At 47.7% G+C, this 115,343-nt stretch carries 108 protein-coding genes and 5 tRNA genes (2 of these 113 running past the window's edge); 50 read left to right on the forward strand and 63 right to left on the reverse strand.

Going from position 1 to position 115,343, the window contains the following annotated elements; genetic code table 11:
- A protein-coding gene (locus KBW69_RS01150; protein ID WP_257279616.1) for a conjugal transfer protein TraH crosses the window boundary here: on the forward strand, positions 1-658 show its 3' portion. The gene continues 776 nt to the left of window position 1, outside the view; only the last 658 of its 1,434 coding nucleotides appear in the window; its start codon lies beyond the left edge, outside the window; it ends in the stop codon at positions 656-658.
- Positions 651-3,941, forward strand: a complete 3,291-nt coding sequence (locus KBW69_RS01155; protein ID WP_257279617.1) for a conjugal transfer protein TraG N-terminal domain-containing protein — start codon at positions 651-653, stop codon at positions 3,939-3,941. Before KBW69_RS01150 ends, KBW69_RS01155 begins: the two co-directional genes overlap by 8 nt.
- On the opposite strand, the gene KBW69_RS01160 is transcribed toward KBW69_RS01155, so the two are convergent.
- The gene (locus KBW69_RS01160; RefSeq protein WP_257279618.1) at positions 3,893-4,294 is read right to left on the reverse strand and encodes a hypothetical protein; all 402 of its coding nucleotides are present in this window, start codon (positions 4,292-4,294) and stop codon (positions 3,893-3,895) included. The genes KBW69_RS01155 and KBW69_RS01160 overlap by 49 nt on opposite strands.
- A gap of 33 nt (positions 4,295-4,327) precedes the next feature.
- Here KBW69_RS01160 and traC point away from each other — a divergent pair, with 33 nt between their 5' ends.
- The 7 genes from traC to KBW69_RS01195 all read left to right on the forward strand — a co-directional run bounded on the left by traC (position 4,328) and on the right by KBW69_RS01195 (position 14,130).
- Complete coding sequence (gene traC, locus KBW69_RS01165; protein ID WP_257279619.1) at positions 4,328-6,745, forward strand: type IV secretion system protein TraC; 2,418 nt, start codon at positions 4,328-4,330, stop codon at positions 6,743-6,745.
- Positions 6,742-7,269, forward strand: coding sequence for a 3'-5' exonuclease (locus KBW69_RS01170; protein WP_257279620.1), 528 nt, complete (start codon positions 6,742-6,744; stop codon positions 7,267-7,269). Before traC ends, KBW69_RS01170 begins: the two co-directional genes overlap by 4 nt.
- Positions 7,266-9,182 carry a TrbC family F-type conjugative pilus assembly protein gene (locus tag KBW69_RS01175; protein ID WP_257279621.1) on the forward strand — a complete coding sequence of 639 codons (1,917 nt, stop codon included), beginning with the start codon at positions 7,266-7,268 and terminating at the stop codon, positions 9,180-9,182. The genes KBW69_RS01170 and KBW69_RS01175 overlap by 4 nt, the downstream gene beginning before the upstream one ends.
- Positions 9,179-12,010: a conjugal transfer protein TraN gene (gene traN, locus KBW69_RS01180; protein ID WP_257279622.1), complete on the forward strand. Its 2,832-nt coding sequence runs from the start codon at positions 9,179-9,181 to the stop codon at positions 12,008-12,010. The genes KBW69_RS01175 and traN overlap by 4 nt, the downstream gene beginning before the upstream one ends.
- Before the next feature lie 106 nt (positions 12,011-12,116).
- Positions 12,117-12,737 (forward strand): hypothetical protein, encoded by a 621-nt coding sequence (locus KBW69_RS01185; protein ID WP_257279623.1) that lies wholly within the window; start codon positions 12,117-12,119, stop codon positions 12,735-12,737.
- A complete protein-coding gene (locus KBW69_RS01190; RefSeq protein ID WP_257279624.1) occupies positions 12,734-13,435 on the forward strand; it encodes a hypothetical protein in 702 nt (233 codons plus the stop codon). The genes KBW69_RS01185 and KBW69_RS01190 overlap by 4 nt, the downstream gene beginning before the upstream one ends.
- Positions 13,435-14,130, forward strand: coding sequence for a hypothetical protein (locus KBW69_RS01195; RefSeq protein ID WP_257279625.1), 696 nt, complete (start codon positions 13,435-13,437; stop codon positions 14,128-14,130). The genes KBW69_RS01190 and KBW69_RS01195 overlap by 1 nt, the downstream gene beginning before the upstream one ends.
- An 87-nt stretch (positions 14,131-14,217) precedes the next feature.
- Here KBW69_RS01195 and KBW69_RS01200 read toward each other — a convergent pair whose 3' ends face one another.
- Both KBW69_RS01200 and KBW69_RS01205 read right to left on the reverse strand, forming a co-directional pair.
- On the reverse strand, positions 14,218-14,790 hold the full coding sequence (locus KBW69_RS01200; RefSeq protein WP_257279626.1) for a PIN domain-containing protein: 573 nt from the start codon (positions 14,788-14,790) through the stop codon (positions 14,218-14,220).
- Positions 14,790-15,248, reverse strand: coding sequence for a helix-turn-helix domain-containing protein (locus KBW69_RS01205; protein ID WP_257279627.1), 459 nt, complete (start codon positions 15,246-15,248; stop codon positions 14,790-14,792). The genes KBW69_RS01200 and KBW69_RS01205 overlap by 1 nt, the downstream gene beginning before the upstream one ends.
- A 115-nt stretch (positions 15,249-15,363) precedes the next feature.
- Here KBW69_RS01205 and traL point away from each other — a divergent pair, with 115 nt between their 5' ends.
- From traL to KBW69_RS01270, 13 genes are all read left to right on the forward strand, one after another.
- On the forward strand, positions 15,364-15,645 hold the full coding sequence (gene traL / locus KBW69_RS01210; RefSeq protein ID WP_257279628.1) for a type IV conjugative transfer system protein TraL: 282 nt from the start codon (positions 15,364-15,366) through the stop codon (positions 15,643-15,645).
- A 50-nt stretch (positions 15,646-15,695) separates the two neighbouring features.
- On the forward strand, positions 15,696-16,196 hold the full coding sequence (locus KBW69_RS01215) for a type IV conjugative transfer system protein TraE (protein ID WP_257279629.1): 501 nt from the start codon (positions 15,696-15,698) through the stop codon (positions 16,194-16,196).
- A gap of 183 nt (positions 16,197-16,379) precedes the next feature.
- Positions 16,380-16,880: a YgjV family protein gene (locus tag KBW69_RS01220; protein ID WP_257276173.1), complete on the forward strand. Its 501-nt coding sequence runs from the start codon at positions 16,380-16,382 to the stop codon at positions 16,878-16,880.
- A 22-nt stretch (positions 16,881-16,902) separates the two neighbouring features.
- Positions 16,903-17,265 (forward strand): type-F conjugative transfer system secretin TraK, encoded by a 363-nt coding sequence (locus KBW69_RS01225; protein ID WP_257279630.1) that lies wholly within the window; start codon positions 16,903-16,905, stop codon positions 17,263-17,265.
- The gene (locus tag KBW69_RS01230; protein WP_257276175.1) at positions 17,201-17,671 is read left to right on the forward strand and encodes a type-F conjugative transfer system secretin TraK; all 471 of its coding nucleotides are present in this window, start codon (positions 17,201-17,203) and stop codon (positions 17,669-17,671) included. The genes KBW69_RS01225 and KBW69_RS01230 overlap by 65 nt, the downstream gene beginning before the upstream one ends.
- Positions 17,672-17,681: 10 nt before the next feature.
- The gene (locus KBW69_RS01235; protein ID WP_257276176.1) at positions 17,682-18,842 is read left to right on the forward strand and encodes a TraB/VirB10 family protein; all 1,161 of its coding nucleotides are present in this window, start codon (positions 17,682-17,684) and stop codon (positions 18,840-18,842) included.
- 18 nt (positions 18,843-18,860) lie between these two features.
- Positions 18,861-19,256: a TraV family lipoprotein gene (locus tag KBW69_RS01240; RefSeq protein ID WP_257279631.1), complete on the forward strand. Its 396-nt coding sequence runs from the start codon at positions 18,861-18,863 to the stop codon at positions 19,254-19,256.
- A 14-nt stretch (positions 19,257-19,270) separates the two neighbouring features.
- Positions 19,271-19,609: a TraA family conjugative transfer protein gene (gene traA, locus KBW69_RS01245; protein ID WP_257279632.1), complete on the forward strand. Its 339-nt coding sequence runs from the start codon at positions 19,271-19,273 to the stop codon at positions 19,607-19,609.
- 2 nt (positions 19,610-19,611) lie between these two features.
- Positions 19,612-20,820, forward strand: a complete 1,209-nt coding sequence (locus KBW69_RS01250; protein ID WP_257279633.1) for a TraI domain-containing protein — start codon at positions 19,612-19,614, stop codon at positions 20,818-20,820.
- On the forward strand, positions 20,810-22,633 hold the full coding sequence (traD, locus tag KBW69_RS01255; RefSeq protein WP_257279634.1) for a conjugative transfer system coupling protein TraD: 1,824 nt from the start codon (positions 20,810-20,812) through the stop codon (positions 22,631-22,633). The genes KBW69_RS01250 and traD overlap by 11 nt, the downstream gene beginning before the upstream one ends.
- Positions 22,634-22,747: 114 nt before the next feature.
- Positions 22,748-23,275 carry a DUF4400 domain-containing protein gene (locus KBW69_RS01260; protein WP_257279635.1) on the forward strand — a complete coding sequence of 176 codons (528 nt, stop codon included), beginning with the start codon at positions 22,748-22,750 and terminating at the stop codon, positions 23,273-23,275.
- Positions 23,233-24,168 carry a conjugal transfer protein TraF gene (gene traF, locus KBW69_RS01265; RefSeq protein WP_257279636.1) on the forward strand — a complete coding sequence of 312 codons (936 nt, stop codon included), beginning with the start codon at positions 23,233-23,235 and terminating at the stop codon, positions 24,166-24,168. Before KBW69_RS01260 ends, traF begins: the two co-directional genes overlap by 43 nt.
- Positions 24,137-24,421: a hypothetical protein gene (locus KBW69_RS01270; protein WP_257279637.1), complete on the forward strand. Its 285-nt coding sequence runs from the start codon at positions 24,137-24,139 to the stop codon at positions 24,419-24,421. Before traF ends, KBW69_RS01270 begins: the two co-directional genes overlap by 32 nt.
- 12 nt (positions 24,422-24,433) lie before the next feature.
- On the opposite strand, the gene KBW69_RS01275 is transcribed toward KBW69_RS01270, so the two are convergent.
- The 9 genes from KBW69_RS01275 to KBW69_RS01315 form a co-directional block, all read right to left on the reverse strand.
- Positions 24,434-25,474 carry a tyrosine-type recombinase/integrase gene (locus KBW69_RS01275; RefSeq protein WP_257279638.1) on the reverse strand — a complete coding sequence of 347 codons (1,041 nt, stop codon included), beginning with the start codon at positions 25,472-25,474 and terminating at the stop codon, positions 24,434-24,436.
- 241 nt (positions 25,475-25,715) lie between these two features.
- Positions 25,716-25,803 (reverse strand) — tRNA-Leu (locus KBW69_RS01280).
- A gap of 65 nt (positions 25,804-25,868) precedes the next feature.
- Positions 25,869-25,942: transfer RNA gene (locus tag KBW69_RS01285), tRNA-Cys, on the reverse strand.
- Positions 25,943-26,043: 101 nt separating this feature from the next.
- Positions 26,044-26,119: transfer RNA gene (locus KBW69_RS01290), tRNA-Gly, on the reverse strand.
- A gap of 225 nt (positions 26,120-26,344) precedes the next feature.
- Positions 26,345-26,911, reverse strand: coding sequence for a CDP-diacylglycerol--glycerol-3-phosphate 3-phosphatidyltransferase (pgsA, locus tag KBW69_RS01295; RefSeq protein WP_257275256.1), 567 nt, complete (start codon positions 26,909-26,911; stop codon positions 26,345-26,347).
- Between the two features lie 161 nt (positions 26,912-27,072).
- Entirely contained in the window at positions 27,073-28,914 is a 1,842-nt protein-coding gene (uvrC, locus tag KBW69_RS01300; protein ID WP_257279639.1) for an excinuclease ABC subunit UvrC, read from the reverse strand.
- 100 nt (positions 28,915-29,014) lie between these two features.
- Positions 29,015-29,671 (reverse strand): UvrY/SirA/GacA family response regulator transcription factor, encoded by a 657-nt coding sequence (gene uvrY, locus KBW69_RS01305; RefSeq protein ID WP_257275259.1) that lies wholly within the window; start codon positions 29,669-29,671, stop codon positions 29,015-29,017.
- Positions 29,672-29,850: 179 nt separating this feature from the next.
- Positions 29,851-30,780, reverse strand: a complete 930-nt coding sequence (locus tag KBW69_RS01310) for an electron transfer flavoprotein subunit alpha/FixB family protein (protein WP_257275262.1) — start codon at positions 30,778-30,780, stop codon at positions 29,851-29,853.
- Positions 30,780-31,529: an electron transfer flavoprotein subunit beta/FixA family protein gene (locus KBW69_RS01315; RefSeq protein ID WP_257279640.1), complete on the reverse strand. Its 750-nt coding sequence runs from the start codon at positions 31,527-31,529 to the stop codon at positions 30,780-30,782. The genes KBW69_RS01310 and KBW69_RS01315 overlap by 1 nt, the downstream gene beginning before the upstream one ends.
- Before the next feature lie 519 nt (positions 31,530-32,048).
- Between KBW69_RS01315 and KBW69_RS01320 the strand changes: the two genes are divergently transcribed.
- Positions 32,049-33,707 carry an electron transfer flavoprotein-ubiquinone oxidoreductase gene (locus KBW69_RS01320; protein ID WP_257279641.1) on the forward strand — a complete coding sequence of 553 codons (1,659 nt, stop codon included), beginning with the start codon at positions 32,049-32,051 and terminating at the stop codon, positions 33,705-33,707.
- Positions 33,708-34,767: 1,060 nt separating this feature from the next.
- Here the strand turns inward: KBW69_RS01320 and KBW69_RS01325 are convergent.
- On the reverse strand, positions 34,768-35,667 hold the full coding sequence (locus KBW69_RS01325) for a YiiX/YebB-like N1pC/P60 family cysteine hydrolase (RefSeq protein ID WP_257275270.1): 900 nt from the start codon (positions 35,665-35,667) through the stop codon (positions 34,768-34,770).
- 268 nt (positions 35,668-35,935) lie between these two features.
- On the opposite strand from KBW69_RS01325, the gene KBW69_RS01330 reads away from it, so the two are divergent.
- Complete coding sequence (locus KBW69_RS01330) at positions 35,936-36,505, forward strand: DUF1285 domain-containing protein (protein ID WP_257275271.1); 570 nt, start codon at positions 35,936-35,938, stop codon at positions 36,503-36,505.
- 109 nt (positions 36,506-36,614) lie between these two features.
- Here KBW69_RS01330 and KBW69_RS01335 read toward each other — a convergent pair whose 3' ends face one another.
- Entirely contained in the window at positions 36,615-36,794 is a 180-nt protein-coding gene (locus KBW69_RS01335; RefSeq protein ID WP_257275272.1) for a hypothetical protein, read from the reverse strand.
- A gap of 769 nt (positions 36,795-37,563) precedes the next feature.
- Positions 37,564-37,968, reverse strand: coding sequence for a hypothetical protein (locus tag KBW69_RS01340; RefSeq protein ID WP_257275273.1), 405 nt, complete (start codon positions 37,966-37,968; stop codon positions 37,564-37,566).
- 243 nt (positions 37,969-38,211) lie between these two features.
- Here KBW69_RS01340 and KBW69_RS01345 point away from each other — a divergent pair, with 243 nt between their 5' ends.
- From KBW69_RS01345 to KBW69_RS01380, 10 genes are all read left to right on the forward strand, one after another.
- Positions 38,212-39,372 carry a hypothetical protein gene (locus tag KBW69_RS01345; protein ID WP_257275274.1) on the forward strand — a complete coding sequence of 387 codons (1,161 nt, stop codon included), beginning with the start codon at positions 38,212-38,214 and terminating at the stop codon, positions 39,370-39,372.
- 84 nt (positions 39,373-39,456) lie between these two features.
- Positions 39,457-40,053 carry a recombinase family protein gene (locus KBW69_RS23590; RefSeq protein WP_373690657.1) on the forward strand — a complete coding sequence of 199 codons (597 nt, stop codon included), beginning with the start codon at positions 39,457-39,459 and terminating at the stop codon, positions 40,051-40,053.
- Complete coding sequence (locus KBW69_RS01350; RefSeq protein WP_257275275.1) at positions 39,939-40,244, forward strand: hypothetical protein; 306 nt, start codon at positions 39,939-39,941, stop codon at positions 40,242-40,244. The genes KBW69_RS23590 and KBW69_RS01350 overlap by 115 nt, the downstream gene beginning before the upstream one ends.
- A 67-nt stretch (positions 40,245-40,311) precedes the next feature.
- Positions 40,312-40,587 carry a hypothetical protein gene (locus KBW69_RS01355; protein WP_257279642.1) on the forward strand — a complete coding sequence of 92 codons (276 nt, stop codon included), beginning with the start codon at positions 40,312-40,314 and terminating at the stop codon, positions 40,585-40,587.
- Positions 40,588-41,014: 427 nt separating this feature from the next.
- Positions 41,015-41,536: a hypothetical protein gene (locus KBW69_RS01360; RefSeq protein ID WP_257275277.1), complete on the forward strand. Its 522-nt coding sequence runs from the start codon at positions 41,015-41,017 to the stop codon at positions 41,534-41,536.
- A 44-nt stretch (positions 41,537-41,580) separates the two neighbouring features.
- Positions 41,581-42,495 carry a metallophosphoesterase gene (locus tag KBW69_RS01365; RefSeq protein WP_257279643.1) on the forward strand — a complete coding sequence of 305 codons (915 nt, stop codon included), beginning with the start codon at positions 41,581-41,583 and terminating at the stop codon, positions 42,493-42,495.
- Between the two features lie 148 nt (positions 42,496-42,643).
- A complete protein-coding gene (locus KBW69_RS01370) occupies positions 42,644-42,856 on the forward strand; it encodes a hypothetical protein (protein ID WP_257275279.1) in 213 nt (70 codons plus the stop codon).
- Between the two features lie 152 nt (positions 42,857-43,008).
- On the forward strand, positions 43,009-43,707 hold the full coding sequence (locus tag KBW69_RS01375) for a GIY-YIG nuclease family protein (protein ID WP_257275280.1): 699 nt from the start codon (positions 43,009-43,011) through the stop codon (positions 43,705-43,707).
- 9 nt (positions 43,708-43,716) lie between these two features.
- Complete coding sequence (locus tag KBW69_RS23595; protein ID WP_373690663.1) at positions 43,717-43,884, forward strand: DUF4357 domain-containing protein; 168 nt, start codon at positions 43,717-43,719, stop codon at positions 43,882-43,884.
- Between the two features lie 65 nt (positions 43,885-43,949).
- Positions 43,950-44,477: a hypothetical protein gene (locus tag KBW69_RS01380; RefSeq protein WP_257275281.1), complete on the forward strand. Its 528-nt coding sequence runs from the start codon at positions 43,950-43,952 to the stop codon at positions 44,475-44,477.
- Positions 44,478-44,683: 206 nt separating this feature from the next.
- On the opposite strand, the gene KBW69_RS01385 is transcribed toward KBW69_RS01380, so the two are convergent.
- The 5 genes from KBW69_RS01385 to KBW69_RS01400 form a co-directional block, all read right to left on the reverse strand.
- Complete coding sequence (locus KBW69_RS01385; protein WP_257279644.1) at positions 44,684-44,971, reverse strand: hypothetical protein; 288 nt, start codon at positions 44,969-44,971, stop codon at positions 44,684-44,686.
- 59 nt (positions 44,972-45,030) lie between these two features.
- Positions 45,031-45,237, reverse strand: a complete 207-nt coding sequence (locus tag KBW69_RS01390) for a cold-shock protein (protein WP_257275284.1) — start codon at positions 45,235-45,237, stop codon at positions 45,031-45,033.
- Between the two features lie 429 nt (positions 45,238-45,666).
- Positions 45,667-45,840, reverse strand: coding sequence for a type II toxin-antitoxin system RelE/ParE family toxin (locus tag KBW69_RS23600; protein ID WP_368736476.1), 174 nt, complete (start codon positions 45,838-45,840; stop codon positions 45,667-45,669).
- A gap of 6 nt (positions 45,841-45,846) precedes the next feature.
- Positions 45,847-46,197: a type II toxin-antitoxin system ParD family antitoxin gene (locus tag KBW69_RS01395; RefSeq protein WP_257279645.1), complete on the reverse strand. Its 351-nt coding sequence runs from the start codon at positions 46,195-46,197 to the stop codon at positions 45,847-45,849.
- 451 nt (positions 46,198-46,648) lie between these two features.
- The gene (locus KBW69_RS01400) at positions 46,649-47,086 is read right to left on the reverse strand and encodes a hypothetical protein (protein ID WP_257279646.1); all 438 of its coding nucleotides are present in this window, start codon (positions 47,084-47,086) and stop codon (positions 46,649-46,651) included.
- A 24-nt stretch (positions 47,087-47,110) separates the two neighbouring features.
- Between KBW69_RS01400 and KBW69_RS01405 the strand changes: the two genes are divergently transcribed.
- The gene (locus KBW69_RS01405; RefSeq protein WP_257275289.1) at positions 47,111-47,494 is read left to right on the forward strand and encodes a DUF2237 family protein; all 384 of its coding nucleotides are present in this window, start codon (positions 47,111-47,113) and stop codon (positions 47,492-47,494) included.
- A gap of 20 nt (positions 47,495-47,514) precedes the next feature.
- Here KBW69_RS01405 and KBW69_RS01410 read toward each other — a convergent pair whose 3' ends face one another.
- The 12 genes from KBW69_RS01410 to gspE all read right to left on the reverse strand — a co-directional run bounded on the left by KBW69_RS01410 (position 47,515) and on the right by gspE (position 56,797).
- Positions 47,515-47,706: a hypothetical protein gene (locus tag KBW69_RS01410; RefSeq protein WP_257279647.1), complete on the reverse strand. Its 192-nt coding sequence runs from the start codon at positions 47,704-47,706 to the stop codon at positions 47,515-47,517.
- A gap of 587 nt (positions 47,707-48,293) precedes the next feature.
- A tRNA-Asp gene (locus tag KBW69_RS01415) sits at positions 48,294-48,370 on the reverse strand.
- Between the two features lie 65 nt (positions 48,371-48,435).
- Positions 48,436-48,511, reverse strand: a tRNA-Val gene (locus KBW69_RS01420).
- 292 nt (positions 48,512-48,803) lie between these two features.
- Positions 48,804-49,313 (reverse strand): type II secretion system protein M, encoded by a 510-nt coding sequence (locus KBW69_RS01425; protein WP_257274742.1) that lies wholly within the window; start codon positions 49,311-49,313, stop codon positions 48,804-48,806.
- Between the two features lie 5 nt (positions 49,314-49,318).
- Entirely contained in the window at positions 49,319-50,731 is a 1,413-nt protein-coding gene (gspL, locus tag KBW69_RS01430) for a type II secretion system protein GspL (RefSeq protein ID WP_257279648.1), read from the reverse strand.
- Positions 50,732-50,740: 9 nt separating this feature from the next.
- On the reverse strand, positions 50,741-51,718 hold the full coding sequence (gspK, locus tag KBW69_RS01435) for a type II secretion system minor pseudopilin GspK (protein ID WP_257279649.1): 978 nt from the start codon (positions 51,716-51,718) through the stop codon (positions 50,741-50,743).
- The gene (gspJ, locus tag KBW69_RS01440; protein WP_257276200.1) at positions 51,718-52,482 is read right to left on the reverse strand and encodes a type II secretion system minor pseudopilin GspJ; all 765 of its coding nucleotides are present in this window, start codon (positions 52,480-52,482) and stop codon (positions 51,718-51,720) included. Before gspJ ends, gspK begins: the two co-directional genes overlap by 1 nt.
- The gene (gene gspI, locus KBW69_RS01445) at positions 52,479-52,874 is read right to left on the reverse strand and encodes a type II secretion system minor pseudopilin GspI (protein ID WP_257276199.1); all 396 of its coding nucleotides are present in this window, start codon (positions 52,872-52,874) and stop codon (positions 52,479-52,481) included. The genes gspJ and gspI overlap by 4 nt, the downstream gene beginning before the upstream one ends.
- Positions 52,855-53,388 (reverse strand): prepilin-type N-terminal cleavage/methylation domain-containing protein, encoded by a 534-nt coding sequence (locus tag KBW69_RS01450; RefSeq protein ID WP_257279650.1) that lies wholly within the window; start codon positions 53,386-53,388, stop codon positions 52,855-52,857. The genes gspI and KBW69_RS01450 overlap by 20 nt, the downstream gene beginning before the upstream one ends.
- A gap of 47 nt (positions 53,389-53,435) precedes the next feature.
- Positions 53,436-53,870, reverse strand: a complete 435-nt coding sequence (gene gspG, locus KBW69_RS01455; RefSeq protein WP_306674461.1) for a type II secretion system major pseudopilin GspG — start codon at positions 53,868-53,870, stop codon at positions 53,436-53,438.
- A gap of 156 nt (positions 53,871-54,026) precedes the next feature.
- On the reverse strand, positions 54,027-55,247 hold the full coding sequence (gene gspF / locus KBW69_RS01460) for a type II secretion system inner membrane protein GspF (RefSeq protein ID WP_257279651.1): 1,221 nt from the start codon (positions 55,245-55,247) through the stop codon (positions 54,027-54,029).
- Between the two features lie 29 nt (positions 55,248-55,276).
- Positions 55,277-56,797: a type II secretion system ATPase GspE gene (gene gspE, locus KBW69_RS01465; RefSeq protein ID WP_257279652.1), complete on the reverse strand. Its 1,521-nt coding sequence runs from the start codon at positions 56,795-56,797 to the stop codon at positions 55,277-55,279.
- A 370-nt stretch (positions 56,798-57,167) separates the two neighbouring features.
- On the opposite strand from gspE, the gene KBW69_RS01470 reads away from it, so the two are divergent.
- A complete protein-coding gene (locus tag KBW69_RS01470) occupies positions 57,168-57,815 on the forward strand; it encodes a type II secretion system protein N (RefSeq protein ID WP_257279653.1) in 648 nt (215 codons plus the stop codon).
- A gap of 34 nt (positions 57,816-57,849) precedes the next feature.
- On the forward strand, positions 57,850-59,976 hold the full coding sequence (gene gspD, locus KBW69_RS01475) for a type II secretion system secretin GspD (protein WP_257279654.1): 2,127 nt from the start codon (positions 57,850-57,852) through the stop codon (positions 59,974-59,976).
- Between the two features lie 232 nt (positions 59,977-60,208).
- On the opposite strand, the gene KBW69_RS01480 is transcribed toward gspD, so the two are convergent.
- The 3 genes from KBW69_RS01480 to KBW69_RS01490 all read right to left on the reverse strand — a co-directional run bounded on the left by KBW69_RS01480 (position 60,209) and on the right by KBW69_RS01490 (position 64,553).
- Complete coding sequence (locus KBW69_RS01480; RefSeq protein ID WP_257279655.1) at positions 60,209-61,084, reverse strand: prenyltransferase; 876 nt, start codon at positions 61,082-61,084, stop codon at positions 60,209-60,211.
- A gap of 1,202 nt (positions 61,085-62,286) precedes the next feature.
- On the reverse strand, positions 62,287-64,407 hold the full coding sequence (locus KBW69_RS01485) for a phosphocholine-specific phospholipase C (protein WP_257279656.1): 2,121 nt from the start codon (positions 64,405-64,407) through the stop codon (positions 62,287-62,289).
- A gap of 23 nt (positions 64,408-64,430) precedes the next feature.
- Positions 64,431-64,553 (reverse strand): hypothetical protein, encoded by a 123-nt coding sequence (locus KBW69_RS01490; protein WP_257279657.1) that lies wholly within the window; start codon positions 64,551-64,553, stop codon positions 64,431-64,433.
- Positions 64,554-64,793: 240 nt separating this feature from the next.
- Here KBW69_RS01490 and KBW69_RS01495 point away from each other — a divergent pair, with 240 nt between their 5' ends.
- Positions 64,794-65,621, forward strand: coding sequence for a hypothetical protein (locus tag KBW69_RS01495; protein ID WP_257279658.1), 828 nt, complete (start codon positions 64,794-64,796; stop codon positions 65,619-65,621).
- 168 nt (positions 65,622-65,789) lie between these two features.
- Here KBW69_RS01495 and cobB read toward each other — a convergent pair whose 3' ends face one another.
- The 3 genes from cobB to KBW69_RS01510 form a co-directional block, all read right to left on the reverse strand.
- Complete coding sequence (gene cobB / locus KBW69_RS01500) at positions 65,790-66,491, reverse strand: Sir2 family NAD+-dependent deacetylase (protein ID WP_257274155.1); 702 nt, start codon at positions 66,489-66,491, stop codon at positions 65,790-65,792.
- 88 nt (positions 66,492-66,579) lie between these two features.
- Positions 66,580-67,974, reverse strand: a complete 1,395-nt coding sequence (locus KBW69_RS01505) for a DUF4139 domain-containing protein (protein ID WP_257274156.1) — start codon at positions 67,972-67,974, stop codon at positions 66,580-66,582.
- Positions 67,975-68,145: 171 nt separating this feature from the next.
- The gene (locus tag KBW69_RS01510) at positions 68,146-69,987 is read right to left on the reverse strand and encodes a beta-ketoacyl synthase (protein WP_257274157.1); all 1,842 of its coding nucleotides are present in this window, start codon (positions 69,985-69,987) and stop codon (positions 68,146-68,148) included.
- A gap of 125 nt (positions 69,988-70,112) precedes the next feature.
- Between KBW69_RS01510 and KBW69_RS01515 the strand changes: the two genes are divergently transcribed.
- Together KBW69_RS01515 and fabV are read left to right on the forward strand one after the other, a co-directional pair.
- Positions 70,113-71,123, forward strand: coding sequence for a GlxA family transcriptional regulator (locus KBW69_RS01515; RefSeq protein ID WP_257279659.1), 1,011 nt, complete (start codon positions 70,113-70,115; stop codon positions 71,121-71,123).
- Positions 71,124-71,265: 142 nt separating this feature from the next.
- Entirely contained in the window at positions 71,266-72,468 is a 1,203-nt protein-coding gene (gene fabV / locus KBW69_RS01520; protein ID WP_257279660.1) for an enoyl-ACP reductase FabV, read from the forward strand.
- Positions 72,469-72,537: 69 nt separating this feature from the next.
- Here the strand turns inward: fabV and KBW69_RS01525 are convergent, their stop codons facing one another.
- On the reverse strand, positions 72,538-73,269 hold the full coding sequence (locus tag KBW69_RS01525) for a hypothetical protein (protein ID WP_257279661.1): 732 nt from the start codon (positions 73,267-73,269) through the stop codon (positions 72,538-72,540).
- Between the two features lie 168 nt (positions 73,270-73,437).
- Here KBW69_RS01525 and KBW69_RS01530 point away from each other — a divergent pair, with 168 nt between their 5' ends.
- Complete coding sequence (locus tag KBW69_RS01530; RefSeq protein WP_257279662.1) at positions 73,438-74,058, forward strand: class I SAM-dependent methyltransferase; 621 nt, start codon at positions 73,438-73,440, stop codon at positions 74,056-74,058.
- On the opposite strand, the gene KBW69_RS23605 is transcribed toward KBW69_RS01530, so the two are convergent.
- The 13 genes from KBW69_RS23605 to gyrA all read right to left on the reverse strand — a co-directional run bounded on the left by KBW69_RS23605 (position 73,970) and on the right by gyrA (position 89,375).
- Complete coding sequence (locus KBW69_RS23605) at positions 73,970-74,224, reverse strand: FeoC-like transcriptional regulator (protein WP_373690658.1); 255 nt, start codon at positions 74,222-74,224, stop codon at positions 73,970-73,972. The genes KBW69_RS01530 and KBW69_RS23605 overlap by 89 nt on opposite strands.
- The gene (feoB, locus tag KBW69_RS01535) at positions 74,224-76,575 is read right to left on the reverse strand and encodes a Fe(2+) transporter permease subunit FeoB (protein ID WP_257279663.1); all 2,352 of its coding nucleotides are present in this window, start codon (positions 76,573-76,575) and stop codon (positions 74,224-74,226) included. Before feoB ends, KBW69_RS23605 begins: the two co-directional genes overlap by 1 nt.
- Positions 76,572-76,805 carry a FeoA family protein gene (locus KBW69_RS01540; RefSeq protein ID WP_257279664.1) on the reverse strand — a complete coding sequence of 78 codons (234 nt, stop codon included), beginning with the start codon at positions 76,803-76,805 and terminating at the stop codon, positions 76,572-76,574. The genes feoB and KBW69_RS01540 overlap by 4 nt, the downstream gene beginning before the upstream one ends.
- 369 nt (positions 76,806-77,174) lie before the next feature.
- Positions 77,175-78,350, reverse strand: coding sequence for a lipopolysaccharide assembly protein LapB (gene lapB / locus KBW69_RS01545; RefSeq protein ID WP_257279665.1), 1,176 nt, complete (start codon positions 78,348-78,350; stop codon positions 77,175-77,177).
- A complete protein-coding gene (locus KBW69_RS01550) occupies positions 78,350-78,670 on the reverse strand; it encodes a LapA family protein (RefSeq protein ID WP_257279666.1) in 321 nt (106 codons plus the stop codon). The genes lapB and KBW69_RS01550 overlap by 1 nt, the downstream gene beginning before the upstream one ends.
- 101 nt (positions 78,671-78,771) lie before the next feature.
- Entirely contained in the window at positions 78,772-79,062 is a 291-nt protein-coding gene (gene ihfB, locus KBW69_RS01555) for an integration host factor subunit beta (RefSeq protein ID WP_257279667.1), read from the reverse strand.
- A gap of 311 nt (positions 79,063-79,373) precedes the next feature.
- Positions 79,374-81,053, reverse strand: a complete 1,680-nt coding sequence (gene rpsA / locus KBW69_RS01560) for a 30S ribosomal protein S1 (protein ID WP_257279668.1) — start codon at positions 81,051-81,053, stop codon at positions 79,374-79,376.
- Positions 81,054-81,300: 247 nt separating this feature from the next.
- Complete coding sequence (gene cmk / locus KBW69_RS01565) at positions 81,301-81,999, reverse strand: (d)CMP kinase (RefSeq protein ID WP_257279669.1); 699 nt, start codon at positions 81,997-81,999, stop codon at positions 81,301-81,303.
- Between the two features lie 110 nt (positions 82,000-82,109).
- The gene (locus KBW69_RS01570; RefSeq protein WP_257279670.1) at positions 82,110-83,099 is read right to left on the reverse strand and encodes a prephenate dehydrogenase/arogenate dehydrogenase family protein; all 990 of its coding nucleotides are present in this window, start codon (positions 83,097-83,099) and stop codon (positions 82,110-82,112) included.
- 70 nt (positions 83,100-83,169) lie between these two features.
- Positions 83,170-84,279 carry a histidinol-phosphate transaminase gene (gene hisC, locus KBW69_RS01575; RefSeq protein WP_257279671.1) on the reverse strand — a complete coding sequence of 370 codons (1,110 nt, stop codon included), beginning with the start codon at positions 84,277-84,279 and terminating at the stop codon, positions 83,170-83,172.
- Between the two features lie 83 nt (positions 84,280-84,362).
- The gene (gene pheA, locus KBW69_RS01580; protein WP_257275486.1) at positions 84,363-85,448 is read right to left on the reverse strand and encodes a prephenate dehydratase; all 1,086 of its coding nucleotides are present in this window, start codon (positions 85,446-85,448) and stop codon (positions 84,363-84,365) included.
- 99 nt (positions 85,449-85,547) lie between these two features.
- On the reverse strand, positions 85,548-86,666 hold the full coding sequence (gene serC, locus KBW69_RS01585; RefSeq protein ID WP_257279672.1) for a 3-phosphoserine/phosphohydroxythreonine transaminase: 1,119 nt from the start codon (positions 86,664-86,666) through the stop codon (positions 85,548-85,550).
- A gap of 96 nt (positions 86,667-86,762) precedes the next feature.
- Complete coding sequence (gene gyrA, locus KBW69_RS01590) at positions 86,763-89,375, reverse strand: DNA gyrase subunit A (RefSeq protein WP_257279673.1); 2,613 nt, start codon at positions 89,373-89,375, stop codon at positions 86,763-86,765.
- Positions 89,376-89,825: 450 nt separating this feature from the next.
- Between gyrA and ubiG the strand changes: the two genes are divergently transcribed.
- The 4 genes from ubiG to KBW69_RS01610 all read left to right on the forward strand — a co-directional run bounded on the left by ubiG (position 89,826) and on the right by KBW69_RS01610 (position 93,814).
- Positions 89,826-90,533: a bifunctional 2-polyprenyl-6-hydroxyphenol methylase/3-demethylubiquinol 3-O-methyltransferase UbiG gene (gene ubiG, locus KBW69_RS01595; protein ID WP_368736453.1), complete on the forward strand. Its 708-nt coding sequence runs from the start codon at positions 89,826-89,828 to the stop codon at positions 90,531-90,533.
- An 8-nt stretch (positions 90,534-90,541) separates the two neighbouring features.
- Positions 90,542-91,261: an HAD family hydrolase gene (locus KBW69_RS01600; protein ID WP_257275492.1), complete on the forward strand. Its 720-nt coding sequence runs from the start codon at positions 90,542-90,544 to the stop codon at positions 91,259-91,261.
- Positions 91,254-92,027, forward strand: a complete 774-nt coding sequence (locus tag KBW69_RS01605; RefSeq protein ID WP_257279674.1) for a YciK family oxidoreductase — start codon at positions 91,254-91,256, stop codon at positions 92,025-92,027. The genes KBW69_RS01600 and KBW69_RS01605 overlap by 8 nt, the downstream gene beginning before the upstream one ends.
- Before the next feature lie 146 nt (positions 92,028-92,173).
- Positions 92,174-93,814: an HAD family acid phosphatase gene (locus KBW69_RS01610; RefSeq protein WP_257279675.1), complete on the forward strand. Its 1,641-nt coding sequence runs from the start codon at positions 92,174-92,176 to the stop codon at positions 93,812-93,814.
- Here KBW69_RS01610 and KBW69_RS01615 read toward each other — a convergent pair.
- A complete protein-coding gene (locus KBW69_RS01615; RefSeq protein ID WP_257279676.1) occupies positions 93,786-94,190 on the reverse strand; it encodes a PPC domain-containing DNA-binding protein in 405 nt (134 codons plus the stop codon). The genes KBW69_RS01610 and KBW69_RS01615 overlap by 29 nt on opposite strands.
- Positions 94,191-94,661: 471 nt before the next feature.
- On the opposite strand from KBW69_RS01615, the gene KBW69_RS01620 reads away from it, so the two are divergent.
- On the forward strand, positions 94,662-95,699 hold the full coding sequence (locus tag KBW69_RS01620) for a sulfotransferase domain-containing protein (RefSeq protein ID WP_257279677.1): 1,038 nt from the start codon (positions 94,662-94,664) through the stop codon (positions 95,697-95,699).
- 29 nt (positions 95,700-95,728) lie between these two features.
- Here the strand turns inward: KBW69_RS01620 and KBW69_RS01625 are convergent, their stop codons facing one another.
- The 4 genes from KBW69_RS01625 to hppD all read right to left on the reverse strand — a co-directional run bounded on the left by KBW69_RS01625 (position 95,729) and on the right by hppD (position 99,761).
- Complete coding sequence (locus KBW69_RS01625) at positions 95,729-96,577, reverse strand: DUF4892 domain-containing protein (protein WP_257275504.1); 849 nt, start codon at positions 96,575-96,577, stop codon at positions 95,729-95,731.
- Between the two features lie 86 nt (positions 96,578-96,663).
- Complete coding sequence (locus KBW69_RS01630) at positions 96,664-97,512, reverse strand: alpha/beta fold hydrolase (RefSeq protein ID WP_257279678.1); 849 nt, start codon at positions 97,510-97,512, stop codon at positions 96,664-96,666.
- Between the two features lie 244 nt (positions 97,513-97,756).
- A complete protein-coding gene (gene phhA / locus KBW69_RS01635) occupies positions 97,757-98,548 on the reverse strand; it encodes a phenylalanine 4-monooxygenase (protein WP_257279679.1) in 792 nt (263 codons plus the stop codon).
- 124 nt (positions 98,549-98,672) lie between these two features.
- Entirely contained in the window at positions 98,673-99,761 is a 1,089-nt protein-coding gene (gene hppD, locus KBW69_RS01640; protein ID WP_257279681.1) for a 4-hydroxyphenylpyruvate dioxygenase, read from the reverse strand.
- A gap of 265 nt (positions 99,762-100,026) precedes the next feature.
- Between hppD and KBW69_RS01645 the strand changes: the two genes are divergently transcribed.
- A complete protein-coding gene (locus KBW69_RS01645; protein ID WP_257279682.1) occupies positions 100,027-100,494 on the forward strand; it encodes an Lrp/AsnC family transcriptional regulator in 468 nt (155 codons plus the stop codon).
- Positions 100,495-100,524: 30 nt separating this feature from the next.
- Here the strand turns inward: KBW69_RS01645 and KBW69_RS01650 are convergent, their stop codons facing one another.
- Positions 100,525-101,913 carry a mannose-1-phosphate guanylyltransferase/mannose-6-phosphate isomerase gene (locus KBW69_RS01650; RefSeq protein WP_257279683.1) on the reverse strand — a complete coding sequence of 463 codons (1,389 nt, stop codon included), beginning with the start codon at positions 101,911-101,913 and terminating at the stop codon, positions 100,525-100,527.
- A 116-nt stretch (positions 101,914-102,029) separates the two neighbouring features.
- Positions 102,030-103,403 carry a hypothetical protein gene (locus KBW69_RS01655; protein ID WP_257279684.1) on the reverse strand — a complete coding sequence of 458 codons (1,374 nt, stop codon included), beginning with the start codon at positions 103,401-103,403 and terminating at the stop codon, positions 102,030-102,032.
- A gap of 363 nt (positions 103,404-103,766) precedes the next feature.
- Here KBW69_RS01655 and KBW69_RS01660 point away from each other — a divergent pair, with 363 nt between their 5' ends.
- The 3 genes from KBW69_RS01660 to ushA all read left to right on the forward strand — a co-directional run bounded on the left by KBW69_RS01660 (position 103,767) and on the right by ushA (position 108,305).
- On the forward strand, positions 103,767-104,324 hold the full coding sequence (locus tag KBW69_RS01660) for a hypothetical protein (RefSeq protein WP_257279685.1): 558 nt from the start codon (positions 103,767-103,769) through the stop codon (positions 104,322-104,324).
- 141 nt (positions 104,325-104,465) lie between these two features.
- Positions 104,466-106,691, forward strand: coding sequence for a hypothetical protein (locus KBW69_RS01665; protein ID WP_257279686.1), 2,226 nt, complete (start codon positions 104,466-104,468; stop codon positions 106,689-106,691).
- 42 nt (positions 106,692-106,733) lie between these two features.
- Entirely contained in the window at positions 106,734-108,305 is a 1,572-nt protein-coding gene (ushA, locus tag KBW69_RS01670; RefSeq protein WP_257279688.1) for a bifunctional UDP-sugar hydrolase/5'-nucleotidase UshA, read from the forward strand.
- A gap of 146 nt (positions 108,306-108,451) precedes the next feature.
- Here ushA and KBW69_RS01675 read toward each other — a convergent pair whose 3' ends face one another.
- The 4 genes from KBW69_RS01675 to clpX all read right to left on the reverse strand — a co-directional run.
- Positions 108,452-110,359: a SurA N-terminal domain-containing protein gene (locus tag KBW69_RS01675; protein WP_257279689.1), complete on the reverse strand. Its 1,908-nt coding sequence runs from the start codon at positions 110,357-110,359 to the stop codon at positions 108,452-108,454.
- A gap of 324 nt (positions 110,360-110,683) precedes the next feature.
- A complete protein-coding gene (gene hupB / locus KBW69_RS01680) occupies positions 110,684-110,959 on the reverse strand; it encodes a nucleoid-associated protein HU-beta (RefSeq protein ID WP_257279690.1) in 276 nt (91 codons plus the stop codon).
- 537 nt (positions 110,960-111,496) lie between these two features.
- Positions 111,497-113,914, reverse strand: coding sequence for an endopeptidase La (lon, locus tag KBW69_RS01685; RefSeq protein WP_257279691.1), 2,418 nt, complete (start codon positions 113,912-113,914; stop codon positions 111,497-111,499).
- 538 nt (positions 113,915-114,452) lie between these two features.
- A protein-coding gene (clpX, locus tag KBW69_RS01690; RefSeq protein ID WP_257279692.1) for an ATP-dependent Clp protease ATP-binding subunit ClpX crosses the window boundary here: on the reverse strand, positions 114,453-115,343 show its 3' portion. It continues 399 nt past the right edge of the window; only the last 891 of its 1,290 coding nucleotides appear in the window; its start codon lies beyond the right edge, outside the window; its stop codon occupies positions 114,453-114,455.

The raw sequence follows: 115,343 nt of genomic DNA on the forward strand, positions 1-115,343 counted from the left end.
ATCTGGTGATACTCAGCCACGGTTGTTCAGTCATGTGGGTAATCAGTTGAAAGTGGAGGACCTGATTTATGGCTCTGATCAGGTAACTCTTTATCGTTGTCATAACCATTCAGGTTGTTTGTCTATGGCATTGATGGATAAACAAAAACTATCGGGATTATCTGAACATTTGACTCAATTGCTGAATGCTCTGGCAGATCACTGGCATCGCAATGCAAAAGATTCCCTGCTGACGGTTAACGGTGTTTCAGCTCCAGCACTGCTTCAGAATTTACCCGTAGGCACCGGAGCTATGATCCGAAATCTAACGGCTGCCGACGTTCAGTTAGCAAAGCTGTTTATTGCCCAGGCTGCGCCACATATTGCTTTCTACATGGTGCATCAGTTTATGGAAGATCTTCATCATATCACTGTATCGCTGGTGAATATGGAAAGTGATTATCATCCCTTTGCCCAACAACTTCAGGACACACTGAAATCTTCTAAAACCCAGTTGCATCATGAGCTACAAAGGCTTGGAGAACGCTATGGCCGGTTTGGAGAACTGATACAGGACTATCGCCATATGCTGGCAGTGGCCGAACAGAAGCGATATCAGAGAATTCAGCTGGAACCCGGCCACTCCCAACGCTATCAGAAGGCCAAGAGCCTTGATTGAGACCATCTATTCCATTGGTGATGCGAGTTTTCTCTACACCGTCCTGAATGGTCTCGTAATGATCGTAAACGATCCTGAGTTCCTGATGACCATCAAGATTGGATTCACTATTGGCGTGTTTTATCTGGCTCTACAGGGGCTAATGGCAGGAAAGTTTCCAGCATTCCAGCACTTGCTTCTGAGTCTTCTGATCTACTCCGCTTTATTTGGTTTACCCACGGCAGGCAGGAGTTACAAGGGTATCAACGTGGATATATATGATGTTTATACCGACACCAATCGCAAGGTCGATAATGTGCCGTTTGGTATCGCCCTGACAGCCAGTATGCTGTCCACGATTACCTGGAAACTGACGGAAACCTTTGAACAAACCTTTCATAGTGTCGATGCTGCAAAACTTACCCATAACGGCTACCTGTCCAGTCTGACCAGAATGATGGAAGCCCGCAGCAAAGCCATGAATCAATTTCAGAACCATCCGACACTGGCTCAGTCATGGCGAAACTATATCAAGGAGTGCACGCTCATTGGCATTGATCTGAATTTCAAAACGTTGCATGAAGTATTCAATAACAGTGACGTTCTTGCGGCACTGGAATTTCCCTCTGAAGTATTCGGTACTCTGATTTATAAGAATGGGCAGCCTAACAATGTAACCTGCACAGAGGCATTCACCTGGTTGAAGCCCCGAATGACGAGCTGGTTTGATCAAGAAATCCAAAGAGACAGTGTCTCACCTGGCAGGAATTTATCTTTGGGTGCTGCATTACAGGCATTAAGCCAGGGTGCAGAATCCAGCCGTAATTTTCTGATGGCCTCTGCCCTCCTTCCAATTTATCACGATGCCACCATCGAAAAATTGCAGGATATACAACAGCCACAGGCTGCCATTATGACTCAGCAAGCCATTCTGCAACGCAATACCCAATGGGCAGGGGAGCAACATCTTTTCCTGAGCAGTATGCGGGCAATGATGGCGTATATCGAAGGATTTGTGTTCGCCGTGACTCCCCTGATGGGATTGCTGGTTTGCGTTGGATTGTTTGGCGTGCGGCTGGCCTTTAAATATCTGATGCTGTTGTTATGGATTCAGCTATGGATGCCCGTGCTGGCGATCAATAATCTCTATATTACTCTGGTTTCTCAGGGCGCTATGGCTGCATTGTCGGCTCCGATCACCAGCTTCACCGGTATCATGGAGTCGGGACCGATTCTGGAATATTGGTTGGGTGTTGGTGGGCTGATGGCCGCGTCTACGCCAGCATTGGTTCTGATGTTGCTTTATGGTAGCGCGATCACCGCCACCCATCTTGCAGGCAGGATGCAAAGTGGTGATTTTATTAATGAGAAGGTGTCTGCCCCAGATATTATGATGCCGGGGTCTGCCATTAACCAGCAAGCTGGCTGGAATATCGGACCGCAACAGGGAGCGACTCGAGGGCAAATTGATCAAGTGGTTCCGGCATTGTCGGCCAGTAGTCATCTATCCAATCTCGTACAATCCAAAGATGCAGCACGGAAATCTTCCGGGATGGCGTTCAGTCAGGCGACCGGTCATGCGATTCAGCAACGGTACGGAAATACTGTTGATAGCCGGGAGCTACGTCAATTCAGCAGTAGCCTGAGCACAGGGGAAAGCCAAGTGGCTCAGATGCGGGATGATTTGGCGAGAGACCTGCAAAAGCAATTTGGCCTGGGTTCCCAGACAGCCAAGGATATGGCTACCACAAAAGTACTTGAAGCCGGTGGTGGGATCTCAACCGGCAGTTTGCTTGGTAGTTTATTTGGCGTAGCTGGTAATTATAAAAAGCAGTGGTCAGGAATAAACCGCGATGTAAAAACTGATGCATTCCAGAATGCGGTCACATACCTGAACAAAGAAAGCTTCTCAAAAAACTGGAGTTCTCATCTCCAGAAAGCTCTTTCAATGGATGCCACTCAAAGCCATTCCCAAAGCTGGATGAAAGAACTGGGCATGAGTGATGACCAGTCCTATCAGAAAATGGCTCAGGAAAGTCTTAGTAGCGAGAAAAGTTTTGAACAGGCCAATCAGTTACAACAACAACTGGGGCAAGCTTTGAAGTGTGGACCTGCAATCTGGGCTAACCGCATAGCTGCCTCAGAATCGGCCATGGACATACTGCAATCGAAACCCTTTGATCCTGAGTTCCAACAGCAGGTTAATCGCAATGTTCAAAGATTCAATGATCAGTTTGCCAGCCCGTCAGAAACATTAGCCGCAGCAATGGTTTCGACTTATCTGAACAGCTCCAACGAAACAGACCTGGGTAGGTTGGGAGAAGCTTTACAGAAGTCCAACATAATAGGCTCAGCCGCTGAGAATTACCGTCCTGAATCTAATCAGCCATTAGCTTCGCAGAAAGTCAGTGATGGAAGCCTTGCAACCTCTGTCAATAATGCGCTTTATCAGCCTGAAAACATAAGCCATGATCAGGTTAAGCAACGTATATCAGAGTCCAGCCAGCTACCGGAACAAAAAACCTTACAAGAGGCAAATCTTCAATCTTCTACCATACGAAAATTGCCCTACGCTCTTCAACCACTGGCTAAAGATTACCACCAGTCGAGCCAATCTATCAAAGGTCGGTATCTGCAATCAGGTCAAAACAAGCCCTACATCACCAACCTTTTAAAACACAGTGCCTATGGTACAGCCCCTTCCACATCGGGACCCGGACTTAAGCTGGGATATAATGAGGCCTTTGATAAAGCACTATCACACAGCCTTACCGATAATCAGGCTGCTACTTTTGCTTCTCTGGTCAAAGACCATGATCCAAAATATGAACGAAGCTCTGATCCGGAAGACCGTCGTCACCGTCTGGGACAATCCATTGCTGAAATCAGTCGAGGCTGGGGAGATCAGAGTGCAGTTTTAGGTCAGCACGCCTTTAATCATCTGACCCACGCCGCAGACAATCCGCAGCACACTGAAGCTGCACTCACACTGATCGGAGAAATGAACCGGCTTTACCAGCCAGAACTGAAACAGTATGAACAATCAGTTGAAAAATGGTTAAGGGGACAATCATTACTCCCGATGGAAGGCAACTACCTTGATACGACTATGCCTCCTGAACATATCGGTAGCAATGTCGGGAGTGAGATTCAGCAGCGCCAGTCAGACAACAACCTTAGGGTTTTCGGCAGACAGGATAAAGGCCTCTACCAGGAGCCACCATGTAAATTATCGAGAACACATCGAGATGCAAGTCAGAAGCTATCGAACTTGATAAAACCTGACTCCGGTCTTCCTCCATAAGGTGTTCCTCCCACATCAATTCCACCTGCCATAGGTAAGCCGGTTGTCGGATTGGTTTCTCCCTTTAATTGCCAGCCCTTGCTGGCTGGCTGTGAAGCGAATTTTTCAGGGAACTCCCGGTTAAACTGCCAAAGGAGAAAAAAGCACCCAGCAGAAAACAGGCCCCAAAGAACCGGAGACCCCAAAAGCTTCCAGCCATAGCCCGGAACCAAGACCAGGTACACCAACTGCTCAATCAACAGACAACAAAAAGTCAGCCCTGCCAAACTGGCTACAAACCCTTTAATCCGTTTTAACAAATTCATCTTCTTCACCTCCCAGTAGCTCTCTACTGAGTTTTCAGTTTCGTTCATCAACATAGTTCAAAATCAGCCGGGAAATGCCGAATGTTTGAAAACCCCAACACAAGGGTACCTATAGAACCCCAGTATACAGATTCACTACTGACGACCCGTGCTTACGATCCTGAAAGTCAGGTTTTCTTATGCGACGATAAACATCTGTTTTTCGGATTTCTCAGCCTGCCCCTCAGTGGACTCGACAGTGGACTGGATGACCGCCTGAACGGTTTACTCAACCAGGACTGGCCCGACGATACACTGCTTCAGTGCGGCTTGATTTCCAGCCCCGACGTGATGAACACCATTCGCCAACTGATGCTGGCCAAAGACCGAACTGAATCTCGTTTCAAAGCCATGCTGAAACAGAATATTCAACAGCTACAGGCAGGCATTCATGAACCGGTAACCAATGAACAAATGCTAAGGCATGGGATTCTGTGGTTCACGATCAAGGTTCCCATCCGGCAGCTCTCACCTAATGAAGATGATTTACTGAAAGTCAGGCGGCTCAAATCCTCCTTTCAGGGAGGCATTGATACAGCCGGTCTGTTGTCTATCACTATGACTCAACATGACTGGCTTCGCCTGAATATGATCCTGACCAATCATCATGAATACGGCCATTGGGCAATGGAAGGTGCCCGAGTGGATTCAGAACGACCACTTAACCGGCAGGTCTTCGATCCAGATACACCTCTGGCTGTGTCACCACATCAGATAGAGCTGGGCTCCGGACATAAATCCAGAGTCGTTAAAGTACTGGTTGCAAAAAAGCTCCCGGCCTATGCAACACTGGGTCAGGCATTTAATTACCTGGGTGACAGCCAGAATGGCAACAGGGGAATCAAGTGTTACGCCCATATTCATGTACTCCTTCACTTCCCCTCGATCAACCAGCTGCAATCTTCACTGAACAACAAACAGCGTATTGCCAGTCAGCAAGCCTCCAGCCCTATTACCCGTTTTGAACCGAGGCTTATGGAGCGCAAGAAAGATTTTGATGTGCTGTTTGAAGCACTTAACAAGGGCGATGCCCCCCTGAAGCTGACGTTTACTCTGGTGCTTTATTGTAATTTCACCAAAGAAGCCAGCCGGTTGTCGTCCAATGCCTGCAGCTACTTCCGTGAACTGGGGTTTATGCTTTATGAAGACGTGTATTTCATGCTCCCGATGTTTCTCAACACCTTGCCCGGCAATGCCCAGAAAAGCACCCAGACCATTGCCATGCATGAGAAGACCCTGGCAACACGTCACGCCGTTCCACTGCTGCCGTTATTTGATGACTGGTCAGGGCATCAGGAGGCGTTATTGAACCTGGTATCCCGTCGTGGGCAGTTGATGAACCTGTCGCTCTTTGAATCCAACAGCAACTACAACGCCATTATTGCGGCTACTTCCGGCGCAGGGAAAACCGTGCTGGTCAATGAAGTCATCAGCAATATTCTGATACGGGGTGGTCAGTGTTGGGCTCTGGATATTGGCGAGGGTTATAAAAAGCTGTGTCAGCATTTTGATGGATTGTTTCTGGACTTTGATCAGGGCAGTGAAATCGGTATGAATCCATTCGCTCTGGTTCATGACTATGAAGAGGAAGGCGATATTCTGCTGGCACTGATCATTGCCATGGTGTCTCCGCGAGAGCCTTTAACTCCTTATCAGGAAGCAAGTTTACGTGAACAAATTCGGGAACTCTGGGAAGGGGAAGGTACGGACAGCTGTATTGATCTGTTACAGGAGCGATTACAGCAACATCCGGATGAGCGTATCACCGACCTGGCCGTGCAGCTCGGAGCCTTCACTTCCAAAGGTGAATATGGTCGTTTTTTCTGTGGAGACAATACGCTGGATATCAATCAGTCTTTTACCGTGCTTGAACTTCGGCATCTGGACAATCGCAAGCACTTGCAACGAGTGGTGATTCTGGAGCTAATCTACCTGATCCAGCAGATTATGTACTTTGGTGATGTCAGCCGCCGGAAGTTGGTAGTGATCGACGAAGCCTGGAACCTGATGCGGGATACTCAGGGAGCGGCCCTATTCATCGAACATGGTTTCCGCCGCTTTCGACGATTTAATGGTGCCAACCTGATGGCGGCACAGCGGATTGAAGACTTTTATGAAACCGCTGCAGGGCGGGCCGCGATGGATAACAGTGCCACTCAATTTCTGCTCAAGCAACAGCTGTCCACTATCAATGAATTAGAAAAACAGCAACGCTTACCCTTATCACCAGAAGGTTACAAACTGCTGAAAACCGTCCATACCGTTGAAGGCAAATATTCAGAAGCACTGGTGCTCACGGAGCAGGGGTCTGGTATCGGCCGTTTGATTCTGAATCCCTTTAAAAAGCTACTCTATTCCAGTCACCCTGAAGATGAAAGTGCGATCCGGACTTATCGATCTCGGGGACTTTCTCTGAGTGATTCCATTATGCAGGTACTGAAAGACAGGAATGCTGTATGACTATCTACGTTGATACTGAAACTACCGGCCTTAGCCCACAAGATGAGATTGTTGAGATAGCCATTATCAATGATGATGGTGAAGCTCTGCTAAACACACTGGTCAGACCAACACATCATGATTGCTGGCCAGAAGCCCAGGCGATTCACCGAGTCAGTCCGAAAGCAGTGGCCCATGCTCCGACTTATGATGAGCTACGGGCTACAATCCAGACGCTGTTTCAGAATCAGGAAGTGGTGATCTACAACAGGGCGTACGACAGCCAATACCTGGGCATAGAACTTGGAGCAGCGAAAATCGTACAGTGTTGCATGCTGCTGTTTGCTCAACACTTCGGTGAGTGGAGTGCCTGGCATGGCAATTACAAATGGCAGAATCTCAACAAAGCCAGTCAGTATGTGCTGCACAAATGGGAAGGCGAAGCGCATCGTGCTTTGTCCGATACGTTGGCAACACGAGCGGTCTGGCATTACTTAACCCGCCCTGAGGTTCGCCTGCGGATTGATGAATTTAAAAACGTATGACTCTCTCACCCTTCTGGCTGGTGATTATTCTGCTATTGCCAGCCACCAATACAGCACTGCCTTCTAACCTCACTATTAATCTGTTTGTATCTGAAGCTCTGGGTGAGGTGACTCTGATTGAGTTACTGCGGGATACAAAATCTCTTCACAACTTCAATATCATCGTGCGAGGAATGGGAGCCAAAGATACTAATCTGGCTCATAGTATCAGCCGCTGGCAATACCGGATAAAGCAGGCCGGTGTCGGGAAGAATATTCAGATTAACCCTGTTTTATTCCGTGAGCAGAATATAAATCATGTGCCTGCAATGATTGTTGTCAACGGCAATACTAAACTGACCGCTTTTGGTGTTACCTCGCCTGAATGGATGATGCGCCAGTACCGTGCCGGCAAACATGGCAATATCGGAGCCTATGGCTCAACACTTCCTGTCAGCGAACCAGATTTATTGGAGCATCTTTTGCTGCGGCTCAAACAACAGAACTGGCAGCCCCTTCAAGAAAAAGCACAGAAACGGTTGCAGACTAAAACCCTTTCTTTCGGAGCTAAGCTCCCGACTAGCCGAGAGGCATCCAGCAAAGTTCTGAAAATACCCGGTCACTGGCGTACACCTATGGTTGCCGTGAATATTAACGATCGTCAGCAATTGAAGGCGGTGATTCCATGGTTACAGCAATATCCTGATGCGCTGATTTTGGTATCCAGTGGATCGCTACAACAGTTTCAGAAACTATCCAGTCTCTGGCATGAACATACAATTTACATCATGCCCACGGAGCTAATTCATCGCTTTCAACTGACTACCTTGCCCGCATTAATGACACCAGAAAACCTGAGTCACTGGCGAGTGATAACAGCAGCAGTATCACAGTTTTCTGCCATTGATGTGGTGTTGTGGGCAAGAGCTTTGATTTCCATGTCTGCACAATCTGCGTCTGCGCAGGAAACCACAGACAACCCATCAAAAGCCCTGTGCCAGAACGTACCCATTCTGTCAGAGAAACTGATTAATTCTGTACCTTGGAAAGAGCTGTTTCCCATTCGTATCGGACTGGCAAAACTGGGTTCGGGCAAAGAGCCTGACGACAGAGCTAACACCAGTACGGGGTCATGCTTCTGCGAAGACAGTGCGGGCATGTTTCACCCTGGCGTGACTACCGGCTTCTGGCGACCTCAAAGGCTAATTGAACTTACCCGCAGTCCCGGCTGCCTGATGGCATTGGGTGGTCACAAGCTATCTATGGTTGACCAGCGTCGTTGGGGAACACTGGGTTCTGCAAATATTCCCAAAGGCTTAACCTATCTCCACGCTCACGTTTACAGCCTGCCACTGATTGAAATGCTGAATATGTATACCGGTATTGGCGGCTGTACCAGTGATCTGGTGGATTTTGACCTGCTGAATTTGTCAGAAGTAGACCCGTCGTGGAATCACCCGGAGCTGGCCGCCCTACTCTCTCCCGAGCTGGCCGCTTATGCCAATCCTGCGGCGATTAATGCTTGTACAGCTGATGGCCTAGCCGCTTTGAATTCACAACCTATGGATAATCTACACTGGTGCGCTGGTAGCTGGGGCTCCCTTTATCCATTGTCCGGTTTTACCAGCACCTACGGTCACTTTGCCGATAACACCAGTCTGCTGGCAACACGAGCTCTAGCCAAAATTCATCGGATTGGTCTTGGCAGAAAAACCATAGGAGAAGAGGCCCAGTGCCAGAGCCGGATCACTCCCTGGCTCCCCAAAAGCCAGTACAAAATGAGCATGTTCTGGCCTGAGCCGGAAAAGCAGAAAGCACACTGGATAGGAGCTTCAGCCGCAACATGGGGAATGCATCGTCACCCATTGGCTAAAGACGACGCTATGTATCTGCTTTGGCAATATCGGGATTGTTGCCAGACCGTCAGTCAATGACAATACGTGCCTGCTACAACCTACTGGGTCGGTTGTTAGCTATCTGCTTTCACACGGTAATGGCAGAAACCACTCAGGAAGCCACTCGCACATTTGAGCAACATACCCACTCAACCTGGCTCCATCAGATTAACCAGCAATCTGAAGCTATTACAAGAAAGCCTCAACCTACTACCAACCAGGTACCAAACCTGTTGATGGAAAACCCTTCAGACACTACTCACCGTCGGAAGTTGGAAAGTTATTATCAAAATGAAGATTTCGATGGCTTACAATCTTTTGGTGAACAGCGGGCGCAACAACTGGAAACTGAACAATCCCCGGTAGGTGAAGCATGGCGCCTATTGAACCAGTCACCGGATCGATATTACCCCGATGCCAACGAACACACGATTCTCCACCCTGTAGAACAAAGTATTAAGGCCCTGCAGCACCCCAACACCTGGTCTAAACAGAAGCACTGGCCTACAGATGCTAATGGCAATCCCATATACGACAACTCTTTAGATGGGCAGAGCGAAATGAGTGCCACGATCGCACGACTACGTCGACACTTCAGAGGCTGTGACTACCAAAGAACACTGGTACTGAAACAAGACCGTCAGGTACACAGCCCGGACATCAGGGAGTGCAGCCGGGTTCTGGTTAAAGATCACAGCCTGACGCTCAATCGTCACCTGACTGTCCAGCCTTTTTTGAAACATATACGCGGCAGCAGTATCTCCGGTCTAAAAGCCTGCGACAGTGGTTCAGACACAGAAGGTTGCCTGGAAATCCGGTTGGGCATCCGCAGTGCTGACAACTACTACCGCTGCCGCTGCTGTATTAAAGAAGAGTCACTGACGGTGAAAATGCTGAAACCCGAAGCCCTCAATCAAGTCAAACTGGTCGATGCCCGCTGGGATGACCGCATTCAACTCTGGCTGAATGATCACAAGCTATGGCAAAGCAACCCAGATTTTCCGCCAGAATCCGGTGGCCGGTGTGACCGGGATAAAAACTATTACCTGAACCAGGAAGTCAGCCTTGCCAGGGAAGTCATTCAGTCCGGGGCACCCGATATATCCTTTCGGTTAAGAACCTCCGTCGGTGATAAAGGGGAAGGCTTTGCCCTGATCCGTCTGTATTTTGATCTTAGCCAGCTGGTTTCATCAGACCATTGGGGGACCTTGGCACAACAAGAGCTGCTGGCCAATATGCAGCAGTGGCATAACGATGGTTTATGCAAGCCGTCGTTTCAATGCCTTGAACGACTGCCTGCGGCTGAATATACCGTACATGGCAAAACCGTCCCTCTGTTCTCTTCACTGTCTCCAGAATTACCTTCGGACTGTAAAATGACCAAGGCTGAAGTCGACTGTTTCTTCTACAAAACGAGATCATCACAATCTCCGCCGGATCACTGTGCTCACTATGCCAATACCCCTCACTGTGAGTTTCTGGACAGCCGTTGTTTAGGTGAAAAGTCCGGCATCTGTTATACCCGACAGGATCGTTATGACTGTGGCTACAAAGGCCACGTGAATCGCATCGGTATCGAGGAGAGTATTCACTGCGAAGGTCAACCCATGCAGTGCATGTTAGGCGAGTGTCAGGCCAATATTACCGATGCGGATAACACTGACTTTGCCAGTGCCGTCAGCGGTCTCCATGCCGCAAAACATATGGCGCACGATATACAGTGCAATCAGGACGGGAGTGGTTGCAGGATATTCAGCGGCAAGCCCTGCACCTGCAAACAAGGCATTTTCAATATAGTGGACTGCTGCAATCTACCTACCCATGTGAATTTTGCCAGCTATATGAACCTGCTGCTGATGGGCTATCTATTTGATCAATCAGCAATCCATCTACAGGGGAATTTTCCCAATCAGCTGACTGGGTCTTATCAGAAAATGAGGGAACCACTGATGGAGGGCATCAACAAGCTCATTCAGCCTGCAAAGAATCTATGGTCCGATTTAGGCAAAAGCTGGGACAAGCTCACAGAAAGGCTATGGCCGACAACGGCTGAAGTTCATACCCAGGCTGCCACTGCCAAGCCCATTGCCGGAGAACTGTCGCATGAAGCTCAGAAGTCTATGCTCGGCAATATGCAGCAACAACTGATGCGAAAGATGGCAGAAGTCGTCCATAAAATTCTGGGCGAGGATGCCACCAATCTGCTTTTTCGAACGGTTGGTAACAACCTGGCTTCTCAGGGCGGTCAGCTGAGCCAACAAACCCTGATTATGAACCCGGCCATCACCTCAGCGATCAGTGTCGTCACCATGATCTACACGGCTTATACCATGACCAAGCTGATTATCCAGATCACGAACAAATGTGATACCGAAGAATTTGAATTGGCCGCCAAACGGGAGATGAAAACCTGCCATAAAGTCGGCAGCTACAGGGAAAGCAAATTGTTGGGATTGAGCAGCATGGAGTACAACAGCTATTGCTGTTTCAGTTCACCCCTTTCCCGCATCCTGCAAGTACAGATCAGAAAGCAGCTGAACACTGGATGGGGCTCTGCCGAACATCCCGATTGCACGGGTATAACGCCTGAAACCCTGCACGCTGTGGACTGGAACCAGATTGACCTTAGCGAGTGGCTGGCACTGTTAAAATTGCAAAACAAACTGCCAGACTTGAATGCCGATACTCTGAAACAGTTGAATCTGGAAACTCTGACGGGCAAAGGGTCAAGGCTCGATTTTGATAAACAGCGGGAAGATAGCAGGAAGAGGCTCGAGGCACGATACAAGAACCTTAAGCCAGAGCAAATCAATCATTTTCAGAATGAAAAGGCACATCAGCTTCGCTCTCAAACCAGTCACCGCTGAGTCGGTCAACGGCTCTCTCTTGACAAAAACAGGTTCTCAAACCACAATTGCTTCATATTCTATGTCCCATGTCCTAGGACACGGGACAATTATTAAAGAGAGCATCATGAAAGGTCAGGATATTGGTTTATTACTAAAACTCTATTGCCTAAGCCTTGGAGAAAACCAGTCGATCATCCCTATCCCCGTGGGTTCATGGCAGGACTGGAGTGGGGAACAGGAAAATAGTGCAGAGTCCTCTTCTCTTGATGCTGCTGATTCTTATGGAGTTCGCACACTGGCTCAGATGACCGGTATCAGTAAATCTCAGGTTAATCTGGCATTAAATCGCTGTTATAGCGTGGGACTGGCAAAAAAAGACCGTCGATCTGGTGTTCCTTCGGTGAACCGAAAGTCCCTGTTTGAGTTTATTGTCTATGGTTTGAAATTTGTTTTCCCAGCCTCACCGGGGCCAGTAACAAGAGGAGTCACTACTTCACTGGTTGCTCCTGTTTTTAATAATGAACTCATGAGTGCCGGAGAGCTGCTTCCTGTCTGGCCCGATGCTCGAGGGCTCAGCAAGGGCCAGGGGATTGAGCCGCTGTTTAAATCCGCTACCTACGCTATTCGGAAAGATCCCGCTTTTTATGTATTACTGGCTCTGGTGGATGCTATCCGTATGGGTCAACCCAGAGAACGCAACCTGGCCATCCGCAGGCTGGAAAACTATTTGGGGCTGACAAAATGAGTCAAGCCGATCAACACCAACAGATGCTTATTCGAGTCGCCACCGCACTGGGGGCTGAGCTCTTGCAGCAAATGGCTTTTGTGGGAGGTTGCACCACCGGCTTATTGCTTACCGATGCTTTCAGTCTTGAGCAAGTGCGTCATACCGATGACGTGGACCTGATTGTCCATGTCATGGGGCACACTTCTTTTTCTGACCTACAAGCTGTATTGCAACAAAAAGGTTTTAGTCATAGCACCGAAGAAGATGACCCATTGTGCGCTATGCGCCTGGGCGACATGAGAGTGGATTTTATGCCCGACGATGCAAGCATTCTCGGATTTTCAAATCGCTGGTATCCGGATGCCCTGTCTACGTCGGAACAACACGTCCTGAGTGATAACATCATTATTCGATTGGTCAAGCCGGTTTATTTTATTGCCACCAAACTGGAAGCCTACCAAGGGCGTGGGTATGGTGATCCACTTGCCAGTCGCGATATAGAAGACCTGTTGAACCTGTTTGATGGTCGCCCCGAACTCATCAATGAAATCAGTTCAGCCAGAGACGAACTGCGTCAGTATATTTCTGAAGAAATCAGCCAGTTAATGCAACATCCGGATTTTGAATACGCCGTGCAAAGTTGCGCTTTGGGCGACAGTGAACGGGAAGCGCTCATTTTCGAACGATTGGATCTTGTCGCTGAAGGTATTTTTTGATGCATTACCACTGGATCAGTCAACAGGGTAATGAACGACGCATTAATAATGATGCCGCTCTCTTCATTGAGCGTGAGGAATATTGTTTTGCAATGCTTGTTGATGGCGCTCAAAAAGGACAACCGGGTAATGCATTTACCCAGTTCATCCTGAATCACATGGTCGCAGGAATAGTTGAAATTGATTCACCCTCAATGCCACAGAGCCAGACTGTCATTACTCTGCTCAGAGCCCTGCAAAAAGAGTTGCGCAAAAAATATCTGTTGAATATTGCCAGCTATCTTATTCTCCTTGTTCCAAAGGGTACAGCAGAGCTAAAGGCTCAGGTTATCCACTGCGGTGACTGTCGTCTAGGTACCCGGCATAATGATGGAAACATTATCTGGCAAACCAGTGTGCATACTGCTGCCAACCCTGAAGGTCTCTGGTTTTCAGAAAGTAACTGTTCAAAACCTGAACGACATATCCTGACTCGTAGTCTGAATGCACGACGCTTTCTCACGCCTGATGTCCGGCAACTCTCTTGCAGTGATGGCACTCACTGGCTGCTCTGTACCGATGGCTATTGGGCAGAACACCTGTTGGCAAAGAAGAACTGGCTTGAGCTCAAAGATGATGCAAGCTGTCTTGAAATTTCAAAGCAGATAAACTTTTCTACGCAGAACAGTGATTGTCAAAACCTCTGGGTTATGTGAAAGCTATAAACCCATCTGGCTCCAATGTACTGATCACTCCCACAGTGCTGGCTCCATCAGTAATCTTGTGAGTTTACTGTTTTCCTCTTACAAAACGAGCTTCATTGACTCTAGCCAAGTGACCGTTTCCGGCAACCTTTGCTTTCTTTGCCTGCTCAGATATTCATCAACCGTCAATGATGGTTTTTTTAAGGCAACTCTCGCCGAGCGGATCACGCCAATGACTTCTGCCGGATGCAGATCAATCAAATCATGAATAAAGCTGTCAGGATGAATAGCCTGAAGTTCATATGGGGTAAGGGCTTCATCAGGAAAGTCTTTCAGGTTATAAGTCACTATGACATCGGCGTTAGCGACAATTGTCGCTGCAACAACATGCCGGTCATCCTGATCTGGTAGTTGAACTGAATCAATCAAGTGCTCAAAGCCTTCAACCACTGCATCCCGGACATGAGCGTTCATCAGCTGTCGGGTTTTATTGAGGTAGTTCTCATCAATGTCTGGACGATTGGCTTTCAGATTGCGAGTCCACTCATCATGAATTTTGTCTGTCCACTTGGCGCGAAAAGTGTCTGTTATCGCCAACCTTAACAACACGTCTCTTAACACCGAAGGATAAAGAACACAGGCATCAAAAACAGCAGTAAATTGAGAAGCCATTAATACTCCGGATCGTTCATCTGGGAGAGGGATGACAACTCATCCAAAGCTGAGAGTCGTTTAGCATCTATAGCTGCTTTATAATCCATTAAATCCTGATACCGGACTCTGCGATGCCGACCAACCTTGTGGTGAGGGATTTCCCCCTCATCCAGCATTCTGACCAGATAAGGCCGGGAAACATTGAGAATATCTGCGGCTTCCTGAGTGGTCAGTTCCGCATGGATCGGGATGATTTTTACCGCATTGCCCTGTCCAAGTTGCGCCAGAATATCAACCAGCAGGCTCAACGCTCTGGTTGGAATCGACAACGCATGCTTTTCCCCATCCTTAGAGCTGATATCAATTTGCTGAGATTTAGCACCCGTCTCAAGAAAGGCTGAAATTTCCCGGCTGCACTCTTGTGCAATCGCAATCTCTTCAGCAGTAGGCAGAGTCAGTTTGTCTTTTGTAGTCATAGGTATTCCCTGATCGAATATTTACTAAGTTTTTTCCTTAACTGCAGTTTAATCGAAATAAACGAAATAGCAATAAACGAAATATTCGAACAACCCGAACATTCTGAGAGACATCATGGAAATCCCCCGCACCATCAACGACCCCATCCAGTTCCTGTTCTGGTCTCTGGATGAAATCTACCCCGTAGCCGTGGGTCTGATCTGGGGTATCTGGTTTGACCAGCTGCTTCTGGGCATGTTTCTGGGCTGGATAGCAATTCGTGTCTATCGACGATTTCGGGATCGTCACCCTGACGGCCACCTGAGCCACCAGCTTTACTGGCTGGGTTTTTATTTTGTGAAAGCCAGAACCTTGCCCAACCCTTATGTCCGGGTCTTTTACCCTTCCCGAAAATGACCATTCAAGACTATCTGCGACGTTTGAAGCAATGGCGTCAGCAGCTCTGTGTGGACAGGCTGATGCTGCTGGTACTGGTGCTGACGAATGCACTACTGCTTTTCCAATGCCTCAGTCGCAAACCGGCTGTTGAGCTGACTTTGCCATTGATGGATGGGCAGATCGTCATTCACTCCGGTGAGGCTTCGCAGATCTATTACGAATGGTGGGGACTGTCTCTGGCTGAATTACTGGGCAACCTCAATCCGCAGAATCTGTCGTTTGTTGAATCCAGGCTGCAAAGTCTGCTTTCACCCAATCTGCACCGGCAAGTCCATGAAACATTGAATCGGCAGTTCCACCAGTTACGGGAAGACCATGTTTCGCTGAGCTTTGAGCCATTGCAGCTTGAATTTGATGAAAACACTCATGAGGTCAGAGTGACGGGAAACAGTGCTCTCTCATCGGGCCATCAACGCCTGTATGGGCAGAAAACCTTTACCTTTCAGTTCAGTCTGATCCATTATCGCCCTGTGCTTGCTGTCATTCAGATTGAATCTGATCTCAAGTAACCTTTCCTTATGAGATTTCCGACGATACCATCGTCCTTGCTCAAGCCTCAATGGCCCCGGCAGTTAAATATGTCCAACATTGGCCAATACCAACTTTATCAAGCCCAACATTGTGCTGTCAGTATCTATCCAAGTTGGTTCCGTCACACGATTAACCCTAAGAGATCATCGTAAAGACTTGTCATGTTAGAAATTAATTTTGCCCAGGGTGTCGGGCTGTTTGCCTTTATTGTCGGAGCAAGTGCATTCCTTCATCAAAACGGCCGGCGTTTTCGACTACACCTGACCGTATTTCAAATCCTGTTATGTATTCACTTTATTATGATGGGTGCATTCACGGCCGCGTTTGGCTGTGGGATCAGTGCGGCAAGAAGTTATGCTTCAACCAGAACGAAATCAAATAAAGTCATGTGGTTCTTTATTTCGTTATTATGGCTTATGGGTTTACCCAGTTTACAACATAGCTATGAATTGCTAACCATTTTTGGTGCATCTTTAGTAACCTGGGGTTTATTTCAGGTTGATGGAATAAAATTGCGTCTACTTGTCTTGTTTAATTCATTCTGTTGGCTGACAAATAATTTGCTGCTAGGTTCTATTGGCGGGACATTGATGGAGACGACATTTATTATTGTCAACTTGTATACGATATCTAAAATGTTCATTTCAAGACGTGCTATGTAGTCATTTATTGAGAGATTCCTTTATGAACAAAACGCATGTTGTTTCCGTCTGTTTGTATTGTTCATTGACTCTGGCAGCTGCACCAGTCAAGTTGCAGGTATCACCGGGTCAGCAGCAACCCGTAACCCTGAGTCGTCTACACCTGAATCGAATTGTCACGCCTTTTGCGGCTCCCCAGATTCGAACCATTGATCAGGCTGATATTCGGATTGAAGGTTCAGTGATTTATCTCTCTTCGCAGCAAGAAAAACCTTTTGTCGTGTACATCACCCCTCATGATAATGAGTCTCATGCCCTTTCTTTGCTGGTAACACCACTGGATGTTCCTCCCAAAGAAATTCAGCTGTCACTATCAAAACAATGGCAGCAAAAAAATCAGCCATAACAGGGCATTAGCAAAACGATTCGAAGAAACCTCGGACTATCAGCAGGCTATCACGGAAGTGCTTGCTGCGCTGGTGAGGGGACAGATACCGGAAGGTTATGAACTGAGCATGTTGCATCAATCCGATATTCAGCATTGCGAGCAGGACGGCCTGATGTTTGATTTTTCCAAAGGCCAGCAGGTTCAGGGGCATCACTTCAGCATTCTGATAGGCACTGCCCAGAATAACACCGAAAAGCCGCTTACATTCCATGAAAGAAATTGTCAGGGCAGCCACACCGCCGCTGTCGCAATGTGGCCAAACAACAAACTGCATCCCGGCCAGCGAAGAGAGCTGTTTATTCTTCTGAATACGCCTGATTATGAATCTGCTCCCATATTGCGCCCTTCTCTGCTGACCAAATAATCATCAAGCAATGAACAGCATCAACCATTATTTAACACCAAGAATAAAGCGTTATGGCATTGTGCTGGGTACCGCAGCGGTTCTGGTCACCCTGATTTTTATGACCAGTAAGCGGCAGGATTCAGGCATTACTAAAACCCCGGAGCAAACCACCTCCTCTGTGGACTTTACCGGTGTGCCACCCAAAGAGTTAACTCTGAACCGTATCAGTGGTGATCTGGAACGCATCCATCAGCAACAGAAAGCTTTGCATGAAACACATCAACAAGAAATAGAGAAGTTGCAACAGGAAATTAGCCAGCTGAAGCAGCCCGTTCAACCCACACTCTCTTTTCCTGAACCTTCGTTGCCAGAGCCTGTTCCGGATGTATTGCAGTGGAATCATTACAGTCAATCACCAACAACCCAATACAACGAAACTGATTACTATGACACACCTCCTCAACCGCCCAGACCTATCCGGGTATTAGGAACTACCAACCCTCAGGCAGTCACCCTAAATTCAAAACCAAAGGATAAACCAAAGCTTTTGCGCTTACCGGCCGGAAGTCTGCTATCCGGCCAGTTAATCACCGGGCTGGATGTTCCGACAGGGCAAGGGGCAAGACGTGAACCTTATCCTGTCCTAATCCGCATCAAAGCTTCTGCCATTTTGCCCAATCGCTATCGCACTAACGTCAGGGAATGCTTTGTTCTGGCATCGGGCTATGGCGACCTGAGTTCCGAGCGGGCTTATCTTCGCAGTGAAACCCTGTCGTGCATCCTCAAATACAACGATAAGGAAGAAGTGATTGAACGACCTCTAGAAGGTTATATCGCCGGAGAAGATGGCAAAGCCGGATTACGTGGCAGGCTGGTCAGTAAGCAGGGACAGGTTATGGCCAAGGCGGCTATGGCAGGCTTTCTCAGCGGTATCAGTGAGGCCTTTGATATCAAACCCGTTCCAGTATTGTCTTTGGTTCCCAACCAGAACGGCCAGATTCAGTCTCCGTTTCAGTCCGGCTTAAAAGACAGTGGAGCCCTGCAAAGCTCTCTGATTAAGGGCAGTAACAAAGCATTGGAAAAGCTGGCAGATTTTTACCTGCAGCTGGCTGACCAGATGGTGCCCGTCATTGAAATCAGCGCCGAACGTAAGGTGGACCTGATTCTCACCCGTGGTCTGAAAAACTAATCTTTCGAGAATTTACCCATGTGTAAACACGATACCAGAGCCTTGCTTCTGATGGTTTCGCTGGTACCTGTTATTCAGGGCTGCTCACTGTTTGGTGTTGGTGAAGCTGAGTATGCCTGCCCGGAACCCGGCAAAGGCGTGTGCAAATCGGCAAGACAGGTCTATCAGAATACCGGTTCAACGTCTGCTGAAAACCTGTTTCCTTCAACTCCCAAAAACTATTCAGAACCCGATCTTCGTTTTGTAACGCCCGAAGCGATACCCAACCGCACACCCGCTCAAATCCTGAAAATCTGGATTGCACCCTGGGTTGACAAGCAGGGCAACTGGCACAGCGGCGGAGTTGTGATGACCGATATCGCACCAAGAGACTGGCAGTCTGCCATTCCCGTCTATTCACCGTCTGATGATTAATGGAGTCACTGAATATGTATGTACTGCTTGCTGATAGACCACCACTTGTTATGAAGCTGCAGAAACTGATGGTGTCGCTGGCACCTCTGATCATTCTTTCTCTACTGCCACAGGAGCTGCAGGCGGCCAATCCTGTCAATGTGACAGGTTCCACTGACTTTGCAGAAATTTATGGTCGCTTGGTGGGTTGGATCAAGGGAGACCTGGGACGAACACTGTCTATCTCTTTTGTCCTGATCGGACTGGCCTACGGCATGGCTCGCAACTCACTGATCGGCTTTGCTACCGGAGTCGGTGCTGCTGTCGGATTGCAGGTCACTCCCACCATTATTAATTCCATTTTCGGGCTTTAACCATGTTCACCTCAAAGGCTTTAGCCATTATCAATCACTGGTTACACCCGCATCACGCTGATGAAAAAATCCCATTACCAAACAATCTTCCAGAAGCTGATCAGCCTATACAACCAGGTTCAGGTTGCGCTGGGTATCAGGTAGGCACAGGAACAATCCTGCATCAGCAACAACAGCTTGTGGAACAGGTAAACGAGCAGCTGAATTTGCCAGCAGAACTTCAGCGCTTGTTTGACCAGACACTGGATAATCTCACCCACTGGCTCCATCTCCTACCTGCTCATCCTCAGCACCACTGTGAACCAGCAGGCGCGATCCGCCATGCTCTGGAAACAGCCTTCTGGTCCGTCACAGCCATGCAGCAGATTTACAGAGACCACGACTTGTATCCAGATCAACGCAGAGCGAGGGAACCGCTATGGCGGTTAATAGCAGGCGTCGCCGGGCTTTTATATGACAGTGGACGAATGACCTCCTGTCTTGTTGTTCAACAACCATCTGCAGGGCAATCAACAGAGCTATCAAAAGAGCAATGGCCAGCTTTCCAGCAACCTCTTGGAAGCTGGTTGCAACAACACCGCATTAGCCATTACTCACCCCATTGGAAACAGTGTGATATCGATCCCAGGAAACCATTAGGACCAGAATATACGGCCATCAATCTTTTACTTTTGCCGCAGCTGACTCCTCAGGCATTCCGCAATGCCCTGCAACCCGGCAACAGTAATGGTGCTCTCTGGCAGACTTTTATCGGTGCGCTTACCGGACAAAAAAGCGGTCATGGCGTATCGCAAATCATCCATGCCGTTGAGCTGGCACGTCTGAAAAGCATCAAATTGCATTTCGAAAATGGGGAGGCGCTTAACCAGATCACAAAACCGTCCAAAACTGAGGATCAGCCAACAGAGGAAAAGGATAATGAACTCGATTGGCTTGAGCTGGTTATAGGTAACCTCCACGCAGAGGATATCAAATGGGCGAAAGACAGCCTTCTGCTGCCTTGGCCTGATGCGGTCAAATCCAGGGAAACTCCAGAACCGGATATTCTGCTCAAACAATGGAACCAGAGAGGTTGGATCAGACCTGTTGGGAACCAGATTATTTTTCGACGTAATGGCCGACTGGTCATTGCTCTGCAACCTGTCATTTCCGAACAGTGCAAACAATGGTTGCCAACAAAAAACATCACGGGGACACAGCATGATCAGTGATCGTCCTTATTTGCAAAACTGGCGGCCTATTTATGAGTTGAGTTCCTCCGCCGTATGGTTTTCCGCCATGATTACAGCCTATACATTGTCGTTTTACAGTTTACTGCCGCAGATTGGTTTTGTTCTAACCTCTACTTTCTGCGGGGCCATGATGTTCATTCGGCTGAGACAGGCTTTGCCAAGATGGCAACAGCATCGGCGGCTTAAGGGGAAAAAGCTGGCTCTGTTAAAGCTAACGGGAAAAAAATGCCATTCATTGCAAACAAAGAATCAGAAGCAAGGAGTCTGGTTAGGCTGGGGCTTTGAATGGCAACGGCTCCATGGACAAAGAGCCTGGGACTTATTACGAAGTGATAACCTGCCAGCCAAATCAGAAAAAAACATGGGAGCAGGCTGGATTCACGGTATGGAAGAACATGAGGAGCCGTTATATCAGCCTCTTGAACAGACTCAGATGCATACCATGGTGATCGGTGTCCCGGGCAGCGGTAAAACCCGACTCTTTGATTTGTTGGTGACACAAGCCGTATTACGCAGTGAGCCCGTTATTATCGTCGACCCCAAAGGCGACCATGATCTTGCCAGCCATACCCTCAGAAGTTGCGAGCTGTCAGGCAATCAATACCGGTTTATGAAGTTCCATCCGGGCTTTCCTGCCAATTCCATTCGTATCAACCTGCTACAGAACTTCAACCGTTCCAGTGAGCTGGCTAGCCGGATTTCTGGATTGATGCCTTCCGGTGGTGATAATGCCCCCTTTCAGGCTTTTGCCCAAAAAGCCGTTGATGCCGTAGTTCAGGGCTATCTGCTCTGTGGTCAGCGCCCTACCCTTGTTATGATTCGTCAGGGACTGGAAGGTGGCGTCACCAGACTGTTAATCAGAGCGCTTAGTATTCTCTGTACACGTTATATGGCTCAGGCAGCAGACGTCATTCGGGTGAAGGAAGTTAAAGGGAAGAATAAAGCCGAAGCCGAGGCACGACGCTGGATAGAGTTCTATCGGGATAAGGTCATGCCTGAAACGCCCTGCACCGACGTGGAAGGACTGATCTCACTGTTTGAACATGATCGGGCCCACTATGGAAAAATGATTGCCACCTTACTGCCTGCTTTGGGAATGCTGACAGGAGGTCCACTGGCCCGACTGCTATCAGCGGATCCCACCGATACAGACGACCTGCGCTCCTGTACCCATACCGCCAGCCTGATTGAGCAAAACAAGGTGATGTATTTTGGGCTCGATTCCCTGTCTGATCCCATGGTCGGCAAAGCTATCGGACAGTTGCTATTGGCAGATCTGGCAGCCGTGGCGGGGGATCGTTATAACTACGCAGATAGCACTGACAAACCCATCAACCTGTTTGTCGATGAAGCCGCAGAAGTGCTTTGCCCTCAACTTCTGTCCCTGCTTAACAAAGGCCGGGGGGCTCAATTCCGGTTATACGTCGCTTCTCAGACACTGGCTGATTTTGAAGCTCAGTTGGGCTCGAAAGCGGCTGCCCAACAGTTTATAGACAACTGCAATCACCTTATCTGCCTGAGAACACAGAACCCTGACACCCAGAAATTTATCACCGATAAGCTGCCGCCGGTTCGTTACCGCTACTTTATCCGCAATCAGGGCATCAGCACCGACGCTAACCGCCCTATGGAATTCACCGGCAACCTAAGTGAACAGCAATTGGAAGAGACCGGAGACTTGTTTCCACCACAACTGCTTGGTGAGCTGCCCAATCTGGAATACGTTGCACGATTGGGCGGCGGACGTTTATTGAAAGGAAGAATCCCGATTCTTTGCTCGCCAAAATCCTGAACATCCGATTCCATCTTTCTTATGACAACATCTCAAAAACAAGCCAGTCCATTCGCAATCTGGTGTTTCGGGCTTGGCCTGATATTGCTCTGGCTTGCTTTTTCTGGCCAAAAGATGAACCAGTATCTGTACAAAGAGCAGCAACAATATGCCCAGAGGCTGGGGCGGGAGAATGCTCTATGGATTATGCGAACAGGCGACCAATTATATGCAGCCACCATTATGAAATCGGGTATTCAGCACTTTCTTTTGAAACATACGACTACAGATCGAAACTCGGGTGAAGGGTTGGCAAAGGCCATGGAGCTCTTTCAGGGTGTGGCTAAGAACTTCTTTAGTCTGATACGACAGCTGTTCTATCGAATTTCCGTATTGCTGGCTTGCCTGCCATTCTGGGGCGTGATGTTTATTGCAGCCATTATCGACGGCCTTTTGATCCGAAAAATCCGTTATCACGATTTTCACTATACCAGTCCATTGCAAAACCTCTGGAGCCGACGGGCATCAAAATGGATTCCGGGTTTATTCCTGTACCTAATCATCATCCCTTTACCGGTTCCAGTATTGCTGATTCCTGCCGCCGCCTGGCTGGCTGCACTATGTCTGGGATGGTGGACAGCCAACTGGCAGAAGAAAGTCTGATGCCCTTCGTTCTGCTATTAGTCGGAATATATTCAGTGACTGCTTCAGCTGAACAACAATGGTTTAGCCGCCACTCTGAAGGCTGGTTCTGGTATGAGCAGATTGCCGAGCCAGAAACCGACGAGAATGAAGCCAACGATCAAACCAAAAGACACCAGCCACACACAACCGCATGGATCAGAAATAACATCGGTCTATACCTGGACAAAGCCATCGAGCTTCCCAGTAGAGAAAACGTCAGTAACTACCTCTATCTCGACAGGTTGATAAAAGAAAAAGCAGAACGGTTTGCCCGTGTCGGAAAACAGGTGATTGAAGGTGACCCATTGCTGGATGAAAACGTTCGTCGCCCTATATCCCCAGCTGCCGCCAAAATAAGTGATGACATGGTGCAACACGCCAGGCAACAGGTTTTACAGCAAATAGCGAAAATTGCCGGGCTCGTTTTTTACTATCAAGGAAGGTGCAGGCTGTGTCAGTTGCAGGCTCAGACTTTAATGGCATTAAGCCAGCACTACAGCTTCAAACTGATTTCCTTTTCTACTGATGGCGAGCTTATTCCTGATTTGCCTGACAGTCGAATCGACAGAGAACCCAGTCCAACACTCAACATACAAACCTACCCTGCTCTGTTTTTGATGAAACCACCCGACGAAATTATTCAGCTTCGGCAGGGAGTCATTTCTTATATTGATTTGCATAACCGTATTGTTGAAGCAGCCCATGAAGCCCAATGGATTAGCGAGCAGGACTACAAAAGCACGTTAATTGTCAGGGATAACTGGAATGACGCCAGCGCAAACGCAATTCCACTCGCAGGCCGCAAGCTCAAAAAACATCATTCAATAGGTGAAATTGATCATGAACAGTCAAAATCAGCTCTGGTCCATTAAGCGTATCGCTGATTTCCTTGATCTCTCAGTGAACTACACACGAAATGTCATCGTGAAGCAGGCAAACTTTCCCGAACCAAGATTTTCAATCATCGAGGTCAATGGAAAAAAACAAAAAAGCAAACCACGCTGGCTCGATAAGGAAATCAGTGAATGGGTGAGTCAGGAGTACTGCCCCCGATCTGAAATGGAAGAAAAGCAACCTGTAAAACGAGGACGCAAAAGAAGGGTATCAGATGAATTCCAAATCTGAACCGTTTGATTTTCAAGCCAATTTACAAGAAAAATCCTTTGCAGTTTTTCTGAAGTATTTCAGTGTCCTGTTCATATCGGTGTGACCTGCCTGCTTTGCCAACTCAAAGGGTGTCAGTTTCTCAGATAACCGGGTGAGCGCCTCATGTCTGGAATCACGAAATTCAAGATCGTCGATCAGAGTTTTTCTGACAGCAATGCTAAATATAGAACTTACGTTCAGTTTTGAGCTGGAAAACCAATAGTCACCCTCTGTTTTCCCTAACAGTAATAACCGGACTGCTTCACTGGACAGTGCCAGTGTCTTTTTCTTCTTCTCTTTTGTTCTCTCTGCGGAAAGGTTGATCACCCTGTTATCAAAATCGATTTCACTGGCTACCAGATATTTCACTTCCTGTTGCCTCATCGCCGTTTCGATGCATAGCTTCCACAGCAGTGCCACCGTTTGAGCTGGTGTTTCAGGAGCCTTTTGATCTTCCCAATGATCCAGCGCAAAAAGTACCCGCTGAATTTCTTCTTCTGACACTCTGCGATCCCTTGATGCTGATCGATCATCGGCAAATTTGACACTTGCAAAGGGCGACTTTTCGATATATCCCCATTCCCGAGCCATCGTAAACACATTACACAAGAAATTCTTCTCCCTGGCTACTGAGCTTTCCTTGACCGAACTGAGTCGGCTCATTTTCCACTCAGCAATGTGAAAGCTCTTGATGGAAGAAATGGGTTTATCCATCAAATCAGGCAGAGGGGAATGATTCTGGTTGGTCGCCATCTGCTGAAACCGCTGATTCTCGCGTAATGCGGTTTCCCTGCCTTTCTTCCTTGGACTGACTTCATCAACGTATCGAACAAATGTTTCTCTAAGGGTTTTTCGATGCAACTGATGACGCATGACCTCTTCTGCATTCTTCCCATATTCATCAATTTTTCGCTCAAGGCTGGAAGCCCATAAAGCAGCTTCTTTTTTTGTGTCGAACGTGCGGGCCTGGTCAATGCCCTTTTTTCTAACCCGGGCCAACCAACCAGCTTTTCTCTTTTCGAGCCTGGCCATAACAACCTCCGCATTTTTCTGAGGAAGGTAAAAACTGCATGAATTCTGTGCCAATCCCAGTGCCAAAAATGAGTGGCACAAATGACACAAGCGAAGTTTAGCAAGATGAAGAATGATCAATAAAAGAAATGGTTATATAGGGAGGATTGAGCGCAAGACTTTGGCGCAGTAATCGTATAGTGAAAAAACGTGAGAAACAGGTACAAAAAAAGCCTCCCATTTCTGGAAGACTTTTTGGAGTTGGTGCCCGGAGCCGGAATCGAACCGGCACGATCTTAACGATCGGCAGATTTTAAGTCTGCTGTGTCTACCAATTTCACCACCCGGGCGACAGGAATAGCTTATCTATTCCAGTCGAAAAAAAACAGGCTAGCCAACCTGTTTTTTCCAGCTTTGGAGGCGAGTACCGGAGTCGAACCGGTCTAAATGGAGTTGCAGTCCACTGCATAACCGCTTTGCTAACTCGCCTTTTATCTCTTGAGAGATTGGAACGTGGAATGAGGCTCGCCATTGCTATAGATAGACGACCACAACCTTCTTCCAACTCGCAGATTTCTCTGCACTTGAACTGGAGCGGGAAACGAGACTCGAACTCGCGACCCCAACCTTGGCAAGGTTGTGCTCTACCAACTGAGCTATTCCCGCGGTGAAGATAATTTAGGACTTCTTCAAAGTCCGAAGCGGAAAGCGAGACTCACTCTTTAACATTGAGATGCCCCCAACCTTGTTCAGGCTCTGTTCTGCTAACTGAGCTATACCGGCCCGGCATCCATGTTCGTCAGTGCATGAAGCCCGAGAGCTTCGCGTCCGTCGAAGATGTTGCGTAGTTTAAGAATATTTCGTCTGCTGTCAATAGATTAGAGTAATGAATTAGCTTTCAGCCTTAGAGAATGGTGTCAGATCAGGCCATGCGGCTCGAAGGTACACATACATAGACCACAGTGTCAGGATGGCAGAGATGTAAAGCATTGCCAGACCAAGATACCCGATCATGGATTCCAGAGGCACAGGGGCAAAGAGTAACAGGGTAATGGCCATCATTTGTCCGGCCGTTTTTAGTTTGCCGATCATATTCACCGCTACACTGGTTCGCTTACCTATCTCAGCCATCCATTCACGCAGGGCAGAAATAACAATTTCCCGGCCAATAATGATCGTAGCGGGTATGGTCATCCAGGCTGCCCTGAACTCTTCGACCAACAGGCATAATGCTGTTGCTACCATGATTTTGTCTGCCACCGGATCAAAAAAAGCACCGAAGGGGGTGGTCTGGTTCCAGCGTCTGGCCAAATAACCATCAAACCAGTCAGTCGCAGCAGCGACTGCAAAGATGGCAGCGCAGAGAGTGTAACGCATTTCAATGGGCAGGTAGAAAATCAAGACCAGAAAAGGAACCAGAACAATGCGAAGCATCGTTAGAATATTCGGAATATTCATAGCAACAGATAAATAACCATGATGTGTAACTTTGCTGAGGTCTTTCTACCAGAGTACTCATGCAACCCAAAGTTCTGGTGCAGACAGACCTACAGACCGTCGTTGAAAATATTTACAATCCCATAAGTTACACAGTCGAGAGAAATAGTACAAACCCGAATCTACGATCCATGCAAATGAGCATGTATCTGTTCTGCCAGCTTCTGGCTGATACCCTCGACTTTTGCCAGCTCATCTAACGACGCGTTCATTACGCCATGACGCCCCCCAAAGAACTTGAGCAATGCCGAGCGACGCTTGGCTCCAACTCCCGGAATATCTTCCAGAGTTGATCGTTTTCTGGCAACACTGCGCTTTTGTCGGTGGCCGGTAATGGCAAACCTGTGCGCTTCGTCCCGTATATGTTGAATCAGCAGCAGAGCGCCATCTTTTTCCAATGCGGGCAGCTCCTTGCCCTTATAAATCAGTGTCTCAAGACCTGGTTTTCTGGAAACCCCTTTGGCGACACCCAATAAAGGAATATGCTGGAGAGATAACTCGTACATGACGTCCTCTGCCATGCTCAACTGCCCCTTACCGCCATCAATCAATATCAGATCCGGTGTATTCTCAGGCTGCCCGGTCAGGCTTTTATAACGCTTATGCAAGGCTTTCTTCATGGCGGCATAATCATCACCAGGCTCAATACCTGTTATGTTGAAACGCCGATACTGGCTTTTGTCGGGCCCTTCCTGATTAAACACAACACAGGAGGCAACCGTTGCCTCACCCATGGTATGACTGATATCAAAGCATTCAAACCGGGTTAACGGTTCTTTCAGCTTCAGCAGCCTACCCAATTGCTCTGTGCGCTTGCGTTGATGGGTTTTACCAGCCAACTCAGACTGAAGGCTCGTCTGTGCATTTTTATCTGCCAGCTTCAACCAATCCTGTCGTTCGCCCCTGACCCGATGCTTGATTTTGACACTTTTACCCGACAACTGACTGATTCCCTGTTCAAGTACCTCGTGATCTTCCACGACAATAGGCAGGATAATCTCGGAGGGAAAATTTCGACTATTGGCAAGCTTGATATAAAACTGGGCCAGAAATTCTGAAAGGTGATCTTCTGGCTGATGGTCCAGCCTGAAATTCGGAAAATAGCTCTTGTGCCCCAATAACTGACCATTACGAACAAACAGCACCGCAAAGCAGACCTTACCCATTTGGTTGCAGTAACCGACTATGTCCGCATCACCGGTACTGCGATTGACCGACTGTTGTTCCTGAACTTGCCTGAGCTGGCTGATCTGATCCCTGATTTCAGCGGCTTCTTCAAACCTCAGTGCTTCGGACTCGCTCTCCATTCTTTTGATCAGTTTACGGATGAGCTGCTGACTCTTTCCTTCCAGAAATTGGCGAGTATCCTGCACATCTTGCTGATATTCTTCCGAGCTGACCAGATTGACGCAGGGAGCCTTACAGCGTTGGATCTGATGCTGGAGACAGGGACGACTTCTATTACGGAAATAACTGTTCTCACATTGTCTGACCTTGAACACCTTTTGCAGCAGATTCAAACTTTCCCGCACGGCACCACCACTGGGATAAGGACCAAAAAACAAGCCTTTCTTGCTTTTACTTCGACCTCTCTGATAGACAATACGAGGATACTCATCTTCCACAGAGAGATAAATAAAGGGGTAGGACTTATCGTCCCTGAGAAGGATATTGTAGGGCGGTCTCCGGTCTTTGATGAGGTTTTGTTCCAGCAGCAAGGCCTCCAACTCGGAGTTGGTAATGGTTACCTCTATACTGTGGATCTTGCTCACCAGCGCCATGGTTTTGGTGGTCAGACCAGTAGGACGAAAGTAGCTGGACAGACGATTTTTAAGATTTTTTGCTTTCCCGATATAAAGGGTATTCCCAAGATTGTCCCGCATGTCGTAGACACCCGGCTGTCTGGGCGCCTGTTTTAGAAAAGCCTTGTGATCGAAACGTTCTTTTTCTTCACCTTTAGCCATTGAGCCTGTCATGGAATACAAATACTGTCGATTAATTTCGGACAGTATACTGACAAACAAGACCACAGACCTACAACTTCAGCTCATGACCTGTCGTTGATCAGACTGAAGCAGCATCCTGCCCTACTTCAATCAGCCGGTACCGAATCGCCAAATGTGTTAATTCCACATCACTGTTTATTTGCAGCTTCTCAAAAATACGGTAGCGGTAACTGTTCACCGTTTTAGTACTCAGACAGAGTTTGTCCGAAATGGCCTGCACCTTTTCACAACTGACTATCATCAGGCATATCTGCATTTCCCTACTGGACAGTTTTTCAAAGGGGGAACCTGAGGAAGGATGTAAGGACTTCAACGCCATTTGCTGAGCAATATCAGGACTGATGTAGCGTTTGCCAACGACCACCGCCCTGATGGTGGTAACCATCTCATCGATACTGATGCCTTTGGTGACGTACCCAGCTGCACCGGCTTCCATCAGTTTGGCAGGATACAGCTCATCATTGCAGACGGTGACAGCAATGACCTGAATCTCTGGGAATGACCGACTGATCTTACGTGTGGCCTCCAGACCACCAATCCCCGGCATTCGGACATCCATCAGTACCACCTGGGGCTTGAGGCTACGACACTTTTCAACGGCCTCTTCCCCGCTACTGGCCTCACCGACGATGACCAGTCCCTCTACATCGGAAAGCATGCGGGACAAGCCCGTTCTCACCAGATCATGATCGTCAGCAATCAGTACGCGAATCATGACATACTCCAACCTGCATCTTTATAGTTGTTATGTTCCTAATCCATCTCTCATTTCCCTGATGGTAAACCACTCCAATGTCACCACACTCAGAAAAAAGCCTGAGCACGAGTAATATCGTACAACAGGCTTATCCTACTACCAATATGTTTGGACTAGCAGAATACTACAGGCCAAAATTAGAGCTTGCTTTCCAGTTCCGGTACAGCTTCAAACAGATCCGCTACCAGACCATAGTCGGCTACCTGGAAGATAGGCGCTTCTTCGTCTTTGTTGATGGCAACAATGACCTTAGAGTCTTTCATACCTGCCAAATGCTGGATCGCACCGGAAATACCAATAGCAACGTACAGGTTAGGAGCAACAATTTTACCAGTCTGTCCAACCTGCATGTCATTAGGTACAAAACCTGCATCTACTGCTGCACGAGAAGCACCTACCGCAGCACCGAGTTTGTCAGCCAGTTTGTAAAGGATCTCGAAGTTTTCTCCGTTACCCATACCACGACCACCGGATACTACAATTTTTGCAGCACCCAGTTCTGGACGATCAGACTTCGCCATCTCTTCACTGACAAAGGAAGATATACCTGCGTCATGAGCGATGTCCAGCTGCTCAACAGGTGCACTACCACCATTAGCCGCCACGGGATCAAAACCAGTACCGCGAACGGTGACAACTTTCACAGACGCACTGCTTTGAACCGTTGCAATGGCATTACCGGCGTAGATCGGACGGGCAAAAGTGTCAGCACTGTCGACACGTATGATGTCAGAGATTTGCTCAACATCCAGCAAAGCAGCGACACGGGGCATATAGTTTTTGCCACTGGTGCTGGCAGCACTCAGAATATGGCCATAGCCTTTGCCCAGTTCAGCAACCAGCAGACTGACGTTTTCTGCCAACTGGTGCTCATAGGCGGCATTGTCCACAACCATAACCTTGCTGACACCTTCAACGGCTGATGCTGCTTCGGCAACAGAACCACAACCGGATCCAGCGACTAATACATGAACATCATCGCCTATTTGACGGGCAGCCGCTACCGTATTCAGAGTGGCCGCGCCCAGGGCTGCATTGTCATGCTCTGCAACTACGAGAATAGCCATTAGATTACCTTCGCTTCTGTTTTCAGTTTTTCGATCAGTTCATCAACGCTGCCCACACGGATGCCGGCACTGCGCTCCGCAGGTGGCTCAACTTTCAGAGTATTCAGGGAAGAAGTCACCTCAACACCCAGATCTGCAGGTGTTTTGACGTCGAGAGGTTTACGTTTGGCCTTCATGATATTGGGCAGAGAAGCATAACGAGGCTCATTCAAGCGCAGGTCTGTCGTCACGATAGCGGGCAGTGACAGGGAAACTGTCTGCAGACCACCGTCGACTTCACGAGTGACAGAGGCTTTGCCATCTTCTATAGTCACTTCAGAAGCGAAAGTACCCTGAGGCAGACCCGATAATGCCGCCAACATCTGACCGGTTTGGTTGTTATCACTGTCGATGGACTGTTTACCCAGAATCACCAGATCTGGTTTTTCTTCATCAACAATGGCTTTGAGCAGTTTGGCAACAGACAGAGAACCGGGGTTTTCGTCGGTTTCTACCTGAATACCGCGATCAGCACCCAGAGCAAGAGCGGTGCGTATCTGCTCCTGACACTCTTTGGTCCCGAGTGAAACAACAACGATTTCAGTGGCAACACCCTTTTCCTTCAGTCTTACCGCTTCTTCAACAGCAATTTCACAGAAAGGATTGATGGCCATTTTGACGTTCGTGAGATCGACATCACTATGGTCCGCTTTTACACGAACCTTGACGTTATAGTCGATGACTCTCTTAACGGCTACAAGTATTTTCATGGGTTCGCAGCCTTCCTTATTTATACTATGACTGGATACTTGGTTGTGAGGCAGGGTATGAAATCTCCGAAAACATCGCGCGGAGCATCAATTGTTATCATTGTTTCACATCGCTGCTGTGTGGGCAGTCTAACAGCACGTCAATAAGGGTTCAAACCTATGTTCAAGATTGATGCAAATCCGACAGCTCTAATGAACTATGTGTCTGACCAAAGCCTTTTATTAGAACACCCAAACATTATGACATCTTCCACATGTAGTCAGAGACTCTTCACTGGCAGAATGGCAAATGGCACTCTGCCGAGCCGAGCGAGCCCTGACACAGCGAACACTGGTTATTTGCGTTAGAGCCAGTATAATGCAGAAAAAAATTCAAACAACTGTTTGATTTTCATGCCAGGAGATTTTTCTGACTATGACAGCCCGGAAAGGTTAACCGGAAAGTTGGAGTGTCATCAGACACAAAGAACATTGTATGAAAATCACCATGTGATAACCCGGTGAGGGAGGGGATCCATCTTGGAACGCGAGTCTATGCCATTTGACGTGGTAATTGTGGGCGCTGGACCATCCGGTTTGTCTGCTGCATGTCGTCTTATGCAACTGTCACAGGAAGCAGGTCAAGAACTCTCTGTCTGCGTCGTTGAGAAAGGATCAGAGGTAGGAGCACACATCCTGTCTGGTGCCGTCTTCGAACCTACTGCCCTGAATGAACTGTTTCCCGACTGGAAAGAAAAAGGGGCACCACTGAATACCGCTGTCGTTTCCGACGATATCTACTGGTTAAGTTCCCAGGAAAAGGCCATGAAAGTGCCGGGTGCCTTTGTACCCAAGACGATGCACAACGAAGGCAATTACATCATCAGCCTGGGCAACCTCTGTCGCTGGCTGGCTGAACAGGCTGAGAGCCTGGGTGTGGAAGTATTCCCCGGCTTTGCTGCCAACGAAATCCTGTTCAATGAAGATGGCAGTGTGAAAGGGGTTGCGACTGGTGACATGGGCATCTCTGCCAATGGCGAGAAAAAAGACAGTTACATGCCTGGTATGGAACTGCACGCCAAATACACCCTTTTCTCAGAAGGCTGTCGTGGTCAACTGGGTAAAGAAATCATCAGCCGTTTCAATCTGGACGAAGGTAAAGACCCACAACATTATGGCATTGGTATCAAAGAGCTGTGGGATGTCACTCCAGAGAACCACTCTGAAGGTCTGGTCGTGCACACTGCTGGCTGGCCTCTGACTGATAGCGGCTCAACTGGCGGCGGCTTCCTTTACCACATTGAGAACAACCAGGTCGTACTGGGCCTGATTACCGACCTGAGTTACTCCAACCCTCACGTCAGTCCTTTTGAAGAGTTCCAGCGTTACAAGCAGAGCCCAACCATCAAGAAATTCCTCGAAGGTGGTAAACGGGTGTCTTACGGTGCCCGTGCTCTTGCCAAAGGCGGCCCTCAGTCCTTACCAAAAATGACCTTTGCCGGCGGCCTTCTGATCGGTTGTGATGCAGGCACCATGAACGGTGCCAAAATCAAGGGTTCTCACACAGCTATGAAGTCCGGCATGTTGGCAGCCGAGGAAGTCTTCAAGTCAATTAGCAGTGGCTCCGAAGGCGGCGAAGACCTCACTTCTTACACAAAAGCTTTTGAAAGCTCCTGGCTGGGCGATGAGTTGCAGGCACAGAGAAACTTTGGTCCGGCCATGCATAAGTGGGGTAACTTCATAGGAGCGGGCTTTGCGTTTATCGACCAAAATATTTTTGGTGGCAAGCTGCCATTTACCCTGCATGATAAAACACCCGACTACGCAACACTCAAGCCAGCGATTGATAGTAGAAAGATTGATTATCCAAAACCGGATGGTGTCATAAGCTTTGATCGTCTGAGTTCTGTGTTCCTGTCCAACACTAACCATGAAGAAGATCAGCCCTGCCACCTGAAACTGGCCGATGCTTCGATTCCTCTGAGAGATAACCTGCCTAAATACGACGAGCCTGCTCAGCGTTACTGTCCGGCTGGCGTTTATGAAATTGTCGAAGACGAAACATCTGGCGAGCAGCGCTTCCAGATCAACAGTCAGAACTGTGTTCATTGTAAAACCTGCGACATCAAGGATCCGGCCCAGAACATTAACTGGGTTGCTCCGGAAGGCACCGGTGGCCCCAACTACCCGAACATGTGAGTGCGACGAGAGTCGCCTTGCTAGCGTGTAAGCGCTTGATTTTAAAGCGCTTACACACCTACCGTCAAAGTCGTAGAGACATTCGGTAGTCAGTGTGGTGAAAACCCGCATATCTTTAACTATCGTCGGTATAAAGACTATTCCACGCCCTGACACTATCAACAGCGGCTGCTCATTGCGGCCACGTTCTGCTGCGACTGTAAATCTGCGGGACTGCGCTCCATTATTCTTGATGAGCTTTATGATGATCTTTGCAACTGGGGGAGCCAGGGGCATGCTAGGCACAAAGAGCATTACAAGTCTGAATCAGGTGCTCAGTTAATGTTTCACATTGGGTTATTCGGGGCGCCCATAGAGTCTTTAAGCCTATGCGACACTGAAGAGCAGGAGGTCGTCATTCCCGCGAAAGAGAATGTCCCAAAAGTCCTGCGTTTCCCTGATACGGTGTTAAAAAATGACTCAAAATGCTCATCTACTCGCTGTGAACCGGGCTTTTTCGCCACTTTTTGCCTTTTCTCAGCTTTGCTAGCCACTTTTGCAACAGCCTCAAAGGCGGGAATCATTCAGCTTGAGTTAATAAGCTTGCAGCTATACCTTCTGGCGAGTATCCACTCTCCCTTTTGTGTCAAGATTCTTTACGAAACTGACCCTACAGAGGGGGAAGCAGGCAAAACATGCAAAAGATCCGTTACAAGTAATTTGCAAGTTTCTTGACCGTCTATAAGCAGATATCAAAAGTATCGATCGAATCGCAGGACTTACAAAACCCCTTATAGAATGAGCTCTGCACCATCAGAGACGGGAAAAAAGAAACCCGTGCCTCTGGGGGAAGAGTGCACGGGTTAAGACCATTAGGAGTGAAACATAGGTACACAATGCAAGTATCGAGGTCAATTACTGACCTAGACTGATTGATCGTAGGGGGAAGTCGATCGGATCAGTAGGACTAATTATGGTGCAGAATCTTCATGCGTCCACTGAGCTGTAAGATCAATTCAGAATAATCAGGTTTTTTATTACACTCGATTGATTTTATATCCGTCAGTTTAACCGTTAAGTTTCAGTTCAAAGTGTTTTTGTTGCCGAGATTTTCTGAGCCTGAACCGCCACTTAACCCCATTTGCTGTAATTCTTTCACCTTGTCAGGGGTGATATAAAGCTGACCTTCCTGACCTTCGAGAGCACCATGGCCATGCCAGGGAAGCAGTTTATAATCCGAGTGGTGGGTATAATCCAGGAAAGGATATTTAATGATCTGGAAATAGGGAGAGTAGTCAAAATCACTGGGGGTGCAGAGCTTGGGGTTACGCTGAAACAGCTGGACACCTTTCTCTCCGGTCATCTTCACAAGAGGCAGAATCGGGAAGTGAATAAAACTGAACGCCTCCGCTATCATGCTCGAGCAAACTGTTTTAGTTTCATCTCCGGGAGAATGTTGAAATAAAGTGGAACGCCAGCGCCTGGGCATGATGGAATAGGGAAAGAAAAAGCGAGCCAGATCCAATATGTGGCGGACATTGTAGTCGAGACCTAAACGGCTAACAGCATAATGAATGACCTGCTGACTGTCGGAGTAGTTCAGTCCATTGGGTCGACAGATTCTCAGATGTTGACCTTCATACCGGCTTAGAGGATGTACCACTGTCCCAAATCCAAGCTCACTCTCAATAATGAGCTGGTCATCTGGAGAGCCATCGTAAGATTCTTTAACGGTCTGTCGAACACGTTCATCTTCTATATCATGCAATCGACCGATATAAAGCATGGCATGGGACCAGGGGCTCTGGGTAATCTGTTTGATGACATTGCTGACTCGAGATTCTCCTTCAACGAGCACCACATCACAGGGCCTGAGTTCGTGTCGGATTCTTTCGAAATCACAAAGAGGGCAGTTATTGTCTTCAGGCTGCTGCATAAGCCATTGAGTCAGTAGGCCAGCCAGTGATTTGAAGAGCTGCATTATTTTTCCCTGTCGGTCTTCAACAAAGCACTTCTTCACAACTTGAGTGCATACCATAAATAGTAGCATCAGCCATATTCCTGGTAAGATTGTGGTGACTTTTGGTCTTTATCCTGCTCGCTGTCCATAACGGGGTTCATCCATTGTTCGGCAGAGATAAATCAGACGGTATCCTCATTCAGACGATATAATGACTTTGTTGCATCCATGTTTCATCTGAGTGCTGATATTTCAACAGAACAATGACAACAGGCAGAGGGGCCGAGTTATGAGTGATCAATCCATATCACCCGGAAGGTTGGCTGAGAGCATGAAACCTCTCCAAAAACAGCAGGGTTTGCCTCCTGTTCATTCGTGGAATCCAGATTTTTGTGGGGATATAGACATGAAAATCTGTCGAAACGGTAATTGGCTCTATATGGGATCACCCATAGCCAGAGAGTCGATGGTTAGACTGTTTTCTACGATCCTCAGGCATGACGACGATGACTGCTTTTACCTGGTAACCCCGGTAGAGAAGGTCAGAATTCAGGTGGAAGACGCTCCGTTTGTAGCTGTATCCGTTGAAAAGAAAGACGACGGTCTCACTTTTACTACTAATGTGGGTGATAAAGTGACTTTGGATCAGGAGCATCCTTTGTGGGTCAACATCGATCCGTCGACGGGAGAGCCTTCACCCTACATTAGGGTCAGGGCTCAGCTCGATGCTCTGGTTCATCGTAATGTCTTCTATCAACTCATTGAGATGGCAGAAGAAAAGTCTTCGGAGCATGATGTTGAGCTGTGCATCAATAGTCACGGTAAAACTTTCTCCATTGGCAGTATCAATTCTGAATAATGACTCTATTAGAAAGCAACAAATCTGCCTGAGCGCCCATAAGGCAGGTAAGGAGCCGGATACTGCTCTAAGGGCCGGGTAGCGCGGTACATTACTGTACCGCAGCCCCTCAAATAGTCACCTTGGAGAGCATTTGTCGGCAGTCGTTTAAATCATCTTCGGTCTTGATTGACTTGGCTGCCTCGCTATCGAAAGCTTCAAGCTGCTGCTTGTTCATTTCGCCTATCCTCAACCCATTACTGCTATTAAGATAGATATAAACACGGTTATCTATACAGTCTCTGGCCAAGCATTTGCCTCAGGGCACCATGTTCATTGGTCGGCTCTCTCAGGCAGTCATAATCGCAATTCCTCACCAGCCGAAGTGTACCAGGCACTAGTATTTTCCAAAATTCCATAGCGGGACGGCCATTATTTTGATCAGTGGTTGTCATGGTGTCGAGCACTGGAAACCTGATTGAGTAGCTCTATGTCTGTCCGTACATACTTTAAAGTCCGGAGCAATCGGGGTATATCATCTCGTAATTTAGCGTCGAAAGTGATGACAGAGATATCTAGCTCGCCCAACAGCATTTGGGGATTGATGGTTTGGCGCACAAATTGAGAAATTCCGGTTCTGGAAAATCTTCGAGAATTATATTGGGCTTGAGGCTTCTGAATTAAGGGGGGGGAGGTCCGAGGGTTTTCGGACGGGCACTAATGAGCGAAAGGGGCAGAGCTTTTGCTAATAAATAGATCAGCACGGAAAGACCTACAATCAGAATAGCAATTTTCTCGATGCATGTTAATTCAATACTCTTTCTCTTTATATGATATATCCAACTAAGGTTATCACAAACGATACGAAGAAAGAGGAGAGCGCAGGCCTGAAACCTACGCCACCGCAATCTGAAAGTTGAGCAAAAAAGCAATTAGAGTAGCCGTAGTTCATATAACCCAAGCAATGTAATGTGCAACACACCTATTTGTACATATACCTAACAAGTAAGCAAAAAGCTGCGAAAGATCATAACTATGGATAAAAGACACAACACCTCTCCAATACACATTAAGAATTTTTACTCACCACGCCTTGGAGAATATCTTTGAATGATAACCGCCTCACTACGATCTATACCGTATTGAAAAGACCATTTACCGATGTCAGATGAATTGAAATTTTCGATTTCTTCTATATCAATGTAATTGTTACTATTTGCAATTTCATCAGCAAATTCTTTATATCCTGTTTTAACCAAAAGATAACCTAAAGCACAATATACCCCTTTCCCATTTTTAAATATGGGAGTTCTTTCCTGATTATCATCTGATGCATACACTCCTGCATTGGCATATTCCTGCAAGTAACCAAGCGCCAGACTCCTATTTAGCCTTTGCTCGGAGGAAAGAGAACTGCTTTGGTAATGACTCATCAGTTGAACGACTTTTGTCAGGTATGACTTTTTTGAGACAGTTGTATCCATGACATTGACCTCACTAAAAAACCAAAAGCACAGAAGATTCTAGTCGAAAAAAAAGGGTGTGGAGTTTTTTTTGTTATATTGCCCGAAAATTGCTTTGCCCATAGCCAAAATCAGAGACAAGGCGTCAGCGAGGTCCTCAGAATTTTTTGTTATGTGCTGTTGAAGGGGCAAAACCTAAAATGCCCCTTATGGGAAAATTCAGGTGCTAATATATGGAAACATCAATCAAAGAGCTTCATGTTTATGGACATCGTTGTCAAGCTAAAGTACATTGAATGTGTTATTTTTGTCCTGTTTTTTTGTTCTATTGAGGCCATCGCTTCAAACTGCCCCCATTGTGCTAATCCAATGAGTTTTGTTATGTTCCAATATGGATGCACAAATCCATTCTGTCCTCTGTTTGTTCAGAGGAGAATGGCTTATCCTGCCGGCAATTTAGAGTTAAATATTCAAACACCTGATTATAGTTTTTCTTGTAAAGGGTCAGGTTTTCCAGTTCTGCATACATTGCCAATAATTCCATATCTGAGCCAAAAAAACGCTCAACCGAAAATGCCACAAATCTCGCAAATACCATCAATCTCGCAAATACCGCAAATACCGCAAATACCATCAATCTCGCAAATACCGCAAATACCGCAAATGCCGCAAATGCCGCAAATCTCGCAAATGCCACAAATCTCGCAAATGCCGCAAATCTCGCAAATGCCGCAAATCCCGCAATCTCAGCAATTGGCTTTAGCTTCTACTACTTCAAAATTAAACCCTGATGCGACTAGCCAAAATAGTGAGCCTAATCGGGCTATGGCAGCATACCATTTTCAAACGCCAATCGCTAAGCTGATAAATACACTGGAAACACTGCTTAAGGATTTCGGAGTGACCCGGCGGAGACATTCTGAGCTGAATTTCATTAGTGGTTCCTATTATCACTTATTAAGGAGCTTCGCTGCGACTTGGACTAGTCTTTCCAGAAACAAGCAGCTTACTAGTGGTCAGATGTTAGTTAAACTTTGTGAAGAGCTAGGTTTTTGTGGAATTTGGCCTCCAGAAATTACGACAGAACAACCAATCTTTGATAACTCTTTAGATACTTTGATAAATTCAGTCTCGCAAAACAATCAAGTATTTATTGCCTTTTATACAGAGAATAACCCATTCATTATGTTGCACATAAACGCTTTGCCCAATACATTAGCTTCGTTGCCAGCAATACAAATGCATGGAATTTACCAAGAAGCAGGCTTTGACACGACCTTATCTCTTGATTCTCTGAGGCACTTCCTATTTCTTTTTCTTCATGCTGGTAATCAGGAATTCCATCACGTTTCCATTCTAATCTTTAAAATAGTACAGCGTTCACCTGGATCGACAATCGAAAGATTACAACTCACTGACAATTAATACAGGGAATTGCATAACACTTACAGCAAGAGTGGCGAATAGAGCGAGTGATCTTCCCCCGATAAAAAGCCCACTGTCGTTCGATTGATTTTCGAGCATTTTGCTGCCACCCGCTCGATCATAGCAATCTGTGAGATGCTCAATGCCAAGGGCTATACAACCAAACAGATACCTTTAAAAAATGGAGGTATCTGTGGCAGCATCTCTTTTGCCAAAAACGCTGTGTACCGCATTCTAAGAAACCGGATCTACATCGGCGAAATTGGCAACAAGGGTGAATGGTTTCCGGGGGAACATACTTCGATCATTTCAAAGAACCTCTGGGCCAGAGTAGTGGCAGCCTTTGATATTGAGTCCATCCAGCGCTCACGCCGGTCCCGATTGAGAAAGAACACCTCCTTCCTGAAGGGCCTGCTTATGGAGCCGATGGTCACTCCCTCTCGGCCACCAGCACACGAAAGAAAAATGGCAAATTTTTTCGTTATTACGTCAGTTACTCTGCCCAGTCCAAAGGCTACTCAAACAGCCCACTGCCACCCCTGTCGGCCTCTGTACTGGAAAAGCTGGTGCTGGGGAGCACACAACGACAGCTGGCCAGCCCAGAACTTTTGTTGCAGGTATGGGAAAAAGTGGAAAGGATCGAACCACAGATCAACATTGACAGGGTTCGCCAGGTCCTGAGTGACCTTTCAACTATCTGGGAGGAACTCTTTACCCAAGAAAAACGTCGTCTGATTGAGCTATTGGTACACCGTATTGATCTGACAACTACGACACTAACCATTCTTTTCAAACCCAATGGGATTGATTCAGTGGTATCGGAACTATCCCCACAATCACCGGAGATCGAAGACCATGGCTTACCTATTTAAAAATGGCGAAGAAAGCGTTGAGTTTCTGGAACAGGAAAACCTGATCAAAGTCACTCTGCCGATTTGAATGAATCAAAGGGGAGGCAAGACCACCATCGAGACCCCGGCTGGAGCTATCGACCCGCCAGAAGTGAAGCAGATACAAATAGCTCTGATTCAGGGACACCGCTGGCTAAAGATGCTTACACGGCAAAAGTTCGCCAGCATCAAGCAGCTGGCTGAGAAGGAGAAGGTGGACAAGGCCAGGGTCTCAAAGTGCATTCGCTTGACCTGTCTGGCCCCGGATATTCAGGAGGATATTCTGTACTATCAGGGTACGTGGCAGCTGTCGATTCTTCTCTGAATGTTGCTTAAGCCATTCGACAAGATCTTCTGGATCAAACAAAAGGTCTTCACTGGCAATTTCTGCTGTTGCCAACTCTTTCGTCTTCTCAGCCAAAGCCAAAAAAAGCCACTCATGTAGAGTTAAATAACTTTTTCTCTTTCTTATCTCCTCGAGATACAGCAAAACACTCTCAGCCGCATCAAGACTGGCTTGGCAGGCAGTGTCCATACCCATTCCTTTACCCCTTAAACCCCCTTTAAGTGGGGTTTATCTCTGTTTGGAACGACTATGCCATACCAGTATTAACCTCACCAGCACTCGCCGACTTACTGATCAGAATAGATACAAGAGGATTGGATCATGGATAATGTATTAGCCTGAACGGTCAGCGCCAATTTAGTCCCACTTGCAGGCGCTTAATAAATCTCGCTAAACAGGAAAAAAAATGAATAAGCACATCTCTTTGACGATTGATGGTCAGTCAGTCTCAGGTATAATCTCCGACCTCTCCCGATCTGGTTTAACAGTAGAAATAACATCCCCCTTCTCTGGATACAGGACTGGTCGCAATGTGGCCACCTTTGCCAGGGCCAGTCGCAATTACCTGGTAATCGGAGAGCAGGTCGCTTCTGAGCTGCTTACAGAACTTTATAATGATCTTAAGCTGCTGGCTGAAAAACGCGATTTACTTACAACAGAGTTCAAGCGTGTTCTCTCAAAACTGCGGCAACACAAAGCCAACCAGAAGGAATTGTCAGCGAAAACGTCAGAGCTAAGACAACAGTTTAAAGCTGGTCTGCAGGATCAAAAACAGTATCAGCAATCACTGAAAGCTATTCGTGACAACGAAACCCAACAAGACATGCAGTCAAGGGAGCTTGTTGAACAGTTTATTGATGACCATCTTCCTGGCTGGCATCACAGTCTGGATCATGACCAGTTGATCTCTTTTCTCTCATCAGACTGAATCTGATAACCTTCTCACTCCTCCGCTATGCAATGAGAATAAGAATGTACGACATTATTGGAGATATTCATGGTCGAGCTGATGAGCTGGAAGCCTTACTGCTCAAGCTTGGTTATGAACGACGTAAATCGGCATATCGCCACCCTGAACGGAAAGCCATTTTTGTTGGGGACTTTGTAGATGGGCAGGGGCAACACCGTAAAACCATTGACATTTGTCGTTCAATGATCGAGCAGGAAACTGCTCTTGCTGTGATGGGCAACCATGAGTTTAATGCCATCTGTTATTCGATATCGGATGGTGCTGGCGATTTCCTCCGCCCACATAATGAGAAGAACATCAGGGATCATGCGGAGTTTATTGCTGAGTTTCCATTTCAATCCAGCATACATCAGGAGGCTATAAGCTGGTTTAAGACACTGCCACTGTTTCTGGATCTGGGAGAATTGAGAATCATCCATGCAGTATGGCATCACACCAGCTTTCCTATTGTCGCCCCCTTTCTCGATGAAAATAACTGCCTGACACCGGATGCTTATGTTCCAGCTTCTGATAAATCACACCCGCTCTACCATGCAATAGAGTACCTATTGAAAGGGGTAGAGCTGGAACTACCACCAGGCGTTAGTTTCAGAGATAAAAAAGGAAATCTGCGAACCGCTGCCCGCATTCGCTGGTGGGATGAACAAGCGACTCATTGGTCAAATGCAACCATCGGGACAGATCAGGCAGAATTGCCCAACACTCCACTGCCCGAACAAAGTTATCGCTACACGGATACAGTACCGTTATTTGTAGGACATTACTGGATGAGTGGACAGCCCAGGCCAATGAGTGACCAGGTTGCCTGTGTTGACTACAGCGTTGCACGCCCTGGGGGAAGACTGGTGGCTTATCGCTGGTCGGGTGAGCGGAAGCTTATTCAGGATAACTTTACTTGGATAGACAGAAATCAATAATAAGCAACAGTGTGCAAGGAGTTATGCATGAGCGCTCTTGATATTGTTTACAACCATCGAAAGAAACAGGACGGGAATCTGTTCTCAGAAATCATATGTGGCGTTATTGAAGAAAAATAACCGTTGGCTGCTGTAAGGAATTTTTATTATGGATTTGGAATTGATGTTCAATTTACTCGCTTGGGGATTCTTTCTCTCTGGGGGTTACTTTGCCTTTAAACTTATCATTGGTGGCATCATCAGGCTTGCCGATCAGGAGCTGACCTTTGGGTATGTCATCAAATACTGTCTTTTGACTGGGTTATTTTTTGTTTTTGGGCTAACCTCTTTTTTTCTGGGTATAGGCTCTGGGAGTTGGTAGCTGAGAATTCTGCTCAAACAACCACTTGTACGGCATATCACGTGCTACCATGATTGATGACAGTAGAATCCAATTGTTTACTTTTGGTATTGTTACCTCCGGCAAACAAAAACCTGAAATCACCGGTTTAAAATGACCTCTCGATTAAGTTTATGCAACCAGCCACAATAAAACTCTTCCTCGTCAAGGGCAGCCCGACTGGCCTCCGTACCGCAGAGATCTCAAACTGGTCAGGCAAGGCCATTGCTGGCCCCCGCAGTGATCTTGATGACTTTCTGAGCCGCCCGGAACTTAAAAGTCCGGGCGTTTATCTGCTCTCTGGTATTGATGCAGATTCAAATGAGCCTGAGATCTACATTGGTGAAGCAGAGGACGTCTCCAGTCGTCTTAAGCAGCACGCCAAAAATGAAAACAAGGACTACTGGGTTCATACATCAGCCTTCGTCAGCAAAGACGACAACCTGACCAAAGCCCATATTCGTTACATTGAAGGAAAGCTGATCCAACAGGCATACAACAGCAAGCGAGTGGTTGTGATGAACAGTGCCTCCAGTGGATCACCACTGCCAGAAGCAGATCGCGCGGAGATGGACGTTTTTTTCGACAGGGTGTTGCAACTCCTGCCAGTGCTGGGTATTCATCATTTATCAGCTCCCGTAATGACCCAGTCGTCCCAGGCCAGCCAAGGTAAGGCAAAGATAAATGATACGGCTGATCAAATATTTTTTTGCAAAGGCAAAGGCTTGATGGCTGAAGGGAAACGATCCGAGGATGGCTTCACTGTTTTTGCTGGCTCCCAAGTCGTCAAAGTGCCCAACAAGGCCTGTTCAGCAGGCGTTCTCAAGCATTGAGACAGACTGATTGAGAAAGCGATCATCAAACTGGATGGTGATTATTATGTTTTCACAGAAGACTATGAATTCAGCAGCCCCAGCACGGCTGCTTCTCTGGTGAAAGGTGGAAGCGTGAATGGTCTTACCGCCTGGGTGGCAGAAAACAATAAAACACTTAAGGAGCTGGGGAGTTAATCTCTCCCTTTGGCTTTAATCAAGGCCTGCTCCCTCTTGCCGCAGGCTCAATGAAGTGAGGCAATATGGATATTATTAGTACCTCTCTGGCTACAATCATTACAGCAATGTCAGGCAGTATTACTGACAGTTATATTGAAAATGCTAATGCTGAAATAACGAGCCGGGTTATCCAGCACCAAGGACAGGATATTTATTTTGAGCATCAGGTATGGAGAATCCGAAATAGCAGCGTCTGCCAGAACAAGCACCAGAAAATCACTGAATTTTCTCAGTGCACTCTCGCGGCCAAAGCGGCATTTATTGAAATCTGTCAGGCCCACCAGCACAAGAACTATAAAGCCCATAAGGCAAAGTCGATGGTGAGAATGTTCTGTCAGGCTGCGTCAAACTTCAAACCCACCATCGCAATGATCCAGCCCTCCTCCCCCGCATCCAGTAAAACCAAAATAGATAACACTGAACTGATTGAAGCAAAGCAAAACTGCTCAGCATTGATTCTCGAAAGTCAAATGTCTAACGACCCGTTTATGGAAGCAAAGCGAGCTGATGCCTGCAAAAAATACAAACAACTTTCCACAAAACAACAATAAGGCTTGAGCAGTTATGACCCGTAAGCGATCTTTTCTGGACGACCTCAGCACACTCCCCTGGTGGTTCAACCTGATACTGGCAATACTTTCCTACTTTCTCCTCAATGTGGTTCTGTCATGGTAAAGCGCACTGCGAAAGAGGGAAGCAACAAAGGTAAGCAATTCTGGAGGTGCAGCAGATTTCCTGCTTGTAGAGGTATTCGCAGTTAAACGGACGCTTCATACTGCGCCAAATCCGGCGCAGCCCCCTTTACCTCTCCCCCCTGAATAAAAGCCTTCTGCCCTACTCCCAAAGACTCACCTTTCACTGTCATGATTGAACCATCCCTTAGCTCTGCCTGACTGGTTCCACTACCATTGAGTGAGGTGATAGTAGCTATCACCTTGCTTCCTTCAGGGATCAGTGATTTGAACTGTTGCCAGATGTTAGTGGTGGCCTTGATTGTTCCTTCTGCTCTTCCCTTAAACGCAAAAAAGGCAAAACCCCGCGGCATTGCCTTTTCAGCTTCACGGCATGTGAAGCAGATCAGCTACATAATATGCAGCTCAATCTTTACAGAGGACGGATGTCTTCTGCCTGAGGACCTTTCTGGCCCTGGGTCACTCGAAATTCAACCTGCTGGCCTTCAGTCAGGGTTTTGAAACCGTCGCCAACGATCTGACGGAAATGGGCAAACACGTCAGGACCATTCTCCTGAGCGATGAAACCAAAACCTTTCTCTTCATTGAACCACTTAACAGTACCAGTAGTAGTAGACATAATCATATCCTGATTTTTTAAAGCAAAATACCTTGCCGTGTATGTCACGGATAAGGCGGTAGAGCTAGAAGTTTTGTTATCGCTTATGAAGAACAGGACGAGCCACTACGCTCGGAACACTAAATCTATACATAAAGAATCAAACGCACTTATAACCTGGTGCCCATTTTACATGGCTTTGAGCTTTTAACAACGAGTATGAAACAATCATTAACGGCGGTAACTACTCATTTAGCATTAATTCTGTGAGTAGTGCCTTTCCAGCTCGATGGTTTGTACCACTCGTCCAGAATCCGTTTTTACGCTTGTTGAAAGACACAACGCCCTCCAACTTTCTGCATCCTCCTATACCTCGACTAAAACAGTTGAGGAGCGACATCAGTGTCGTGAAAAGCCGGTGGGTGTAGATCTGGCAGACTGATAGCCGTCTTACGCCTGAAATGTTTCAGAGATATCCTGTCTGCCCATAATCCGAACAATCAGGACATAATCTTCCTGAATTTGGTAATAAATGGAGTGAGAACCGTAAACGCTCATAAGGTATCCCTTGCGGATATGCTCCACTGCCGGGTAGTGAAGTGGAAAGTTCACTAATTCTGTCAAACGGGCCTACAAGCTATCGTGGTAATGAAGTGCCTGATCCAGGCCAAAGTTATCAATGCCAAACTCAAGGATGCGTTCTATATCCAAAGCAGCTTCATTTGATAGCTTATAACTCGCCATTTTTACGTTTTCGCTCAAGTACCGGGCCACTATGTCTTCAGGAGTTAATTCGCTGATACCACTGTTTTCTCCTTTGATCAGTGCATCACGGATCGCTTCGAGTTCACTTTTTCTGGATCGGGCTTGTCTGATCAGGTCATTAATGACATCGCTTTTACTACTGTACTTTTTGCTGTCAACCTGAGCCTTGAGCCACTTATCGTTGGGCTCGGTAAACGTGATGCTTTGTCTGGGCATGAGACTCTCTCCTTGGTTCATATATGCACCGTTTTAGCACCAAAACAGAAAAATGCATCTCGTTTATGCACAGATTTTGTATTTCCCATTGGAAAGGAACACCTGTGAATTTTAGCGACTAGCCCGCCAGATCAAGTTGCATGAACAAACTCAGCCCAGATCCTGAAATCGCCGTATTCGCCAGCACATCCAGTTGAAGAGGAATGCTGGCAGAGTCATCAGAGATAAAGCCCAGATTCTGTACTGGAGAGAACTTCACTCGATGTACCCGTATGTTAAAGGGCAACCCCTACTGAGCATCATTCAACCCTTCCATAACCAAGGTAAACTCTCGCCCGGACTCTACGAGTGCTTGTACCATATTAGCCTTGAGTAGGGTGAACTGACATTGATGCCCTGGTCATCAACACCCCCCACCTTCAATGACCTGAATACCAGATTTCATCAGTTGCTAGTCATTACCTTCTAACAGTATGGTATCCAGACTGTCTTTCACCGTGATAGCCTGACTCAAATCAGGTAACCGCTGCAAAGGAATCAGTTCACCCGCCACACCATAGGTTTTTTGCGCTGCATCAGTCGCCGCCGTGATCGAAGCCACAGTAAGACTGCCTCGAAGTGCCAGGGAGATGTTGCTGGCAGTGAAATCATGGGCTATCAGATTGACAGTAATGCCGGACACCCGACTGATAACATTACGATAGCCACCACCGCCCATATAGTTTTTCAACTCTTTGCGATCTTCTCCAAAGCTGAAGTTAAATTCGCTGACATTGCCAATGGGCAACAGAGATGCGGAGTTGTCGTAAGGCTGAATATGGATGCTGCCTGCGCCGATAAAAACTACGATCCATCGTAGACATGGTTTTTCTCCTATCCTGTAGGCCACGAGTTTATCGTGGGAGGGTTTTACATGTTTGAACTGCTGTTTGAACAGCTCAATGTGTTTGGTAGGCAGTTAGAGGTTTGTTGTCAGAGTCCAATGACTGGCTTCTTTCGAAACGGATATTGCCATACCTGTCCAGAGGACTTTGGCAGTCATACAGTCTGCGCCCGGATGACCGATGAATTCCTGCAATTTTCCCTGTCCAAAGGTAACGACCTCATCACACCTAATCCTGCGTTTGGCTTTCCCGGCCTGAAAGCCGGTGACCGCTGGTGTCTATGCGTAAGTCGTTGGGTAGAGGCTCATAAGGCAGGTGTCGCTCCGCCGGTTTACCTGGCTGCGACCAATATGGCAGCACTTGAAATGGTTGACTTGGCGACGCTGGAGCAGATGGCATTGGATTGTTATTAAACGACGACTTAAATGTATAGCTACAAGTCAGCAAACGAAAGATGGACATTACTTGGGGCAATATCGAACCGGGTTTCACTGAAGCTGATATTTCGGGCTTCTGGAGTGAAGCGTTGTTTGGTGGTGAATAGCTCACGGACAGGGCGGGTTAAATCCAGCAGGGTGTAAGTCAATACTTCCATCATTCTCAACGCCTGAATGGTAGTAAACAAACCACTCTCGAAATAACCCGGTCGGTACTGGCATTACCCCATCCCAAGTTGCGACTTCATTATCACATACGCTGAAACCATAACCTCCAGACACGTCTGGCGTCGAATCTGGAAGATTACTCAGTGCACATTGAAGCTCTTTTATGAATTGTTTCTGCCGTTTTGTTACTGACTCCTGTTGCCAAAGCCAATCCCCAAGCTTTATTGCAGCTTCAATCAGCGGCTGTTCTTCTGGCAGAATTTGAAATTTATTTCTCATTTTTGTATCTAGAGTTTATGTACTTAATTCAATATTAGTCTGTGCGTTCCAGCTCCCTGTGGCTACCTTGTGATCAATAACAAACTCGTAAACGACCTCCAGCCCAAAAACTAAACTAAAGTACTGTTTTAAAAAGAAAAAACAAAGTGGAGGAAGTGACACCCCGGTTCCTCCAAAAAACCAAGAAGAGAGAAAAACAGAGAGGAACAGGAGGAAAAACAGTGAAAAAGCCCGTTTTGCAAAACCGGCAAAAGTTGCAAAAACCCTTTAAACGTAGGGCTAAAACAGAAAAACCCTGTAGACGACAGACTACAGGGTTTTTGATATATGGCGGACCGGACGGGACTCGAACCCGCGACCTCCGGCGTGACAGGCCGGCATTCTAACCAACTGAACTACCGGTCCGCTGCATTTTTCACACACTGATTTACCAAACTGAGTATGCGGTCACGCAATTTCTTTCGAAAAACTGGTGGGTGATGACGGGATCGAACCGCCGACCCTCTGCTTGTAAGGCAGATGCTCTCCCAGCTGAGCTAATCACCCGATTTCTTTGCGCGATGCATTGCGCTGAAGTCATGCGAATACTATGTAGATCAGGTGGTAGTGTCAAGGGCAGAAGCATGTAAAAAAACAGAACTTTAGCACTCTGACTATGAATTTCTTTGTGCTCTCAGCATTAGCGAACAGCCTTAATGGGTTATCGCAATGCCTGAGTCCAATTTTGAAGTTCAAACACTCCCTTTAGAATTCAAAAAAGTACAAACACTTAATCTAAATAACTGCCGCTTATTGAGAGATGTTAGGGCCTGGGATTAAGCCCTTTCACCAAGCAGGATCAGTTCGCAAGATGCATATAGACTTTTACTCGGCCTTCCTCTTTACCTCGGTCGATTTTGATTTGTTGGATAATCACTTCATAGCGGGTATCTAAAACAACCATCCAGGCCAACAGCTTCTGATAAGCTGCATCTTCGACCCAAACTCCTAAACCTTTACGATCCGGTTGAACACGACTCAGTGTCAGATCTGATTGTTTGGCACTGCTCGATACAATCGAAGAAAGGTCTTTTTTAGCAGCTGCAGACCTTTGTTTCCTATGAGCCTGTTTTGCCTGATCAATATTCTCTGCCATCCAGTCATAAATGGATTGTTGATGAGCGAACTCTTCCTGCTGTTTTTCACTCCATGCAGTGATGGGCTCCCAAACGAATAGATAGGCTGCAGCCAACAGAAGGACAGCCGTCAGAAAATGCATTGCTCTACGATCTTTTTGTGACATTAGCTCATACTTAGCCTGAAGCTGGAGCCAGAGCGGACTTCTTTCGAGTAGATGGGTCAGTTTCATCAGCTTCACCTGCCTATGGTCATACGGGCATTGACGCCCGCTTTTTCCTGAATTGCACTGTCCAATCGTGCGCTCAGCCCGGACGATTTTACTGCTGCCAGAAGCTTATCAATTCCTTCAAGACTGTCTGCTTTCAACTCCAGCACCATCTTTCCTGAAGCATCATTGAAATCCATGCTGACCGGCTTCAGCTTAAAATCAGGTAAAGAAGATGACACAGCAGAAACCTGTTGCAACAGAGGTAAGAAGGCTTCTCCACTGACCTTTTGCCCTGCATTTTTCAATCGACTTTCCATGCGTCCCTTCAAGTTAATACTTCCAGCTGAATGGGCCTGAGCCTCGAGCACCTGCTGATCCTGTGGAAAGACTTCCAGGTAGAGCGCGGCGGACTCCTGCCAGTAATCCTGTGCTTTTTGTTGATACATCAACCCTTCCCCGACTTTTAAGCCCAACTCAAGCAGTAGCCAGATGGAAGCCACCAAGGCAAGAGGCTTCCAGCGACGCATCTTGCGGCTAGCCCTTTTAGGACATTGATAGGGGCCATGACGAAGATCCACTAATTCGGCTGATTTTCTGGAAGAAAAATACAACGACGCCAGATATTCAAAAGCAGTATTGGTCAATGGTTCTTCTACCACCAGCCAGCCGTTTTCATCCAAGCATCGTTTCACTTGTTCTCTCTTCTCAGTAGCCAATGGCACCAGACCATCTGCAAATTTTATTCTGGCACTCACAAGAGCTTCAGAATCTTCAGCTACCAGCTCCTCATCAGTCTGAAGAATGTCTTCAGTGGTTTTTTCTCCCCAATGGCTCAGAACAAACCTAAGTGCTTCATAGTCAAGGCAAACAGTGGAATGGTCAGGAGCGGAAAGAATGCAGGAATCATTTTCAAGAAGGAGGTTTAATTCCCGCGGCACGCCCTGCAAAAACTGAAGTTCAGCGATAACTTGCTGGGCAGAAATCCCCTGCTCTTCAAGACAGGATAATAGAGACTGCATCTGTTCATGTGGAACAGCTGAAACGGAAACCTGGTCACTCTTGCGGTGTTGATAGCTGGCCAGATGCATAGACTCAATGTCATCGGCCAACTCTTCTTCAATCATAAAGGGCAGCGCGGTTGAAAGATGCTTTCGCTGGCCGCTATTGATAGGCAACTGCTTGTGAATGACCAGAGTCCCTGGCAGAAGCACTACCACCTGTTCCGGCATTTCTTCTTCCAAGGTGGATTCGTCCAGCTCTGTGTCATCTGGTTTCTGAATAACAAACCGAACCCAGTCATTTTTGACTTGTCCCAGTTCAGAAATATGGAGATCCTCGGAAAGCTGCCCATTCTCGGCAAAAGCCCCCCACTGAACTCGACTGTTTGGCTCAATCCGGGAAACCGGTGGGGGTATCCGAATCAACAGGATGTTTTTCATTATTAGACCTCAGGATTCCTTCTTGGCACTTACCCAATAGTCGTTGGGTCCAATCTCACGACCGGCGATTTGAACCTTTCCCTCTGCATTACGATACATAAGGGTTTTTAAATAGAATGCAGTATCTCGATACGTTGCCTTGATGTAAGCAGTGAAATATTGGCTGGCAACATCCAGAGGCACTTCTTTAAGAGCAGCAGTTTTGTCTTTCAGGGCTGGTAGCCTGGCCAGATCTTCCAGTCTGGGGAACCCTTCTGCACTCCGAGCATCAATAATAGCCTCTACATCCCCTTCTGTGAGTTTATCAGACAGGGCGCCAATCACTTCGGGCAAAGCTGCGTTAACGTTGATCCTGGAAGTCTTAGGCAAAACGGCCACCAGAGGCGCTAACAATTCAAACTCAGCACTGCCAACCCCCTGAATCAGTCTTAACTCCGATACTGAAACAAACGGAGCATCGGCCGTTCTTCGCGGCGGTTCCATGACGAGATAATTATTATCTTCTCCACCGGATTCTGAGGGTTCCTGATCATCGTCGATCCAGTCCTTGATGGCTGCGGCAATCTCTGAACTAAGCCCCAGGTTATGCAGTATTTTCTCAAACATACCTACAAACTTTTGGCCGTCCAGCGCTTCTGCAGCGAGCCAGTTCAGGTTAAACCGACTGGTTTCATCAACAATGACCAGCTCGATATCCCCCTGATCAGGGGCGTAGCCTACTTCCCGTATATTCCAGCGTTCACTTTCGTGATCCATAAATTTTTTCTTTTTCTTGTCGTCTTCCGCATCCTGCTCAAGTAATAAAGCAACATATTGTTCAGCCCCCAGAGCCAAATGTCTGGCCTGAATACGCTCAAGATAATGGGTGTTCTTCTCAGTATGCAGCCACAGGCTGGTTACCATCTGAGAAGCCATTAGCGTAATCATGGCGAAGATCAGGAGCACGTAGATCAAAGCAATGCCACGCTGCCGTTTAACTGACCTCATTATTCATCCTCATTATCATCACCTTGACCATCGTCACTCTGATCCAACTTTGGTGTGTGAGCGTTTTGCTCAGCGTTCCTCTGATCACTACCCTGTTCTTGCTCCGGCCACTTCAGAGCATCCGAGGACTTGTAATCTAGAGCTGGCAAAATAGTTACTAGTGTTCCAAAGTCCACATGCTTCACGGTCAGCTCTATCGCGTAGGGCATTACCGGGTCTTCTGTTTTCCTTGCTCTACCCGCTGGTTTGCCACCTCGGGATTGTTTTGCCGGTGGCCAGCTACTGCTCCAGCGCTTCTTTTCGTTCATAAAACGGACTTTCAATCCGTGCACATTGTTGAGAATAACCTGCCTTATCAGAATCGGATCCGGAGCCCTGTCCAGCATCAACCAGTAGTAGCGAACCAGCTCATCCTCTTCCAGGTTATAGGCAACACGTTGCAAGTTACTCCTCAGTTCCTTCAGCGGGTTACGCCAGCCAGCACGAGTAAATTCCAGAGCAAAGCCATCAAGACTGGGAGACACAACAGCTGGCTGACTGTCACCAAATTCATCCCGCACCGGTCTTGCTGTCATCTGGAATAGATCTTTCTCCAGAATCAACTGCGCTCGTTGAATTTCATCCAGATAGTCCAGAATCCCATCAGTTACCTGCTGAGCCCGACTCACTGAATCGAACAACTTGTAGGCTGCCGCACTGATCATGGCAAAGAGCATTATGGCGATCATCAGCTCAAGCAGTGTGAAACCTTTGCTCCCACTCATTTCCTCGGTTTCCTCAAATAGGACTCCAGAGAAAACATCGGAATGCCATCATCACTGGGCTTTTGATTACCCACAAAGACATCCACAACAATTTTCCTAAAGTTTTTCTTACTGGTATCCCTGACAGTTTGACGGACATACCAGTCATACCCGGCATAGATTTCAACCTTTCCCGTGACACCTTTATCAGGCCAGTTTTTTTCTGCCTGAAGTCGGCTCAAGTATTGATCGGCGAGCTGTGCAGCCAAAACCTTTTCCTGCATATAGCGGGTTTGGCGAATACTATTACCGTCTGCCAACATCAACATGGATGCGGCCAGAGCAAAAATAACTAGTGCCACCATCACCTCAATAAGGGTGAAGCCCAAAACACTAGCGAACGACTTCGACATCGGACAAGCCATCGGTTATCAGCACCACACCCTGCTTTTTGTTTTCAACGGGGACCACGTATAGAGAAAAAGGGGTCACCTGATAGTCTGAATAAAACACTACATCGGGACCGGTATCTTTGGGTTCGAGATAGGGCAATTCGTCCTCGGCTGTATAAAGATAAAAATCCAGGCTTTCCGGCATTTTGTAGGCTTGAAAAGGTGTCTCTGTGATGACAGCCCACTCAGTACTTTCCAACGGCAGTACCCACCACTGGTAACGACCATTCTCATCAATGGAAAAACCGTATTCGGCATTATCCAGGAGCGCTTTGTCCCTGACCTGAGAGAACAAAATCTGTAATCTTGCCGCCTGCTCTTGAACTGTTTTTTGTACATTGCCGGTGATTGGGCTCAGAAGAGTAATACCCAGCAATATACCTATGATCAGAATAACAACCAGCAACTCGACCAAGGTGAAACCCTGATTTTTCTTGTCATCTGGCCTACTTCCTTCCGACACCGTAACGTTCATTGAGCCCCTGTCACTTTGAAAGGTTTAATCGGATACCAAGACTAAGCTCAAGACTCTTCCCAGTTGGTAATATCTGCATTAAGACCTTCACCACCTTCACGGCCGTCAGCCCCCTGAGAGTAAAGATCGTACTTACCATGATTCCCGGGCTGCAGATAAATGAAAGCATTCCCCCAGGGATCAACCGGAGCCTTTTTCAGATAACCTTCCGGGTTCCAGTTTCTGGGCTCGGGAGCAATGGTCGGTTTCTTGACCAAGGCATCCAGTCCCTGATCCGTTGAAGGGTAAAAACCGTTGTCCAGTCTATACAATTCCAGTGCCTGAGAGATCGTTTCAATATCGGACCGGGCCACGGTAACCTTGGCCTGATCAGGTCGACTGAGAATCTTCGGCGCCACCATGGCAGCCAGTATGCCCAAGATCACGACAACCACCATGATCTCTATAAGGGTAAAACCTCTTTGTACCTGTCTTGTCATCATTTTCACGACCTCATCAATGGATTCCGTACCGAGGAAACGGGATTTCTGCCGCCATTTCCAGAAAAACCTGCCGGATAACCGGAAGATTCTGTCGTGTACGTCCTGTGTCTAACCGCACGTACATTGGCTTAAAAAGCCATGCACACGGCGTACAGTTCAGTTCAGAAGCTGGTTCATGTTCAGGATGGGCAGCAGTATGGCTAAAACAATCACCATGACGACACCACCCATGACTACAAGCATTAAGGGCTCAAAAAGTCCAAGTAGGAGAGAGATTCTTCCATCCAGTTCCATCTGCTGGTTCTGAGCCGTTCTGTCCAGCATTTCGTCCAACTCACCTGTAGATTCACCACTGCCGATCATGTGTAGCATCAGAGGTGGAAAATAACCGGTTTCCGCCAAGGCCCGGTTCAGGCTGGACCCTTCACTGACCCTGCGAGCTACATCTTTCACCGCATCACAAATGGCCTGATTATCAATAACCTGTGCAGCGATCATCAGGGCTTCCACCAGCGAAACACCACTGCGTGTGAGAATGCTCAGGGTACTGGCAAATCTTGCAGCACTTAATGTTTTACTAAAGCGGCCAAGAACCGGTAAGCGTAAAAAGAAACGATCCCATGACATCCGAACGGTCGGCTTCTTCAGCGCCTGCCTGAAGGCTACAATCCCAAAGAAAATAATACTGAAGATGAAAGGCCAGTAGGTCTGGAATCCTTCGCTGGCAGCGATCAGTACAACCGTGATGCCAGGTAAGTCCTGACCCGTATCGACAAACACCTTTACAACATCCGGCACCACATAACCCAGCAGAAAACTGACTATCCCAAGGGCCGCCATTAGCAATATGATGGGATACAACAGCGCCTGTTGAATTTTCTGGGTCGATTTCATTCTGGCTTCGGTGTAGTCCGCCAGCCGGTTCAGCACCTTATCCAGATAACCTGCATGCTCTCCGGCCGCCACCGTAGCTCGGAACATCTGGGGGAAAATATGTGAAAAATCTTCAAGACTCTGGGCCAGCGTGAAACCTTCAAGTACTCTGGAACGAATCGCCAACAGCATATTTTTAAGCCTGCGCTTTTCCTGCTGGGAAGCGACACCATATAGCGCTTCCTCCACCGGCATGGCAGCTTGAATGAGAGTAGCTAACTGACGAGTCAGAGTGGCTAGCTCAACAGCAGAAACACCACGTTGAAAGAGTACTGACAAACCACCAGAGGCATTCTGTTTCTGCTCTGAAACCTGATTGACCGATAAGGGCGTCAACTCCTTATCACGAAGCATTTGCCGGACATGCCGGTTACTGTCGGCTTCCAGTGTGCCCTTAAGCTGTTTGCCCTGCTTATCGAGGGCGATGTATTCATATGCAGCCATGTCGTGCGGTGATCCGCCTCCGATACGGATTAATCTTTCTGGGTCACTCTGAGCACTTCTTCCAGTGTTGTCAGACCAGCCAATACCTTCTTGGCGCCATCTTCCCTTATGCTCGGAGAGCTCTTTCTGACATAGTCAGCAATTGACTGTTCTCCTTCTCCTGCATGAACCATTCTTCTGACCCGCTCGTCGACCATGACCACTTCATAGATACCAGTCCGCCCTCGGTATCCAGTATGGTTGCACTCTTTACAGCCTATTGCGTGGTATAGCTCAGGAGCATTGACCATATCAACCCCTAACTCCCGACATTCAGCTTCATCAGGTTGGTAGGACTGTTTACATTGATCACAGAGGACTCTGACCAGACGCTGAGCCATCACACCCAGCAAGCTGGAGGAGAGTAGAAAAGGTTCAATTCCCATATCCTGCAAACGGGTCAATGCACCAATGGCAGTATTGGTATGAAGTGTTGATAAAACGAGGTGACCAGTTAAACTTGCCTGCACTGCAATTTCAGCTGTTTCGGTATCGCGTATTTCCCCTACCATGACCACATCCGGGTCCTGACGCAGAATCGCTCTCAATCCCCTCGCAAAAGTCATATCGACCTTGGTATTCACCTGAGTCTGACCAATACCTTCGAGGTTGTATTCGATGGGATCTTCTACGGTAAGAATGTTTCGACATTTATCATTCAATGAGGTCAGGCAGCCGTAGAGGGATGTGGTTTTACCAGAACCGGTAGGCCCGGTGACCAGAATAATTCCATAGGGTTTGGCTAGCAGGCTGGAAACGTATTTGAGATCCTGAATGTCCATGCCCAGATGCTTCAACTCAAGACGACCTGCTGCCTTGTCAAGAAGCCGCAGTACCACTCGCTCGCCATTACTGGAAGGTAGTGTGGAGACCCTGACATCCACTTCTTTACCTGCAACTCTGAGGGATATACGGCCATCCTGGGGAATGCGTTTTTCAGCAATATCCAGACGAGCCATAACCTTGATTCTCGAAACCAGAAGTGCGGCCAGTGTTCGCTGAAGACTGAGAATCTCTCTCAGAACACCATCGACACGCACCCTGACGACCAGATTACTTTCGAAGGTTTCGATATGGACATCCGATGCACCTTCCTTGATCGCTTCCGTCAATAGAGCGTTGATCAGGCGAATCACGGGGGCATCATCACTCTGCTCCAGCAGATCTTCTGTTACTGGCACTGCTTCAGCCAGACTGCTCAGATCCAGATCATCACTGATGCCGGCAGCATTTTGAAGGGCTTCGGAGCTGTCGTTGTGATAGCACTCAGACAAGACTTCAGAGAGTTTGTCTGTTCCCACCTTGCGATAAACGGGATACTGGCAGGTAATTCGGGTAACCTCAGAGAAAATATCGGCAGAAGGCACTGAGCGGAAATAAAGTACTGGCTGTTCCTGCTCCCAGACCAGAACGACCCCATGCCGTTTGGCAAAAGTAAATGGCAGACGCTGCAATATAAGTCCCTGATTTTGGGATTCCGGATTTTCTGGAAGGCTGGCTGTGTCAGTCAAGGCTAACTCCTTGGATAATTAATAATTCCAGAACTTCTATAAGGGTTGATGGAGGACAACCAGAAACAATCACCACAAACAATCCGATATTTTTTGCTCTGAACTCTGGAAATTGAATTATTCTTCAAGCACGTCACAGCAAGTGTGATCCAATATCCGAATTTTACAACTGAATTTTAAAAATGATTCAAGCAAAGCCCAATTTTTTTGATCCAACAGATATCCCTGATTATGTACGATTAATTGGAAACTATTTTTTAGTCAAAGCATGAGCTTTTAAAAACAGCACTCTTATGCTTTATTTAGTTTAAGAATAGTCCATGACCCAGTACGCTTTCGTTAATCAAGTGAACATTAAACAGAGAACAGTATGAATTCAGAGGTCATGGCCACCTATTTAAAATGGGGCCATCGAAAAAACCGCATAGCACTGACCGCTCTTCTGACAATCAGCATGATTGTTTCATTGGGCATTGAGTCATTTTTCTTTTATAAATCACTGGCTACAGAAGAAGCTTTTGATGATTCTGAACGATTGTACCAGGATCAGCCTGCTGAAAAACTTCTTACTACCAGAGATTTTGAATTACTCTTTGGTGCAAATCATCAACCTGAAGTCGCCAAGCGGTCCGCCGATATTCCTAAAACAAAGTTGAATTTGCTACTCAGGGGTACCCTTGGAGAGCGTGACCGGAAGAATGAGTATTCAAGTGCTATTATCCAGGGCAGCAATCAGGACAAGCTCTATAGCATTGGGGAAACCCTGCCCGGTGGCGCCATACTGAGGGAAGTGCATTCAGAGCACGTGGTTTTAAGTCGCAATGGCCAGCTTGAAACCCTTTATTTTCCGGATGCAGGTAAAGATGACAGGGCTTTACAGGAATACAAAAGCTCCGCAGGCTCTACGGATAAGAATGCAGAACGCCCCGGCTTTTCTCAGGAGCCGGATGGAAAATCACTTGAACAGCGCATGCAGGAGTTAAGAGACAAACTTCAGCAGGCTAATCAAGGGATTTGATACAAGAATTAAAACTTTTTCATGTGGTTAAGTGATGAAAACTAAAGACTGTCCATTTGTATCCATGGCCTTCAAACCTCTGCTTGCTGCATTACTTGCCGTAAGTCTTCAGAGCAGCGTATCAGCAGCCCCTACTGCTGAATACACTGCAGCCAATCCGGTGGAAAAAAAAACTACAGAAGCCCTGAAGGCTGAAACAGCCAGGGGCAAGAAGTGGACTCTGAATCATCAGAATGCTGATATTCGTGAATTCATTGGCCAGATTGCCAAGATCACCGGTGAGACCTTTGTCATAGACCCAAGAATCAAGGGCGGTAACACGGTTACAGTCATCTCATCCAAGCCACTTAGTGGTGATGAAGTTTACGACGTTTTCCTCGAAGTACTTTCAGCCAACGGCTATGCCGTGATACCCAAGGGCAATATCATCAACGTAGTGCCCAGTACCACAGCAAAAACCAGCTCACCGAGTGGGAAGCAGAAGCCTCGAAATGCCGTCATGACCACACGGGTCTTAGAGCTCCACAGCGTATCAGCCATCGAACTTATTCCCATTATTCGTCCTCTAATTGCCCAGTACGGGCACGCAGCCGCTTCAGCATCCAGTAATGCTGTCATCGTTAGTGACCTTGCAGACAACGTTGAACGTATCACCAAACTGGTGAAAGAACTGGATCAGACAGGCAATAATGACTACGAAGTGCTTCAGCTAAAGCATGCCTGGGTGGGTGATGTTTCCAAAATCATTCAGGACACTCTGATCGCTGCTAAGGGACAAATGCCCAGCGGACTGCAGGTCATTGCTGATGAGCGCAGCAACCGCCTGGTCATCAAAGGCAACTCCAGTAAGCGCCAGAGAGTCAGAAAACTGGTAGAAACGTTGGACAAGGAAGGCATTCGAAAGTCCACCACCAAGGTAATCTTCCTAAGTTACGGAGATGCCAAGAATATTTCAGAAATTCTGGCAGAAGCATCCACCACGATTCAGGAGAGTCAGGAAAAGAAATCCAAGTCTTCGATTTCAGGACAGCAGTCTATTCCTCAGCAGCCCTCTGTTCCCAGAGTCCAGACCAAAGGTCAGCTTTCCGGAAAAAGCAAAGGTTCCAGAGCAGCGCCGAATGTTTTTGTTAAAGCTGATGAAAGCCAGAATGCTCTTATCATGATTGCTGACCCAGACACTCTGGCAGAGATGGAGCATATCGTGCGCCAGCTTGACGTACCAAGATCTCAGGTACTTTTGGAAGCCGTTATCGTAGAGGTCTCTGGCGGTATTGATGATGCTCTGGGTGTCCAGTGGGGTATTGACGGCAAGGAGACCGTTCGAGGCACCTCCACGACCAGCCCTGCTGGTAAATCGAGCGAAACCGTTGCCAGCAGCACAAGCAAAAGTAGCATAACCGGCCACATTCTTGATAACTCAGCAATAACCCTGGGCTCCCTGGCTCTAAGAGCTGATAACTTTGGTGTGTTGGTCTCGGCCTTGAGCTCTAAGTCTAACAACGACATTCTCTCGACGCCCAGCATGCTCACTCTAGACAATCAGGAAGCTGAATTTCTCGTGGGTCAGAATATCCCTATCAAGACTGGCTCTTATCAAACCTCAGCCGGTGGTAGCAGTAACAACCCGTTCACCACAACCGATCGTAAGGATGTTGGAATCAAGCTCAAAATCACCCCTCATCTTAGTGAAGGCAACGGTATCAGACTTGAGCTAGAGCAGGAGGTTTCTTCCCTGGACACTCGTACTTCAGAATCCCTGTTAAAAAACGACGACTTGATTTTCAACAACAGAACCTTGAAAACTACGGTTCTGGTCGATGATGGTCAGACCATTGTCATCGGTGGTCTGATTGAAAATATCAAGAGTCAGACCAAGAAGAAAGTCCCGTTGCTGGGTGATATCCCCATCATCGGAAACCTGTTCCGCTTCGAACAAGACAAAAACCAGAAGCGAAATCTTATGCTATTTATCAGACCTACCATTATGAGAAACTCTGAAACGCTGGCTAAAGCAACCAAAGATCGTTACACCAAATTGAAATTGATTCAGCATAATAAGAAGGCTCCTGACATGCTGCCGGATGAGCCATCCACTCTGTTTGAACCAGAAGCCTTTGATCTGCGCAAGAAAGATAAGAAAGTCTGGCAAAGCAGCGACTAATGATGGATTCAAGTTATAAACGCTCTTTAAAAAAGCCAGATTATGAAATTTGGCTTTTTTTCATAAAAACATAGCGCCTTAAAATAACTTGCAAATTTTTGACTTTTTACTTTCACAAAACTGACAATAAAAAGAAGAAAGTCGTCTATATTGCTATCAACAGGTGTGATATTAAGTTCGCTGATCTCATTCCAACAAAGAGCTATTTCTGCATAGTTGATTTCAAGTAAAATCACAACACGCTGAATATGAAACAGATTCCGAACACTAGAAAAAAACGACCCGTAGTAGGTGGTAAATTCGTTAAGTGATAGTCGTCAGGAGAACATTTTAATAATTTAATAGGTTGCCAGATGACTAATAACGAAAATATCAGGTAAACAGGATTCATAATCAAGTTATTCAAGTAGAGGTAATAGCTGATCGGGTATACCATCAGCAACAATGAAATATACAGTATCCTACTCGCATCAAACCCCATCCTGACAGTCAGGGTACGAATGCTGGAAGACTGATCATCCAGATAATCACGGATTTCGTTAGACACCAGCAGGGCAGCCGTTAAAAGACTCACAGGTATAGACACCCAAATCAGCTCGTTACTCCAGATACCAGAAACCGCGTAGTATGAACCACTCACCATAAGCACCCCAGTCAAAAGAAAAACAGCTGGAACGCCCCAGCCGCGGTGCTTGTAGACAATAGGTTCTCCTGTATAAAAATACCCGGTGATCACACCAAACAGCCCCAGCAGAAACAGAGGCCATCCCGTCATCCACACAAGCCAGAGTCCGATAGCAGTCGCTAACAGGACAAAAAGGCCGGCAATAGCAAAGTTCCTGCGAATTTGCTGAATCGCCTGCTCTGCCAGTAGACCTGCTCTGCCATTCCAAAAATGCAAGTCAGCATGGTCATTAGCCAAGTTACTGGCTGCCTGCAATAAAATACCAGCCATCATTACGGCCACAGCTCTGGCAATATCGCCCTCCCCCATTGAAAAAGCCACAGCGATCCCTAATCCACAGGTGATCAGTGCAACAGAGAAGGAAAAGGGCCTGAGTGCCTTCGCAAAACGATATTTTTCTGGATGCAGATTTGACCTATCCACTTGAGGATTCTCTGAGAGTCGAGATAACGTGGAACTATGTGCCATTCAAAGGCTGCAGCCTATAGCGATATTCCGCAATCCCAATAGCAGGCAAGCAAACAGGCTCCTGTAATAGAGATAATAGACGCAATGGATGTCATGGTTTACACGGTCAAAGAATTTCTCAAGGTCAAGTTCTACTACTCAGCGGTAGCCCGTCTCCGCATAGCCCCGAGCTTGTAGTGCCTGCCCCGCTTTTCATCCCGGCCTAAACCCGTAGCTGTTGTTCGAGAATGTGTTTTCAAAGCTGGGACTTAACTATTGGTGTAAGGCTCATTGTACCAATCTGTCCAGCACTGTCGGAATACCCAGTTGCCGCTTCCCTCAATCTGATTTAGGTATTTCTACCTTGCGCATAGGCTGAGGCAATGGCTGCCATTAACTTTGGCTTCCCTGTGTTCGGGCCAATGTAATTTCAGGTAGCTTTTCAATTCCGTTACCGTCATTCGTTCACTCCCGAAGCGCCTTTGCTGCGCAGCACCCGATCGAAAGCCCGTTTCATGTTTGATCGGTCTAATACCGCCGTTGGTAGATCTAACGACTCCTCATGGAAGTTCTCCGTGCCCGCCGTGACGTTTGCCGCCTCTGCTGCATACTCACACGGATACCGTCCGTACCCCTTTGCACAGTGTGTCTGCACCTCAACAGACTTTACTGCTGCTCCTGTCGTCATCTAGAGTTCGGCTCCCAATCCATTCAACCTGTTCAGTCCTTCAGCTTGCGCTAACAAACCTACTACGGCTTCTGCTGCCCCACACCAATGCCTCACGACACTGGTAGCCTGAGGCAGGATGACAGACCTCCCGAGGTAATGCGCATTACCTTCCTACCTATACCCGCCGCATATACGTCCGCAGTTTCCGTGCAAGTATTGGGCTTTGAAGATATTTGCCTTTTACTTACTGCGACCGCCTCCTATGCGATTTCTGTACGTCAGGTCAGTGCTTTGCCTACAGCTTTCTTCAGATTCCACCTCACGATGGACACCCCTGCCGTTCGGCTAATCATTCATTCCCCTAACCGGGCTGGATGACTTTCACCACCAAGTCATCCAGCCTCAAACCATACGTACTGGAACAGCGCCAGTTGGCGCTACGCGCAATACTCGGCGCACAAAAACAAAGGTTACCCCGAGGTAACCTCTGAACTCTCAATGAGTTTTATCACCCCATCAAAGGATCTGAAACGCCATGAGTACCGTTTTCAACCCGGCCACAATAACGCCTGAACGTATCACTCGCTTCAACGCTTACTTCCAGCTCATACCAATTGGATGCGGGCTTGATAAACTGTTCTACAGACGCTTTGCCACCGGCTTCCAGAGTTACAGTTTTCTGGTTACCTGGCTCGTAGGCTGAAAAGTCTACAGTCACCTGCTTCTGCGTATTACTATGGTTTTCCAGCTTGACCAGAACCGAAGGCGTTTCCTGGTTGACTCCATAACATACAGAGACTTCCTGGTTGTGCTCCTGCTCGCAGGTTCCTTTAAACTGACGATGAAAACCATTAGCAGAGAGAACCCACAAGTCATATTTATTGTCGAGCGATGCTGACCATGTTACCCGTAAGGTATCCCCGGCTCCAACCACAAAACGCTTAGGTATCTCTTCCAGATTCAGTTGATCGTAGACATGGATCACCGCGCCCTGCTGACCGCTGTTTGTCATAGTCAGTACAACAGAGAACTGGTCAATATCCACTAACGCATTGACGTGCAACTCATAAGGAAGAGCTCGGGAAGGTCGGATACCTGCATTTGCGACGGGCGGTAGCTGGTCCGCTTCAGCCGGTGGATTAATCTGCGGCTTTAGTTGCTGAAAAAATCTTATCCTATCAGCTTTACTTTTAGTCATTTCCGGCAGCAGTGGCAATGGCTCGTCATTCGGGTTTTCAAAATTAAACGCAGATAATAAATCACCACAGACTGCACGACGGAAGGGTGTGATATTCTCCTCGATCACTCCAAACCTCTTTTCCAGAAACTGTAATACCGAGGTATGATCGAACACCTGCGAGTTAACCCAGCCTCCCCGGCTCCATGGCGAAACAATTAATGCCGGAACCCTTGGACCGGGACCATAAGCCTGATTATCAGTATGATACTCCCCGGTTGTATCAACAGTACTTTCGCCTTGAAAAGCTCCCTCACTCAGAGCAGGCGGGCAAGGTGGAGGCATATGGTCAAAGAAACCATCATTTTCATCAAAGTTGATAATCAGTACTGTTTTACTCCAGGTTTCCGGGTCACTGGTTAATGCGTCCAGGACTTCCTGAGTGTACCAGCCTCCCTGTACCGGCGAGGAAGGCCCGGGGTGCTCAGAATAGGTCGCTGGCGCTATAATCCATGACACTTGTGGCAAAGTCTTATTTTCAATATCCATTTTAAAACTTTCCAGAAAACCACCGTCATCCATCGTATTGGCGACGCCTTTCAGCAAAGGACTGATGTTGTCATCATCTTCCGTCCATTTTGGATAGGGCTTGCCATTGGATTGATTCCCTTTTAATTCATTGGCCTCCCGGTACTGTCTAAAGCCGGCCAGAGGATTATCCGTAAAATTATCAGGTAAATTCTGATATATCCTCCAACGAACACCTGCCTGTTCCAAACGCTCGGGATAGGTTGTCCATGTGTAGCCTTCACCGGACGAGCCAAGGCTATCATAATCATTAAAAATGGCGGGTGGGTTGGGGTCCAGTTCATGATGATTAGTCCCCGTCCAATGAAATAGCCGGTTAGGGTTGGTTCCCCCATGAAATGAGCAATAGTATTCATCACAGACAGTAAAAGCATCAGCCAAGGCAAACTGAAAAGGTAATTCAGCCTCAGTGTAGTAGCCCATAGACTGCTCTTTTTTGTGGGTGGGCCAATCACTCATGCGTCCCATATCCCAGGCATCCTGGGCATCCGGGAACGTATGTGGCGTGCCATTCACACGCTGTGCATTACCTTGCTTCGCATCCAGATGATAGGGATAAATAAATCGGTTACTCCACCCTTTCACGTATTTTTGCTTCCAGACATCACCATACACCGTAGGAGCAGGATGGCGATCAGCAAAACCACGAACCCCTGCCAACTTCCCAAAATAGTGGTCAAAAGCCCGGTTTTCCTGCATCAATATAACCACATGCTCCACATCATTGATGTTGCCGTGGACATTATTTGCCGGAATGGATAGAGCCTTCACAATGGAAGGTGGAAGCAACCCTGAAGCTGTCACGCCAGTTAATCCGACACCTGACGCCTTTAAAAACTGACGACGACTCAACGAATTTTTCATAATAAACTGATTGCCTTTACTATTTACTCAACCGGGCAGTGGTATTCACTGGTATTATTATCACCACTGTTGGACTCTGCTTCATCGTCACAGCCACTTAGCAATAGTGTAAAAACAATCAGAGGTATCACACTCAGAACTCTCACACGGGCTCCTGTTTCTTGTAGGTTGTTTTTTTGTATGCACAGCCTAGAAAAGAAATAAGTCAGAGTAATGTTACAAGGGTGTCAGTTTCATGATGAATTAATGACGGCAGGGGGTGGTCCACCGCTAGTGCCTTTGGCTCGTTATTGACCTCTGTGTCATTTTCCGAGCCAGATTGTCTGCAGAGCCATTTTAGCGTCTATAGTTACAGCTCCTTACAAATAAGTCAGCAGGTGTTCCCGGTGCGACAAGCTTTGTCAGTACTGATTGTTATGACGATGGTGCGACCGGTTATGGCACTGACACCGGGAGGTTTGTTCCCTCAGTTTCTGTGGATCGTTGACCATGATTACCATGCTACTCCCTATTACAGGAATGCAGGTTACATCAGCTACGTGAAGTCATTTAAAGGTGAAGCTAAGGAAAATTTCTACTTATCATCGCTGAATATTCTTGTTCAGCCGCCCGAAATCAAAGGTACTACCTCTGTTGTCTCTGTTGGCCTGCCAGGTACCTCGGTTACTTACCGATTTGATGCTGTTCCAATGGTATGGTTTCCTCCTGAGTCTCTGGAAAAAGCCTCGTTCAGCTGGTCTGCCGATGGGCAGTCTCTTTTCGTCAAACGGTCATTATCGGAGCGTACATCGGACAAATCTATTACCAGGATCGAATTTGAATATTCAGGCTGTCTCAGCAGCGTCTTCACTAAAGATGTTCTGAAGCATCTGTTTACAAGGTATAACAGTATCAACCCTGAACTCTTCAATTTTGTTGCCTTTCCGGCTTCTGGTGAAAGGCGCGGTGGTAGAAGAGGTGGCATAATCTTTGGTGAATTGAGGGAAGAGCCAATCTCTGGCTGTACAGCGCTTGATGTATCCCGGAATGCCCCTGACGCCAACTCAAATCCACTGCATCCAGATTATAAACCTCGCCGCTCAGGGATTCTGCCCCCTCTGGATTACGAGCCAAAAGTAAAGAATCTCTCTTCGGAACAACGGCCTGAACTGCCGAAAAAATACGCTTCACTTCCTCCAATTAAGAAGGAACGTAACATGTCAGCCATCCAATAATTTGATTAACCGAACCGTTTAATCGTTTTTCTCCCGTTTCACACTCTTAGCGCTACAGCAGGAGATCTCAGAACAGAGATTTATAAGAAGTTTAATACTGGCTTGACTCCGTAATTATCACTGAATGACTGATTTCGATGGCAAAGATAGACTAGTATTGCCGTATATCTATCCCAACAATGCATTAAAGAATTCAGGAACCAATTCAGTGGCAGGCCCGGTAAGACTCCGATCAAACCGTGAGGCGTGGTAACCGGGCTCAAGATTCAACTCAACGGTCTCGGCGCCCGCGGCCTTAGCTTCTGCAAAAAAACCGGCAGCAGGATACACATTACCCGAAGTTCCGATGGAAACGAAAAGGTCACATTGCGATAGAGCTTTATAGATGCGATCCATCTGCAAAGGCATTTCGCCAAACCAGACAATGTGAGGCCGCAGATTACCTGCCTGAAGACAACATGGGCAGAGTGTTTCGGTAGTAAGATCATCATGCCAGTCAAAAACCTGTTCTGTATCCTGACAACTGGCTTTATAAAGCTCACCATGCATATGAATCAGGTTCTGACTGCCCGCCCGGGAATGCAAATCGTCAACGTTCTGGGTGACCAGCAGAAACTCGCCATCATAGGATTTTTCGAAGTCTGACAAAGCCTTGTGAGCAGCATTGCAAACTACTTCAGTCAGTTGTTGACGTCTGTCATTGTAAAAAGCCTGCACCAAAGCCGGATTGCGATTATAACCTTCCGGCGTGGCGACCTCTTCAACCGGATGATTTTCCCAAAGGCCATCACTGGCCCTGAAAGTACGAATACCCGACTCGGCAGAAATACCGGCACCGGTCAGAACAACAATAGATGGGTAATTGTGCATGAGTTTTTGATCAATAGTAAATTGAATTCTTTATCTTCCCAGAAGCCTGAATTTCTGTTGGCATTCAGACTTCTGATCTTTACCGGTATTACCGGGAGTACACCGAGGTATAAGAAAGCGTTTTGTTGCTTTTAGCAGGAACTTTAACCTTGATGGTATCAGTCTGCTGCAGAGCACCGCCTTTCACGTCCTCCAACTTAATCAGAGAATGATCGCGATCTGTCATCATCAGGGTCACCTCTTCATCACTGTCGTTGAATACAACGGTCTGCCAGCGACTAATAAGCTCCTTCTCCCGTTGTTGACTATCAACGCGCTTTCTCTCAACCCTTACGGTCAGGGCTTCACCCATGGCAAGATGAGCATAATCGCCTTTGGTGGTCTGAGGGATCATGGCATTACCGCTGATAATCACAGTGCCATCGCCGGTAGACTCAAGAATCCTCACCTCACCGGCAGGCAGATCACGCTCAGCCTTAAAGCGATAATTCAACCTGGGTCTTTGCAGATCAGAAGTTCTGCCTGAATATGAACGACCATTAACATCCAGCTGATAGTAGCGGTCAAGTGCTATTTGATCATCCTTGTAGAGAGTCATCTGCTGCCAGGAGAACGGGGTCAGTTTCGTTTGGTCCTTCGGTAACGAGATCACCATGACCTCACCCACCCGCTGACTTTCCTGACCGGGCGAAGCATTGGCAGAATCCATCCGCACCATCTTACGGGCATAGCCTACATTAGGCCGTCCCATATCTCCGGCCACCAGCTTGATATCTGCGTTGTTGTAGTCGGTTTCTGTGTTGTTGTTTAACAGAGCTGTCAGTTCAATACGGGCTTTTCCAGTGTCATCCAGAGTCATTCGATAGTGGCTTGAATAGCGAATGGAAGGTGTAATGTAAGACAGACGCAACTGGTCGGTGCCGACAAGATCCGGAAAGCGTGCGATCAAACGAGTTTGATAGTCTTTTTCCAGGAACACCTGTTCGCGTGAGGCCAGCCTGATGCCTTGAGGATCATTCCAGTCAACCAGGTATTGTCGACCGTTACTGCCCTGAACCAGCCCCATTCCACTGTCGTAGGAGAGCAAGACACCCTGTACGGGAACATTCAGCCCACCCCCCACGAGTTCAACCGACTTGCCAACCAGCCGATGGTAAAGATGATCTCTATCCAACCCCCCTCTGTGCCAGATAAGGCTATCAGGAACCACACCTTGTTTGTCTGCGATGTATTCCAGTTCCAGGCTATCATCTTCCCAGTCATCGGCCATGCCCTCAACGACTAATTTCCCTTCCGGTCCGGGAAGCACTTTGAACTGTTGACGAACCAGAGCTTTGTCTGGGTAGAGGGTTAAATGAGTACTGCTTGCATGGCCTACTTCCACTCTTCCTGCCTGTTCATCCGCGGTCACCATATTGGCACTCATGGCCGTCAGCACAACAGCGCTACTCAGTATTCCGGTCAGATTGAATCTGGCTCTCATTATGACTTTCTCCCTTTAATGAGACACGGTGGGCTGATTGAGTCCGCCTGAATGCGTAACTTAGTGATCAGCCCGGATAGTGATGCAAAGCTTTCGAGGAGCATGCCCGTAAAATAGACCATAAATCAACTCCACGTTTTCTCAAACGGGAGCCGACAACATCATCGAGGATCAGAAAGACCAGAAAGGATTATCCACTTGCAGATTCAGCGCATGGCCAAAGCCGGGCACTTTTATGTGTCGATCGTTGTAATCCAGATCGTCTCCACCGAGAACCCCTTCACCAAATTGATAAATAGGCTCTAGCTGACCGGAAAGCTGCGCAGACTCATACTCTTCCTGTCGATGGGAGGTACTTTCATAACCATGCTGCCAGGATGAAAGTGCCTGCTCGCCATGTTTGGCTTTCAACATATCTCGGGCTATATCAGGGCTCAGAACCAGCGCCGTAGCGTTGTTTCCCCCAAAACCCTTGGCGTTGATCAGCGACATGGCCATCTGTGATGGGCCCATCTCATTATGTTCCATGCTGATGTTGAGGTGTGAATGATGAACGTCTTCAGCAATACCGGAAATCGTTCGGATACCGGGAATGATGCCCCGGTGCCAGACACCCAGTGTTGACATCAGCTGATCACCAGCAGCCACACCAATAGAGTGACCCAGATAGCTCTTAACGGCTGTAACGGGCCAGTTATACATACCAAAATGGCGGGCCGTTTCATTGAGAATATGGGATTCAGTCACCCGGTTTTGTGGGGTGCCGGTACCATGAGCCTGAACAAAACTTCTCTGTCTGATAGCGTCTTCTCCCAAAATTGCCCTGCCCAGGGCAGCAGCTCTGGCAACAGTCAGGTAGTTTCCGGCGCCGGGAGATGAAATGGACTTCTTATAGCCGTCTGCGTTCACAAAAACGTCAGCCACCGCGCCCAGAATTTCAGCACCAGAGTCAAGCACCAGCTCATCATCCATCAAAATAAAGTATTGGGAAGATTCCGCAATGGTAAAACCGGCACTCTCTGCAAAAGGGCGACAGGCATTACGCCAGTCAGGGGGGGTACCTTCGGCAAGACCATCCAGCTTTCTCAAAGCATCGTCCGTAGCCAGAGCTCCCATGGTGCTGTAGCCATCCATGATTTCAGGTAAAAGCGGCGCTTCACTATTGCCAACGATCACTACCCGGCGCTTACCGGAACGAATGTCGTTCACCGCCAGCTGCAGGTTATAAAGCAATGTTGCACAGGCTCCCATTGAGGTGCCAGTGTTACCCAGTGAACCCAGGATATAAGCGTTAATAAAATCAGCGGACATTTCAGCGAAGCCCAGTGGGCACTGCTTGGAAGTCACCCTCTTACCCATCAAACGGGCTTTGAGCATGCCGCCATAACCGTTATAGTCGAGCTGGCTCATGGCACTTCCTGAATAGACAGCAATCTGTTCGGGAGACAATTTCTCTTTCAAGAGCAGCCAGTCCAGACCAGAGGACCGCATGGCATCCGATGCCCCAAAAACCGTCATAGCCAGTGAGCGGGGATGATTTCTGGACTGATAAAGAACAGCAGGATCAAATCCGCTGGGCAACTGACCTGCGGCATTAACAGTGCCTACCTTTGTCGAAGGCAACATCAGGGACTGCAGGCCGGAAAAACGGACTCTGACATTTCGGCCATCGGCCAGTTCATCTACCTGCCAGTTTTCCGGTAATGGTTCAGGTAGCCCAGACTTTGGCAGAATCAGTTCCGAGCCTGCTGCGGCTTCAAGGGACCGATGATAATACAGAGCATTATTATCAAACAGATTGGTTTCGAGCTGCCTGATCAGGGTACCTGAAAGAATAGTGTCTGTCGGAGTGTCTTTATCCAAGCCCCTGAGCTGTGCGATAGCAGTCAACGTCTGCTGCTTGTGTTGAGCACCCAATTGATCAAATACCAGACGATGATAGCCATGAAACCCTGAACTTCGTCCCGCCGGACTGATGCCTCCCTGCGCGACAATGACCGGTAATCTGCTCACGGTAACAACTCCATTTATATGAGGAATATCTCGGTAGTTTAATAGGACATTCATAAACACAACTGTACATTTATGCCAACCAACCTGATAATTACGTCACATCATCAGATTTCCAGGTCAGCTCTTTGACACAGAAAATGCTTTCACTGAATAGAGTTCTGATTCCTCTGGTAGATCATATGCTGTCCACCAGCATCAGTTTGCCGCTTGAAATAATCCAGGCAGGTGTGACCTATAGCCGCCTGAAACATCATTATTCCGACGTAGAAGTCTGTTTCTGTGCTGAGCAACTCAGCCCGATCATCACTATGGGTGGAATACCTCTGACACCGGAAGTGACTTTTGCTCAAACAGGCCCCGGTGACCTGGTGATTATTCCCGGCCTCTGGCGAAACCCCCTTCCAGTAGTATGGCAGTCCAAAACACTGGTGAAATGGCTGAAGAATCAGCATCAGCAGGGAGCTACCTTCTGCGTGGCAGGAACCGGAGTCACATTTATGGCTGAAACAGGTTTATTGAATCACCAGCCAGCAGCCACTCACTGGTATTTTCTTGAACGATTGAAGCGACACTATCCAGAGGTTGATTTTAAACCCCATCACCTGATTACCCGCTCAGGGCGTATATTTTGCGCCGGAAGTGTCAACTCGGTTGCGGACCTTATGATTCATCTGATTGAGCTGAGCATGGGAGAGCAGGTTGCCCATAAGGTCGAGCAGCAGTTCTCCCATGAAATCCGTCGTCCTATGGATCAGATATTGTTTGCTGAAGATCACACCACCACTCATAACGATGAAATCATCATCCAGCTTCAGGAATGGATAAGGCAGCATTATTATGAAGATATTGAAATGAACCACCTGATAGAAGCTTCTGGTTTGACACGAAGAACACTGCACCGAAGATTCAAGGAAGCCACAGGCTTCTCTCCAACCACTTATATTCAGCGAATGAGACTGACCCTGGCCTCAGATCTTCTGAAAAGGACCGACCTTTCCATCAGGGAAGTAGCCTATCAGGCCGGATACACCGACCCTGACTATTTCAGCCGACTGTTTCAGAAGCACTTTCAGCTGACACCAAGCAACTTTAAGCGCAGCGTCCGGGGTAAACTTTTCTATCTTGAGCGCTCTTGATACATTTCGTATCAATATACTGACTGATCTACACCGCCTGCGCCTTTTCCACCCTGCCTGTTTTGGATAAGCTTTACTCGACTGTTATGGCGCAACGAATCTTATTCGTCCCGCCGACTCTTATCATTAACTGGAGCCAAAGATGATTATCAAGCCGAGGATTCGCGGATTTATCTGCACAACGACCCACCCCTTGGGGTGCGAGCAGAACGTCAAAGAGCAGATCGCTTATACCAAGGCTCAGGGTGAAGTGACCGGGGGTCCCAAGCGGGTTCTGGTCATTGGTGCTTCCAGTGGTTACGGCCTTGCATCTCGTATTACCGCGGCGTTTGGCTCAGGTTCAGCTACCATCGGTGTTTTCTTCGAAAAGCCCGCAACCGACAAAAAGCCTGGCACGGCAGGCTGGCACAATTCCGCCGCTTTCGAAAAGTTGGCTCATGGGGAAGGATTGTATGCGAAAAGCCTGAATGGTGATGCATTCAGCCACGAAGCCAAAACCAAAACCATCGAACTTATCAAAAAAGACCTGGGCCAGATTGACATGGTTGTTTATTCTCTGGCTTCTCCCGTTCGTAAACTGCCAGACAGCGGTGAAGTCATCCGTTCTGTGCTCAAACCTATGGGTCAGCCCTACAGAGCGACAGCCGTCGACACCAACAAGGATCAGCTGTTTGAAGCCCTGGTTGAGCCGGCAACTGAAGAAGAAGTGGCAGCAACGGTGACAGTGATGGGCGGTGAGGACTGGGAACTCTGGATGAAAGCCCTGTCAGAAGCCGGTGTCCTGGCAGAAGATTGTAAAACGGTGGCCTATAGCTATATTGGTACCGAACTTACTTGGCCAATATATTGGGAAGGTGCATTGGGTGAGGCCAAAAAGGATCTGGATCGTGCTGCCCACGCCATCGACAAGCAGATGAAGAGCCTGAGCGGTTCTGCCAACATCGCAGTACTGAAAAGCGTCGTTACTCAGGCCAGTTCTGCGATTCCTGTAATGCCCCTCTATATCGCCATGGTCTTCAAGAAGATGCGCGAAGAAGGTGTTCATGAAGGTTGTATCGAACAGATCAACCGAATGTTCCGTGACCGCCTTTACAGAAAAGACGGCGAAGCTCCGATGGTGGACGACAGCAATCGCCTGCGTCTGGACGACTGGGAACTGAGAGACGACATTCAGTCACATTGTCAGGCACTCTGGCCAACGCTCACCAATGAAAACCTGTCAGAACTGACCGATTACGTTGAATACAAGGAAGAGTTCCTGAAACTCTTTGGCTTTGGCGTTGAAGGCGTTAATTACGAAGAGGATCTCAATCCACTGGTACCTTTTGACGTCATTGATATCTGATCAACCGACCCGGGAGGGTTTGAAAGCCCTCTCGTTTCACAATGCATTGAAATATACTACAACGACCTCTTATTCATAATAAGAATCTTCCCGACTATACCAGGATTGAGGACGCCCAACGGGCTGACTAAAATCCGGAAATGGCAGTGACTTACCATTGGGGCCCTTGGTCATTTTATAATCCTGCCAGCGATCCTCAATGTACAACTCATCTCCGGCACGTATGAATTTCAGTTGCGCGTAGACTGCAACGGGTAGAGGTTTTGCCCCCGCTGTATAAGCAACACCCGGGGTGAAACCTGTCAGCTCGAAGCCATGTTTCAGCCAGTCCACACTGCCTTTGAGAGCGTGAGATTCCACAACAGCAGGATCACTGTGGGACAGAACACTGCTTTCAAAATACCATTGATGATAGGCATTCATTCTCAATACATAGCGAATCGCCAGATAACGATGCTCACGAAACTTTTTTTTGCGTTGATCATGCTTATAAATTTCGTAGACCGTACAACGAATAGCTTCAATCGTATCAAAGGCAATGGCATCGCCTATTCGATAAGGATTACCAATCAGCACATCACCCTTTGCGATAGTCAGTGTTTCCGGCTCATTTTCAACGGGTTTATTTTTATACTCCTTATCAATAATGATACGAAACTGTCTGGCCTGCAGGGGCTCATAACGCCCGAGCACCGACTGCAGGTGTTGGAAGCCTGCATCGAGATTTTCAAGAGACGGAGCAGATTCGACTGCACAAAGAGGCATAACGAGAATCGAGACCAATGCTAAGGCGCCCGTCATCACCCCTTTTATCACCGCACATCTTATCGCACTATTCATCGCACTACTTGACTTAAGGCTCTGATTGTAAGCTAGTCCATACACCAAAACTGTCCAGCCTGAACTTGATCAAAAGGTTCAATAAAGGGCAAGATAAAAATCTGGCGGATAATAAAGTTCTTTCAGGAAATGATTAACTTTGAACAAACCATTCTGATTCTTACCTTCTGTGCAGGCGGTCTGATAACAGCGACAATTGTCTTTTGGAGTCTGCGTTTGGGCATCACTCCAACACCCACTTCTGCCAGGGTAAGATCAAAACTACTGGAAACCTTGCCAGAAATAGTCGATGGCAACATTTATGAATTGGGCTCTGGTTTTGGTTCTCTTATTACGGTATTAGCAAAAACCTATCCAGACCAGATCATTTATGGAATTGAACGCTCCCCTCTTCCCTGCTGGATCAGCCGATTAAGTTGCCGCCATCTGAGAAATGTAGTCATCGTTCAACAGGATATTTTCCAACATGAATGGGAAGGTGCCGGATTGATCGTCTGCTATCTCTATCCCGGCGCCATGGAGAAGTTATCAAAAATCTTTAATCAGAAGCTTAAGACAGGTTGTTACATCGTCAGCCATACATTCAGGCTGCCGGGCTGGGAACCCGAAAGCGAGAACAAGGCTAACGATTTATACCGCAGCCCTGTTTATCGGTATCGGGTTAATCACTCTGAAAACAAACAGGAATCAGGTCGCACTGACTCGAATTTAACCAACGATAGACAACCAGCTGTTCAGGCGCACAACTGACACACCCCTGTTTGCAACCAGATGATTCCTCCACCAGCTTTCCTTTTCTGAGCCAGTGGGCCAGCATACCCTTCATGGCTTCAGGGTCTACTTCAAAATGCTGACTGAGTTCAGCCAAAGTGCAGACACCCTTTTCTGACAGATAGTCTCTAATGGATAGCAGCATTAGTGGCACCCTGTGGTGTTTGCGGGTGTCTTAGCCACATCTTCCGGAGAGATCACCATTCTCTGCCCTACCCTCCTGAGAATCAGAAACATTAGTACCATTGCCAGGATAATGAGGGATAGCCAACTCAGTGCTGTTACTGGCTGAGCACTGATTCGCGACAGCTGGTAGTAAAGAGTAGCTACTGAATATCCCATGAAGAAAGTCCAGCCAGCCACAAAGAGCGTCCAACGAAGACCTGATTCCCGGTAAATAGCACCCAAGGCTGCAACACAGGGTGTGTAGAGCAAGATCATCAAGAGATAAGCCGTAACAGCCGCATCACTGGTGAACAGTCTTTGCATAACACCAAAGGTGGTGACCTCCACTTCCTGATCCTGCGCTACTGATTCCAGATTACTCAAATCACCCACACTCAGGCCAAGGGGATCTAACAGAGAAGATGCAACCTCTGACAGGTTAGCAGGAATAGTTGCCAAAGCCTCATCAAAGCCGGACATAACATCAAAGTCATGAGCTTCGGCTTCTGTGCCATTATCTTGCTCGGCAATGGAGGTGTACATGGAGTTGAGCGTGCCAACAACCGCCTCTTTTGCCAGAATGCCAGTGAACAGACCTACAGCCGCTGGCCAGTTATCTTCTGACATACCCATGGGAGAAAACGCAGGTGTGATGGTTTGACCTATTTTACTGAGCACGGATGACCGGGTGTCTTCATGACCAAAACTGCCATCTGTTCCCAGTGAGTTCAGGGTATTCAGTATCATCACCACTATCACAATGGCTTTGCCTGCCCTGAACAAGAATGCTTTCAGTCGGCTCCAGGTTCTGAGCAATACATGCTTAACTGAAGGCCTGTGATAGCTGGGTAACTCCATAACAAAGGGTGTCACTTCTCCATTGAAGAGACATTTCTTCAACATCAAACCCGTCATGACCGCAGCCATAATACCCGTCAGATAGAGTATGAATACCACATTCTGGCCAGAACCTGGAAAGAAAGCCGCAGCAAACAACGCATAAACGGGAAGACGTGCACCACAGGACATGAAAGGCGCCATGGCAATAGTCAACATCCGATCCTGCTGATTTTCCAGCGTCCGGGTCGCCATAATGGCCGGTACGTTACAGCCAAAGCCGACCAGCATGGGCACAAAAGCCTTTCCGGGGAGACCCAGAAAACGCATTGCCCTATCCATGACAAAAGCGGCCCTGGCCATGTAGCCTGAATCCTCGATTACCGAAAGGAACAGGAACAGAAAAGCAATCACCGGAATGAAGGTTGAGACAGTCTGAATACCGCTACCAAGACCTTTGGCCAACAGTGCAGTGAGCCAGTCCGGCGCGCCGATATTTTCAAGCAGATGGCTCACACCATCGACAAAGATAGTGCCTGAAAGAATGTCAAAAAAGTCTATAAAAGTACTACCTATGTTCACTGAGAACATAAACATCAGATACATAACCCCGAAAAAGATCGGCAAACCCAACAATCGATTTAGAACAATGCGGTCGATGCGCTCAGTGAGACCACGACTCACAGTATCCGAAGTTTTGACAGTATCCTGCATGATGAGGCTGATGGTTTCGTAGCGACCGTTTGCCACTATGATATCCATCTCTGCATCATAGGTAGCTTCAAGTTGCAATCGCGCTTCTGCCGCCCTGTCCATCAAGTCCTGAGAAACCTGATCGACAAAACCAGCCTCGCCTTCCAGTAATTTAAGTGATACCCAGCGAGCGATTGAGGAGTCTTCAATCTCGTTGGCAACAGACTCCCGCAGGTAAGAAACAGCCTTTTCCAGAGATTTTCCCAGAGATTGCGGTTTAGCCGGTTCAATTCCGTAGATAAAGCATTGATGAATCAGCTCTTTGAGACCGACAGTTCCTTTATCTCTGGAGGCCACCATGGTGTGAACAGGACTACCTAGCTGTTGGGACAGTTTTTCAGCATTGATCTTAAGGCCTTTATCTTTGGCAACATCGATCATATTGAGAACGACAATGACTGGCAGACCCATGTCCAACAACTGCGTAGTCAGATAAAGGTTACGTTCAATGTTTGAAGCATCGACAACGTTAACAATCAACCGGGCTTCACGGGCAAGGATAAAGTCGCGGGCAATGCGTTCATCCATCGACACCTGATCGTCGACCACATCCAGACAATAGGTACCCGGCAGATCAACTACCTCAACGGACTGATTGTTATGCTGATAACGGCCACTGCGTTTTTCTACGGTAACACCAGGCCAGTTACCCACATGCTGACTCGCACCCGTCAAAACGTTAAAAATAGTGGTTTTGCCGCAATTGGGGTTGCCAACAATCGCAAATACATGCTCCTTCATAGACGGACCACTTCAACGGCTACCGCTTCGTGTCGACGCAGACTGAGTTGAAATCCGCGAACCTGAAGCTGAACAGGATCACCGAGAGGCGCTACTCTGCATACTCTAAAACAGGTCCCGGGCGTGAGCCCCATGGCCAGAAGCTTACGACGATAGGCTGAGCCTGATTTTCTGAAAGCAGAGACCCGGGCCTTATCTCCTGTCTGAAGATCCCCCAAAGTGACCGTCATCCCAATCTCCCAACCCTTTTACCGAAACTGATAGTGCCCGATAAAGAGTGCTTTGATACATCTGGTGATGTGGTGAAAAGAGCAACCTGAGGCAGTTTATGACGCGGCGACAACAGATTGAAAACAAGCAGAATACTAGGCCTAAATGAGAATTATTTCAATTCACGATCGAGATAATTAATAGGATAATTACCGAAATATTGAACTGAAATATTTGCTGAAAGTCTAAAAACACATTGGTCGGTCACAGTGTGTCATCCTTCTCTTCCTGCCTCCCACACTGCATCCTGAAATTTGGAAGGCTCTAATAAGAAGGCTCTGATATCTTGTCTAGACAAGGATATACCGCAAAACAAACAATCAGGGATATTACTCTCCTTCCACACCCTGAACAGGTGCCAGTGTTCCCCACTCATGGCAACCCGGACAGTGCCAATGCATTTCTTTACCGGAAAAGCCACAACTTAAGCACTGGTAGACCGGCTTTGAAACCAACATCTGGTCTGTCACCTCTTTTAACAGTTTGATGCTGGTCAGCGAGGGTTCAGTGGGATGATTCAACTGGATATTGATCAGGGCATTCAAGCCTCTCAAAGTGGGTTGCCGTCGAAGCTGACTGGTCAAAAATTCCATAGCGAAGACGTCACCGCGACTGTTCATGAACTGAGCCGTCATGGCCAAGATAACAGCCGTGCCCGGTTTCTCATTGAGGCAACGTGCCAGATAGCTGCCCAGAACACGCTGTTGATGACTGCGATGGCAAACGGTTTCCAGCATATCAAGAGTCAGCGGAACGTAGCGGTTATCCTGAGTAGATACCTTCTGAAGAACCTTGGTAGCCTCTCTGTCACGACCTTCCTCCATTTCTATCCGACCCAGTATCAAACTGGCTCTGACGCAGTTTTTATCCCTGTAAAATGCGGTTCTGATGAATTTACGGGCTCCTGATCGATCATTATGACGCAGTTTTTCCTCAGCTATCTCACAGTACAAGTGAGCCAGTCTCGAAGCATAGTGCTCACCCGACAATTTATGAAGAGATTCTGCAACCTCAACAGCCTGATGCCACTCTCTCTCTCTTTCATAGATTTTCAGAAGCTGCTGAAGCGCATCCAACCGGTATTCATGATTTTGTCTTGAAAGGTCAACCAGCATGGCTTCTGCACGGTCAAATAGCCCTGCTGTCATGTAATCCTTTGCCAGCTCCAGTCGAACACGGATGGATTGGAGGGGGGTCAGACTGGGTCGGGCCAAGAGATCCTGATGCACCCGGATCGACTTGTCCACCTCCCCCTTTCGGCAAAACAGACTACCCAGGGCAAGATAGGTATCCACGGTGTCATTATTGACGTCCAGTACTTTAATGAAGGTCTCAATAGCCTCATCCGTTTGTTCATTTAACAGATAGTTTAACCCTGCAAAGTACTCTTTGGAGAGGTGATGACCGGGAAAGTGTTCCTTTTTCTTCTTTTTTTCAGCACGTCCGAGAAGATATCCTGCCAGCATAGCCACCATAATCAGTGCCAGCAGTGCAACATCGGGCATCAGGTTAATCCTTTCAACGCATTCGCTCTGAGTTTTTGTATTTCGGCATCACGTCGGCCCAGCTTGCGCTTGAAACTGGCATTGTCTAATCTCAGCCTGGTCATAGCCACCATCGAGACCAGCAGTCCGAAGAGACCACCCATTATAAAAGAGACTACAACGATAGAAGACGCCTTCACTTCTGGCAACAGAACACCGGCCAGGTCGAATCGTATCAACTGAGGGTTAGCGACAATAAAATTGACGAGAATAACAAGCAGGAGCAGACTGCCCAACAATATTACCAGCCGCTTCAGCCAGATACCCAAACGAGAGACCATATTCGATCAAACTCCAGCGATCACTATTCACGATGAGATTTTAAGCCATAGTTGAGCAGGTCTAAACAAAAATGGAAAAATTAAGATATAAATTTTGTAGACTACTCCTGCAGACTACTATTTACACGATCTCGCATATCTTTACCCGGTTTGAAATGAGGAACGTATTTTCCATTTAAAACGACAGACTCACCGGTCTTGGGATTTCGACCCACTCTCGGCGCTCTGTAATGCAGGGAAAAGCTGCCAAATCCCCTGATTTCTACCCTTAACCCACTGGCAAGAGACTGAGACATCTGCTCAAGAATAGATTTGATGGCCAGCTCTACGTCCTTAACCGACAACTGATCTTGTTGCTCGGTCAGTCGTTCTATCAATTCTGATCGGGTCATTGTCGTTCATCCTTTCCCTGTACCCTTGGGTGACACTGAAGCCTCAGCATCATTACGGACACTGCACCCAGATCAGGTGATCAGCAAGACATTAAATATGTCATACTCGAGAACGGCTACGCATCTCGTAAGCCGGACACCCGACTATTCAGGCATTCCCAGACCTGATTGGGATTACAGACAATTCCTACCCTAGCCAACCCCATTCAATAAATCAAGCAACCTATTGATAACCATAAAAAAACCGCAGCCGGAGCCGCGGTTTACTTATGGAAAAAGATAGCCTCATCAGAAGCATTCTTCAACAAGTATTACTTGTTTTCCATCTGAGCCTTGATCAGGTCGCCGATAGTGGTAGGACCGGAAGTCTCGTCTTCTTGCTTCGCACGCAGTTCTTTCATAGCCGCCTTCTCTTCAGCCTGATCCTTCGCCTTGATGGACAGGGAGATATTGCGGTTTTTACGGTCGATACTGATGATGCGAGCTTCTACTTCTTCGCCTTCTTTCAGTACATTGGTAGCGTCTTCAACGCGATCAACACTGATTTCAGAAGCTTTCAGAGTAGCCAGAACGTCTTCAGCCAGCTTCACGGTCGCCGCCTTGGCAGTCACTTCCTTGATCACACCCTTAACAATGGAACCTTTTTCATTCAGGCCAGCGAAAGAGTTGAATGGATCTTCGGACAATTGCTTGATACCGAGGGAGATACGCTCGCGCTCAGCATCAATCGCCAGGATAACCGCTTCAACTTCATCACCTTTACGGTACTTGCGAACAGCTTCTTCGCCAGTTTCATTCCAGGAGATGTCAGACAGGTGAACCAGACCGTCGATGCCGCCGTCCAAACCGATAAAGATACCGAAGTCAGTGATAGACTTGATCTTACCGGCCAACTTGTCACCCTTGTTAAAGGAACCTGAGAACTCTTCCCATGGGTTTTGCTTGCACTGTTTGATACCCAGAGAGATACGACGACGCTCTTCGTCGATGTCCAGAACCTGAACTTCAACTTCGTCACCCAGAGCGACCACCTTGGATGGGTGGATATTCTTGTTGGTCCAGTCCATTTCAGAAACGTGTACCAGACCTTCAACACCTTCTTCCAGCTCAACGAAGCAGCCGTAGTCGGTCAGGTTGGTGATGCGACCGGATACACGGGTACCTTCAGGGAAGCGCTTGGTGATGGCAACCCATGGATCTTCACCCAGCTGCTTCAGACCCAGGGATACACGGTTACGGTCACGGTCAAATTTCAGAACCTTAACATTGATTTCATCGCCAACGTTCACGATTTCGCTTGGATGCTTGATGCGCTTCCAGGCCATGTCAGTGATGTGCAGCAGGCCGTCAACACCGCCCAGATCTACGAAAGCACCGTAGTCGGTCAGGTTCTTGACGATACCCTTAACTTCCAGACCTTCCTGCAGGGACTCCAGCAGCTGCTCGCGCTCAGCACTGTTTTCAGCTTCCAGAACGCTGCGACGGGAAACCACTACGTTGTTGCGCTTCTGGTCCAGCTTGATGACCTTGAATTCCAGCTCTTTGCCTTCAAGGTGAGCTGTATCACGAACCGGACGCACGTCAACCAGAGAACCCGGCAGGAATGCACGGATGGTGTTAACGTCAACAGTGAAGCCACCTTTGACTTTACCAGAGATGACACCTTTAACGATTTCTTCTGCTTCAAAGGCTTTTTCGAGTTCGCCCCAAGCTTCCATACGCTTGGCTTTCTCGCGGGACAGACGGGTTTCACCGAAACCATCTTCAACCGCGTCAAGAGCAACCTGAACTTCGTCGCCGACAGCGATGGTCAGTTCACCCTGTTCGTTCAGGAACTGAGCTTTTGGGATAACACCTTCAGACTTCAGACCTGCGTGAACAGTCACCCAGTCGCTGTCGATATCGACAACCTGACCGCTAACAATAGCGCCCGGCTTCATTTCGATATCTTTCAGGCTTTCTTCAAACAGTTCAGCAAAGCTTTCGCTCATGATCATTCCTATCAATCAGCACTTCAATCAACACCACCCCGGAAAGGCAGTTACTTCTGATCGCATGCTGGCCACACCGCCAGTCAGTGTGGGTTGTTTTTCAAAAAGCACCGTATGGCTGTAACTGGCAATCTGCACCATTCGGTTATTTGCGTCGGTCTTTCCGGAAATCGGTCAGACTACCTCAACAGAAACAAGCTGTTGAGTCTTCCTCAACAGCCCCAGGTTCCGAAACGATCATTTTTAATCAGATCAGACCATTCTGTCGCATGACATCCACTACGCGAACGAACACTTCCTGAATACTCAATCTGGTACTGTCCAGAACAATAGCATCATCGGCAGGTTTCAAAGGAGCGACATCGCGATTCATGTCACGATTGTCCCTGGCAAGAATGTCAGCTAAAAGCTGGTCAAAGCTAGCATCAATCCCTTTCTGTTGCAACTGATTTTGACGACGTTTTGCCCGTTCTTCTGCACTGGCCGTGAGGTAAACCTTGACATTAGCCCGGGGGAAAACCACGGTTCCCATATCCCTTCCATCGGCAATCAGACCCGGAGCTTCTGCAAAGTCCTGCTGACGATTTAACAAAGCTTTTCTGACACCCGGCAAGACTGCTACCCGAGAGGCTTTAGCCCCCACTTCTTCGGTCCTCAGGTTAGCGCCAACGCGCTCACCCTCAAGAATAATTTTCAGGCCTTCACCTTCAGCACCCGGTTCAAATTGAACATCCAGGTGACCTGCCAGTACCTCCAATGATTTTTCATCAGAAAAATCCACCCCATGATTCATCGCTGCCAGTGCTGTCAGTCGATACAAAGCACCACTGTCCAGCAGGTGCCAGCCAAACTCCTTCGCCAGCAGAGCCGCAACTGTTCCTTTCCCGGAGCCACTGGGACCATCAATAGTCACGACTGGCACGCTGATATGTGCAGAATTTTTCATTTACTGACTCTCTAATCCATGAAGTAATGAAAAATTACTTCTGCTTCTGCAAGCACCAACATCTCTCACGCTTGAATACCTATTGTTGATCCAACATGGACTGAACTCAATTACTTTCCTTCGCCCGAATTGGCTACAAAAGTCACTGAATCTCTCTGATTTTCATCAGAGTTAGCCATACAAGCCCTTCTTTCGAGAATACTGGCAAAGTTCTGCCGTGCAGACTGAGCTTGCTCAAACTTCGCCAGTATCGTATTGCTATCTTTTTCAACAATGGCCTGGCGAAGACGAGCCAGGCCTTCAGAAAACTGATCCAACGAAGAAATAATTGCTTTACTGTTACCCAGGGCGATATCGTGCCACATAACCGGATCACTGCCGGCAATGCGGGTAAAGTCTCTAAAGCCGCCGGCAGCATAACGAAAGATATCTTGATTTTCAGGATTACCCGCCAGCGTATCCACCAGTGAAAATGCCAGAAGATGAGGCAAATGGCTAGTCATTGCCAACACTTCATCGTGACGCCACACATCCATCACATTGACTTGGGCACCACAACATTGCCAGAGATGCCTGACCAGAGATAAGGCAGCACGATCAGTATTTTCCAGAGGCGTCAGGATTACCTTATGATGCTTGAACAGGCCGGCCCTGGCCGCAGTAACACCACTTTTCTCGGAGCCTGCAATGGGATGACCCGGCACCAGGCTCTCAGGTATATCACCAAATATTTCCCGGGCAGCCTGAACCAGTGAACCTTTACAGCTACCGACATCGGTCATCACTTTGCCAGCCAGATCCAGACCTTTGAGTTGCTGAAGTACTTTTGGCATTGCCAGCATGGGAACCGACAGCTGAATAACATCGGCCTTGTCGACAGCGGATTTAAAATCCTCACAGCCTTCTGCAACAATTCTCAGGGAAACAGCCTTCTCAACATTTTCACTCCTGAGATCAAACCCCATCAGATGAAAGCTTTCGCCGCACTCCCTCAGGGAAGCTGCAAATGATCCTCCAATAAGGCCCAGCCCTACCACCAAAATGTTCAGTGGGGTACCGTTCCTGTTTTGTTCTATCACTACAAGTTCAACCTTTTTCAAAAGTCATCTTCAACCCCTTGCAACTAAAGATGGCAACGGTTTCTTTAGCTACCGCCTGTTTGTCTTGTGCTCAGGGCTGTCTGACAGAGGCCAGTGCTTCAAGAAAACGCTGATTTTCTTCTTCCAGGCCAATGGAAACCCTAAGGTGTCCTGGCATGCCATAATTGGCAAGAGGTCTGATAATGACGCCCTGTTCAAGAAGACGCTGATAACAATCCATCCCCCCCATACCCGCATCAAAAGTAATGAAGTTACCGCTGGAAGATATGTAATCAAAGCCCATAGATCTCAAGCCCGCCTCAATCCGGGCCATTCCATCCTGGTTAACCTGCCTGGAACGGTTCAGGTATGCTTCATCATTCAGAACAGCAACAGCTGCCGCCTCAATAAGATTATTAACATTAAAAGGCTGTCTTAACCTGTTGAGAACACTGGCTATTTCGCTATTTGAAACAGAATAGCCAATACGTCCACCCGCAAGACCATAGGCCTTGGAGAATGTTCTGATCACGATAAGATTGGGATATTCATTTAACAGCGCAATACCATTCGGGTACTCACTATCCAACACATACTCAAAGTATGCTTCATCCAGAACAACAACAACCTCTTCAGACACCTTGCCCAGGAAGGTAAGCAACTCTGTTTTTGAAAAACGGGTACCGGTCGGGTTATTAGGATTAGCCAGAAAAACGATGCGGGTATCAGAACGAACCGCTTCGGCCATCGCTTCCAGATCATGACCCCAGTTTTTAGCAGGCACCACTATACTTTCCGCCCCAGTCGCCTGGACCGCTATGGGATAAACCGCAAAAGCGTATTCAGAAAATACAGCAGAGCACCCCTCTTTCAGGTAGCATTGCGCCAATAGAACAAGAACATCATTGGAACCGTTACCAAAGGTAATCTGATCAGGCTCTACCGCCAGCTTTTTGCAAAGAGCATCACGCAGATTATAGAGGCTGCTGTCAGGGTATCGAGCCAGCTCATCCAGCATCACAGCGATGGCTTCACGAGAAGACTGAGCCGCCCCAAGAGGATTTTCATTACTGGCCAATTTAACAATACTGCTGACATCCAGACCTTGTTCGCGCGCCAGCTCTTCAACGGGTTTACCGGGAAGATAAGGATTCAGTGCACGTACTCCCGGTACGGCAAGCTGTATAAAATCACAACCCATTTTTCACCTGTTTTTTTACCATGAAAAATTTTACATCCCCACGAGAGGACGCAAAATTGTTTCAATCGCTCATGACTGATTTGTTAAAGAACGCCCTTGGGATAGGAGCCCAGAACCCGAAGATCATTAACCCTGTCAGCAAGCTTTCCCAATACTTTCTGGATAACCGGATCGTCTTTGTGACCTTCAAAGTCAATAAAGAAAACATAGTTCCAGATGCCGGTACGGGACGGACGGGTTTCTACCCGGGTGAGATCCACGTCATGAACATCGAACGCTTCAAGAATCGAATGCAGAGCACCGGACTGGTTTCTCATACTGACGACGATGGATGTTTTGTCTTCACCACAGGGTGGAACATCCTGATGCCCAATGATCAGGAAGCGGGTGGAATTGTCCGGCTGATCCTCGATTTTCTCAGAGATCTTTTCCAGACCATAAATATCAGCCGCCATATCACCGGCAATGGCCGCAGAGTTCCATTCACCCTTTATACGCTTAGCCGCTTCTGCATTGGAGCTGACAGCAACTCTTTCAGCCATCGGCCAGTGGGCATCCAGCCATTTACGGCACTGTGCCAATGACTGAGCATGGGAGTATATCCGGGTAATATGGTCACGGCGGGTGTTTTCAGAGACCAGCAGATGCTGATGAATTCTTAGCACGACTTCACCACAGATTTTAAGAGAAGAATCCATGAAGCTGTCCAGGGTATGACTGACCACCCCCTCTGTTGAATTCTCAACAGGCACAACACCATAACGCACTGCCCCCGCCGTCACCTCCCTGAACACTTCATCAATCGCGGCCATAGGGACAGAAACCGCAGAATGGCCAAAGTGCTTCATGGCAGCCTGCTGGGTAAAGGTGCCTTCAGGACCAAGAAACGCCACTCGAACAGGCTCTTCAAGAGCCAGACAGGCCGACATAATCTCCCTGAACAGTCGAGCCATTTCTTCATCGTCCAGCGGACCGTCATTGCGCTCCATCACCCGGCGCAAAACCTGGGCCTCACGTTCCGGACGATAAAATACTGCCACGGCGTCTTCATTTTGCTTGACTCTGGCGACTTCCTGAGCGCAGCGTGCACGCTCACTGATCAGCTTCAGAATATCCTGATCAAGCTTGTCAATTTTTGTCCGCAACCCCTTCAACTTATCATCTGTCATAATGTTCTCTGCGTTTAACGGTTCTGACGAAAGCCGCGCAATCGGCAGATGCCAAGCCTGCGAGCTTTGTACTTAAAATTGCGACGGACCAAGGATTTTTTATCCAAACTTTCTTTCGAATTCATGCATAAAGGCGATCAACGCATCGACATGCTCTTCCGGTACTGCATTATAAATACTCGCTCGCATACCGCCTACTGCCTTGTGCCCCTTGAGATAAAGAAAGCCATTTTTTTCAGACTCGGCCAGAAAAACCTTATCTAACTCAGGATCGCTCAGCGTAAAGGGTACATTCATTCTTGAACGCCAGCGGGGATCTACCTTGTTGTGATAAAACCCGGACTCATCAATCACCTGATAGAGTTTGCCTGATTTACGGGCATTGATCTGGTCGATCACTTCAAGCCCCCCCTGATCCTTTAGCCACTCAAACACCAGACCGGCCAGATACCATGCGAAGGTTGGCGGAGTGTTATACATGGAATCCTTATCCGCCTGTACCCGATAATCAAAAACAGCAGGGCAATTGGAATGCCCCCGGTCCAGAAGATCGTCACGCACGATAACCACTGTCAGTCCTGCCGGACCAATATTTTTCTGGGCACCGGCATAGATAACCCCGAAACGGCTGATATCAATGGGCCCGGACAGGATATTGGATGACATATCCGCTACCAGTGGCACATCGCCAGAATCCGGTATAAATGGAAATTCAAGACCACCAATGGTTTCGTTCGGAGTGTAATGAACATAAGCCGCATCGGAACTGAAACGCCAGCCACTCTCTTCCGGCATGGTATGGAATGAAGCGCCTTTGCCGTCGGCAATAACATTGACATTCAAATAACGCTGGGCTTCTTTGATTGCCGACTGAGCCCAGTACCCACTATTGACATAGTCTGCACTATTTTTCTGCCCCCTCAGGTTCATTGGGACTGCCGCAAACTGACCACGGGCCCCGCCCTGCAAAAACAGAACCTTATAGTTTTCAGGAATCTTCAAAAGATCACGGAGATTCTGCTCCGCCAGCTCAGCAACCTTGAGAAAAGACTTCCCTCTGTGACTGACTTCCATAATGGAAGCGCCTTCACGGTTGTAGTCCAGAAGCTCATCCCTTGCACGCGCAAGCACCGACTTCGGCAATGGAGCCGGGCCCGCCGAAAAGTTATAAGTAGGCCCTTGTGGGCCAGCCAGTGTTTCTGCCAATAGATTATTCATACTATCCTCCCGTAGAGCCAAACTCGTCGATTCAGAAGTGCATCCCTTTAAGTAAAACGCCAGCATGCTGCTGGCGTTAAGTTATTGGATACAGAATCAGCCTTCCATCCCTTCATCAGGCTCAGTCTGAGGCGTTTCTTCCCCTGTCACTTCGATTTCAGTCCCATCTTGCGGCTCTTCCGGCTCTTCAACCCTGGCAACACCAACCAGTTTCTCACCTTCCTGAACCTTGATCAGGGTAACCCCCTGAGTATTACGACTCATAACAGATATTTCATCGACACGGGTTCTCACCAGAGTGCCCTGATCAGAGATCAGCATAATCTCCTCTCCATCCTGTACCTGGATAGCACCGATCAGTTCGCCGTTTCGATCAGTACACTGCATGGAGATAACACCCTGACCACCACGACCCGTGATTCTGAAATCTTCTACACCCGTTCGTTTACCGAAACCATTCTGGCTGACGGTTAGAATCTGGGTTTCGTCTTCGGGAATAATCAGAGAGATCACTCTTTGAGCATCCTGTAGTTTAATACCACGGACACCTCTGGCAGTTCTGCCCATGGCGCGCACATCAGTTTCTTCAAACCGAATCGCTTTGCCCGCATTGGAAAGCAACATAACCTGCTTCTCACCGGTCGTAATTTCGGCACCCACAAGGGTATCACCTTCATCAAGACCCAGGGCAATCAGACCACTGCTTCTTGGGCGAGAGAACTGTTCCAGAGGTGTCTTCTTAACCGTTCCTGCAGCCGTTGCCATAAAGACAAAGTGACCTTCGGTATACTCTTCAACAGGCAACATCGCCGTGATGCGCTCATCCTCTTCCAGAGGCAGGATATTCACGATGGGTCGGCCACGTGAAGTACGGCCAGCTTCCGGAATCTGATAGACCTTCAACCAATAAACCTTACCCCTGCTGGAGAAGCAAAGAATCTGGGTGTGGGTATTGGCCACCAGCATATGTTCAACATAATCTTCGTCTTTTACCGAAGCGGCGGATTTGCCTCGACCACCTCGGCGCTGGGCCTGATAGGTGTCGAGCGATGTGGTTTTTGCGTAACCACCATGAGACAGGGTCACAACCATGTCTTCTTCAGAAATCAGGTCTTCAACGGTCAGGTCACGGCGTGAACTGGTGATCTCAGTGCGACGCTCATCGCCATACTCTTCGACTACTTTTTCCATCTCTTCACGGATGACTTCCATCAAACGCTCAGAGCTGGAGAGAATGAGCAGTAGCTCGGCAATTTTTTCCAGCAGCTCGCGATATTCACTCAACAGCTTGTCATGCTCAAGACCGGTCAGCCTGTGCAGACGCATTTCCATGATGGCCTGAGCCTGGGCAGGTGATAAATAGTAGAGACCATCATCGCGAAGACCAAACTGTTCAGGCAATTCGTCAGGCCGACAGGCATCGGCACCGGCACGTTCTGCCATTGCCAGCACGTGACCCGGCTGCCAACCCTGTGCCATAAGCTTTTCTTTAGCCTCTGCAGGCGTTGGCGAGCCCTTGATTAAGGCAATCACCGGATCAATATTAGAAAGGGCTACTGCCAGACCTTCCAGCAAATGCCCTCGCTCACGAGCTTTACGCAGCTCATAAACGGTTCTGCGCGTCACTACTTCGCGACGATGACGAACAAAAGCTTCCAGCATCTCCTTAAGGTTCAGGAGTTTTGGCTGACCATCGACCAGCGCAACATTGTTAATGCCAAATACACTTTCGAGCTGGGTTTGTGCGTAGAGGTTATTGAGAACAACGTCCGCAACTTCACCACGGCGCAACTCAATCACTACTCGCATACCGTCTTTATCAGACTCGTCGCGCAGCTCGGAAATACCTTCAATTTTCTTGTCTTTGACCAGCTCAGCGATCTTTTCAATCAATCGTGCCTTATTCAGCTGATAAGGCAGCTCGGTAACAATGATGGTACTTTTATTTTTCTTTTCATCATGCTCGACATCTGCACGGGCCCGAATATAGATACGACCACGACCGGTACGATATGCCTGCAAAATACCCGCCCGACCATTAATGATGCCAGCAGTTGGAAAGTCCGGACCCGGAATATATTCCATCAGATCATCAACAGACAGGCTCTCATCATCAATTAACGCGAGACAGCCTCTAACCACTTCAGTCAGGTTATGTGGTGGTATATTGGTTGCCATACCCACAGCAATACCGGCAGCACCATTCACCAGCAGATTGGGGATGCGGGTTGGCATGACGGCAGGAATCTGTTCCGTACCGTCGTAGTTGGGTACGTAATCGACCGTTTCCTTATCCAGATCAGCCATGATGTCATGACTGATCTTCTGCATTCGGATCTCGGTATAACGCATGGCCGCTGCAGAGTCGCCGTCTACGGAACCGAAGTTCCCCTGTCCGTCTACTAACATGTACCGCAACGAAAATGGCTGCGCCATACGAACAATGGTGTCATATACAGCAGAGTCACCATGGGGGTGGTATTTACCAATGACGTCACCCACCACACGAGCTGATTTCTTGTAGGGCTTGTTCCAGTCATTGCCCAGCTCGTTCATTGCGAAGAGGACGCGCCGGTGGACCGGCTTGAGTCCGTCACGCACATCAGGCAGTGCCCGCCCAACGATGACACTCATGGCGTAGTCCAGATAGGACTGCTTGAGTTCGTCTTCGATGTTTACCGGAAGAATCTCTTTGGCGATATCAGTCATGTAAACCCAGTCGTCCTTTAGCTTGCGCCCAACGGATACCTGTCAGCATCCTTTCTCAACCCGGAAGGCCGAAAATCCGAATAATTCAATCAACAGGCAGCCATGTGAAAGCAATCATTCAGCTCCTGCCTGAGCAGAAAGGAAGCGTTGAAATGAATTTAACGATAAAAAAGGGCATGGCTGCTTTTTTTCATAATAAGTAGCAAATAATACCACAGCTGGCAGCCTTACTGCGAGCCAGTGTATGGCTTGACAACAATATTTATGAATAAAAAATGACACAAATGTACGACATAGTCGTCTCTTTAGTAGCTATATGACAGGAATACTTAACTATGAAAACTCTGTCTGTATAATGCGGACAAGAATACAGACTGCGCTGTTACTATCGGAAATCAACCGCTTGAGAATCTGGACATTATGACTGCAAACCAGAACGAACCACGCCCGGTGCAAAACGTCGATCCAGCCGAAATTGCCAAATTTGAAGAGTTAGCCAGCCGATGGTGGGACATGGACGGCGAATTCAAGCCCCTGCACGAGATCAACCCGCTGCGCCTCAACTACATCGATGAGCGAGTGAGCCTGGCAGGAAAAAAAGTACTGGACGTTGGCTGTGGCGGAGGCATTCTCAGCGAATCAATGGCGCTTCGCGGTGCGGATGTTACCGGCATCGACATGGGCGATGCACCACTTTCCGTAGCTCGCTTACACAGTATGGAAAGCGAAGTTGAGGTCAACTACCGCAAGATTCCGGTGGAAGAACTGGCAGAAGAAATACCCGGCACCTTCGATGTGGTTACCTGTCTCGAAATGCTCGAACACGTTCCTGAACCGGCGTCCGTCATTCGTGCTTGTGAAAAGCTGCTCAAACCCGGCGGACAGATCTTCTTTGCTACGATAAACCGCAATGCCAAATCCTGGTTGTTTGCCATCGTCGGGGCCGAGTACGTTCTTAAAATGCTTCCCAAGGGTACCCATGAACACAGTAAATTCATTAAACCTCATGAGCTCTGCGGCTGGATGCGCCAGAGCGATCTGGAAGTAAACGACATGACAGGTATGATTTTCAACCCGTTTACCGGTGTCTACTCACTTAAGAAGTCGGACACTGACGTTAATTACCTGATTTATGGCAGCAAGCCAGAGGCCCAATGAGAATCTTGATGAGTCAACCGAACACCATTGAAGGTATTTTTTTTGATCTGGACGGCACTCTGCTGGACACTTCGGAAGACTTCATTTTTACCGTCAACAAAATGCTGGCAGATGATCATCTGCCAGCAATGGATGGCGAGCTCATTCGAAGCTATGTTTCGGAAGGCTCGAGAAAGCTGGTTCAACTCGCATACGGTCTGGAGCCATCAGACCCGAAGGTAGAAAGCCTCAGGAACAGGCTTCTTGATGAATATAATGACTACATCAGCAATGATCGTAGGGAAAAAGCAGCAAAACTGTACGGCGGACTGCCAACACTGCTTGATGCTCTGGATGAAAGAGCCATTCCCTGGGGGGTCGTCACCAATAAACCTTCAGTTTACGCAAAAATTTTACTGGCTCAGGCTAACCTGAGCCACCGGTCAAAAACATTGATCTGTCCAGACCATGTCAGACTGACCAAGCCCAACCCCGAAGCTCTGCTACTGGCCTGCCAGCAGACGGACGCTAATCCGGCAAAGTGCATTTATGTGGGTGATCATTGGCGCGACATTGAGGCTGGCAGAAATGCAGACATGGTGACTATTGCCGCACTCTATGGTTTTATCAGTCCCAAAGATACGCCGGATCAGTGGCACGCTGATTACAACGTCTCATCCGCAGAAGAGATTCTTCCGCTGCTGGAAAAGTACAAGTGGCAGCTACCACGGAGAGCAACACATGTTTAAATATACTGCACCCGACAACCTCCTCCGGGACAAAATTATCCTGATCACTGGTGCTGGCAGTGGTATTGGCCGAACGGCAGCACTGACCTTTGCACGCCACGGCGCTACCGTCATCTTGCTGGGCAGAACCATCAGCAAGCTTGAAGAGGTCTATGACGAGATTGAAGGAAATGGCTGGCCCCAGGCGGCCATTTATCCCATGAACCTCGCCGGAGCTTCAGAACAGGACTATGCGAACCTGGCGGAAACTCTGGATAAAGAATTTGGCAGACTGGATGGGCTCCTGCACAATGCAGGCCTGCTGGGCGAACTGAAAACCATTGCACAATTTGAACTGGATAAATGGAATGAAGTCATGCACGTTAATTTGACTGCCCCCTTCCTGCTGTCAAGAGAACTGCTCCCTCTGCTTCGCAACGCTGAATCCGGTTCCATTGCCTTCACTTCCTCCAGCGTTGGTCATAAAGGACGCGCTCACTGGGGAGCCTATAGCATCTCAAAATTTGCTACCGAAGGCCTGATGCAGGTGATGGCAGATGAAGAAGACGGCCTCAGCCAGGTAAGAGTCAACACCATTAATCCCGGTGGCACACGGACAGCCATGAGAGCCTCTGCCTACCCCGGTGAAGACCCGATGAGCCGCCCAACACCTGAAGATATTATGCCAGTCTATCTGTATCTGATGGGTGACGACAGCCATTCGGTCAGCGGTAAAGCTTTTCATGCCCAGCTTCCAGGTGATCCAGAGAACATTGCAACACTCTGACATTGTCTTATGACCCACTCAGCCAGTGGGTCACTCTTTACCTTACCTGTTTACAACCCGTTACAAAAAAAACATGCCCTCCCGAAAGCCTCGACTAGGTTTTAACGTCGATAACTCAACGATAAATCAATCATAGCGAGGATTTCATGCCAAGAATTCACCCCCCTGTTCTGCTCTTGCTGGCAGCCTGCGCACCTGTTTCGGCAGCACTTTCTGCAGTTTATTCTCAGAAAGAGTTGAATGAAGAAAAAGTCGTTGGCTCTAACTGGCAACAGCACTCTCCTGAATATGAAGCACTCGTGCACCAGTCATTCAACATAGCCAGAGACAACCTCGCCAGCGCATTTAATGAGTTACCTGAAGGCAAGCGTGCCGCGATAGTGACCGATATTGACGACACTTTAATCGATGGCACCGTATATTTCTCAAGCATGGTCGGAACCGGTGGTGCACGAAGCACAGATGCCACTATTGCCTGGTGGAGAGAACAAAGGATGGAAGCCTTACCCGGTGCCGTGGATTTTTTAAATGAGATTGACCAGCAAAGCATAGACATCTTCTACGTCAGTGGTCGTTTCAATGAGGCTAAAGACATTTCGATGGCCAAACTGAAAGCATTGGGATTCCCAATCAAAGGCCCTGAATATCTGCTTTTTCAGCAAACAGACAATAGAACACTGAGCAAAGAAGACCATCGTCAGAAAATCAGAGACAAGGGCTATCAGATACTTATGCTTCTGGGTGACCAGCTGGATGATCTTGCAGAAGTGGAAGGCCACCACTTTACTGAGAGACAGCAATGGGTTCACCAAAATCGCAGCCGATTCGGCAAAGATTGGATCAGCTTCCCCAACCTTGTTTATGGAAGCTGGGAGTCTGCGGCTGTGACTGAAAACTTCAGCCAATTGTCGCCCCAGAAAAAGCACATTGCCAACCTGAATGCGCTGAACCACTCTCACTTCAGCCAGATACGGGATCCTGCCTTCGCCCAGCACAATATTAATGCAATGCTCTGGATGTACTCATCAGCCGATTATCATGCCCTGACGCAGCAAGCATTCAATCACTCCACCAAAATACTGGAAAAACTGACTCAGAAAACGATGGAAAACCCCGTTATTGTTGTAGACATCAACGGTACCATTCTGCAATACACCCCCCTAAATCCCGACCTCATCCGGCCTGCATCAGGATCAGAACACGATAAAGACAGCTGGTGCCTTGAACAACAGAAAAATGCCAAGCCGATCCCCGGTGCACGGGAGTTTCTCACTGCGGCAAAGGAAAAAGGGTTTGATATATTCTATGTTTCCGAGCAACCTATGTCGTCAGGCCGCCAGGGCAACAGGAAAGACTTTGAAGAACTAACCGTCAAACAGCTGAAAAAGCTGGGCTACCCGGATGCAGATGAAACCCATATCGTACTAAAAGGAGAATACTGCTCAGAGGTTGATCTTAAGAACTGCACAAAAATCTTTCAGCGTCGTGCGATCACTAACGGGCAGGTCGATAGAAAAAAACATCAGATCGCACTTTATATCGGTGACACACTCTCCGACTTTGATCTTGAAGAAAATGGCTATAATCCTGACCTGAAAGTATCTGTGACTGCGAACAAAGACCTGTTTGGCCGTCAGTATGTGGTCATTCCCAACCCAATAGATACATACCGACTTGTTACTATCTACAACGAATATGCCGGTAAGCCTATTGGTGATTTATCACGTGAAGAACAAGCTAATGTCAGGCGAAAAATGATCAGGAACTGGCCGGGGAAGCCTTTTTGACCGCCAATTCAGGATAGCCTGTTTCTCTGTCTACTTCACGGGTGAAACAGGTATCGTTAAGAATGCCCACCACTATTTCAGCTGTGGTTGCGATTATAGACCCCTGTTTTAAATGACCGCCCAGAACACGCCCTTGCTTGTCCGCTACACAGATATGCAAATGCAGCCCTGACGGACAACAGGTACCTGAAAGAGAAAGAATTTCGAAGGGGCCCTGAAGTATCTTTTCCTGTTCGGCTCCGGCCAACCTGAGAGACAAGACTTTCAGACTTCCGACACAGGACAACAGACAAGCTGCAGGCCATTCCTTTGCGAGGGTCTGTAGTTCGAGATAGGGATCATCGCCAGGAAGCAAACGTTGACTATGGGTTTTCATAACACTCAGATCCGGCTTTCGATAGAGAGAGCTTAACAAACAAAAAGAAGAAGACAAACCAGCAGACAAGCACAGGTCATTGAACGAGAGCAAAGACAGTCTGCCATACCGGGCTCATTTCTCGAAAAGCTCGGCTATCGACCAGATAAACGATCGTGGCATAGATAAACTACCTTATAGATGGCGTGACTGTCCTTTCGTGGAATGATGGCTACACTGAAATACTTCAGAGCCTTGGTAGAAGCCAAGTTTCGCATCTTGGTAAACAAATGACTTGATTTTATGAACTTTATTGAGGGTAATTTTTATTGGCATCATCGGTGTTTTTATGGTTATTTTGCCTGCAAACAAAAAACCTACCAAAAATCAGCCGCTGGCGCTTCTCCCTCTCAAATTGACTCATTTTTACCCACAGATATCCCTGAAGGGTCATGAAAACTTGTTCATAACAGACACTATAAGGCATTCGCTATGTTTATTTCGTCCGATGACGATTCTATTAAAAACACGCTAACCTCTACAATATACTCATTTGGGTCTTCGTGTGATGGTATATATGGGCAGATGGTATTTTTTCCTAATGGCATTATCCATGGCTATGCTCATCCAAATGAATGCTATTGGGGTTTAGAAAATGGAGTATTAATTTTTTATGATGTTAATAGAGTTATATCTGCTAGCTTTGACTTCTCAGAAAGACTAAACACCTGGATAGGGATTTCAAAAGGTCAAAAGTGGCCTTTATTCTTAGTACCGGTTATTGAAATCGACAGCCCGGTTAACTCCGGACTATCAATTTTTATTAATAGCATACCAAAATCAGGCACCTATTTTCTGGAGAAAGTATTCACTAGTTTAGGTATGAAGTCATCAGGACTCCACCTTTCAGGGCGAACCACCATTCACGATAACCGCGGTATTGATAACATACACTTTCAGCCGTCTAATCAATATATAAGGTGCGACTTGAGTCTGTTGGCTAGTTTACTTGCTGATACAAATACTATTACGGTGGGCCATATAGAATATGTTGACGTTGTAAATAAATTTTCTGACTCAGGAATAAAGGTTATATCTGTAGTGAGAAATTTAAGAGATGTACTCGTAAGTTTGATGAACTTTAAGGAGCAAAAAGTAAAAGAAAGTAGTTGTGCAGAAAGCCTATGGAAAAAACAGGTTGGCCCAAGCAAACTAGAAGCATTTCTATGTTATTACCACAGTCTAGATATTCAGCACATTAAAAGCGTAACCGCAGCGATCATTGAATCTGAAACTGATGTTGTTAAGTATGAGGAACTCGTCAACGGAAATTTCCCCTTATCTGTTGTGAACGATTATTCACAGTTAAGCGAAATTGAGGAACACCTCAAGAGAAACCTGAATGTTTCTACTTCAACTTACTCAGGACAGAGGTCTAATTTTTCTGACTTTTGGAGTATTGATATGGATAAATATTTTTTTGACTCAGGTTTGTACGAGTTAAACGCTAAACTCGGCTATGAAGAGTAATTAGTAGGTAAGTCCTGAGAAATATCAATCTACTGGAGCAACTGCCAATACATGAGCCCTTCTTCCTGATCTCCAACAAACCATTGAATCCGGAAACGACTGGAGCCAATAGCATCTTCCCTCAGTCTGGATTGGAGGAGGCTTTTGAATTGTTGCAACTGCCTGCTGAGACTGTCCACCTCAGAGACTCTCTCAGCTGATGCTGACTCGACCGTGATCAATAGGGGCTTGGTCTGGTTTTCAAAAGCTTTTAGCAGAAACTTGTAGGCCTCTGAGCGGGCTAAAGTAAATGAACTGGTGGGTAAGGAGGTCAAGACAACCTGATTACTCCTCACTACTTTTGTCTTACCGGCTGTGAAGATATCGACCAGAGCATACTCTCTTTTGTCACCTCTTCGAACGGTATAGACCAGGTAATAAACAGTCTTGCCATTGATCTTCTTTTCACCCAGAAAATAGGCCTGAGTCTTATCAAGGCCGTACAAACGGGCTATATCGAAGACATTATTAGCCCAGAAGTTGCTGGCTCCACAGCTGAAACGCTCGCAGCTGAAAACAGGTGCGACCCCCAGTTTTTCAAACTGCTCTGTAAAAAATCGATAGGCTTCGTCGCTGCTTCTGCCACTGGGCAGAAGATAGAGCTTTCGATCCAGAGAGCCATCCAGCCATTGATCTGAGTCAGCCGTCACGACCCCATTCACTTTCTTCATGGCACTGCTGATGACGGGGTAGCTGGTCACTTGTTGTTTGAATTCAAGATTGAGAGTGGCATTAGGAAACGGGGCTATTTCATCAGCAGAGACCATGACAGGTAAAATGAAGAGTCCGGCCAACATTAAAGAAGATGTTTGCCACAGCAAAGAATAAAAAATAGTCATAGATTCCATTTCACTCCCGATCAATGAAATACAGCTTTTTCATGAGAGAAAATCAACTGATCAAACACCTGACCAGCCGAACACAATCAATAACTCATCACAGTATTCACTAAGGTGGCCACAGAACCGGTCTCCCCATCCATATGGAAGTGATGGGAGCCTGACATCGGATAAAACTGGATATTTTTCAGACGTTCACGGTATGGTTCAATCAGAGCGTCAACGTAACCTTCCTTTGCGTAGAGCATGTGTGCATCACAGCTCATCTGCTCTGCAAAGGCCAGTGCCTGTTCTTCTGTAAAACGTGTGGGTGAAGGCAATTTCAGACGTGGATCCGTTCGCCAGGTCCAGGCATCACCGTCCTGAAATAACGCTCGCTCCACCAGCAAAGCCGAAGAATCGCGCGTTACTGGAAATTGTCCCAGACAACGTACTCGAATAGCATGCTCCAAAGAGCGATAACGATTCACCGGCTTACCTTTTCGAAAGGATTTTCTTTCCTGAATGTACGCCGCCAGTGCATTGGGAGTATCTTCCGGTTTTCTGGGCATGGGAAAAAGTCCATCGAGCAAAATCGCTTTCTTAACCCGATCACCCAAAATGGCTGAAGCCATCACCGAAACAATGGCTCCCATTGAATGCCCGATTAAACTGAATGAGTCCAATTCAAGGCTATCAACGATTCCAACCAGATCTTCGACGTAGTGCCAGATGGAATAGTCGACTTCATCCGGTCTATGAGAAGAACGTCCATGACCGGCCTGATCAATGGCAAGCAGACGTACATTTTTAAGAAAGGGCGCCAGAGGAGCAAAACTGGCGGCGTTATCCAGCCAGCCATGCAGAGCAATCAAAGGCTTTCCGTCCGGGTCGCCCCACTCCTGACCGGAGAAGTTCATCCGCCCGATACTGATTTCTATGTCTCTAGGCTCCATAGCTCTCTCTTGTTAGCCTCTCGATCTTCTGCGCGACAGTTTATTATTGTTTTCGCCATAGATCATGGCAAGGAGCCTGTCGGACTCATCATAATGGTTTCCAGCGGTTGTATTCATTCTTGCAAGCGGTTCAGACCAGTGGTTAATGACAGAATCTATCTGAAAGCAGCCCCGCAGGAATGCCGAAAAATTATCAGGATCTTAATGGTAAAGCAACTGCTCCCCTGTGCAAGTCGGGGTATGTTCAGGCGCTTTTGGGTGCGAACTTTGACTCTAATAACCCCAGTTTCATAGCTTCATGTACTTTTGCCATCAAATCTATTTCTGTCAGGCTGTGTAACTCTGAAAGTGACTCGATAATAAAGTAAACCGGCTGAAGAATATCAATCCGATAGGGGGTTCTCAGAGCTGTCATCAGATCAAAGGATAGACGCTCTGGGTCACTGCTTTGCATGGCATACATCGTTTCCCTGAAGCTGGATAGAATACCTCCTCCGTAAATTCGCAGCCCTTTATTTGTCATCACCAGACCAAACTCTACAGTCATCCAATACAGCCTCGCAAGATAAACTCTTTCTTCTTTGCTGGCCTTCAGTCCCAATTGACCATAGGTCTCAGTGAATTGAGCAAAATCAGGATTCGTCAACAGAGGGCAGTGTCCGAAAACTTCATGGAAGATATCCGGCTCCTCAAGATAATCCAGCTCTTCACGTGAGCGAATAAAAGTGGCTACCGGAAACTGGCGGTTGGCGAGTAATTCAAAAAAACGATCAAAAGAGATCAGTGCAGGCACTCTGGCCGCAGACCACCCTGTGGATTCACGTAGTTTTTCAGTGATGTCATTCAACTGAGGGATTTCATCAGCAGAAAGGCCGAGAATTTCCAGCCCCCTGATAAACTCAGGGCAGGCTCTGTTTTCGACCGCCCCTATCTGACGTTCATAGAGTATGCGCCAGGTTTCATGCTCGCCCGCCGGATACTCAATAAAACCTTGCTCGTCAGGCTTTCGGGCCACATAGTGATTAGGCTTATTCAATATGAAACTCCTTTTACCGTGAAGATGCTGGCTCCTTAGTCACTTTCACAGCTTTTAGTAGTCTGCATTTCAAGCTCCTGGCTGTCCGAAAATAGACAGCCCGGCTGGAGAGACACCAGGAAAATCATTTTTCCTGTAACACACCTCGACGAATCTGATCCCGCTCCATACTTTCAAACAAAGCTTTAAAGTTACCCTCTCCGAAGCCTTCGTCGCCCTTACGCTGGATGATCTCAAAGAAGATTGGTCCGATGACAGTTTCGGTAAAAATTTGCAGCAGCAAACCTCCGTCTGAAGTGGGAGCGCCATCCATCAGAATGGCCCTGGTTCTCAAGTCTTCAACCACTTCCCCGTGCCAAGGCAGACGCTCACCCAGCATTTCGTAGTAGGTGTCAGGTGGAGGTGTTAAGAATTTAACCCCCAAACCTCTCATTTTGTCTACCGCTTCATAAATATTTCCGGCTGTCAGTGCGATATGCTGAATGCCCTCCCCCTTATATTGCTCCAGATATTCCTCAATCTGGCTTTTGTCATCAGAAGATTCATTGATGGGAATTCTGACCTTGCCACAGGGGCTGGTCATGGCCCGGGACTTCAGCCCCGTCAGTTTGCCTTCAATGTCAAAGTAGCGAATCTCACGGAAATTAAAAAGCGTTTCATAAAAGCCAGCCCACTTATCCATGTTGCCACGGGCCACGTTGTGAGTCAGATGATCCAGTATTTCCAGTCCGACTTCAGGCGCTTTTGTCGGATCATGAACAAATTCAAAATCGCTGTCATACAGGGTACCCGCCGATCCATAACGATCAACCAGATAGACCAGTGCGCCGCCAACACCAACAATGCAGGGGACTTCACGACCTTCGACAAAATATTCAGATTGGCCCTGCTCGGCACCCAGACCTAATGCTCGTTCCAGCGCATATTCAGCATCCGCCACACGGATACCAAAAGAACAGGCACAGGGGCCATGCTTTTCGTAGAAACCACGACCAAAACTGCTGGCATCACCATTCACCAGAAAATGGATATCGCCTTGTTTGTAAAGAGTCACATCCCTTGTTTTATGATGAGCCATTGCCTGAAAACCCAAACTGGAGAAGAACTCATGGAGCACAGCAGGTTCTGCAGAGGCAAACTCTACAAACTCAAAGCCGTCTGTTCCCATGGGATTGATATCAGATACTTTTGCAGAATGGCCAATACCTTTCATAAATTACCCTCATTTTTTGGATGAATTCGGGCTAACTGTTCTTTTAAAGTCCGCTATTCTTACTATCGGCCAGCCTTGGCACATAAGAGGTTTATCAGGTTCATCTCAGGTCATCAGGCCCCGATCTATGAAAATGACTACAAGGCTTGGTAGAGCTGCATTTTCATAATAGATAGAGTATAAAAGGATGGTCATGCAAAATGGTTGCGACATAAGAGCAATAAAACAACATCATGCAATTTGATTGCATATCAGGGCCTTGTTCATGATGACTGAATCTTTGGATAAGTACGACGTAAGCCTTCTGGATAGTCTGCAGAAGGAAGATGGAGTCTCTCTGGCAGACCTGGCTCAAAGGGTGAATCTGTCCAGCTCCCAATGTTCAAGACGCATTAGCCGCCTGAAAAAACTGGGCTACATCATAAAGCAGGTAGCGCAGTTAAACCCTGAAGCTTTGGGTCTGGATGTCTCCGCTTTCGTCACCGTGACACTGGAAATCCATGACAAACATTCTGCCGAAAGTTTCCAGACGTCCATTCTTCATATGGATCAGATACTTGAGTGCCACTCGATAACCGGCGATGGCGACTACCTGTTAAAGGTGATGGCGCCAAACAGCCAGGCCCTGAATGAATTTATCATGAAAGAACTTCTGAGCCTGCCCGGTGTCAGTCATGTCAAGACAGCTCTGGCCCTGGCCTCGGTTAAATCCACTACAGCTCTACCTTTGTAAAACCAAGGAACAGGGTACTTATAAAAATGCTTATTCTGGCTGAACCCGTTCAATATCCTCTTCCGAGATGGTCAGTCCGGTCTGGGTTTCGATCACTTCCAGCGCATCCTTACCGATATTTTCCAGTCTGTGCTTTAGCTGGCTTTTGATATTGATCGACTCCCCGGGCCCAAGATCATGGACCTGACCATCCAAACGAACCCGGGCCTCTCCCTTGAGCACAACCCAGCTCTCAGATCTCAGCTTATGACTGTGCTCGGATAATGATGCCCCCGGGTGAATGCACAGCTTTCTGACGCAATAGCCTTCATCCACTGACAGGTTTTTGTAATGCCCCCAGGGACGAAAGACTTCTTCCTCTTGCGACAGTGAATCGACCGGGTCACTCTGGAACTGTTTTGCCAGCTTGCCCACCAGCTGAACATGATCTTCTGAGGCCACCATCACCGCATCGTGGCTGTCAATGATCACCAGATTATCAACACCGACTGCTGCTACAGTTCTATGACCGGAGCGGATATAACTATTACTGCACTGCTCAATGATCGCTTTGCCCTCAATGACGTTTCCGGCCTCATCCGATTCAGAGCAAGCCTGAAGAGCAGTCCAACTGCCGATATCTGACCACCCACAGGCAACAGGAACTACCACCCCCTTTCGGGTATGTTCCATAACGGCATAGTCAATGGAACGGGAAGGGCTTCTTGTGTAGGCTTTTTCATCTATTCGAAGGAATTGCAAATCACTATGCAGACGCCTCAGGGCTTCGTGACAGGCTACAACGATACCAGGCTCATTACGTTGTAATTCATCCAGATAGGCCTCTGGCTGAAACATAAAAATACCACTGTTCCAGTAATAATCTCCCGATTCCACATACTTTCTGGCTGTGTCCAGATCAGGCTTTTCACGAAAACTCTCTATCCGATAGGCATTGCCTTTTCGCCCTCCCCGTTTGATATAGCCGTAGCCTGTGTGAGGCTCCTCCGCCTCAACACCCAGAGAGACAAGCGCCCCGGTCAGGGCATGTTGTTCAGCGATTTTGAGTGCCTGCTGAAATGCCTTGATATCGAGTATTCTATGATCCGCAGGTAGCACCAGCAGAGGCTCATTCTTGCCAAGCGCTACTCTCTGCAAGGCGACCAACGCCAGCGCCGGTGCGGTATTTCTGGCCACGGGCTCAAGAAAGATCGATTCCAGTGGCTGATGGATCTGGCGGCTGTGTTCAAGCACCTTAAAACGATGAGATTCATGACAGATAACAATGGGCTTCTGTTCGTTCACGCCCTTCAGACGAAGCAGAGTTTCCTGAATCAGAGAATGATCCGAAAGTAACCGCAGAAACTGCTTTGGATGGTCTGTCCGGCTTAAAGGCCACAGGCGTGTGCCACTGCCCCCTGAAAGAATAACCGGTATCATGCGTTGTTCACCTTATACTGCGGGCTTGTCATTCTTGGTTAAGTTTCCCTTGAGGGGTATAGTACCGCTCTATACCCGGCTATTAAACAGGGTAACCCGTCCGTTTTTTCTTAAATTTATTGACTCACCTCCCTCCAGGCTTGCACGACAGTTTCCAGAACCCAGTCACCCTCAATGCTTTTTCCAGATGCTGCCCACTTTTCCATGTGTGTAAAGACATAATACTGATAGGCAAGTCCCCAGAGGGCTTCTTCAAACTCCGTCTTGGCATCAATCATTAGCGATAAGAGCTTTTTTGCCTCATCTGGCTCATCACCGATAGCATTCCTGGTATTCCCGATATCAAGAATATCGAAATAAGTAGAGTCATTGACATTAACAGACTGCCCCTCAAAAAATGGTTTATATCTGACCATTTCTTTCACAAGAAATGAGGCCAAATGTTCAGCTAAATCCATTTTTATGGACAACCGGTCCATAACTTCTGAATAGTGCGCGAGGAAAAAAGCATTTTCGGGAGATGATGCAGTACCTGTTTGTAATTCCTTCCCCAGCAGCGTCAGTGAGTTGTAGAATTCATAGCTCAGCTGCTTGATATCATTGGGCAGCGTTGATAACAACAGGATGTGAGCTATATCATGCCAGGCAGCCATAGCCGGGCCAGCATAGCAATGGTCAGGAGTCAGAAAGGGCTCACTGAGTTTCGGGTGGAAGAGTGCCACTGGGTGCAAGCCATTTTTTCGAAGCTTATAGAGCGCTTTTATATCAGGCGCACCAAGAAAAAGAACCGGCTGTTCCGGAGACTGTCCGACAGTGTCACGATAGTAGTATATTCGATTAAACTCGGCAATATCCGACCAGACTTGTGCCATGGTGGGTATTTGCACCAGACTTTTTTCACGGTCGTAGGTAAATGGGGTTAAATTTCTGTCCAAAATCCGAATCCAGGTTAAAACCTCTGCCGCTGTTTGTGAGCCCGTATGCGGACACCGGCTTACAGATCTTCCTGATTTACGGAAAGCGCTCTGATAGCGCTCATCGAGGGTAACCTCGACCCCCTGAAAAGAGTCATCACTCACAGAATCAAGCTTGCCTATCGATGCAGAACCAAAATGTGCAGCCGGAAGCAACTGAGTTATCCAGGCATTCAAAAGGTTGTCAGTGGTGAGTTGATCGGCCAGATGTATATGAATGTAGACCATAAGGTCCAACATTCTGTCCACCAATGCATCATCATTCTTGAATGATGGATTTTCCAAGGTAGATGCTGGCAATATAAAGTCATTATTGCTGATTTTCTCAACCAGTTGTTCTGCTTCCATCCTTAAAGAATCATCATCAATGATGTCATCACGAAAAACCTTCCAGTCTGATGCAGGAACATGACAGAGCAGGTAATACCTTTGATTTTGCTTCAGTCGGTTGAGAAAGTCCGGCTCCTGGTTGAGACAGTTTTCAGGGGCGGCCACCTCATATAACAAAATCTCCAAACCGAGACTTGCCAGAGGCAGTATGAGTATCACTAAAGTGAGGACGCATACAGCTAAGAAATCATTTTTTTTAAATCGCCACGTTAAACCTGTCATCCTGTTTATTATCATGGGTTTTACTCCTTTCACCTTGTTATTCTCAGAGTACTTTTGACTGTTTTCGCTGAGAAAAGTTCATGTCAGCCCCGGAACCTCAGTGAGAATACTCTGCCCTGCGCGGCAATTGCTCCTGCATTGCTCTGCCTCCTGCATCCATGCAGTCCTGTAGCGGCAGCAAATCGGGAAAAAAGCGAGTTCGTTATTTTATGACTAGCTTATAGCCTACGTCTGTCTTAATGATTTCAACCCATCCGGAGAACGGTCATGCAAGAGTACGAAGAAATGATGGGAGAACTGATCGAGCTTGGCATCAATGCCAACCCCATAGCACCCTTTTCCTGCTGCATCCTGGACCCCTGTGGTCAGATTCTGGTGACTGCTGCTTATGCCCGTCATATCAGCCCTCTCTTCAGCGCTGAAGGCCTCGCCCTTCATGCACTGGCACAAAACTATCATGTCCGACGGAATCAGGAGCTGATTCTGTTGACCAATGCCGAGCCGGATTGCGCAGCCATGTCAACGATTCTCTGGTGCAATATGCACGATATTAACATCGCCAGAATCGCATACGGTGCTTCAGGAAACCGTCTCAGAGCACTCTGGGCTTGCACTTTCGGATTCGAAGCCGACGAAATACTCGACCGGGCAGGAAAAGATAATGAATACCGGCCTGAGCTGATCGGCCCAATACTTGAAGATGACTGCCTTGAAGCGTTTGAAGACGCCAGAGCCCTGTCTGATCAGGGTGATCATCCAGTGTTATCACTGGATCTGGACGATTTTTGGATACCAGGAGACTGGATGCTGGAGTTGGAGAGCTAACTGGACAGGGAGCGTCCCTTAATCATTAGTGGGATTGATGGACTCAAAACTGGCTAACAAAGCCATTTTTCTCTAATTTTTTATAGTAGGTAAAGGTTTACACAGACTCCCATCCGCCTCTTCATGGAAGATTAAACCGGTATGCGAATACCCAGTTTTGTCAGCTCAGTCTATCACTCCCTGCAAAGCGGGCTTGGCCGCATCTCCGGTTTATGGCGGGGTCATAAGGTCAAGTATCGGCCCGCACATAACACGCTCCCAACTGGTCAGCCCTTTTCTGCAAAAACCCTGACGCAATGGCAGGTGACTGCCAAAGGCGAAGGAGAGGATCTACTGCAGCTCCGCCACAAGCGGCTCAGGCAGGGCGAACTGGATCAATTTGTAGCTTCTCTGGAACAGCATTATTCAGACTTTTATACAGACAAAGATCAGCTACAGAGCAAAGTAGCCTTTATATTAACCGAGCTTGGAATGGCTTCTGGCCGCGTTAACTCACTGAAACCTTCGGGCTTATTCGCTTCAAAACTGAATGATACAAAGTTGTCTCTGGTTGATCGCTATCTCGCCTGCCCAGACCCTGTTGAGTTTGGCCGAATCTGGTTGAATGACGGGGGCACACTTGATCAGGGTTTTGTGTTTAACTGTGTTTACCCTGCCAGAACAGATGAAGCGCCTCTTTTCACCAACGATGAACTCAGCCAGATGGGTTTTATCCGCCGAGATGGAGACAAAAGTTACAAGCTGGTTCCAGTCGATATTAAGATGGACCATATCGAGCTGATGGAAAGAACCCTCAGATCTCGTCCAGTTAAGGCACTGGTGGCTGAACAAAAAGGCCTTATGACATTACAAAAGCTGGGACACTTCTGTCAGTCCCTTTCTCAACTGGTCGATGACCCCGTGAAGCGTCAGCTTCTTGAACCACTGGATGAAAACAACCTGCCTGACTTGATTGACCTGACCCTCCAACCCGAAATTCAATACTTCCAGGGACTGGACCAATCCATAGAACGTTTTGTGAGCGCATTACAGACCCGGCAGACTCTGGAACAGCAATTGCGAACAGCTGAAGCTGCAAATCCCATTCAGCCAGTTTTGATAAATTGCCTTATCACATTGAGTTCAGCCTCTCTGGATGAAAGCACACAGAGGATGCTGGCAGGAATGTTGTCCGACATTCAACAACAGCAGTTAACGCAGGAAAGACTTAATCGTTACATCCTGGGACTATTGATTCAGGCGCCCGGGGAATTGAAAATGCTGAGTCAGTTTTTTTCTCTCACCGCTCAACATCTGGTTAATGTTCAACCTATCCATGCTATTCAGAACACGCCGTGGCAACAAACATTTCATCAGGACATGGCTTTTATTGTGCAAAGGGTTGAACGATTCAACGATTCTAATGTGCCGTTAAGAAAGCTCCATATTGCGGACATTCCTTCATTGTTGGCCGATGTGGCTTCAGGAGGTGTGACTTCGGGGGATGCGACCTCAGTAACCGATAGCTTTTCCTACGACAAAGGGCTATCACGTCTGTTTGCTCTCGTTGACGAATTACACGATGCCTGTTTAGTGCCCAGTGTTTCATCTGAAACCCGTCAAATGCTCAGAGACCCATCTGAAAAATGGTTGAGCCACATCACAGGAGAAATGACTAAAAGATTGCCAGAAGCCCTGAAGTACGGTCTTAATGATAAAGGATTCGTTTCTCCGGAATTTCTGGGCATGAGACAAAGCATGCATAAAGAGTGGCAATTAATTCTGACCAGCATCAACGATTCCGACAAAATGCTCACTCAATTTGAGATGGATCGCCCGAGAACAGACTTTGAATTCAAAGTAGCCAATGGCAGCAGTAAAAGAAAGGATCAAAGTTACTCTCATGTCGGAAAACCGCTGGAAGTCACTCAACTAATGCGCTTTCTTCGCGACCGGCGCGCTGCCAGCGCTTTATCAAAACTTTTGACTCAGGCTTTTGCTGCCTACCAGACCAAGCTTGAGAATTATCGCCTACATAAGGTGACCCCCTTTCTGCTGACCCCTATGGGCAAGGATGCCCGTGATACCATCCGTATTACAGTCACACAATTGCCAGACGGAAACCTTGCCGTTGATTACACAATGATAGCCGGTAAACCCTCCTATTCATTGGGAGCAAGAGAAGCCGGGATTATGGGACTGGAAACTTATCAAATTTCCGGCAGATCCATTGTTTCCATGGGACCTCTGAAGCGAGGTAAAGTTGAAGCAACAGAACCACAAGTCATGGTAAAGTTAGCCACCAGACAAGGACAAATAGACTGGTATGTTGATGAAAATGGGCAACTGCTTCAGATCCCCTGCCCTTATTTACCGTCAGAACAATAAGCCATCAATAACATCAAATTCTGTCAACCAAGGATGCCTTCTATGCAAATGCTGCGACACGGTATGAAGCTCTTTACTGCAACAGCTCTGACCATTTCTATTAGCGGCTGCTCTCTCCTTCAGATTCAACCCAAAACCAGCTATCAGCAAGACAAAACCTATAAACTGACCATTCTCCATACCAATGACCACCACGGTCGCTTCTGGCAGGACACTAAGGGGCGTTATGGTATGGCTGCCCGCATGACCCTGGTTAACCAGATTCGTGAAGAAGTTCAGGCTAAAGACGGCAATGTTCTATTATTATCCGGTGGCGATATCAACACGGGTGTACCTGAATCCGACTTGCAGGACGCCGTTCCTGACTTCATGGGTATGAACCTGCTCGGTTACGACGCAATGGCCGTTGGCAATCACGAATTCGACAATCCTCGCTCCATCCTCGAAATGCAGGCGGAGCTGGCTAACTTCCCCTTCCTGTCAGCTAATATCATTGACGACAAAACCGGAAAAACCCTGTTCGAACCTTATACCATCTTCGACGTGGATGGACTTCAGGTTGCCGTCATGGGCCTGACGACCAAAGACACACCGAAACAGACCAGCCCGGGTAATCTTGTCGGCCTGACATTTAAAGAACCTATGGTAGTCGCCTCCAAGCTTGTTCCTGAACTGAAAAAAAAAGCAGATATCATCATCGCCACTACTCACATGGGGCACTATGCCGACGCCAATTACGGTGCCAATGCACCGGGAGACGTGACTCTGGCAAGAAGTGTTGACGGCATTGACCTGATTGTCGGCGGTCACTCTCAAGACCCGCTGTTCAAGCCAGACCATCAGAACGGGACTTACATTGTTCAGGCCTGGGAATGGGGCAAATTCGTTGGTCGTGCTGATTTTGAATTTAAAAACGGCGACCTGAAACTGGTTGACTACCGACTGATTGCTGTGAATACGGGTAATACTGAAGTCTTGCTTGCCCAGGATCCAGCCATGCTGGAACTGCTGACACCTTACCAGAAAAAAGGTGCCAAAATGGTTCAGGAAAAAGTAGGCTCTGTCGACCAGCGCCTTCTGGGGGAACGCAAAGAAGTTCGTTTTGAGCCTACCAATCTGGGTACATTGCTGACAGAAGCCTTCATGGTCAAAACCGAAGCAGACTTTGCGGTCATGAACGGTGGTGGTATCCGCGCCAGCATTGAAGAAGGTGAAATCACTTACAAAGACGTTCTGACCGTCCTGCCATTCGGTAACACTCTGTCGACGGTTGAAATGACCGGTCAGGAGGTTCTGGACTACCTCGCTGTCGTTGCTATCAAGCCCGCCAACAGTGGTGCCTTTGCTCACTTCTCAGGTATTGAAATGACAATTAATGGCGGCAACGTTGGCGATGTCAAAGTAGCAGGTGACAAGATCGACACCGGAAAAATCTACAAAATGGCCTTGCTGAGCTTTTCCGCTGAAGGCGGAGACAAATATCCCAAACTGACTGACAAGCCAGGCTATATTGATACTGGCTTCGTGGATGCAGACGTCCTGCGGGAATACATTAAAAACAACTCACCTCTGAAAGCATCAAAGTTTAAGCCAGAAGGTGTTATCCGCTTGTAAACTCGGCAACAACCCCCCAGTGTTTGTTGAATGTCAATGACGCTGGCACAGCTTCCTTTCTCCATTTATGTTCTCTCAGAGTCTTTCTTTAGGAAACAATAAACCCCGGATAAAGACCGGGGTTTATGAACCAGGTTAACCTGAAATCACTCTTCTTCTTTAGTGATCTTAACCTTTGCGCTTTCTCTGAGACTCTTCAGATATTCGTTAAAGAGGTTACGCCCATTACCATTAGCAATGTAACTCGCCATCAATCGATCACGGGCAGCATCTGCCTCGCTTGGCTTGCCTTCAACCACCTTGCTCAAGGCAACAAGGGCAATATCACCATTGGCCAGCTCAACAGAAGAATAAGTTGACTTCCCATCCTCAGGATGAGGCATTTTGAACGATTCAGTCAGTAGCTGCCGAGGAATGCCCTGCTCCCTTCTGGCAATTGTCTTGACCTCGGTCCACTCCAGACCATCAGACTCAGTTACCTGCTGAGCCGTTTCACCAGCTACCAGTTTTGCCTGCAGAGCTTCAGCCCTGTTGACCAACTGCTCACGGGCTTTTTCAATTTTGAGAGCCTTAATAATGCTGTCCTGCACCTCAACCAGTGGGCGCAGCTCTGATTTAAGATGCTTTTTAACTCTCAGTACCATGGCCTTTTCTGAGGACAACTCAATCAGTTCACTGTTGGCTCCCAGCTCAAGCACATCGTCACTGAAGGCTGCAGCGATCACTTTAGCATTTGAAGTTACATCAGTGCTACCACCCTGACGGGTGAAAGGCCCTGCAGACTGAATGGTCAAACCCAGTTGCTCCGCCGGTTGCGCCAGATCAGATGCTTCAAAGCTGATATCCGCCAGCTGTCGGGTTTTGTCCAGATAAATTGTCTCAGTTTCCTGACGCTTGAGATCAGTAGCAATTTCGTCTTTCAGCTCATCAAAGCTTGGAATGACAGGTTTCTCACGGGAATTTAATTTGATGATCTGAACACCAAATTCAGTTTCAACTGGCTTGGAAACCTGACCTGGTTCAAGAGAGGCGACAGTTTCATCAAAAGTATCACCAAAGATGCCGGATTGGACCTGCCCCATATCACCGCCTTTAGCAGAGGTTACGGGGTCATCAGAGTACGCTTCCGCCAGCTTGGCAAAAGCTTCACCCGCTTTCAGTTTGGATTCTACTTCTGCAGCTATTTTATGAGCTGCTTCCAGCGACCGCTTTTCACCGGTCTGTATCAGAATAGTGGACACTGTCTGAGTATCGGCAGCATTCTCTTCAATGTCCTGAAGACGACGCTGATACTCATCTTTAATTGCCTGCTGATCGGCCTCAAGATCGTGCACCATAGAAGCCTTATCCATTTCCACGAAACTGATCTCAACTTGCTCTGGTGTCATATACTGCTCACGATGAGCTTCGTAATAGGATTTGACCTGATCTTCAGTCGGTTCGATGCTGTCTCGAACTTTTGCAACATCAAGGGTCAGCCAGGCCATTTCACGCTTCTGGTTTTCCAGCGCAGTCAACCTACTGATCTCTGACGGGGTCACAAACTCGGAACCTGCAACACCGGCCTGAATTTGCTGCAAAACCGTTTCATCGCTCAACAACGAACGGAACTGGGCTGGAGACATTCCCAGGCTGCGAACCATCATCAGGAAGCGATCCTGATTGAATTGACCGTCCTGCTGGAATTCGGGCATTCTGACGATCATTGCATCCAGTTCTTTCTGGCCCAGGCCCATGTCGCCATTTTTGGCTTCCTGTAATAGCAGGGTACGATCAATAAGAGACTGGAGAACCGACTCTCTGAGCTGTTTTTCATCAATCAGGGATGGGTCAAACTGATCACCCATCTGTTGAATCAGCATTCTTCTCTGCTGCTCCAGTGACTGTACCAACTGGGCACGGGTAATATCTTCGCCGTTAACGCTAGCAACGTTAGGATTATTCGGATTCGGCGCCAGTGTTTCCAGACCAGTAATCGCCATCATAAAGGCAATGATGCCGACAACAACAAATGTTACCCAGCTCTTTGCCTTATCCCTCATTGATTGGAGCATACTTACCTCAGGTTCCGGGCTCGCTTTAGCTTTATATACATAGGGACACGAACCTGATGTTCGAGCCTTGTGACGATGACATCGCATACCTCTCTGCAAACGCTTGAGAAGCATCATCAGATGCTGCTGGCATGACCGGCATTTCTGACCCGCATAATAGCGGTCCAGAATCTCAGGCATCACCAACAAAAAAAGCGCATCTCAAGATGCGCCTTTTCGGAAAGCAGCAAAAACTGGACAGCCTTTAATGAAAACAACTGCAGATTCTTGCCACAGTTCCTTTGTGGTTTACTGAAGTCTCAGGACTTCATCCCGGGCGCGTGATCAGCTGTTAACCGCGTCCTTGAGAGCTTTACCAGCCTTGAAGCTAGGAATTTTGGAAGCAGCAATCTCAATAGGCTCACCGGTTTGAGGGTTACGGCCAGTTCGAGCCGCACGCTCTTTAACAGCGAATGTACCAAAGCCAACCAGTACAACCTGTTCACCATCTTTCAGTGCATTGGTGACAGAGTTAATAATGGCGTCCAGGGCACGACCAGCGGCAGCCTTGGGAAGGTCAGCAGATGCCGCAATTGCTTCAATCAGCTCGGACTTGTTCACTCTATTCCCCTTCTTTCTACGATGCTTTAATAGCCAAAAATAGCTATAGCCAAATACTAGCTAGTTGGTACTGAAGACAGTTTAAGTGCCCCAGATACCTTGCCTGACGGGCGCTTTGCTATGCTGCGTGATTTTAGCTGAAAACTCAAGCAATAGCGCAGGCTACCCGGTAATTTCTGCAGTTTTCTGTTTAATCTGATCGTATGTACCAATCAAACAGTTAACAACAGTTCCCCACTTATTACATAACGGCCAAAACCACTTCGAAATAGCGCCATTATTCCACCTGAAATAATTGAACAGGATCAGGAAGAAAAACTGTATCGAACGAGTTGTGCGATAATATCCGAAACGTATAAGCACTGGGCTCCCGGATCACACCAGAGCCCACATAGAGGCAGCAGACGCTTTTTATACCAATGCCCTATGGTAACTGTCAACAGCGTAAGCACCCATCAATACTGCCTCTCCTCATTATTTTCTAAAAAAAGGCCAGTACCAATGTACCAGCCTATTGTTTCAATCAGATCATTATGATCAGTGGGTCTTGATTGATCGGTCCCGGTTAGAAGCAGTCTTTGTTTTAAGCCCCTTAACCTGCTCTTCATCGCTGGCGGTTGGAGTATATTGCAGAGCAACCTCCAGCACTTCATCAATCCACTTCACAGGTACGATCGTAAGGTCTTCCTTGATATTCTCGGGAATCTCTTTGAGATCACGGCGATTCTCTTCCGGAATCACGACTGTCTTGATACCACCCCGATGCGCCGCAAGAAGCTTCTCTTTGAGACCGCCAATGGCCAGCACCTGCCCCCTCAAAGTGATTTCACCGGTCATGGCAACATCAGCCTTAACCGGAATATCAGTCAGTACAGAAACCAGCGCTGTACACATACCGATACCGGCACTTGGACCGTCCTTGGGCGTAGCACCCTCAGGGACGTGAATGTGCAAGTCGTTCTTCTGATGGAAATCCTGAGGGATACCCAGAGTCTGTGCTCTGCTGCGAACAACAGTCAGGGCCGCCTGGATAGACTCCTGCATCACATCCCCAAGAGAACCCGTCTTGGTAATCTGGCCTTTGCCGGGTACCGCCATTGACTCAATAGTCAGCAGCTCACCTCCAACCTGGGTCCAGGCCAGGCCCGTGACCTGACCTACCTTATCCTGATCTTCTGCCTTGCCGAAGTTAAACTTGCGAACCCCAAGGAAGTACTCCAGTGATTCTGGTGTTACTTTATCGTGACGCTCTTCAGCAGAAAGTGCTTCATCCTTCACCGACTTACGGCAGATTTTGGCAATTTCCCTTTCCAGCCCCCGGACTCCCGCCTCACGAGTGTAATAACGGATAACATCACGAATAGCGTCTTCTTCAAACTTCAGCTCTCCGGCCTTCAGTCCACTGCTCTTGACCTGCTTGGTCACCAGATAACGCTGAGCAATATTCACTTTCTCGTCTTCGGTGTAGCCCGGAATACGAATCACTTCCATACGATCCAACAGTGGCGCCGGGATATCCATGGAGTTGGAAGTACAGACAAACATGACATCTGAAAGGTCATAGTCTACTTCCAGATAGTGATCGTTGAATGAGTTGTTCTGCTCGGGGTCCAAAACTTCCAACAAGGCCGAAGAAGGATCGCCCCTCATGTCAGAACCCATCTTGTCAATCTCGTCCAACAGGAAGAGCGGGTTACGCACTTCGGACTTGGCCATTTTCTGGATGAGCTTGCCAGGCATGGAGCCTATGTAGGTTCTTCTGTGCCCACGAATTTCTGCCTCATCACGAACCCCGCCGAGAGCCATTCGGACAAACTTGCGGTTGGTCGCTCTGGCAATGGACTCACCCAGGGAAGTTTTACCAACACCGGGAGGTCCGACCAGACAGAGAACAGGCCCTTTTATTTTGCGAACACGTTTCTGAACTGCGAGGTATTCCAGAATACGCTCCTTCACCTCTTCCAAACCATAGTGCTCTGCTTCAAGAATATCCTGCGCCCGCTTCATGTCATGACGAACTTTACTGCGTTTTTTCCAGGGCACGCCAATCATCCAGTCGATATAACCCCGAACTACAGTCGCTTCAGCAGACATGGGTGACATCATCTTGAGCTTGCCCAGTTCTGCCATGGCCTTTTCTTTCGCTTCGGCAGGCATACCGGCATCGTCAATCTTCTGCTTCAGCTCGTCCAGCTCATTGGGGGCTTCATCCATATCACCCAGTTCTTTCTGGATAGCCTTCATCTGCTCATTCAGATAGTATTCACGCTGGCTGCGCTCCATCTGCTTCTTGACACGGCCACGAATTTTCTTTTCAACCTGCAGAAAATCCAGCTCGCCCTGCATAATACCGATCAGGTATTCAAGCCTTTCACCCAGATCTTCAACCTCAAGCACCTTCTGCTTGTCCTCGATCTTCATGGGCATATGGGCAGCAACAGTGTCAACCAGCTTGGATGGAATGTTGATGCCTGTCAGGGATGTCAGTACATCAGAAGGCACTTTCTTGCTCAGCTGGACGTATTGTTCGAACTGGGACATCAATGACCGGGTCAGAATTTCTGACTCGCGTTCACTGACTTCCGGCTCAATGAACTCCCGGACTTCCGCCACAACATAGTCGTTGCTCTCGTCCAGACGGTTTATAGCAACACGGCCCTCACCCTCAACCAGAACCTTCACGGTACCATCAGGCAGCTTTAGCAGCTGTAGAATGCTGGCGAGCGTACCTACGTGGAAAATATCATCCGCGGTCGGATCGTCCACCTGAGCGTTTTTCTGAGCCACCAAAAGAATTTTCTTATCCTGCCCCATGGCAAGATCCAGAGCCTGAATGGACTTGTCACGCCCCACAAACAGCGGGATCACCATGTGCGGATACACAACTACGTCCCTGAGAGGTAACAATGGCAGATCAAAGGGCTCTGACAGATGCAAAGTATCGTTTTTATCCATGACTCAGTCCCCTAACGGCATTTCGACTTACATGACTCCGGTATTATAATGCTCCGGAACAGCTTAAAACGGGCTACATTCTACTTGCGTGCAGCAGCGCTCGCTTAAGCTTTAAGATGCTTCTTTTTTGCGGAAATTACAATAGTGTTTATTGCTTCCAACTATGGTAGATTCATACTAGTCAGATATCCTTCACTACACTGTCTTTGAACTAATACCCAAACAGGCAATGCCCTGATTTCCAACGACACGCCTCAACACCCGTCCGGCCAGGAATATTTAAAGACTTTGGTGCCACATTAATACCGACTGAAAACATTGCTGAAACGATTTATTCAACCGGGCACGACTGACACTTTTCTATCTGCCTCACACGATGTTACTAGAAAAAGAACACATAAACTCCAACTCCAAAAAAACAAGCCTGTCTTTATTTTTGACAGCATCCAACAGCTTTGAGCGGTTGTCGATTTATACCCAGACAAAAAACCCTGCCTAAAAGCAGGGTTTCCAGATCTATAAAAACCTGTACTGAAAGTCAGCTGTCGTCAGAAGCAGCCTTTTGTGTTTCTGTATTTTCATAAATCAGCAGTGGGTCGGACTTGCCTTCTATCACAGAAGCATCAATAACTACTTTGGAGACTCTCTTCTCTGAAGGAATGTCGTACATGGAATCCAGCAGAACACCTTCAAGAATGGATCGAAGACCACGAGCACCAGTCCTGCGCTCCATGGCTTTCTTGGCCACCGCTCGCAGAGCATCTTCACGGAAGTCGACATCGACATCTTCCATTTCAAACAGTTTTGCATACTGCTTGGTCAAGGCATTCTTGGGCTCGGTCAAAATCTGAACAAGAGCTTCTTCATCCAACTCTTCGAGTGTTGCAACCACCGGCAGACGACCAATAAATTCCGGTATCAGACCAAACTTGACCAGATCTTCCGGCTCGACCTCTTTGAAGGTTTCGCTCAGATCCTTCTTGTTATCTTTGCTCTTGACTTCTGCCGAGAAGCCAATTCCACCTTTGTCTGTACGATCACGAATCACCTTGTCCAGACCGGCAAAAGCGCCGCCACAGATAAACAGGATATTAGAGGTATCGACCTGCAGGAACTCCTGCTGGGGATGCTTGCGACCACCCTGTGGCGGAACAGAAGCAACGGTACCTTCAATCAGTTTGAGCAGCGCCTGCTGAACACCTTCACCGGATACATCACGGGTAATAGACGGGTTGTCAGACTTTCTGGAGATTTTGTCGATCTCGTCAATGTAAACAATACCCACCTGAGCTTTCTCTACGTCGTAGTCACACTTTTGCAACAGTTTCTGGATGATATTTTCAACATCTTCACCCACATAGCCTGCCTCGGTGAGGGTAGTAGCATCGGCAATAGTAAAGGGCACATTCAACAGTCTTGCCAGGGTTTC

Origin of the sequence: Endozoicomonas sp. ISHI1 (genome assembly GCF_024606225.1) — a bacterium.
Taxonomy (GTDB): Bacteria; Pseudomonadota; Gammaproteobacteria; order Pseudomonadales; family Endozoicomonadaceae; genus Endozoicomonas_A.

What these genes read in the sequence shown, in the direction of transcription:
- traL (WP_257279628.1), top strand. Translation starts at nt 15,364, where the DNA reads ATGGAAATCCCCCGCACCATCAACGACCCCATCCAGTTCCTGTTCTGG.
- KBW69_RS01185 (WP_257279623.1), top strand. Translation starts at nt 12,117, where the DNA reads ATGAAAGGTCAGGATATTGGTTTATTACTAAAACTCTATTGCCTAAGC.
- KBW69_RS01325 (WP_257275270.1), bottom strand. Translation starts at nt 35,667, where the DNA reads ATGCAGCTCTTCAAATCACTGGCTGGCCTACTGACTCAATGGCTTATG.
- KBW69_RS01660 (WP_257279685.1), top strand. Translation starts at nt 103,767, where the DNA reads ATGCAAGAGTACGAAGAAATGATGGGAGAACTGATCGAGCTTGGCATC.
- KBW69_RS01615 (WP_257279676.1), bottom strand. Translation starts at nt 94,190, where the DNA reads ATGAAAACCCATAGTCAACGTTTGCTTCCTGGCGATGATCCCTATCTC.
- KBW69_RS01530 (WP_257279662.1), top strand. Translation starts at nt 73,438, where the DNA reads ATGATTAACTTTGAACAAACCATTCTGATTCTTACCTTCTGTGCAGGC.
- KBW69_RS01225 (WP_257279630.1), top strand. Translation starts at nt 16,903, where the DNA reads ATGAACAAAACGCATGTTGTTTCCGTCTGTTTGTATTGTTCATTGACT.
- lapB (WP_257279665.1), bottom strand. Translation starts at nt 78,350, where the DNA reads ATGCCCGATGTTGCACTGCTGGCACTGATTATGGTGGCTATGCTGGCA.
- uvrY (WP_257275259.1), bottom strand. Translation starts at nt 29,671, where the DNA reads ATGATTCGCGTACTGATTGCTGACGATCATGATCTGGTGAGAACGGGC.
- KBW69_RS01260 (WP_257279635.1), top strand. Translation starts at nt 22,748, where the DNA reads ATGAACCAGTATCTGTACAAAGAGCAGCAACAATATGCCCAGAGGCTG.
- serC (WP_257279672.1), bottom strand. Translation starts at nt 86,666, where the DNA reads ATGAATAATCTATTGGCAGAAACACTGGCTGGCCCACAAGGGCCTACT.
- traA (WP_257279632.1), top strand. Translation starts at nt 19,271, where the DNA reads ATGTATGTACTGCTTGCTGATAGACCACCACTTGTTATGAAGCTGCAG.
- fabV (WP_257279660.1), top strand. Translation starts at nt 71,266, where the DNA reads ATGATTATCAAGCCGAGGATTCGCGGATTTATCTGCACAACGACCCAC.
- KBW69_RS01220 (WP_257276173.1), top strand. Translation starts at nt 16,380, where the DNA reads ATGTTAGAAATTAATTTTGCCCAGGGTGTCGGGCTGTTTGCCTTTATT.
- gspI (WP_257276199.1), bottom strand. Translation starts at nt 52,874, where the DNA reads ATGTCGAAGTCGTTCGCTAGTGTTTTGGGCTTCACCCTTATTGAGGTG.
- KBW69_RS01370 (WP_257275279.1), top strand. Translation starts at nt 42,644, where the DNA reads ATGGATTTGGAATTGATGTTCAATTTACTCGCTTGGGGATTCTTTCTC.
- gspJ (WP_257276200.1), bottom strand. Translation starts at nt 52,482, where the DNA reads ATGAGTGGGAGCAAAGGTTTCACACTGCTTGAGCTGATGATCGCCATA.
- KBW69_RS01600 (WP_257275492.1), top strand. Translation starts at nt 90,542, where the DNA reads ATGAGTCAACCGAACACCATTGAAGGTATTTTTTTTGATCTGGACGGC.
- gspK (WP_257279649.1), bottom strand. Translation starts at nt 51,718, where the DNA reads ATGAGGTCAGTTAAACGGCAGCGTGGCATTGCTTTGATCTACGTGCTC.
- KBW69_RS01235 (WP_257276176.1), top strand. Translation starts at nt 17,682, where the DNA reads ATGAACAGCATCAACCATTATTTAACACCAAGAATAAAGCGTTATGGC.
- KBW69_RS01240 (WP_257279631.1), top strand. Translation starts at nt 18,861, where the DNA reads ATGTGTAAACACGATACCAGAGCCTTGCTTCTGATGGTTTCGCTGGTA.
- KBW69_RS23605 (WP_373690658.1), bottom strand. Translation starts at nt 74,224, where the DNA reads ATGCTGCTATCCATTAGAGACTATCTGTCAGAAAAGGGTGTCTGCACT.
- KBW69_RS01205 (WP_257279627.1), bottom strand. Translation starts at nt 15,248, where the DNA reads ATGACTACAAAAGACAAACTGACTCTGCCTACTGCTGAAGAGATTGCG.
- KBW69_RS01425 (WP_257274742.1), bottom strand. Translation starts at nt 49,313, where the DNA reads ATGAAACTGACCCATCTACTCGAAAGAAGTCCGCTCTGGCTCCAGCTT.
- KBW69_RS01470 (WP_257279653.1), top strand. Translation starts at nt 57,168, where the DNA reads ATGAATTCAGAGGTCATGGCCACCTATTTAAAATGGGGCCATCGAAAA.
- traF (WP_257279636.1), top strand. Translation starts at nt 23,233, where the DNA reads ATGTCTGGGATGGTGGACAGCCAACTGGCAGAAGAAAGTCTGATGCCC.
- gspL (WP_257279648.1), bottom strand. Translation starts at nt 50,731, where the DNA reads ATGAAAAACATCCTGTTGATTCGGATACCCCCACCGGTTTCCCGGATT.
- KBW69_RS01675 (WP_257279689.1), bottom strand. Translation starts at nt 110,359, where the DNA reads ATGCTCCAATCAATGAGGGATAAGGCAAAGAGCTGGGTAACATTTGTT.
- KBW69_RS01630 (WP_257279678.1), bottom strand. Translation starts at nt 97,512, where the DNA reads ATGGAGCCTAGAGACATAGAAATCAGTATCGGGCGGATGAACTTCTCC.
- KBW69_RS01175 (WP_257279621.1), top strand. Translation starts at nt 7,266, where the DNA reads ATGACTCTCTCACCCTTCTGGCTGGTGATTATTCTGCTATTGCCAGCC.
- KBW69_RS01605 (WP_257279674.1), top strand. Translation starts at nt 91,254, where the DNA reads ATGTTTAAATATACTGCACCCGACAACCTCCTCCGGGACAAAATTATC.
- KBW69_RS01375 (WP_257275280.1), top strand. Translation starts at nt 43,009, where the DNA reads ATGCAACCAGCCACAATAAAACTCTTCCTCGTCAAGGGCAGCCCGACT.
- KBW69_RS01405 (WP_257275289.1), top strand. Translation starts at nt 47,111, where the DNA reads ATGTTTGAACTGCTGTTTGAACAGCTCAATGTGTTTGGTAGGCAGTTA.
- hppD (WP_257279681.1), bottom strand. Translation starts at nt 99,761, where the DNA reads ATGAAAGGTATTGGCCATTCTGCAAAAGTATCTGATATCAATCCCATG.
- KBW69_RS01195 (WP_257279625.1), top strand. Translation starts at nt 13,435, where the DNA reads ATGCATTACCACTGGATCAGTCAACAGGGTAATGAACGACGCATTAAT.
- KBW69_RS01380 (WP_257275281.1), top strand. Translation starts at nt 43,950, where the DNA reads ATGGATATTATTAGTACCTCTCTGGCTACAATCATTACAGCAATGTCA.
- traN (WP_257279622.1), top strand. Translation starts at nt 9,179, where the DNA reads ATGACAATACGTGCCTGCTACAACCTACTGGGTCGGTTGTTAGCTATC.
- cmk (WP_257279669.1), bottom strand. Translation starts at nt 81,999, where the DNA reads ATGAAAAATTCTGCACATATCAGCGTGCCAGTCGTGACTATTGATGGT.
- KBW69_RS01230 (WP_257276175.1), top strand. Translation starts at nt 17,201, where the DNA reads ATGTTCCTCCCAAAGAAATTCAGCTGTCACTATCAAAACAATGGCAGC.
- KBW69_RS01345 (WP_257275274.1), top strand. Translation starts at nt 38,212, where the DNA reads ATGGACATCGTTGTCAAGCTAAAGTACATTGAATGTGTTATTTTTGTC.
- KBW69_RS01360 (WP_257275277.1), top strand. Translation starts at nt 41,015, where the DNA reads ATGAATAAGCACATCTCTTTGACGATTGATGGTCAGTCAGTCTCAGGT.
- KBW69_RS01385 (WP_257279644.1), bottom strand. Translation starts at nt 44,971, where the DNA reads ATGCCGCGGGGTTTTGCCTTTTTTGCGTTTAAGGGAAGAGCAGAAGGA.
- ushA (WP_257279688.1), top strand. Translation starts at nt 106,734, where the DNA reads ATGCAAATGCTGCGACACGGTATGAAGCTCTTTACTGCAACAGCTCTG.
- KBW69_RS01190 (WP_257279624.1), top strand. Translation starts at nt 12,734, where the DNA reads ATGAGTCAAGCCGATCAACACCAACAGATGCTTATTCGAGTCGCCACC.
- KBW69_RS01645 (WP_257279682.1), top strand. Translation starts at nt 100,027, where the DNA reads ATGATGACTGAATCTTTGGATAAGTACGACGTAAGCCTTCTGGATAGT.
- cobB (WP_257274155.1), bottom strand. Translation starts at nt 66,491, where the DNA reads ATGCACAATTACCCATCTATTGTTGTTCTGACCGGTGCCGGTATTTCT.
- KBW69_RS01365 (WP_257279643.1), top strand. Translation starts at nt 41,581, where the DNA reads ATGTACGACATTATTGGAGATATTCATGGTCGAGCTGATGAGCTGGAA.
- KBW69_RS01250 (WP_257279633.1), top strand. Translation starts at nt 19,612, where the DNA reads ATGTTCACCTCAAAGGCTTTAGCCATTATCAATCACTGGTTACACCCG.
- KBW69_RS01310 (WP_257275262.1), bottom strand. Translation starts at nt 30,780, where the DNA reads ATGGCTATTCTCGTAGTTGCAGAGCATGACAATGCAGCCCTGGGCGCG.
- KBW69_RS01620 (WP_257279677.1), top strand. Translation starts at nt 94,662, where the DNA reads ATGTTTATTTCGTCCGATGACGATTCTATTAAAAACACGCTAACCTCT.
- traD (WP_257279634.1), top strand. Translation starts at nt 20,810, where the DNA reads ATGATCAGTGATCGTCCTTATTTGCAAAACTGGCGGCCTATTTATGAG.
- KBW69_RS01340 (WP_257275273.1), bottom strand. Translation starts at nt 37,968, where the DNA reads ATGGATACAACTGTCTCAAAAAAGTCATACCTGACAAAAGTCGTTCAA.
- KBW69_RS01315 (WP_257279640.1), bottom strand. Translation starts at nt 31,529, where the DNA reads ATGAAAATACTTGTAGCCGTTAAGAGAGTCATCGACTATAACGTCAAG.
- KBW69_RS01275 (WP_257279638.1), bottom strand. Translation starts at nt 25,474, where the DNA reads ATGGCCAGGCTCGAAAAGAGAAAAGCTGGTTGGTTGGCCCGGGTTAGA.
- KBW69_RS01160 (WP_257279618.1), bottom strand. Translation starts at nt 4,294, where the DNA reads ATGAACGAAACTGAAAACTCAGTAGAGAGCTACTGGGAGGTGAAGAAG.
- uvrC (WP_257279639.1), bottom strand. Translation starts at nt 28,914, where the DNA reads ATGGCTAAAGGTGAAGAAAAAGAACGTTTCGATCACAAGGCTTTTCTA.
- gspG (WP_306674461.1), bottom strand. Translation starts at nt 53,870, where the DNA reads ATGATGACAAGACAGGTACAAAGAGGTTTTACCCTTATAGAGATCATG.
- KBW69_RS01665 (WP_257279686.1), top strand. Translation starts at nt 104,466, where the DNA reads ATGCGAATACCCAGTTTTGTCAGCTCAGTCTATCACTCCCTGCAAAGC.
- gyrA (WP_257279673.1), bottom strand. Translation starts at nt 89,375, where the DNA reads ATGACTGATATCGCCAAAGAGATTCTTCCGGTAAACATCGAAGACGAA.
- KBW69_RS01170 (WP_257279620.1), top strand. Translation starts at nt 6,742, where the DNA reads ATGACTATCTACGTTGATACTGAAACTACCGGCCTTAGCCCACAAGAT.
- KBW69_RS01550 (WP_257279666.1), bottom strand. Translation starts at nt 78,670, where the DNA reads ATGGTCTCTCGTTTGGGTATCTGGCTGAAGCGGCTGGTAATATTGTTG.
- lon (WP_257279691.1), bottom strand. Translation starts at nt 113,914, where the DNA reads ATGGATAAAAACGATACTTTGCATCTGTCAGAGCCCTTTGATCTGCCA.
- KBW69_RS01485 (WP_257279656.1), bottom strand. Translation starts at nt 64,407, where the DNA reads ATGAAAAATTCGTTGAGTCGTCGTCAGTTTTTAAAGGCGTCAGGTGTC.
- gspF (WP_257279651.1), bottom strand. Translation starts at nt 55,247, where the DNA reads ATGGCTGCATATGAATACATCGCCCTCGATAAGCAGGGCAAACAGCTT.
- KBW69_RS01525 (WP_257279661.1), bottom strand. Translation starts at nt 73,269, where the DNA reads ATGACGGGCGCCTTAGCATTGGTCTCGATTCTCGTTATGCCTCTTTGT.
- gspD (WP_257279654.1), top strand. Translation starts at nt 57,850, where the DNA reads ATGAAAACTAAAGACTGTCCATTTGTATCCATGGCCTTCAAACCTCTG.
- KBW69_RS01625 (WP_257275504.1), bottom strand. Translation starts at nt 96,577, where the DNA reads ATGACTATTTTTTATTCTTTGCTGTGGCAAACATCTTCTTTAATGTTG.
- KBW69_RS01355 (WP_257279642.1), top strand. Translation starts at nt 40,312, where the DNA reads ATGAATCAAAGGGGAGGCAAGACCACCATCGAGACCCCGGCTGGAGCT.
- KBW69_RS01450 (WP_257279650.1), bottom strand. Translation starts at nt 53,388, where the DNA reads ATGAACGTTACGGTGTCGGAAGGAAGTAGGCCAGATGACAAGAAAAAT.
- KBW69_RS01650 (WP_257279683.1), bottom strand. Translation starts at nt 101,913, where the DNA reads ATGATACCGGTTATTCTTTCAGGGGGCAGTGGCACACGCCTGTGGCCT.
- traC (WP_257279619.1), top strand. Translation starts at nt 4,328, where the DNA reads ATGTTTGAAAACCCCAACACAAGGGTACCTATAGAACCCCAGTATACA.
- KBW69_RS01610 (WP_257279675.1), top strand. Translation starts at nt 92,174, where the DNA reads ATGCCAAGAATTCACCCCCCTGTTCTGCTCTTGCTGGCAGCCTGCGCA.
- KBW69_RS01390 (WP_257275284.1), bottom strand. Translation starts at nt 45,237, where the DNA reads ATGTCTACTACTACTGGTACTGTTAAGTGGTTCAATGAAGAGAAAGGT.
- ihfB (WP_257279667.1), bottom strand. Translation starts at nt 79,062, where the DNA reads ATGACCCGATCAGAATTGATAGAACGACTGACCGAGCAACAAGATCAG.
- KBW69_RS01330 (WP_257275271.1), top strand. Translation starts at nt 35,936, where the DNA reads ATGAGTGATCAATCCATATCACCCGGAAGGTTGGCTGAGAGCATGAAA.
- KBW69_RS01200 (WP_257279626.1), bottom strand. Translation starts at nt 14,790, where the DNA reads ATGGCTTCTCAATTTACTGCTGTTTTTGATGCCTGTGTTCTTTATCCT.
- KBW69_RS01270 (WP_257279637.1), top strand. Translation starts at nt 24,137, where the DNA reads ATGAACAGTCAAAATCAGCTCTGGTCCATTAAGCGTATCGCTGATTTC.
- hisC (WP_257279671.1), bottom strand. Translation starts at nt 84,279, where the DNA reads ATGGGTTGTGATTTTATACAGCTTGCCGTACCGGGAGTACGTGCACTG.
- KBW69_RS01540 (WP_257279664.1), bottom strand. Translation starts at nt 76,805, where the DNA reads ATGACGGTCACTTTGGGGGATCTTCAGACAGGAGATAAGGCCCGGGTC.
- rpsA (WP_257279668.1), bottom strand. Translation starts at nt 81,053, where the DNA reads ATGAGCGAAAGCTTTGCTGAACTGTTTGAAGAAAGCCTGAAAGATATC.
- pgsA (WP_257275256.1), bottom strand. Translation starts at nt 26,911, where the DNA reads ATGAATATTCCGAATATTCTAACGATGCTTCGCATTGTTCTGGTTCCT.
- pheA (WP_257275486.1), bottom strand. Translation starts at nt 85,448, where the DNA reads ATGACAGATGATAAGTTGAAGGGGTTGCGGACAAAAATTGACAAGCTT.
- KBW69_RS01505 (WP_257274156.1), bottom strand. Translation starts at nt 67,974, where the DNA reads ATGAGAGCCAGATTCAATCTGACCGGAATACTGAGTAGCGCTGTTGTG.
- feoB (WP_257279663.1), bottom strand. Translation starts at nt 76,575, where the DNA reads ATGAAGGAGCATGTATTTGCGATTGTTGGCAACCCCAATTGCGGCAAA.
- KBW69_RS01395 (WP_257279645.1), bottom strand. Translation starts at nt 46,197, where the DNA reads ATGCCCAGACAAAGCATCACGTTTACCGAGCCCAACGATAAGTGGCTC.